Raw genomic sequence first — 92,352 nt, forward strand, 5'->3', positions numbered from 1 at the left:
GCTGCTGCTGGCCGCCAACCTCCTGCTCGGCACCGGCTTCGGCTTCGCCAACGCGCCGATCACCAACACCGCCGTGGGCGGCCTGCCGGCGGACCGCGCCGGGGTGGCCGGGGCGATCACCTCGACGGCCCGCCAGCTCGGCTCGGCCGTCGGCATCGCCCTGGCCGGCGGCCTGGTCGCGGGCGCGGGCCCGGCCGGGCTCACCGCGGCCTCCCGCCCGGGCTGGCTGGTGGTCACCGCCTGCGGCCTGTTCCTCCTCGTGGTCGCCCGCGCCGCCCCCCGCCGGTAAATCGGGTGCACCGGCTCGGGGCCGCGTGCTACGGTCGCCGCCCCGGGCCCGCAGAGGGGTCCGGGCCTCGCACGGGGTACGACGTGAACGACAGGGACGGTGAATCGTGGCCACGGTGACTGCCGCCGCGCACCCGCTGCGCGGCACTCGGACGGTTCTCATCTCCTCCCGGGTCCCGGTCTGACCTTTCACGTTCGACGCGTTGGGCACATTCGACGCGTTCGGCACGTCCGGTGCGTTCAGCACGTCCGGTGCGTTCGGCCGGGGCCCCTCCGACTCCGAGGGTTCCTCCGTGTCTTCTTCCTCTGCTTCCTCCTCCTTCTCCTCTTCCTCCCTGCCCGCCACCGCCTCCCGCTGGCGCACCCGCGCCGAGCGGCCAGCTGACGTGCCCGCCGTGCACGCGCTCACCGTCGCCGCCTTCGGGCGGCCGGCGGAGGCCGACCTGCTCGGCCGGCTGCGCGCCGACGCGGGGTGGATCGACGGTCTGTCGGTCGTCGTCACCGAAGCCGCCGACCCCGCCGACTCCCCCGTCGGGCATGTCGTCCTCACCCGCGCCTTCATCGGCGAGGTTCCGGCCCTCGCCATGGGACCGGTCTCGGTGCACCCCGGCCATCAGCGGTCCGGCGCCGGGTCGGCCGCCGTGCGGGCCGCGCTGGACACCGCCCGGGCGCGGGGCGAGCGGTTCGTGATCCTGCTCGGACACCCTTCCTACTACCCGCGGTTCGGCTTCGTCCGGGCCTCGGCGCACGGCGTCGCGCTCACCGTCGACGCGCCGGACGAGGCGTGGATGGCCCTGAGCCTCGACCCGGCGCTGCACCCGCTGCCGTCCGGGACCGCCCGCTGGGCCGCCGCGTTCGGCATCGAGTGACCGGACCCGGGGCGGCCCGACCACGGGCCGCCCCGGCACCCGATCCCCCGGCCCCCTCCCCGGCACCCGATCCCCGGCGGACCCGGCCGCTACTCCTGCGGCGGGGCCACCGCCGACGGCGTGCCGCCGGTCAGCTTCAGCAGTTCCTCGTACGTCATCGGCACGACGGTGTGCGGGTGCCCGGCGGCGGCCCACAGCAGGTCGTGGCCGGCGAGGTCGGTGTCGACGACGGTGCGCAGCGGGGCCGGGTGGCCGACGGGGGCGACGCCGCCGATGGCCTGGCCGGTGGCCCCGCGGACCTGGGCGGCGCTCGCCCGGGTGATCGGGCCGGTGCCCAGGACGCGGGCGAGGTACCCGGTGTCGACGCGGTGGGCGCCGCTGGTCATGACGAGCAGGGGCGCGTCGTCGCAGACGAAGACCAGGCTGTTGGCGATGGCGCCGACCTCGCAGCCGAGGGCGGCGGCCGCTTCGGCGGCGGTGCGGGCGGAGTCGGGCAGGACGCGGATCTCCCCGGGCAGGCCGGCCTCGGCGAGGGCGTCGGCCACCGCCCGGCTGCGGCTGGGCAGGGACGTGTCGTCGGTCATCGCCCCATCCTGCCGGACCGCGGGAAGGGCGCCCGCCCGCCCGACCGCGCTGAGCACCGCCCGCACCCCGGCCGCCAGCACCGAGGAGTCGCGCCCGGCGCCCCAGACCGCCTTCCCGTCGACCCGCGCCTCGACGTAGGCGACGGCGTCGCTGTCGGGGCCGGTGCGCACGGCGTGCTCGGTGAACCCCAGGATGTCCACGGCGTGTCCGGCCGCGCCGAGCGCCGCCGCCACGGCGGCCAGCGGGCCGTTGCCCTCGCCCCGGTGCTCGGCGGCGCCGCCGAGCGAGACCGTCGCCCAGTGCCGCCCGCCGGCATCCCCGGTCCGCCCGTCGACCTCTCCCGTCCGCCCGCCGGCATCCCCCGTCCGCCCGTCGACCTCCCCGGTCCGCCAGCGCGCCGATGAGGGGGCCGCGTCCAGGTAGGTGGCGCGGAACAGCGCGTACAGCTCGTCGGCGGTGATCTCGCGTCCGCTGTCGTCCGTCGACTCCTGGACGACCCGGGAGAACTCGATCTGCAGCCGCCGCGGCAGGTCCAGCCCGTGCCCGGTCTGCAGCAGGTAGGCGATGCCGCCCTTGCCGGACTGGCTGTTGACCCGGATCACCGCCTCGTAGTCGCGCCCGAGGTCCGCCGGGTCGATCGGCAGGTACGGGACGTCCCAGGGCGCCTGCCCGGGCGGGACGCCGAGGCGTTCGGCGGTGGCCGCGTGGTGGGCCAGGCCCTTCTTGATGGCGTCCTGGTGGGTGCCGGAGAAGGCGGTGTGGACGAGGTCGCCGACGTAGGGGTGGCGCTCGGGGACGGGCAGCCGGTTGCAGTGCTCGACGGTGCGGCGGATCCCGTCGATGTCGGAGAAGTCGACCATCGGGTCGACGCCCTGGGTGTGGAGGTTCAGCGCGAGGGTCGCCAGGTCGACGTTGCCGGTCCGCTCGCCGTTGCCGAACAGGCAGCCCTCGACCCGCTGGGCGCCCGCCAGCAGGGCGAGTTCGGCGCAGGCGACGCCGGTGCCGCGGTCGTTGTGCGGGTGCACGGAGAGGATCACCGCCTCGCGCCGGGCCAGGTGCCGGTCCAGGTACTCGATCTGGTCGGCGTAGACGTTGGGGGTGGCGATCTCGACGGTGGCCGGCAGGTTGTGGATCACCGGGCGGTCCGGGCTCGCGTCCCACAGCTCGGTGAGGCCGTCGCAGAGCTCCAGCACGTAGTCCGGCTCGGTCAGGTTGAAGACCTCGGGCGAGAACTGGAAGCGGATGCCGGGGTGGTCGCCGGCCCGGCGGGCCATCCGCTCGGCGGCGGCGGTGACCAGCTCCCGCACCTGGGCGCGGTCGCGGCCGAGGACGAGTCGGCGCCAGGCGGGGGCGGTGGCCGTGTAGAGGTGGACGACGACCCGGGGCAGGCCCGCGACGGCCTCGAAGGTGCGGTCGACCAGGTCGGCGCGGGCGGCGGTGAAGACGACCACGGTGACGTCCTCGGGCACCGCGCCGGGGGTGGTGGCGAGGTGGCGCACGAAGTCGAAGTCGGTGCGGCTGGCGGAGGGGTAGCCGACCTCGATCTCCTTGAAGCCCATGGCGAGGAACAGGTCGAACATCCGGCGCTTGCGGTCCGGGTCCATCGGCTCGGCGAGCGCCTGGTTGCCGTCCCGCAGGTCGACCGGCACCCACAGCGGGGCCCGTTCGATCCGCCGGGCGGGCCAGCGGCGGCCGCCGGGCAGGGCGTCGACCGGCGGCAGCGGGACGCGGGCGTGGGCGGGGCGGTAGCGGTGGAACGGCATCGCGCTGCCGCGCTGGCGGTTCCAGGCGGGGGCGTCGGCCGGGACCGGTCCGGCAGGTGTCCGCAGGGTGGCGGAGGGTTTGACGTTCTGTGCGGATTCGGTGGAGCGCACGGGGTGCGGCGTCCTTCCCTGGTTCGGTGTCGAGGGGACGACGACCGGCAGCACGGCGACCCGCAGCGGGGTGCCGGTCTGTCAGACCCCGCTGCGGCCACCGAGAAGAAGGCTCCACGTCTGCATGATGCCGGGTACCGTAGCCGTGAACCGCGGGCCGGGACAACCTCGTTCCACTCCTCGGGACTTGCCGCCCGGCCCGGGCGAGCGGGCGCGGGCCGGCGCGGGACGGACGCCCGTCCGGAGCGGAGCGCTCCGGGCCGGTCCCGGTGGGACCCGGGCGGCGCCCGGATGCCGCCCTGGTGGGACCGTGAATCCCGCGCTTCGGCGATGTCAAGGACTTGTGTGTGCACCGCCCGAAGGTCGAACGCGCTTTCACTGCTAACACACCGTATGACTAGTATCGCCTCGTCATAAAGCCCGTGCCCCGGTCGGTGCAGCCCTCACCGGGCCGGCCGCCAGCCCCAAGGAGTCAGCTCTGCGCGCGCGTGCGAATCGGCGGCCCCCGACGCCGAAGGCCCCCCGCAGGCGTCGTCCGCGCCTGTCGCTGCGGACGGCACTGCTCGTCCTCGCCCTCGTCCCCAGCATCGCCCTGGCCGTCCTGTGGGCGGTCACCAGCGGTGTGACCTTCCTCGACTTCCTGCGTCAGGCGGACCAGGGCCTGCTCGCCCAGAAGGCGGGACAGCCGTCCAACATCGTCTACTACAACCTCCAGGAGGAGCGCCGGCTCAGCGCCGAGGCGCTCGCCCGGCCCGGCACCGCCGCCGTCGCCGACCAGCTGAAGCGCCAGCGCCAGCTCACCGACGAGGCCGTCCAGAAGTTCCGGGCCCTCTCCGAGGAGACCGCCGACAGCGCGCCCGCCGAGGTGCTCACGGCCGTCGCCGAGGCCCGGCGCGCGCTGGAGAAGCTGGGCGACCAGCGGTCCGCCGTCGACAAGGGCACCGCCGACCAGCAGGGCGTCTACACGTACTACACCGACCTGATCGCCGTGGACCTGCGGCTGTTCACCGCGCTCAGCCACGTCGACAACGGCGAGGTCACCTGGATCTCCAAGACCCTGGTCAACGCCTTCTGGGCGAAGGAGATGCTGGCCCGCGAGGACGCGGTCCTGGCCCGCGGCTGGCCGTCCGGCAAGCTCAGCGCCTCCGACTACCAGCTCGTCCAGCAGGCGGTCGGCGCCCAGGACCACCTCTTCACCGTCCAGGTCGTCCCCTACCTGCCGGAGGACGAGCGCGGCGCCTGGTCGGAGCTGCTGAGCGGCCCCGCCTGGCAGGCCAAGGCCTCCGTGGAGCAGGCGCTCACCCGCCCGGCCGCCGCCGACGCGACCGGCACCGTCCGGCTCCCGCAGCTGCAGGACCAGTGGCGCCAGGCCCTCGACCAGGTCAACCCGCAGCTGGTGAAGGTCCTGGAGACCCGTACCGACGGCGTGGTCGAGGTCGGCAAGGGCTCGTTCCTCTCGCTGCTCACCCGGGTCGCGCTGACCGCCGTGATCGGCCTGGTCGCGCTGATCGCGGTGGTCGTCACCAGCTGGCGGCTGACCCGCTCGCTGCGCCGCCGGATCAAGGAGCTGCACGACCAGGCGCAGGAGCTGGAGCGCACCCTGCCCGAGGTGGTCGAGCGCCTCGCCCGCGGCGAGCAGGTCGACGTCGAGGCGGAGAGCCGGGCGATCACCGCCGGCTCGCGCGCCCGCGGCGGCGACGAGCTGGCCGAGCTCGGCCAGGCGATGAACCTGGCCCGCACCTCCGCGCTGGAGACCGCCGTCCGGCAGGCCGAGCAGCACCGCGGCTTCGAGCGACTGCTCCAGCGGATCGCCCGCCGCACCCAACTGCTGATCGGCCAGCAGCTGCGCAAGCTGGACGCCCTGGAGCGCCGGCACGAGGACCCGGAGGTCCTGGAGGGCCTGTTCGACCTCGACCACCTGACCGCCCGCCTGCGCCGCTACGAGGAGAACCTGGTCATCATGGCCGGCGGCCAGCCGCAGCGGAAGTGGCGCAAGCCGGTGCCGCTGCTGGACGTGCTGCGCTCGGCGCAGGGCGAGGTGCAGGAGTACCGGCGGATCGTGCTGGACGTCGAGGGCCACCCCTGGCTGTCCGAGCGGGCGGTCGGACCGGTCGCCCACGTGGTCGCCGAGCTGATGGAGAACGCGGCGAGCTTCTCGAAGCCGCCCACGCCGGTCGACGTGCGGGCAGCCGTCGTCGGGCGCGGGCTCGCGATCGAGATCGAGGACCGCGGCCTCGGCATGGACCTGGAGCAGTACGACGCGGCCAACGCGCTGATGGCCGCCGCGCTCGCCGACGACCCGCCGCGCACCGACATGCTCGCGCGCGGCGACGACATCCGCCTCGGCTTCCACGTGGTGGGCCGGCTGGCGGCCGCGATCGGCCTGCAGATCGAGTTCCGCCCGTCGGCCTTCGGCGGGACCAGGGTGGTCGTGCTCGTCCCCGGCGAGTACGTGCTGGACGGGGACGCGGGGCTGCCGGACGACGGCGCGGTCACCCCGATCCCGCTCGCCCGGCGCCAGCGGCCCGAGCAGCGCGAGGAGACCGCGTCGCTCGCCTCGGTGACCGAGATGCCCTCGGCCGCGACCGTCCCGGCGTCCTCGCCGGTCGTCGCGGTGGACGAGGCGGAGGAGCGCGCGGCCCTGGAGGCCCCCGCGGCCGACCCGGACCCGGACCCGGCGGGCGGCGACTGGTTCACCCCCGGCGCCCACCCGGGGCAGGCCCAGGCCTTCGCCCACGTCGAGTACGTGCCGCCCTCGGACGACGAGGTGCTCAAGGCCCCGGCCCACGGCGGATTCGACGGCTTCGAGGACGGGTTCGAGGACGGGTTCGACGACGGCTTCGCGACCCGGAACGCCGACGGCTTCGTCCACGGCGCCCACGGCGACCCCGACGGCTACCTGCACCCGCTCGCCGAGCCGGGCCGACCGGTCGAGCACGGCTCGCCCGCCGACCCCTACGGCACCGGCTACATCAGCGGCACCGGCATCGGCACCGCCACCGGCTACGTCAGCGGCACCGGCACCGGCACCGCGTACGGCGCCCCGGCGCACGGCGTGCCCGCGCAGCCCGGGCCGTCGGCCGGCCCGCCGGCCGGCTACGACGACCCTGCCTACCCGGACATCGCCTACGCGACGGTCATGCCCGCCGAGGCCCCGTACGCCGACGAGCAGTACCGGCCCGCCGACCACTACCGGCTGGCCGAGCGGCGCCGCGAGGAGGGCGCGCCCGCGTCCTCGGCCTCGCTGCCCCCGCTGCCGCAGCGGGTCCGCCAGGCCAGCCTGGCCGCCGAGCTGCGCGACCCCCCGCCGCCCCGGGCCCCCCGCGCCGCACGCACCGGCGCCGACCCGGCCGCCGTGGGACCGTTCCAGCGCGCACCGCGCCGCTCGGGCGCCACGGTCGGCGCCTTCCAGCGCCAGTCCCGGGCCGCCCGCGGCCTCGACGGCACCGAGCCCGCGGCCGCCACCGGCCCCACCGGTCCCGCCGGTCCCGCGGACCCCGACCGCACCGCCGCGGACCACGCCGCGACGCACCGCGGCCTGCCGCCCGGCCCGGCCGCCCCTCCGGCCGTCACCGGCCCCCCGACTCCCGCGCCGGGTCCCTCCCCCTGGGCCCTCCCGGCCGCGGACCCCCGAACCACGAGGACGGAAGAGCAGTCATGAACCGCACCATCGCCACCCACCAGGACCTCGACTGGCTGCTGGACGGACTCGTCGACACGGTGCCCGGGACGAGAAGCGCCGTGCTGCTCTCCGACGACGGCCTGGTCGTCAGCCACTCGCGCTCGATCGACCGCGCCGACGCCGAGCGCCTGGCGGCCGTCGCGACCGGCCAGCAGAGCCTCGCCCGGGGCATCGGCCAGCTCTTCGACGGCGGACCGGTGCACCAGGTGATCATCGAGCTGGCCGAGCTCTGGCTGTTCGTCATCGCCGCCGCCCAGGGCACCCACCTGGCGGTGGTCGCCGACCAGGAGGTGGACGCCGAGGTGATGTCGGTGGCCATGCACCAGCTCGTCCAGCAGGTCGGCCAGAAGCTCAGCACGCCGGTCCGCAGCGAGTTCGACGCCTTCGCCGCCAGGAACCGGGGGTGACGCCCCGGTGAGGCCGCACTGGAGCGAGCTGCCCGACGAGGACGAGGACGACGACTACGGCGCGGGCACCATGGTGCGCCCGTACACCATCACCCGCGGCCGGACGGCGCCGGAGCACGACCACCTCACCCTGATCACGCTGATGACCACGGTGGAGGAGCTCGCGGACCCGGTGCTGGCCGCCCGGTCGTCCGGTACCCGCGGGCTGCAGCCGGAGCACCGCCTGATCCTGGAGCGGTGCCGCCGGCCCGCCGCCGTCGCCGAGGTGGCGGCCGGGCTCGACCTGCCGGTCTCGGTGACCAAGATCCTCCTGGGCGATCTCATTGCCCAGGGGTTGCTGCGGGCCCGGGCGCCGATCTCGGTGGCCCGGGCCTCGGGGGACGGCGGCCTGGACCTCGGGCTGCTGACGGCCGTACGCGAAGGACTCCGGAGGCTCTGAACCATGGCACGATCCGCACCTCTCCCCTCCTCCCCCTCGTCCACCACCTCCGCCGCCTCCCCCGCCGCCTCGGCCTCGGCCGTGAAGATCCTCATCGCCGGCGGCTTCGGGGTCGGCAAGACCACCCTGGTCGGCTCGGTCAGCGAGGTCGCCCCGCTGCGCACCGAGGAGTACCTGACCCGCGCCAGCGAGGGCGTCGACGACCTGTCCGGGGTGGACAGCAAGGAGACCACCACGGTCGCCCTGGACTTCGGGCGGATCACGGTCAGCCCGGAGCTGGTGGTCTACCTGTTCGGCACGCCCGGCCAGGAGCGCTTCTGGTTCATGTGGAACGACCTGGTGAACGGGGCGCTCGGCGGCATCGTGATCGCCGACACCCGCCGGCTGGACAGCAGCTTCGCCTCGATCGACTTCTTCGAGAGCCGCGGCATCCCGTTCGTGGTGGCGATCAACTGCTTCCACGGCGAGAACACCCGCACCGTCGCCGAGGTCCGGGCCGCGCTGGACCTCGACCCGCAGGTGCCGATGCTGGTCGGCGACGTGCGGGTGCGGGCGTTCGGACGGGACCTGCTGCTCGCCCTGGTCGACCACCTGATGGAGCTGTCCGCCGGGGCCGCGGTCCGCTGAATCGTTTCCCCTCCTCTCCCCGCTTCCTCCCCCTTTGGAGTACCACCACCATGACCCCACCCCTGCGCGTCCTCGTCCACGGCGCCGGCATCGGCGGCCTGACCGCCGCCACCGCCCTCGCCGGCCGCGGCCACCGGGTCGACGTCGTCGAGCTGCGCGACGCCCTGGAGGCGCTCGGCGTCGGCATCATCCAGCCCTCCAACGCGCTGCACGTGATGCGCGAGATCGGCGTGCTGGAGCAGTGCCTGGCGGTCGGCTTCGCGTGGGAGGTGCTCACCATCTGCGACCCGGCCGGCGGCGTCCTCGCGAAGATCCCGCAGCCCCGGATGGGCGACGCCCCGTCCAACAACGGCATCCCCCGCCCGGCGCTGGCCCGGGTGCTGGGCGAGGCCGCCACCGCCGCCGGCGCGACCCTGCGCTTCGGCACCACGATCGCCGAACTCACCGACGAGGGCGAGGAGGTGGCGGTCACCCTGTCCGACGGCAGCAGCGCCCGCTACGACCTGGTGGTCGGCTTCGACGGCATCGGCTCGCCGCTGCGCAAGCGGCTCTACGGCGAGAAGTACGCGCCCGAGTACACCGGCTTCGCCAACTGGCGCGTCACCCTGCCGCGTTCGCCCGAGGTGCAGGGCGTGGTGATGTCCACCGGCAACCTCGCCGCCAAGGCACTGCTGACCCCGATCAGCGACGACCTCATGTACCTGGGCTCGGTGTTCGCCGAGGCCGAGGACTTCCGCCCGGACCCGGAGCGCGCCCACGAGCAGCTGCGCGAGCGCCTGGCCGGCTTCGGCGGGCCGATCGCCGAGGCGCTGGCCCGGGTGACCGACCCGGCGGCGGTGGTGTACTCGCGGATCTCGCAGGTCACCGTCGAGGAGCCGTGGCACGTCGGCCGGGTGGTGCTGGCCGGCGACGCCGCGCACGCCTCCACCCCGCACCTGGCGCAGGGCGCCGCGATGGCCGTCGAGGACGCCCTGGTGCTCGCCCTGAGCCTGGACGCCGCCGACGCGGTGCCCGCCGCGCTGGCCGCCTGGGAGGAGCGCCGCCGGCCGCGCGCCCTGTGGGTGCAGGCACTGTCCCGGGCGGTCCTCAAGCAGGAGACCGGCACGCCGACCACCCCGGAGGAGGACGAGCTGCTCAAGGTCGGCATCCCGGGCGCGGCGCACGTGCTCGTCAAGCCCTACTGACCCACCCGGTCCCCCTCGCACGCGAACCACCCCGGCCCGGTGCGGACTTGTGTCCGCGCCGGGCCCCGGACAGACTTGACGCCCGTCCGACAAAGTGGCCTGCCGCCCGAGGAGTGACGGATGACGCCGTCGTTGTTCCGCATGCTCGACCTGCACGAGGCCGTGGAACGGGCCCGGCAGCGACCCGACGGGCGGCTGTTCGTCTCCGACTACAACGGCGGCCACCCCTTCGTCGCCGACTACCTCGGCGACCTCGCGCACACCCCGCCCTACCGGCTCGGCGACGTCGGCCGCTACGCGGCACTCGACGAGGACGCCGCACTGCGCGCCAAGATCGCCCGGCTGCACGAGAGTTACGACGCCGAGCCGTGCTCCCCGGAGCAGGTGGTGCCGGCCGGCGGCGCCAGCGCACTGCTGGGCACCTTCTGCACCTGGCTGCGCACCACCGGCCGCACCCGGATCCACTACCTGCCGCCGGTCTACTACAAGTTCGCCTACTTCTTCCGGGAGTTCGGCATCGAGCCGGTCCCGGTCGCCGAGGCGCACGCCCACCAGCCCGGGTTCGAGCTGCGCCTGCCCGAGGAGCGGACCGTCCTGCTGCTCACCGACCCGGTCTGGTACACCGGCCGCCGGGTGCCCGAGCGGGTGCTGAAGCAGCTCGCCGAGTGGCAGCGCGCCACCGGCTCGCTGGTGTTCGTCGACGGCACCTTCCAGTACATGCGCTGGGACGGCGGGCGCCGCGAGGACTCCGCCGCGCTGCCCGCCGACCTCACGCTGCGGATGGTCTGCCCCACCAAGTACCTGTCCATCCACGGCTACCGCTGCGCCCACCTGCTGGTCCCGGAACCGCTGCGGGAACCGCTCGCCGACCTGCACCTCAACCTGCACGGCGACGTCACCCTGGCCGACCGGCTGTTCGCCCACCGGGCCGCCGACCTGATGCTGATCGAGGGCAACCACCGCCTGCTCGACCACGTCCGCGCCAACCACCAGCGCCTCACCGCCGCCGGCGCGCTGGCCGACCAGGCGCCGATCGAGACCGGCTACTTCCTGTTCGCCCGCCCCACCGCCCCGCCGGAGCGCCTGATCGCCCTGGACGGCCGGTACTTCGAACTCCCCGGCCACCCCGGCTTCGTGCGGATCAACCTGCTCAACGAGCCGGCCCTGACGGGTCTGGAGGAACTGGCCGGGCACCGCCCCGGGTGATCGCGTGCCGGCGCTCCCAGACCGCCGCCGAGACCCGGGCCACCAGGCGGGCGGCCGGGTCGTCCGCCGCCGCGTCGGCGCCCGAGGCGAGCGGGCCGGTGTAGCAGACCGCCAGCAGGTACGGCGGGCAGTCGTCCGGGCGCACCAGGCCGACGCAGTGCCGCACGCCGGGGAACCAGCCGTTCTTGAACGCCACCCTGGTCCCCGGCGGCAGCCCCGCCGCGAGGTCGACCCGGAAGGCGTTGCGCTCCAGCAGCGCGAGCAACTCCGGTTCGCCGTCCAGGGACTGCAGCAGCCGGACGAGGTCGCGCGCGGTGACCCGGTTGTGCACCCCGGCCGCGCGCGCCGGGTAGTCCTCGATCCCGCGCGGGCTGGCGCTGAGCGTCGCCCCGGCACGCCGCCACACCTCGGCCACCGCCCCGTGGCCGGCCCGGGCCAGGCAGAGGTTGGTGGCGAGGTTGGAGGAGTGGGTGATCATCCGCTCGGTGAGCAGCCCCAGCGGCACGGTGGCGCCGAGCAGCGTCCAGGGCACCGGATCGCTGTCCCAGTCCGGGTCGTTGGTGAACTCCCCGCCCGCCCGCGAGGCGAACCCGTTCACCACCGGCACCGGCTCGCGGGGGTCCGCCCCGGCCAGGTGCAGTGCGGCCAGGACGGCCACCTTCATCGTGCTCGCGGCGTCGTGCGGCTCGTCCCCGTTCCGCACGAACACCGGTTCTGCGCCCCACGGGGCGACCACCACTGACAGCATGCCCGCCACCGTCCCCGCCCGGGGGCCCTCCGAAACCGCCGCCGCGGTCTCGATGGGGATACCCCGTTGAGGGGGCGTGAAGGGCTCGTGGATACTTGTGCCGCTCGCGCGGACGGTCCGTCTGCGAAGGGCTTCTGTCGGCGTGCCAGTTCGGTCGGCGCCGACCTCACACCGTGTCACTCCGGGGGGAACCCAGCCATGTCACTCTCCCGTCGCGCCGGCCTCGCCGTCGCGATAGCCGGCTCCGCGGTCGCCGCGACCGTGCTGCCGTTCACCGCCCAGGCGGAGAGCACCGTGCTCTACGTGGACAACCAGGCCACGTGCTCGGACAAGGGCACCGGCACCCAGGCCCAGCCGTTCTGCACCATTCAGGCCGCGGCCGACGTGGTCGAACCCGGCCAGACCGTGCGCCTCACGCCGTTTCGCCAGTTCGCCGGCCAGGTGACGGTCAAGCGCTCCGGTCAGCCGGGCAAGCCGATCGTCTTCCAGGGCGACGTGTCCGCCCTCGCGCCGTCCACGGGTGTGAACGCGTCGGGCGAGGGCTCGACCGACGCTCACGCCTTCGTGCTGGACGGCGTCCACGACGTCGCCCTGTTCGGCCTGGGCCTCAAGGCCCCGCAGGAGGCCCTGCTCGTCAAGGACTCCACGCGGATCGCCCTGGACCGCGCCTATGTGATCGGCGGCGGGACCGCCAACGACCCGAACCCGACCGCGAGCATCCGGGTCACCGGGGCCAGTGCCGATGTCACCGTCAGCCGCGCCCACGTCTTCTCGCCGCCCGTCGCGGGCGTCGCGATCGACGCCGGGGTGACCGGCACCGTCGTCACCACCAACATCATCGCCGAGGCCACCGGCCGGGGCGTGCTGGCCATCGACGCCCCCGGCACGGTCGTGGTGGGCAACACCTTCGCCCGCAACTGCGGGAGCGACGTGGAACTCGCCGGCACCTCCGCGGGAGCAGTGGTCGAGAACAACATCCTCACCAAGCGCCCTGCCCCCATCTGCGGCGGCACGCCCTCCGCTGCGGCGCCGCTGGTGGTGTCGGCCGGCTCGGTCCAGGGCACCAAGGCCGACTACAACACCGTGGTCCCGCTGAGCGGGACCACGGCCTCCTACTCCTGGGGCGGCACCTCCTACGCCACCCCCGAGGAATTCCGGGCCACCGGCCAGGGCGCGCACGACAACGCCGTCGTCCCCACGTTCTCCTACGACTACACGACGGCCGCCGCCGCAGGTCTGACGGACGCGGCCGACCCGGCCGCGCCCGGTGTGCCGGCCACCGACTTCTTCGGCAAGGAGCCGGCCGACCATCCGGATTTCGCCAACACCGGCCCCAGCGGCTACCGGGACCGCGGCGCCCAGGAGCTGCCGGACCCGCTGGGCGTCTCACTGGGCGGCCTCCCGTACGCCCAGGAGGGCCACCCGCTCAATGCCCGGTTCACGGCCGGCTACGCGCCGAGCTGGGCGCCGGGTACCGCCACGCTGGACTTCGGGGACGGCAGCGCGCCCCGAACGATCGAGCCCGGCGGACCGCGGTTCGTCGACCACGACTACCCCGCCGTCGGCAGCTATACCGCGACGCTCACCGGCACCAGCCTGACCGGCCCGTCCCGCACGGCCACCGCCCAGGTGACCATCGCCCCGGTCCCGGAGCCGACGACGCAGTTCTGGTGGAGCGCCGGTGACCGCTCCCGCGCCCAGATCACGCTGAACGCCCACAGCGTCAGCCCCTGGCCGATCGTCCGGCACACCGTCGACTTCGGAGACGGCACCGCGCCCGCGGTCAGCGAGGGCCCCAACGCCAACCCGGGCTTCAGCCACGAGTACGGCGTCGGCGGCAGCTACACCATCACCGAGACCGTCGTCGACGACCACGGCCGCACCGCGATCCACACCGAGACCGTCAGGGTCGCCGGCCCGCAGGCCGGCGTGCCGTTCACCGGCTACTTCGACGGCCCGACCAGCCACAACGGCCTCTTCGACAACGGTGTGTGGACGCTCTCCTACGACAAGACCGACTCCCGCCCCGGCTACGTCTGGGGCTTCGGCAACCCGGGCGACATCCCGGTGGTCGGCAACTGGGACTACACCTGTCAGTGCCAGCTGGGCATCTACCGGCCCGGCACGGCCACCTTCGCCCTCAGCCGCCGTGACGGCTCCATCTCGCACGTCCCCTTCGGCAACCCCGGCGACCTGCCCGCCGTCGGATCCTGGGACCGCAACGGACACGACCAGGTCGCCGTCTACCGCCCCAGCACCGCCGAGTTCTGGGTCCGCCACGACGACGGCACCTACAGCTCACTGCACTTCGGCAACCCCGGCGACCAGCCCGTCGTCGGCGACTGGGACGGCGTCGGACACTCCCAGTTCGGCCTCTACCGCCCCGCCGCCAACCCCTCGGAGCCGAACCTCTTCATCTTCCGCCACGACGACGGCAGCTACTCCACCGTCACCTACGGCAACCACGGCGACCTCCCCGTCGTCGGCGACTGGTCCGGCGTCGGCCGCACCTCCTACGGCATCTTCCGCCCCGGAACCCACCAGTTCACCCTGGACAACTCCTACGCCGGACGCCCCGACAACGTCTACACCATCTACAACACCATCGGCTGACACCGATCACGCATGCCGGGGCGGTGCTCGACCGAGCACCGCCCCGGCGGCATGTCCACCACCGCCCCCCGCCCGCGGGCCGTCCATAGAACGCCCGACCCCCTTGGGGCGGTGCCCCGTTGAGGACGCGTGAAGGACTCGTGGATACTTGTGCCGCCCTCCCGGACGGTCCGTCTGCGAAGGGCCTCGGTCGGCGTGCCAGTCCGGACGGCGCCGACCTCACACCGCGTCATTTCAGGGGGGTCCCAACCGTGCCACTCTCCCGTCGTGCCGGCCTCGCCGTCGCGATAGCCGGCTCCGCGGTCGCCGCGACCGTGCTGCCGTTCACCGCCCACGCCGAGAGCACCGTGCTCTACGTGGACAACGCCGTCGCCAGCTGCTCCGACAAGGGCACCGGCACCCAGGCCCAGCCGTTCTGCACCGTCCAGGCCGCCGCCGACGTCGTCGAACCCGGCCAGACCGTCCGCCTCGCGGCGTTCCGTCAGTTCACCGGCCAGGTCACGGTCAAGCGCTCCGGCCAGCCGGGCAAGCCGATCGTCTTCCAGGGCGACACCACCTACGGTTCGCCGAACACGACCGTGGACGCCGCGGGCCAGGGCTCGACCGGCCCCCACGCCTTCGTGCTGGACGGCGTCCACGACGTCACCGTATCCGACCTGTCCATCGAGGCCCCGCAGGAGGCCGTGCTCGTCAAGGACTCCACCCGGATCGCCCTGGACCGGACCCATGTGAACGCCGACGGGACCGCCACCGGCCCCGGGGCGACCGCCAACATCCGGGTCACCGGGACCAGCTCCAACGTCACGGTCAGCCGCAACCGGGTCTACGCACCGGCCGTCGCGGGCGTCGCGATCGACGCCGGAGTGACCGGCGCCGTCGTCACCACCAACATCATCGCCGACGGCACCGGCCGCGGTGTCCTGGTCACCGACGCCCCCGGCACCGTCGTGGTGAGCAACACCATCGCCCGCAACTGCGGGAACGACCTGGAGCTCGCCGGGAACTCCTCCAGAGCGACGGTCGAGAACAACATCCTGTCCAAGGACCCCGCACCGCGCGGCTGCGGCGTCCTGGTCCCCACCACGGTCCCGCTGGCGGTGTCGGCCGACTCGGTCCAGGGCACCAAGGTCGACTACAACACCGTCGTATCGCTGGTCAGGAGCATGACCTCCTACTCCTGGGGCGGGACTGCCTACGCCACCCCGCAGGCGTTCCGGGCCACCGGCCAGGGCGCGCACGACAACGCCGCCGACCTCAGGTTCGACTCCAGCGACAGGCCGATCGCCGCCGAGGGCCTGACGGACGCGGCCGACCCGACCGCACTCGGCCTGCTGTCCACCGACTTCTTCGGCAAGGAGCCGGCCGACCACCCGGGCATCGCCAACACCGCCCCCAGCGGCTACCGGGACCGCGGCGCCGTCGAGCTCCAGGACCCGCTGGCCATCTACCTGAGCGGCGTCGCGTACTCCCAGGAGAACCACCCGCTCAACGCGCGGTTCACCGTCAACTACTACCCGGGTTGGGGGCGCGAGAGCGCCACGCTGGACTTCGGGGACGGCAGCGCGCCCCTCACGATCGCCTCCGGGGACCGGGTCATCGACCACGACTACCCCACCGCCGGCAGCCACACCGCGACGCTCACCGTCACCAACCAGGCCGGTGAGGCCGGCAAGGCCACCGCCCCGGTGTTCCTGAGCCCGGTCCCGCAGCCGAGTACGCGGTTCTGGTGGAACTACGGTGACCGCTCCCGCGCCCAGATCGTTCTGAACGCCCAGAGCGTCAGCCCCTGGCCGATCGTCCGGCACACCGTCGACTTCGGCGACGGCACCGCGCCCGCGGTCAGCGAGGGCCCCAACGCCAACCCGAGCATCACCCACGAGTACGGAGTCGGCGGCAGCTACACCATCACCGGTACCGTCGTCGACGACCACGGCCGCTCGGCGAGCTACACCCAGACCTTCGGGATCCCCGGGCCGCAGGCCGGCGTGCCGTTCACCGGCCACTTCGGCGGCCCCACCAGTCACAACGGCGTCTTCGACAACGGTCTGTGGACGCTCTCCTACAACAAGACCGACTCGCAGCCCGGCACCACCTGGTACTTCGGCAACCCCGGAGACATCCCCGTGGTCGGCAACTGGGACTACACCTGCCGGTGCCAGCACGCCATCTACCGGCCCAGCACGGCTGCCTTCGACCTGAGCCGCCGTGACGGCTCCATCTCGCACGTGCCCTTCGGCAACCCGGGCGACCTGCCCGCCGTCGGCTCCTGGGACCGCAACGGACACGACCAGGTCGCCGTCTACCGGCCGAGCACCGCGGAGTTCTGGGTCCGCCACGACGACGGCAGCTACACCCCGCTCCACTTCGGCAACCCCGGCGACCAGCCCGTCATCGGCGACTGGGACGGCGTCGGACACTCCCAGTTCGGCCTCTTCCGCCCTGCCCGCAGCCCGTGGGAGCCGAACCTCTTCATCTTCCGCCACGACGACGGCAGCTACTCCACCGTCACCTACGGAAACCAGGGCGACCTGCCCGTCGTCGGCGACTGGTCCGGCATCGGCCGCACCTCCTACGGCATCTTCCGCCCCGGCACCCACCAGTTCACCCTGAACAACAGCTACGCGGGCCGCGCCGACAACGTCTACACCATCTACAACAACTACAACTGACACCGACCCACCCACGCACAGCCCCGGGGCGGCGCTCGACCGAGCGCCGCCCCGGCGGCCTCGGGGGATACCCGGTTGAGCAGGCGTGAAGGGCTCGTGGATACTTGTGCCGCCCTCCCGGACGGTCCGTCTGCGAAGGGCCTCAGTCGGCATGCCAGTCCAGTTCTCGGCGCCGGCCTCACACCGTGTCACTCCAGGGGGATCCCACCCATGCCACTCTCCCGTCGTGTCGGCCTCGCCGTCGCGATAGCCGGCTCCGCGGTCGCCACGACCGTGCTGCCGTTCACCGCCCACGCCGAGAGCACCGTGCTCTACGTCGACCAGCGCGCCACCACCTGCTCCGACAAGGGCGCCGGTACCCAGGCGCAGCCGTTCTGCACCATCCAGGCCGCCGCCGACGTGGTCGAACCCGGCCAGACCGTCCGTCTCCCGGCGAACCGCCGGTTCACCGGCCAGGTCACGGTCAAGCGCTCCGGCCAGCCGGGCAAGCCGATCGTCTTCCAGGGCGACACCACCTATGGCGCGCCGAACACGACGGTGAACGCCGCGGGCGAGGGCTCGACCGGCGTCCACGCCTTCGTGCTGGACGGCGTCCACGACGTCACCGTGTCCGGCCTGAGCCTCGGGGCCCCGCAGGAGGCCGTGCTCGTCAAGGACTCCACCCGGATCGTCCTGGACCGCGCCTACGTGAGCGGCGGTGGGGCCGTCGCCGACCCCGGGGCGACCGCGAACGTCCGGGTCACCGGGACCAGCTCCAACGTCACGGTCAGCCGTGTCCGGGTCTTCTCCCCGCCCGTCGCGGGCGTCGCGATCGACGCCGGGGTGACCGGCGCCGTCGTCACCACCAACATCATCACCGACGGCCCCGGCCGCGGTGTGCTGGTCACCGACGCCCCCGGCACGGTCGTCGTGGGCAACACCATCGCCGCAAACTGCGGCAACGACCTGGAGCTCGCCGGGAACTCCGCCGGAGCGGTGGTCGAGAACAACATCCTCACCAAGCGCCCCGCCCCCCGCTGCGGCAGCACGCCCACCATCGCCGTCCCGCTGGTGGTGTCGGCCGGCTCGGTCCAGGGCACCAAGGCCGGCTACAACACGGTCGTCGGACCGGGCCAGGCCTCGGCCTCCTACTCCTGGGGCGGCACCTCCTACGCCACCCCCGAGGCGTTCCGGGCCACCGGCCAGGGCGCGCACGACAACGCCGTCGATCCCGGGTTCGGCGACGACTACGACTACCAGCCCGTCGCCGCCGAGGGCCTGACGGACGCGGCCGACCCGACCGCACCCGGCGTGCCGGCCACCGACCTCTTCGGCAGGGAGCCGGCCGACCACCCGGGCATCGCCAACACCGGCCCCAGCGGCTACCGGGACCGCGGCGCCCTCGAACTGCAGGACTCGCTGAGCGCCTCCCTGAGCGGCCTCCCCTACTCCCAGGCGAGCCACCCGCTCAACGCGCGGTTCACCGTCAACTACACCGCGAGCTGGGCACCGGGCACCGCCACGCTGGACTTCGGTGACGGCAGCACGCCCCTCGTGGTCACCCCCGGGCAGCGGTTCGTCGACCACGACTACCCCGCCGCCGGCAGCTACACCGCGACGCTCACCGCCACCGGCCAGGCCGGCGGGGTCCGCAAGGCCACCGCCACGGTGCTCCTCAACCCGGTCGCACAGCCCTGGACGCAGTTCTGGTGGAGCGCCGGTGACCGCTCCCGGGCCCAGATCACGGTGAGCGCCGAGAGCGTCAGCCCCTGGCCGATCGCCCGGCACGTCGTCGACTTCGGCGACGGCACCGCTCCCGTGGTCAGCGAGGGCCCCAACGCCAATCCGAGCATCACCCACGAGTACGGGGTCGGCGGCAGCTACACCATCACCTCGACCGTCGTCGACAACCACGGCCGCACCGCGAGCCAGACCAAGACCGCCGGGGTCGGCGGCCCGCAGGCCGGCGTGCCGTTCACCGGCTACTTCGGCGGCCCCACCAGCCACAACGGCCTGTTCGACAACGGCACCTGGGCGCTGTCCTACAACAAGACCGATTCCCGTCCCGGCAGCACCTGGGGCTTCGGCAACCCGGGTGACATCCCGGTCGTCGGCAACTGGGACTACACCTGCCAGTGCCAGCACGCCATCTACCGCCCCAGCACCGCCGCCTTCGACCTCAGCCGCCGCGACGGCTCCATCTCGCACGTGCCGTTCGGCAACCCGGGCGACCTGCCCGCCGTCGGGTCCTGGGACCGCAACGGACACGACCAGGTCGCCGTCTACCGACCCAGCGCCGCCACCCTCTGGATCCGCCACGACGACGGCAGCTACACCCCGCTGCACTTCGGCAACCCCGGCGACCAGCCCGTCGTCGGCGACTGGGACGGCGTCGGACACGCCCAGTTCGGCGTCTTCCGCCCGGCCGCCAACCCATGGGAGCCGAACCTCTTCATCTTCCGCCACGACGACGGCAGCTACTCCACCGTCACCTACGGCATGCCGGGCGACCTCCCCGTCGTCGGCGACTGGTCCGGCACCGGCCGCACCTCCTACGGCATCTACCGCCCCGCCACCCACCAGTTCACCCTGAACAACAGCTACGCCGGACGCCCCGACAACGTCTACACCATCTACAACAACATCGGCTGACACCCGTCCATGACACGGGGGCGGTGCTCGACCGAGCGCCGCCCCCGCGGCGTTCCCGGGCCCTGACCCAGCGGCGGCGACACGGCTCCGAAGGTCTCCGGACGGCTGGCAGGGATACCCCGTTGAGCAGGCATGAGGGGCTCGTGGATACTTGTGCCGCTCTCGCGGACGGTCCGTCTGCGAAGGGCTTCTGTCGGCGCGCCAGTTCCGACCGCGCCGGCCTCGCACCGTGTCACTCCAGGGGGAACCCGCCCATGCCACTCTCCCGTCGTGTCGGCCTCGCCGTCGCGATAACCGGCTCCGCGGTCGCCACGACCGTGTTGCCGTTCACCGCCCACGCCGAGAGCACCGTGCTCCACGTGGACAACCGCGCCACCGTGTGTTCCGACAAGGGCACCGGCACCCAGGCGCTGCCGTTCTGCACCATCCAGGCCGCGGCCGACGTGGCCGAACCCGGCCAGACCGTCGACATCGCGGCGAACCGCCAGTTCACCGGCCAGGTGACGGTCAAGCGATCCGGCCAGCCGGGCAAGCCGATCGTCTTCCGGGGCGACGTCAGCTACGGTGCGCCGAGCTCGAGTGTGGACGCGTCGAGCCAGGGCTCGACCGGCCCCCACGCCTTCGTGCTGGACGGCGTCCACGACGTCACCGTGTCCGGCCTGAGCTTCGACGCTCCGCAGGAGGCCGTGCTCGTCAAGGACTCCACCCGGATCGCCCTCGACCGCAGCGACGCGAGCAACAGCGGGAACAGCTTCGCCCCCGGGGCGACCGCCAACATCCGGGTCACCGGGGCCAGCTCCAACGTCACGGTCAGCCGCAACCGGGTCTTCTCCCCGCCCGTCGCGGGCGTCGCGATCGACGCCGGAGTGACCGGCGCCGTCGTCACCACCAACATCATCGCCGACGGCCCCGGCCGGGGCGTGCTGGTCACCGACGCCCCCGGCACCGTCGTGGTGAGCAACACCATCGCCGCAAACTGCGGCAACGACCTGGAACTCGCCGGGAACTCCGCCGGAGCGACCGTCGAGAACAACATCCTCACCAAGCGCCCCGCCCCCGCCTGCAACAACACCCCGGCCCCGGCCCCCACCGCGGTCTCCCTGGCGGTGTCGGCCGGCTCGGTCCAGGGCACCAAGGCCGACTACAACACCGTCGTGCCGCGGAGTGAGACCTCGGCCTCCTACTCCTGGGGCGGCACCTCCTACGCCACCCCGCAGGACTTCCGGGCCACCGGCCAGGGCGCGCACGACAACGCCGCCGACCCCGGTTTCGCCGACGCCACCTACGAACCGGTCGCCGCGGAGGGCCTGACGGACGCGGCCGACCCGACCGCACTCGGCGTACTGGCCACCGACTTCTACGACAAGGAGCCGGCCGACCATCCGGGCATCGCCAACACCGCCCCCAGCGGCTACCGGGACCGCGGCGCCATCGAGCGGCAGGACCCGCTCTACGTCTCCGTGTACGGCTTCCCCTTCACCCTGGAGGGCCGCCCGTTCAACGCGCGGTTCAAGGCCGACTACGTGCGGAGCTGGTCGCCGGGTACCGCCACGCTGGACTTCGGTGACGGCAGCGCGCCGCTCACGATCCAGTCGGACCAGTTCGTCGACCACGACTACCCCGCCGCCGGCAGCTACACCGCGACGCTCACCGGCACCAGCCTGACCGGCCCCTCCCGCACGTCCACCGTCCAGGTGACCATCGCCCAGCTCCCGGAGCTCTGGACGCAGTTCTCGTGGAGCTTCAACGACCGGTCCCGGGCCCAGATCACGGTGAGCGCCGAGAGCGTCAGCCCCTGGCCGGTCGTCCGGCACGTCGTCGACTTCGGCGACGGCACCGCTCCCGCGGTCAGCGAGGGCCCGAGCAGGACCGCGAGCCTCACCCACGAGTACGGCGTCGGCGGCAGCTACACCATCACCGAGACGGTGACCGACAACCACGGCCGCACCGCGAGCCGCACCCGGACGGTCGGGGTTCCCGGCCCGCAGGCCGGGGTGCCGTTCACCGGCTACTTCGGCGGCCCGACCAGCCACAACGGCCTGTTCGACAACGGCGTGTGGACGCTCTCCTACAACAAGACCGACTCGCGGCCCAACAGCGTCTGGGGCTTCGGCAACCCGGGCGACATCCCGGTCGTCGGCAACTGGGACTACACCTGCCAGTGCCAGCACGCCATCTACCGCCCCAGCACCGCGGCTTTTGATCTGAGCCGCCGTGACGGTTCCATCTCGCACGTCCCCTTCGGCAACCCGGGCGACCTGCCCGCCGTCGGGTCCTGGGACCGCAACGGACACGACCAGGTCGCCGTCTACCGCCCCAGCACCGCCACCCTCTGGATCCGCCACGACGACGGCAGCTACACCCCACTGCACTTCGGCAACCCCGGCGACCAGCCCGTCGTCGGCGACTGGGACGGCGTCGGACACTCCCAGTTCGGCGTCTACCGCCCCGCCGCCAACCCCTGGGAACCGAACCTCTTCATCTTCCGCCACGACGACGGCAGCTACTCCACCGTCACCTACGGAAACCACGGCGACCTCCCCGTCGTCGGCGACTGGTCCGGCGTCGGACGTGCCTCCTTCGGCATCTACCGCCCCGCCACCCACCAGTTCACCCTGAACAACAGCTACGCGGGCCGCCCCGACAACGTCTACACCATCTACAACAACTACAACTGACACCCACCCACACCCCCGGGGCGGCGCTCGACCGAGCACCGCCCCGGCGGCGTTTCCAGAACCCGTCAGTCGCCCCGCGCGTTGCGGTACGGGTGCCGGTGGGCGCGCCGGTGGCCGTGCGGGCGCGGCTCGCGGGGCCGTTCGGGGGCCAGCCGGGCGGCCGGGAGGCGGGCGGTGTCCAGCGGCCCGACCGGCCCCGCGTCCTCGGCGAGCGCGGCGAGGTAGCGGGCCCGGGGCTCCAGGGCGGCGCCGAGCGAGCGCACGTGCGGGGAGTCCCACTGGGCGTCCAGCAGCCGGCCCCCGGCGGCGGCGAAGCGGGCGGCGAGGTCGGCGACGGCGACCCGGGCGGCGTCCGGGCGGCGGTTGAACATCGAGTCCAGGCTGAGCACGGCCCCCGAGGCGATCCCGAACACCCCGCCGACCAGTTCCCCGTCCTCCCACACCTCGGCGCTGTGGGCCGCGCCGAGCCGGTGCAGCCCGATCAGCGCCTCCTGGAGCTCCGGCGTGAGCCAGGGCGGTTCGCGCCCCTCCGCGCAGGCGGCGAGGACGTCCCCGAAGGCCTGGTCGGCGGTGGTCCACCAGTCGAGGCGGTTGCGCAGCAGCCGGGAGAGCTTGCGGGCGAGCCGGACGCCGTCGGCGGCGAGCAGCGGGCGCGGGTCGGGCGACCACCAGGCGAGCGCGTACGGGTCCGCGCCGTGGTCGGGGCCCGGCAGCAGGACGACCTCGCCGGACGCGACCGCCTCCTCGGCGCGGGCCTCGTTGAAGGCGCTCGCGTAGGCGTCGGCGGCGGGCAGCGGGAACAGCCCGCGCCGGTAGGCGGCGAGCAGGGTGCCGGGCGCGAGGTCGGCGCCGAACGCGGCCGGTCCGTCGGCGGGGGCCCGGGCGACGTCGAGCGCCGCGAAGAGCTCCTCGGGGGCGGTGGCGGTCATCGCAGCGCCTCTCGCGACGGGGCCTGTCGCGGCGGGGCGAGGAAGCCCTCCGCGGTCAGCCGGTCGAGGTAGAAGTCGAGCAGGGTGTCGTCGACGGCGGGCAGTTCCACGCCGCTGCCGGCCAGGGCCCGGTCGGCGTTGGCCCGGTCGAAGCGCGGGAAGGTGGGGCGGAAGTACAGCTCGCTGATGGTCAGCCGGGTGCCGGGCACGCGGTCGACGAAGAGCGGCACGAACGGGGTCATCGGGTGGGTGGGGTGTCCGGCGGCGAACCGGACCAGCTCCCGTACCCACCGGGGGTAGGGGACGGATTCGACGGGGTGGCCGCGGGCGCGCAGTCGCCGGGCGAGGTCGGCGAGGTCCGCCGGCTGCGGCGAGGTCAGGTGGTAGACCTCGCCGATGGCGGGGGCGTGGGCGACGACCTGGCAGATCGCGCGGCTGAACCGGTCGGCCGGGACGAAGTCGAGCGGCAGCCGGACGTCGGGGCAGCTCCCGCTCTCCGCGAGGTACTTGATCAGCGCGCAGATCTCGGTGCCGGTGTTCATCACGCCGGTGCGCAGGTCCCCGGTGACGTCGTTGGTGCGCAGCACGGTGACCGGCAGTCCGCCCGCGGCGGCGTGGTGGAGCAGCTGCTCGGCGACCCACTTGCTCTCGACGTAGCCGACGGCGAGCCGGTCGGGGTGGGCGAGCGGGGTGCGTTCGGCGACCTCCCGCACGCCCGCCGGGCCGAAGCCGGCCAGGACGGCGAGGGTGGAGAGGTAGTGGACGGGGATGCCGCGCGAGTGCCCGGCGAGGCGGATCACCTCGCGGGTGCCGGCGACGTTGGCGGCGCGCAGCTGGTGGTAGGGGTAGAGGAAGTTGACCTGGCCGCCGAGGTGGTGGATGGCGTCGAGGCGGTCGGCGAGCCGGTCGTAGTGCCGTTCGGTCAGGCCGAGCCGCGGTTCGGCGAGGTCGCCGACGAGGGGGACGACGCGGCGGTCGGCGAGGTCGTGGCGCAGGTAGCGCTGCTGGGCGGCGCGCAGGCGTTCGAGGGCGTGTTCCTCGTCGGGGGCGCGGACGAGACAGTGGACGCGGGCGTCGGTGGTGTGCAGCAGGGCGTCGAGGAGGTGGGCGCCGCAGAAGCCGGTGGCGCCGGTGAGCAGGATCTCGGCGGGTTCGGCGCGGGAGGGCGCGGGGCTCCAGGACTGTCGCAGGGGGGTGTCGAGGCGGGCTTCGGCGGCCCAGTCGACGGCGGCCTCGCCGGCGGGGGGCTCACCGGCGGCGACGGTGGCGGCGGCGAAGGCGCGCAGGGTGGCGTCGCGCAGCAGGGCGCGGGTGAGGAGGCGGATCCGGGTGACGTCGATGCCGAAGACGATCCGGGCGCGGGCGAGCATCTCCATGGCGAGCAGGGAGTTGCCGCCGAGGTCGAAGAAGTCGTCGCCGGGGCCGACCTCCTCGACGCCGAGCAGTTCGGACCACAGTTGGGCCACACCCGCCTCGACGGCGCTTCCGGGGCCGGTCCCGGTGCCGGTGCCGGTCCCGGCACTGCTGCTCGTGGCCGGCGGGCCGTCCGGGGAGGCGTCGGGCCGCCCGCCGTCGCCCGCCCGCCCGGCGCCGCGCGGGCGCACCCGCCGCGGGGCGTCCGGCAGCCGGCGGCGGTCGATCTTCCCGGCCGGGGTGAGCGGCATGCTGTCGAGCAGCACGAAGTCGGCGGGGACCATGAAGTCCGGCAGCCGTTCGGCGAGGTGGGCGCGGATCCGGCCGCGCCGGGCGCGGGGGCCGGAGGCGGCCCGGTCGGTGAGCGTGTAGTAGGCGGTGAGGGCGCGGGTGTCGTCGCGGCCGTCGGTGACGGCGACCCGGGCCTGCCGGACGTCGGGGTGGGCGGCGAGCACGGATTCGACCTCGGCGGGGTCGACGCGGTGGCCGCGGATCTTCAGCTGGTCGTCGAAGCGGCCGAGGATCTCCAGGGTGCCGTCCGCCCGCCAGCGTCCGGCGTCGCCGGTGCGGTACATGCGCGCGCCGGGGGCGGGGGCGTAGGGGTCGGGCAGGAACGATTCGGCGGTCGGCCCGGGCGCCTTCCAGTAGCCGCGGGCCAGGCCGGGCCCGCCGAGCTGGATCTCGCCCTTCTCGCCGGGCCGCACGGGGCTGAGCCGGGCGTCCAGGACGTGCACCCGCACCCCCGGCAGCGGCCGTCCGATCGGCACCGGCGCGCCGGGCCCGTGCGCGCCGGGCCCGGTGAGCAGCTCGGGGGTGACGTCGGCGAGGGTGGAGGTGACGGCCGCCTCGCTGACCCCGTAGGCGTTGACCAGCCGCACGCCCGGCAGCCGTTCCAGGCAGGCGCGGCAGTCGTCCTCGTGCACGGTGTCCCCGCCGACCACGATCAGCCGCAGCCCTTCGGGTGCGGGTCCGCCGGGCGGGAAGAGGCCGAGCAGGTGGTGCCAGTAGGCGGGCGTGAGGTCGGCGACGGTCAGCCGCAGCTCGCGCATCCGGTGGGCGAGCTCGGTGGGCGCCCAGGTGCGGGCGCCGCCGAGGACGAGGGTGGCGCCGGCGGCCAGGGTCGCGAAGACCTGCTCCAGCGCGGTGTCGAAGCCGAGCGCGGCGAGCTGCAGCACCCGGTCGCGCGGGGTGAGCCCGTAGGCGTGGATCACCCGGTCCAGGGTGAAGGCCAGGGCGCGGTGGGTGACCGGCACGCCCTTGGGGGTGCCGGTGGTCCCCGAGGTGTAGATCAGGTAGGCCAGGTCGTCCGGCGCGCCGGCGTCCGGTACCGGTCCGGCCGCCCGGGGGCCCTCGCCGGGGGTGACCGTCCGCACCCCCGGGAAGCGCGTCCCCTCCCCCGCGACGACCAGGTGCGCGCCGCAGTCCGCGACCAGGGCGGCCAGCCTCCGCCGGGGGTGGGCCGGGTCCAGCGGCAGGAAGGCGCCGCCCGCCTTGAGCACGGCGAGCCAGGCGGTCACCAGGTCCGCGCCGCGCTCCAGGCACACCGGGACGATCCGCTCGGGCCCCGCGCCGAGGCCGCGCAGCGCGGCGGCCAGCCGGTCGCTGCGCGCGTCGAGTCCGCCGTAGTCGAGCGCCTCGCCGTCGGCGAGCACGGCGAGGGCGCGCGGGTCGTGCGCGGCGCGTGCCCCGACCAGTCCATGCACGGTGTCGGGGTGACCCGTCCGGGCGACCCGTCCCGGCGGCCGGCCGGGGGCCGTCCCGGGGCCGAGCCCGAGCCCGGGGGGCTGCCAGGCGCGCTCCACGTACCCGCGGCACTCCCCGTGCGGGGCGGGCCCGAACACGGTGCGCCAGCCGCCCGGAACCGGGGAGCCACCCGGCCAGATCGCGTACTGACCGTCCTCGTTGACCAGCACGGCGTGACGTCCGGAACGCGCTCCGGGGCGTGCTCCCCGTGCGCTCTCTGCTGCATCGTCCACCGGCTTGACCTCGTGCTGTGGCGGCAGAATGCTGGGAGGTGCGACATTTCCGACTATACGCACTCAAGGCCCATTTCGAACGTCCGACCGGACCCTCCGGATCCGGGCCGGACGCTCGCGAGCCCCTGCCCGGACCCCACCGCCCGCGCCCCCGGCCGGGCGTGGTGATGCCGAGGAGGAGGTAGCTCGTTGACACGTCGGCGCCAACGCCTGATGGTCTGTTACCTGGCGTGGATGGTGCTGTTCACCGGCATCTACTACACCAACCCCTCCCAGCGGATCATCTGGTGGACGGGCATCGGCCTGGGCGGCGTCGCCGCCATCGTGGTCGGCGTCCGCCTCAACCGCCCCTCCCACGCCGTCTACTGGTACCTGCTGGCGCTCGCCAACCTCAGCTTCACCGCGGGTGAGGTGGTGCAGGTCGTCCAGATGCAGTTCCTGCACCTGGGCAGCCCCTTCCCGTCCATCGCCGACGGCTTCTACCTCGCCGAGTACCTGCTGTACGCGGCGGGCGTGTTGGGCTTCATCCGCTGGCGGACGGCGCATCAGGACCGGGCCAGCCTGCTGGACGCGCTCATCCTCACCATGGGCCTGGCGCTGCTCGCCTGGATCTACCTGATCCTGCCCTACGCCCGGAACCCGGACCTGGACTGGTTCCAGAAGGCCGTGTCGATCGCCTACCCGCTCGGCGACGTCGTCGTGCTCGCCCTGCTGCTGCGGCTGATCGTGCCGCGCGGCGGGGTCAGCCGCTCGCTGCAGCTGCTGGCCGCCGGAACGGTCGGCCTGCTGGTCTCCGACATCCTGTACGGGCTGATCCTGCTGCACGGCGACTGGCGCATCGGCACCCCCGTGGACCTCGGCTGGGCCGCCTTCTACACCGCCTGGGGCGCGGCCGCGCTGCACCCCTCGATGGTCGAGCTGACCAGGCCCATCCCCAGCCAGCAGCCGGACATCGGCCCCGGCCGGCTCGCCCTGCTCACCGCCGCCTCGCTGATCGCGCCGACGATCCTGATGGTCGAGGCCGCCAACGGCAACACCAGCAACGCCGGGGTCATCGGCGCCTTCTCCGCCGTCCTCTACCTGCTGGTGCTGGCCCGGCTCGCGGTCGTGGTGCGCGCCCGCCGGCAGGCCGCCGCCCGTGAGCGGGCCCTGCGCGAGGCCGGCTCGGTGCTCACCGCGGCGGTCACCGTCGAGGAGGTCGCCGACGCCGTCCAGGCCGCCGCCTCCACCCTGATGCCCACCGAGCCCGGCCACGTCGCGCTGCTCGCCGTCACCGAGGGCGGCGTGCTGCACGTACGGCACGCCGAGCGCGGCGCGGGCCTCCACCACCTCGGCGCCGGCGGCGACTCCGACGAGGTGCTCGCCCTCGCCGCCTACCGGGAGACCAGGCTGCTGCCCGTCGAGGACATCGGCAGCGGCCTCGCCACCCGGCTCGACGGCATGCCGAGCGCCCTGCTGTGCCCGCTCACCCTCGCCGAGCGCCCCTCCGGCGACCCGCTGATCGGCGCGCTCATCGTCACCGGCACCGAACAGGAGCTGACCAGCCTCTGGGGCTCACTGGAGATCCTGGCCGCCCAGGCCGCCCTCGCCGTCGAGCGGGTCATGCTCAGCCAGGAGATCACCCGGCGCGACAGCGAGGCCTACTTCCGCACCCTGGTGCAGAGCGCCAGCGACGTCATCCTCATCCTCAACAGCGACGACTCCGTCCGCTACGCCTCGGCCTCCTCCGCCGGGCGCGTCCTCGGCCGGCCCAGCCTCGACGGCACGCTGCTCACCGACCTCGTCCCGCCCGAGGACAGCCGCGCGGTCGGCAAGGCGCTGGCCCGGATGCGCAGCCCCGCCGTCACCGGCGGCTCCCGCTCCGGCCTGAACACCCAGCGCGAGCACTGGCGGCTGCTGCGGGCCGACGGCTCCCCGATCGAGGTCGAGGTGCGCTGCAACGACCTGCGCGACGACCCGACGGTCGGCGGCCTGGTGCTCACCCTGCGCGACGTCACCGAGCAGCGGCAGATGGAGCGCGAACTCACCCACCGGGCCTTCCACGACTCGCTCACCGGCCTGGCCAACCGGGTGCTCTTCCTGGACCGGGTCGGCCACGCGCTCTCCCGCAGCGAGCGCAGCGGCGCCGTCACCGGGGTGCTCTTCATCGACCTGGACGACTTCAAGGTGGTCAACGACACCCAGGGGCATGCGGTCGGCGACGAGCTGCTGGTCGCCGTCTCGCTGCGGATCTCCACCGCGCTGCGCGCCTCCGACACGGCGGCCCGGCTCGGCGGCGACGAGTTCGCGGTGCTGGTGGAGGACGCGCTGGAGCCGGCCGACGTCGGGACGATCGCGCAGAGCCTGCTGACGGCGTTCGCGGAGCCGTTCAAGCTGCGCGCGGGCGCGGTGCGGGTGTCGGCGTCGGTCGGGGTGGCGACCACGGAGGACAGCGTGGACGCCACCGAGCTGCTCAGCCACGCCGACCTGGCGCTGTACTCGGCCAAGGCGGCGGGCAAGCGGCAGTGGTGCCTCTACCAGCCGGCACTGCAGGCCGGGCTGATGGCGCGGCACGAGCTGAACGAGAACCTGGACACCGCGATCGCCGAGTCCGCCTTCCGCCTGTACTACCAGCCGATCGTCGATCTGCAGACGGGCGACCTGATCGCCTTCGAGGCCCTGGTGCGGTGGCCGCACGACCGGCGCGGCATGGTGCTGCCCGACGAGTTCATCGCCCTCGCCGAGGAGAGCGGCCAGATCGTCCCGCTCGGCGCCTGGGTCCTGGAGCGCGCCACCCAGGAGGCGGCCGCCTGGCACGCCCTCAGCACCCCCGCCCGCGCCGCCGCCGGCCTGCCCCCGCTGCGCGTCAACGTCAACGTCTCCGCCCGCCAGTTCCGCGACGCCGGCTTCGTCGACGTGGTCCGCGACGCCCTGCGCTCCTCGGGGATCCCCCCGGAGTCCCTGGTCCTGGAGCTGACCGAGTCCGTCCTGATGCGCCGCGACGACCGCGCCCGCACCGACATGGGCACCCTCGGCGCCCTCGGCGTCGGCATCGCCATCGACGACTTCGGCACCGGCTACTCGTCCCTCTCCTACCTGCGCGAGTTCCCCATCTCCGTCCTGAAGATCGACAAGTCCTTCATCGACGGCCTGGGCCTCTCCCAGCAGCAGTACGCCCTCGTCGAGGGCATCACCCGGATCGCCGAGACCCTGGACGTCCAGGTCATCGCCGAGGGCATCGAACACCCCGAACAGCGCGACCTCCTCGCCGCCATGGGCTGCCCCCTCGGCCAGGGCTACCTCTTCGCCCACCCCCTCACCGCCGGCCAGGCCCAGTCCTTCATCACCCACCACACCACCCCTCTGAACTCTCTGTAGCGGCCGGCCCCGCCGGGCGGAAGGCGCCCGCCCTCGCCGCGGCCTCGGCGGCGTCGGCGGCGCGGTCGGCGGCGGCCTCGTCGAGGGGGTCGGGGGTGGTGAGCATGCGGTAGTAGAGGGGGGCGGAGACGGCGCGGATCACCTCGTGCGGGTCGGTGCCGGGCGGGAGGTCGCCGCGGTCGACGGCCTCCGTCACGCAGGGGGCCCACTCCTCGACGCGGGCCCGGTAGAAGCGGTGGAGGGCCTCGGCGGCGGAGGCGTCGCAGGTGGCGGCGACCAGGACGGCGCGGAACAGGGCGCCCTGGCGGGGGTCGGCGAGGGTGCGCCGGACGAGGCGGGCGTTGGCGCGCAGGTCCTCGCGCAGGGAGCCGGTGCGGCTGCGCGGGAGGGACTGCTCGGCCATGTCGGTGAGGACGTCGGCGAGCAGCGCGCCGACCGATCCCCAGCGGCGGTAGACGGTGGTGCGGCCGACCTCCGCCCGCCGGGCGATGTCGCCGAGGTCGAGTCCGGCGAAGCCGACCTCGACGAGGGCGTCCTCGGCGGCCCCGAGGACGGCGGTCCGGACGCGGGCCGTGCGGCCGCCCGGCCGCTGCATGCCCTGCGCGGACTGGGCGGGCTGGGCGGGCTGAGGGGCATGGACGGGCCGAGTGGACTGAGTGGCATGGGCGGGCTGAGCGCCCCGGGTGCCCGGTGAAGTCATTAACGGGACTCCTGTTCCATTAGCGTCGCCGACAGTGCTAGGGTCGGAGCCATCTTAACGGCACACCAGTCCCGTTAGCGAAGGGAACCTCCCATGGAGTACCGCCGCCTCGGCGCGTCCGGCCTCACCGTCCCCGCCCTCTCCCTCGGCACCGGCACCTTCGGCGGCCGCGGCCCGCTCTTCGGCGCCTGGGGCAACACCGACGCCGACGGCGCCCGCCGCCTGCTCGACATCGCCATCGACGCCGGCCTCACCCTGTTCGACACCGCCGACGTCTACTCCGACGGCGCCTCCGAGGAGGTCCTCGGCCGGGCGATCAAGGGCCGCCGCGACCAGGTGCTGATCTCCACCAAGGCCGGCCTGCCCGTCGGCGACGGCCCCAACGAGGCCGGCACCTCCCGCGCCCGCCTCGTCACCGCCGTCGACAGCGCCCTGCGCCGCCTCGGCACCGACCACCTCGACCTCTTCCAGCTGCACGCCTTCGACGCCGCCACCCCCGTCGAGGAGGTGCTCGCCACCCTCGACGACCTGGTCCGCGCCGGGAAGGTCCGCTACACCGGCGTCTCCAACTTCTCCGGCTGGCAGCTGATGAAGTCCCTCGCCGCCGCCGACCGCCACGGCCGCCCCCGCTACGCCGCCCACCAGGTCTACTACTCCCTCGTCGGCCGCGACTACGAGTGGGAGCTGATGCCGCTCGCCCAGGACCAGGGCGTCGGCGCCCTGGTCTGGAGCCCGCTCGGCTGGGGCCGCCTCACCGGCCGGATCCGGCGCGGCACCCCGGTCCCGGCCGGCAGCCGCCTGCACGACACCGCCGACTACGGCCCGCCGGTCGACGACGAGCTGCTGTATGACGTGGTGGACGCGCTGGACGCGGTCGCCGAGGAGACCGGCCGCACCGTCCCCCAGGTGGCGATCAACTGGCTGCTGCGCCGCCCCACCGTCTCCTCCGTGATCATCGGTGCCCGCAACGAGGAGCAGCTGCGCCAGAACCTCGGCGCCGTGGGCTGGGAGCTGACCGCGGACCAGGTCGCCCGGCTGGACGCCGCGAGCCTGCGCACCGCGCCGTACCCCTACTTCCCGTACCGCCGCCAGGAGGCCTTCGCCCGCCGCAACCCGCCGCTCGCGGGGTGAGCGGCGGACGCCCCCGGGTCCCGCCGAGTTCCCGGGGGCGTAAACCGCTTGTCACCGGGGCCGATGGCGGGGCATCGTCAACCGGGTGATCGAAAACGCCGTGATCGAACTGCGCGAACTGACCTCCGACGACTGGCCGCTCTGGCGCGAGCTGCGCCTCGCCGCCCTGGCCGAGGCGCCGTACGCCTTCGGCTCCACGCTCGCCGCCTGGCAGGGCGAGGGCGACCGCGAGGAGCGCTGGCGCTCCCGGCTGGCGATCCCCGGCGCCGTCGACCTGGTCGCCTTCGTGGACGGCGAGCCCGCCGCGATGGCGACCGGCGTGCCGGAGGGCGGGCGGGCCGAGCTGATCTCGATGTGGGTCGGCCCCGCGGCGCGCGGCCGGGGCGTCGGCGCGCTGCTGATCGACGCGATCGCGCGGTGGGCCGCCCGACAGGGCTTCCCGGCGCTCCGCCTCGCCGTGATGCCGCACAACACCCACGCCATCGCCCTCTACGAGCGCGCCGGCTTCACCGACACCGGCGAGCCGGGCGACCTCCTCCCCGACGGCGTGAGCCGCGAGATCGTGATGGCCAGGCCGCTGCCGGCCGCCTGATCAGACGCCCCACAGGTACACGGTGAACGACGTGACCGGGTCACCGAGGTCCCACGACCGGCCCTCGGTGAACCCCCGGCGGCCGCGCTCCGGGGCGTCGGCCGCCACCGCGGTACCCGCAGGGGCCGCGGCCGCCGCGGCGGTGAGGACGGACCGGGCCATCGTGGTCATCGCGGCGCCACGCAGCGGCCGTGAGGGCTTCTCCGCATCGGTCATGCCGCCAGTCTCCCGACCCCCGTCACCCGGACGCCGGACATCCGGCGGCGTTCACCCGATCAACGGACCGTCCCGGACGCGGACTTGACGCCTCCGGGGAAGAGCCGGCCGAGGTGGTACCCCAGCACGGCCGCCGCGTCCCCGGCGGCGCGCTGGCCCAGCAGGACGCTCAGGCCGAGACCGGCGGAGAGCGCGAGCAGGACGACGGCCTCCTGCCGGGCGTCCAGGCGCGGGTCGGCCTCGCCGGCCTGCTGGGCGGCGGTCAACTGGGCGACCAGGAAGCCCTCCATCTCGTCGGGCGCGGCGAGGAAGGACCGGCCCGCGAGCGCCGGGTCGGTGACGGCGAGCACCGCGTAGGCGGTGTAGACGAGGTGGAAGGTGCGGCTCTCGCCGTCCGTCGGGACGGCTTCGAGCAGGACCGCCTCGACGATGCCGCGCGGGTCCGTCGAGGCTCCGGCCGCCCGCACGCGGTCGCGGACCCGCTCGCCCATCCGGACGGCGAGGCGTTCGAGGGCGGCGAGCAGCAGCTGCTCCTTGGTGTCGAAGTAGTACTGCACCAGCCGCACCGAGACGCCCGCCTCGATCGCGACCGACCGCATGGTGACGGCGTGCAGGCCGTCGCTCGCCGCCGACCGGAGCAGGGCGTCGATGATGTGGGCGCGCCGTTCCTCGTGGTCCACCAGCTTGGGCATGGGGTTCCGGTTCCTCTCGAATTCTTTTATGGTACAAACATACCATCAAGAGCCGCTGCTGCGCCGCCTGCCTGCTCGGCGCTCCGGGAGGGGACCCCATGACCAGGACAGCCATCGGACACTTCACCACCGACGAGGCCCGCACCCGGTTCCTCGCCGCGTACGACCGCGCGATGGAGCTGTGGCCCGCCCCGCGCGAGGAGTCGGACGTCGAGACCTCCTACGGCACCGTCCACGTCCACCGCCACGGCCGCCGCACCGGCGAGCCGGTCGTCCTGCTGCACGGCCACGCCGGGCACGCGTCCAACTGGTACCCGCAGGTCGCCGCCCTGGGCGAGCACCACCCGGTCTACGCGGTCGACACCCTCGACGACCCCGGCCGCAGCGTCCAACGCGCCGTCGCGGCCGGCTCCGAGGAGAACGCCGCCTGGCTCGACGAGGTCCTCGCCGGCCTCGGCCTGGACCGCGTCCACCTGGTCGGCGTCTCCTACGGCGGCTGGCTGGCCCTCAACCAGGCCGTCCACGCGCCCGGCCGCCTCGCCTCCGTCGCCGCGCTGGACCCCGGCGGCATCGGCAAGGTCCCGGCCCGCTTCTACGCCCATATGATCGGCGGCCTGTTCGGCATGCTCGCCCCCCGGCGCTGGCGCCCCGCCCTGGGCCGCCTGCTCGCCAACCCCGCACTCAGCTCCCCGCCCGAGATGATCGCCCCCATGATGCTGGCGATGCGCAGCTACAAGCCCGCCGCCCGCCCGCCGGCCCGCCCCTTCACCGACGAGGAGCTGCGCTCCGTCCGCCTGCCCGCCCTCGTCCTCCTCGGCCGGCGCAGCGCCCTGCTCCGCCCGGGCCCGGCCCTCGCCCGGGTCACCGCCCTGATCCCGGGCGCCTGGGCCGAGGTCGTGGAACGCGCCGGCCACGGCCTCGCCCTGGAACGCCCCGACGTCGTCAACGACCGGCTGCTGCGTTTCATCGGCGGTACCGTCGGTGGGGCCCGCTAGCCTCCGGGAATGGCCAACTCTTCCTATCTCTGCGCCACTGACGTGGCGTCCCTCTACCCCTCCAGCCAGGTGCCGGGCTTCGACCCTCGGGGCGGGGTCGTCGCCCACGACGTCTCCGGCGTGCCGCTGCTCTGGCTCGCCCTGTTCCGGCCCGCCGACCTCGTCACCGGCGTCTTCACGATCGACGAGGACGACCTGGACGACGACGAGGACGGCGAGGTGGAGGCCACCGCGCCGTTGGCGGCCAAGGACCGCGCGCTGGCCCAACTCGACGCGGCGCTGCCGGTGCTGAACGCGCTGTTCGCCGCCGAGGGCCCGCTGGACGGCCACGCCGCCCTGCTGCGGCAGGCGGTCGAGAAGGCGCCGGGCGCCTTCGTGACGATCGAGCTGGAGGAGATCGAGGGCGTGTGGGAGGAGGAGGGCGCCTTCCAGCCCACCCTCCGCGCCGCGCTGGCCTGCCTGGACGGCCCCGGCGGCGGCGACGTCCCGGACGGCGGGACGGACCCGGCGGCGGACCCGGCGGCGGACCGCGCCCGGCTGGTCGCGCTGTCGCGGCTGCGCCCCGGCCGCCCGTTCCCTCCCGCCCGGCTGCTCCTCGACGACCTGGAGGCGGGCGAGGACGACTACTGGAACCTCGTCCGGCTGCTCGGCACGACGTTCGACGCCGACGTGCCGTGGGAAACCGCAAGGAAGTGATCCGCGGGAATTCACACAACTGCCATGTGGCAGTTCTGCCACTTTCCTAGCGTGGGCGGGGCCCGGCCACGGACCCGCGGCCGGGCCCCCCAGAGTGAGGCCGCGCATGAACCACGACGACACCATCGGCATCGTCCACCTCTCCGACACGCACCTCCGCGCCACCCCCGGCGCCCGGTCGTTCGTCGCCCACGAGCCCGAGGACGGCCTCGCGGCGGTGCTCGCCGACGCGGCCGCCGCGATCGGGGACGCCGCGCTGGTGGTCGCCACCGGCGACCTCGCGGACCTCGGCGAGCCCGGCGCCTACGAGCGCCTGGGCGGCCTGCTGGACCCGCTGCCCGCCCCCGTCTACTGCCTCGGCGGCAACCACGACCGCCAGGAGCCGATGCAGGCCTGCCTCCCCCGCCCCAACGTGCACCTCGAACCCGCCGTCCGGATCGGCAGCTGGCTGATGCTGTTCCTGGACACCAACGCCCACGGCCGCGAGGCCGCCGCCGACGGCACCTACCGCGACCTCGACGACCGGGTCCACCGGGCCGCCCAGCCGGGCCTCACCCCGGTCGAGGAGCAGCGCGCCCGCGCCATCCTCACCGCCACCGGGGCGGAGCACGTCTTCCTCTGGCTCCACCAGCCGCCGCTGCCCCGGACCGCCCCGGACACCGGGAGCTACCGCGAACTCACCCGGCTGGTCCGCGACTTCCCCAAGATCCGGGCGATCGGCGGCGGCCACCTGCACGGCGACCTCTCCGGCGAGTTCGAGGGCCGCCCGGTCCACGTCGCCCCGTCCAGCTTCATGAGCATCGACATGGCCGCCCGCGTCTTCGAGGGCCCCGGCTACCGCACCTACCGGCTCCACCCCGACGGCCGCGTCGACACCGAGGTCCACACCGTCCCCGGCCCCATGACCGACGCCCTGCGCGCCACCCCCCTGCCGCCCTTCCTCCTCGACATGATGACCGGTCGGATCACCGGCCGGGAGCTCAACGACCTCACCGACGCGGAGTTCGAGGCCCGCTACGGCGAGCGCCGCCCCCTGGCCCGCTCGTAGCGCCGCCGCCCGAGGTCCGCTCCGCCCCCCCTGCCCCGCACCGGGGGGCGTCGCGTTGTCAGTGCCGGATGACAGGCTGCGCCCATGAGTTACGACCTTGCCGTGTGGGAGGGCGAGCGCCCCGTCGACGACGACGCCGCGAGCCAGCGCTTCAACGACCTCTACGAGCGGTACATCGACACGGACGGACCCGCCGTCCCCCCGACCGAGCGCATCGCCGCCTACGTCGCCGCCCTCCTCGCCCGCTGGCCCGACCTCACCGAGGACGAGGACGACACCTCCCCGTGGTCGGCGAGCCCGCTGATCGACGAGGCGGCCGGCCCGCTGTTCTACTTCCCGATCCGCTGGAGCATGGTGGAGGAGGCCGCCGTCTTCGCCGCCCAGGTGGCGTCGTCGATGGGCCTCAACTGCTACGACCCCCAGAACCAGTGCCTCCTGCCCGAGTGAGCGCACAAGAATCCTGACCGCCGCCCCCGACGGGCCCCGGGAGTGGGAAGTCGGCCCGGCCGACTTCCCACTCCCTCCTGTGCAGGGCGGCTAGCCGGCCGGGGGGACGGGGTGGGGATGGCCGAGGTGGGGGAAGGTGGGGAGCAGGTCGGTGTGCGGGGGGATGTGGTCCGTGGTGACCTTGCCGCCGGAGATCATGGTGAGGCGGGCGGAGGTCACGTCGTCGGTGAGGGTGCGGCCGTTGGGGTAGGCGGCGGGGCGGGAGCGGTCGTAGCGCAGGACGTCGGGCAGGACGAGCTTCAGCGTCTCGGTCGCGGCGTCGGTGGTGTAGTCACCGGTGTGCTGCAGGACGGCCGTCCACGGCTCGCGGTACCTGTCCCAGTCGTCGGCCGGCTCCCCCGTGTTGTACAGGTCCTTGACCTCCTCCGCGTTGAAGTAGGCGGTGAGGGACGGGTGGGCGCCGCGGTCGACGGAGACGAGCTGCCCGTCCTGGTGCAGGCTGACCCGCGCCCACAGGCCGATCGCCGGCTCCGGGCCGAGGTCGGCGTCCGGCACTTCGAGGGCGATGCCGAAGACGTTGGCCTGCGCCATCGCGTCCTTGCCGGTCCAGGAGAAGTGGTTGACGATCCCTTCGAGGTCCGCGAAGAAGGGGTCGCTGCGCAGCCCGACCGAGAGCCGGTACCCGCCGTAGGGCGACGCGACGACGTGCGGCGCGTCGCCGAACGACACCGGCGCGTCGGCGAAGACGACGTCCCCCGAGGCCTCGTGCTTCTGCGCCGCCTCCCCGGCGGCACGGCGGACGGTGACGCTCTGGGCTCCGCCGGCCGGAGCCGAGAAGGTGAACGAGTACGCGACGTCCGCACGGTTGTCGCCGTCGCTGTCGATGTTGATGCGGTAGACGGCGTCCGGGTGGAACTCCGCGCCGCCGGTGGGGGCGTACGGGTTCACGTTCATGATGAGGACGGTGCGGCCCAGGGCGTCGGGGGCCGGGAACGCGAACAGGTCGGTGAGGTCGAGCCTGGCGTCGCCGCGCGGTGAGCGGAGGTTCGGTCCGCTGAGGTGATGGGACATGCCGTAGAGCTACCAGGGCGGCCCGGACGGGAGCGGGAGGACACTCGGCCACACGCCGACCGTCCGCCGATTGGCGGCCCACCGGCCGCGAGGCGCAACGCCACTGCCGCGCGGGCCCGTTGCCCGCTCCCCGTGGCCATTTCGAAGCGGTCGGTCCGCGAACCACCCGGGAACGCGGTGATGCTGGAGCGACGGCTTGCCGGTTCGGCGAGGGAAGCGGCTCGGAGGGGGCGGAGATGTCCGTGATGAGGGAGTGCACGACCGGGGGCGACGGTCCGTCAGCGTGTGCACGACGACGGCTGGCGCTCGGCCCGGTGGCCCTGTCGGGAACGTCGTCCGCGCCGCCCCCGCCGACGCCGGCGGCGCGGCAGCCGGACGGCGAGCTGTACCACCTCACGCTGCTCACCGCCGACGGCCGGAGCGGGGCGGGCGCCGGGGAACTCCTGGTCGACAGCTCGCACAGCTTCGACCTGTGGTGCTTCGGCGTCGGCCGACCCGCCCGGGAGGAGCTGCGGACCGCCGGTCTGGGCGTCGACCTGCCGGCCTCGCTGCTGCCGGTGCCGCCGCACCGGCTGCGCGGCCTGCTCGGACGGAGGCTGTCGGGGCGGGAGGGCACGGGCGCGCTGCTGGCGGAGTTCCTCCGCGGCCTGGACCGCGAGGCGGCGGCCCTGGGGCCGGCCGAGGCGTCCTGCCTCGGGGCGGTCGTGGTCGACCTGGTCACCGTCTGGATCGCCCGGGAGCTCGACCGGGGGAGCGAACTGCCACAGGAGGCCCGGCAGTTGGCTGTAGTGGAGAGCATCCGGAGGTTCATCCTGCACAACCTCCACGACCCCGACCTGGCCCCGCCCTTGATCGCCGCCGCCCACCACCTCTCCGTCAGCCACCTGCACCGCCTGTTCACCCAGCACTCCCGGGGCGAGACGGTCGCCGCCTTCATCCGCAGCCGGCGGCTCAGGAAGGCCCACCGCGACCTCGCCGACCCCGCCCTGCGCACCCTGCCGATCCACAGCATCGCCGCACGCTGCGGCCTCCCCCGTGCCTCCGAGTTCGGCCGCGCCTTCAAGGGCGCCTACGGGCTCACCCCGCGCGAACACCGCCACCGCTCACTGTCCGGGTAATTCGGCATCGCGTCGCAGGATCTGTGCACGGCGTCTGATCGTCCGTTCGCACCCTGCCGATCGCTTCGCGGCCGCCCTAGTGTCATTCATGAATTCAGCGGCCTCCACCCCAATCGCGAGAACTGCGGGGGCGGTCGCGATTCCGGTCGGTATCGCCCGAAAGCGCCGGTGCCGACCGCCGGTACGGGCCCGTGAACGGGCCCGTCTCGTCACCTCTGAGGAGATGCCATGCTCAAGATGCGCACCCTGGCGGCGTCGGCCTTCGCCGCCGCTTCGCTCACGCTCGGCGTGTTCAGCGCCTCGCCGGCGTCGGCGACCACGACCGCCAACGACTGCACCACGTGGAACGACAGCAACACGTTCGGCGCCTACTGTTCCCAGACCACGTCGTCCACCTACTACCAGGCCTGGGCCCAGTGCAACAACGGCCAGACCGTGTACGGGGTCTGGCGCCAGGCGGGCGACGGCGTCTGGAGCTACGCGTACTGCAGCAGCGTCGGCTCCTCGCTGCACCACGGGGGCATCCGCTTCCTCTGAGGGCTGCCCGCCGCTCACCGCAGAACCCGAAGGCTGCCAGGACTCCCCCGCACGGGAATCCCGGCAGCCTTCGGGCACGGTGGAGTGGTGGCGGCACTCGGGCGGATCCCGGATCGTCCTCGTACGGAAAGAATTCGGTCATCTTTCCGTCCGGGACATCGGATACGGGATACCGGTTATCGGAGTCGGACCACCGGTCGCGCGAATCCGGTATTCAGAGCGCCCAGGATGATACGACACCCCGCGCCGCATCAAGCGCCGGTCGGCGCGGAGGAGCGGGCGGGGCGGGCGGGGCGGGCGGGGCGAGCGGAGCGGGCGAGGCGGGCGGCCGAGCCGAGGTGGAGGGCGGCCAGAGCGGTGGCGCCGAGGGTCATGCCGGGATTGCGGGTCGCCAGGCCGATGGCGGCGTCCGCGATCTGGACGGCTCCGGCCAGCGCCAGCAGCGGCGGCAGCCCGCGCCCGCCGCGGCCGGCGAGCAGTTGGTGGAGCAGCGCCGCGCCGAGCGGCAGGGCGCGGGCCGCGTACGCCGCGGCGTAGAGGTGGACGCCGCCGGTGATCGCGCTGTCGTCGGGGAGGGCGAGGCCGGGGTCGAGGAGGCCCGCGAGGCCGAAGCCCGCCGAGAGGAGGGCGCCGAGGGCGTTGGCGGCGGTCAGGGGACGGGACAGTCCGGGCATGCGCGTCAACTCCTGAATCATTCGAGCTCTGAATCATTAGAGGACGCTAGCATTGCTGGCATGGACGACGACGTCAACCGCCTGCCGCTGACCTCCTCGCTGGTGTTCCGGCTCGGCACCCTCGGCAGCCTGGCGACCGCGCGCTTCTCCGCGGCGATCGAGAGCCGCGGCCTCAAGCCCAAGCACGTCGGCCTGCTGGCCGCGCTCAGCGGCGGGGCGGCCTCGTCCCAACTGGAGCTGTCCCGGGTGATGGGGGTGGCGCCGAGCCTGGTGGTGAGCCTGGCCGACCAGTTGGAGGGGATGGGCGCGCTCCGGCGCGTCCGCGATCCGGCCGACCGCCGCCGCCAGACCCTCGTGCTGACGGACTCCGGCCATGCGCTGCTCGCCGAGTGCACCGCGCTGGCGCAGGGGCTCGACGCCGAACTCGCCGCCGCCCTCACCCCGGAGGAGGGCGAGGCCCTGCGCCGGGCGCTCGGCGTGCTCGCCAGGGAGGCGGGGCTTCCCGGCGGGTAGCCGGAGGTTCCGTTCGCGGGACCGGTAGCGCACCATGGGTCCTGTGATCAGGTGGGTGCGCGCGCGGCGCCGGCGCAGGGCGGAGGTCCGGGAGGCCGCGATGGACGAGGAGTTCGTCGTGGTGAGGGCCGACGGCGGCGAACCGTTGGCCGTGGTGTTCGAGCCGATGGGCAGCGAGTACGAGGTGCCCGCCGGCGGGTACCTGACGATCAGGTTCATGTCGCCGCCCGGCACCAGCGGCTCGGTCAAGTACCGGTCGGACTACGCCTCGGCCGGTGCCGCGGTGTTCGGCACGATGGCCGCGTGGACCGCCGAGGGGGCCGAGATCGACCTGGTCACGGGCTGCCCCGACTGGTGACGCCGGCGCAACAGCGGTTCCCTGTCGGCCGATCCGTCCGCCCTGTTAGCGTGTCGCAATGGATGATCTTGGAACGGTGTCCTGGCCGCCCGCGCCCCTCAGGACCGAGCGGCTCGTGCTCCGCGCACCCGAGACGCGGGACCGCGCGGCCTTCGTCGAACTGCTCACCTCCCCGGAGGTGAACACCTACCTCGGCGGTCCCCGGCCCCGGGACGAGGTCGAGCGCGAGCTGCCCGAGGCGCCCGAGCAGTGGCCCGGGAGCTTCGCCGTCGAGCTGGACGGAGCGATGATCGGGCAGGTCCTGCTCAGGAGGGCGACGGGTCACCGCCGCCCGGCCGCCGCGGGGAAGCTCGACCTCGGCTACCTGTTCCTGCCGCGGGCCTGGGGTGCCGGGTACGCCGCCGAGGCGTGCGCGGCGGCGCTCGACTGGCTCGACGGCGCGCTGCCCGGTGAGCCGGTGGTGCTCACCACCCAGAGCGCCAACACCGCCTCGATGCGGCTCGCGGCGAAGCTGGGGTTCACCGAGGTGGAGCGGTTCGAGGCCTGGGACGCCGAGCAGTGGCTCGGCCTGCGCTCCCCGGTCCCGCCGGCCGGGTGAGCGGTGGGGGCGCCGGGGCCGGCAAGGGCCCGGCGTCCCGCTCCCATCGGTGCGTGGCGGACGCCGCGAGCCGTGGCAGCGCGGCTACCGTAGCGACCATGCCGGACACCGCACTGCTCATCGTCGACCTGCAGAGCGCCCTGCTGATCGGGGCCCACGACGCCGAGGGCTGCCTCGCCCGCGTCGCCGAACTCGCCGGGCGCGCACGGGCGGCCGGCGTCCCGGTGGTCTACCTGCGGCAGCGGGTCGACCACCCCGACATCCCGGCCGAACTGCTGGAGATCCACCCGGCGGTGGCCCCGCAGCCGGGCGACACCGTGCTGGAGAAGGACAGCGCCGACTCCTTCCTGGGCACGCCCCTCGACGCCGTGCTGCGCGAACGCGGCGTGCGGCGCGTGGTCGTCACCGGCGCCGCCACCGAGTACTGCGTCGACTCCACCAGCCGCAGCGCGCTCTCGCACGGCTACGACCTGGTCCTCGTCGCCGACGGCCACACCACCCCGACGCGCCCCGCCGACAGCCCGCTGCCCGCCGCGGCCCAGGTGCTGGTCCACCACAACGCGGTCTTCGCCACCATCGTCTACCCCGGCCGCACGATCAGGGTGCTCCCGGCGGCGCAGGTGGACTTCACCGCCGAACCGGCCTGATCACCGCGCTGCCCGCGCCGCCCGCTCCTCCCTCGCCTCCCCCACCGCCTCCCGGACGTCCGGGTGCGGGTCGTCGGCGAGCCGGTCCAGCAGCCCGTCGACCCCGGGGGTGGTCCAGGCGGCGACCGTCCGCACCAGGATCTCCCGGACGACGGGGTCGGGATGGGCGGCGAGGCGGGCGAGTTCGTCCACCGGGCCCCGCCGGCGGCGGGGCATCCAGAACCAGTTCAGGGCCTCGCGCACCGCGACCGGGTCTCCCGGGTCGCCGGCCGCCGCGATCCTGGCGAGCAGCACCCGGGTCGGCGGCGGCGGCCCGTCCAGCGGGTGCGGAAGCCGCTCGCGCAGCCGCCGGGAGCCGTACTCGCCGCGCACCCGGCACCCGAAGCAGGTGCAGGGGCGGGTGCCGTGCGCGTCCGGGTGGTACCGCCAGCCCACCACCTGCGGCGCGGCGCGGATCCGGTGCACCTCCCCGGCCCGGATCGCCCGGGGCACGAACACCTCCCACCCGCGCGGGTCGTCCAGCGCCGCGATCCGCCGCACCGCCTCCGCCGCCGTGACGGTCCGCTGCCGCTGACGCGCCCGCTCCCCGTAGGGCCCGACCTCCACCGGCTGGGCGTCGTCCAGCCGGACGTGGACGGCCGCCTTCCCTCCCCGGCTGTCGAACCGGCCCAGCTCGCGCATCCACTGGTGGGTGAGGGTGTACGAGGGCAGCACCGGGAAGCAGTACACCCCGCGGGTGCCGTCCTGACCGTGGCTCACCGCCCGGATCCCGGAGCGCCGGATCCGCGGCGCGTTCGCCGTCGACGTCAGATGCACAAACATCGCCATGAGTGGACATGGTAGGCGCCGCCCCGGGAACTCGCCGCGGACGGTGTTCGGTCGTCGCGACGAAAGCATGGGGTGAGCTGCGGCGTTCCATCACGTTGAACACAGAGCTACGACTTCACAACGTTGTGTCGTTCCTCCTGGTGCGAACTGACGGAGCGTCGCCAACCTCGGTGGTGGCTCGTCTCCCCCACCTCGCCACCACTCAGGAGTCAGAGTGAGCACCACCCCCTTCGCCCGCCGCCCCCTCGCGGCCGTGGCCGTGGCGGTCGCCGCCGCCCTCGCCGCCCTCGCGGTCCCGGCCACCCCGGCCGCCGCCTCCGCCTCCGGTACGCGGGACACCGCGGTCGCCCGGGCCCTCGCCAACGTCGCCGACAACGCGGCGGTGTTCGGCTTCGGCCCGAGCCAGGACCTCGTGCTCAAGGACGTCGTCCTCGACGCCGACGGCGCCTCGCACGTGCGCTTCGACCGCACCTACCGGGGCCTGCCGGTGGTCGGCGGCGACTTCGTCGTCCACCAGGACGCCCGCGGCCGGTTCGAGGACGCCAGCCGGGCGGCCGCCCACGACCCCTCCGTGAAGTCCACCGTCCCCGTGGTGACCGCCCAGACCGGCGCCGCGAACGCGCTCTCGGTCTCCCCCGGCATCCAGAACGCCGTCAGCACCCCCGAACTCGTCATCTGGGCCGCCGACGGCACGCCGCACCTCGCCTGGCGCACCACCGTCCGGGGCACCGGCGAGCACGGCCAGCCGGCCGGGCGGGTCGTCGTCAGCGACGCCGTCACCGGCGAGCAGATCGAGGCCTTCGACGCCCACCGCCAGGTCTCCGGCACCGGCAACTCCGAGTACACCGGCAAGATCACCATCGACACCACCCAGATCAGCGGCGGCTACACCCTCACCGACCCGCAGCGCGGCCACGTCACCAAGGACGCCCACAACGCCGCCGACGTCAACGCGAACTCCGGCACCACGTTCACCGACACCGACAACATCTGGGGCGACGGGAAGAAGTTCTCCTCCGACCGCGCCACCGCCGCCGTCGACGCCCACGCCAACACCGCCTGGACGTACGACTACTTCAAGGACGTCCAGGGCCGCAACGGCATCAAGAACGACGGCAAGGGCGCCACCGTCTTCGTGCACGTCGGCACCAACTGGGACAACGCCCAGTGGTCCGACGAGTGCTTCTGCATGCTGACCGGCGACGGCGACGGCAAGCACGACCCCGAGCAGGTCGACCTCGACACCATGGGCCACGAGATGACCCACGGCATCACCAGCGCCACCGTCGGCCTGCAGTACAAGGGCGAGCCCGGCGGCCTCGACGAGGCCAGCAGCGACATCTTCGGCACCATGGTGGAGTGGTACGCCGACAACCTGGTCGACACCCCGGACTACCTGTTCAGCGACCAGTCCACCCCGCCGTGGCTGCGCCGCTTCGACAAGCCTTCCCTGGACGGCCACTCGGCGGACTGCTGGAGCCCCGCGGTCAACGGCCTCGAACCGCACTCCTCCTCGGGCGTCGGCCGGCACTGGTTCTACCTCGCCAGCGAGGGCAGCGGCAGCAAGACCATCAACGGCGTGACGTACAACAGCTCCACCTGCAACGACTACACCGTCTCCGGCATCGGCAACCAGAAGGTCGCCAAGATCTGGTACCGCGCGCTGACCGTCTACCTGACCTCCACCAGCACCTACAAGGACGCCCACGCCGCGGCCCTCAAGGCCGCCACCGACCTGTACAAGGCGGGCGGCACCGAGTACCGGGCGGTCGACGTGGCCTGGACCGCCGTCGGCGTCGGCTAGGCCCGGCGAGGCGCGACCGGCCTCCGGCCGATGCCGGAGGCCGGTTCGCCCGCGGGTCGCGGCGGGGCGCCGGGGCGCCTCTCTAGTGCCACGGGGGGCCGAAGGTGAACGGGTTCCACGGGGTCCAGCCGCCGTTCACGTCGCGGATCCGCGCCCAGTAGGCGCCGTCGGAGCCGCGCCCGCCGATGAGCAGGTTGCCGCGGCCGTCCCACTTCTGGAAGACGCCCCCGCTGAGGACGCCGCCGAGCGTCACCCAGGTGCTCACCGTGCCGTTCGGGTTCATCCACCGGGTCCACAGGGCGTAGTCGGTCCCCACCGCGAACGCCTGGAACGTCCCGTCGTCGAACATCACGTACTGCGGCTGCCCGAACTGGCCCCCGCACCTGATCGGCCCCCCGAACCCGGGCAGCCCCCTGACCTCCTCGGTCGACGAGCTGCACACGAGCTTCTCCGGGTAGGTGACGGCGTGGGCCGTGCCCGCCGCACCCACCGCGCCGCCGGCCGCCAGCGCCATGGTGGCCACCGCCATGGCGGCGGCCTTCCTGATCCTCCGCATGCCCAACCCCAGGTGACGATCCGCACCGCTCCGCCGGACGGCGGAACAGGACGGCCGCACCCCGACCGCCCCAGCACCGCGGCCGGGGTGCCGGCCTCGCCGAGAACCCTCGGCGGCGACCCGGCATCCGGTCAATCGCCTTGTCGCACAGCGGCACCGGCGGCCGCGACCGTCTGCCTCAACGCGCACGATCCGCCCGCCGGGACAACCCCGCACCACCGCCGACCGGTCGTCACGAGAAGGCGCGCAGTGCGGTGTCCGGCGATGTGAGTCCGCGTACTCATGCCCCGCCGGGGTCGCCCTGGAAGGCTGAAGGTCCCCGGGCGGCGGGCTCGCCGATCGGCCGGGCGATCTCCCGCCGGGCGGCGCACCCGCGATCCCCGAGTGTGAGCACGCCCGCGACGCACCGCCGTTCGCACGCGGCCGAAAATCTGTCCGATTTCCACGTGGCACAGGAGTTCCGTATGCCATTTCATGACGTACACAAAGCAGTTGGTTCAGGCATCGGAAAGGGAACGTCATCATGCGATTCCGCGCACTGGCCGCCGTCTCGGCGCTCACCGCCCTCACGCTCCTCGGGGCGGTCCCGACGGCGCAGGCGGCCGCCCCGTCCGCCCCGGCGACGACCACCGGCGCCACGCTCCAGAAGCTGACCCCGGAGACGGCCGCCGCGGTGGACGCGGCGCGCGCGGGAACGCCCGCGGCCGACTCCCCCACCGGGATCACGCCGCACTACGTGTGCTTCCAGGCGCACTCGCGGACCACGGGGTGGACCAACCTGGTGTGCAGCGACGGCCCGGGCTTCACCGGGACGGAGAACAAGAACGACCCGATCGACTCCGTCATCTTCACGGTGGGCGGCGGCTTCGACTTCCGCGCGCAGGTGCACTTCGCGAACACCGGCACCACGGGCGAGGTCTACGTGCCGTCGGGCTACCAGTACCAGTTCTACAACGACGGCAACGCGGTCGAGGCGATCCATCTGCGGAGCCTCAACCACGCCATGAAGGCCGCCGCCCACGTGCAGAACGTCGGCTGGAAGGGCACGAACACCTGGGAGCGCGACCAGTGGATCGGCAGCATCGGCGAGGCCCGCTGGATGGAGGCGTTCTGGATCGACCTCCCGACCGGCCTGGAGACGCTGACCGGCCAGTGAGGCCGGGAGCGGCCGCGCGGTAGGCGAGGCCGGAAATGTGTCCGATTCCGACGTGGTCGGGGCGCGCCGCTTTTCATCTCTGATTGTTTGCAAGGCAGTTGGCCCAGCAAACGAACGGAGAACCGATCATGCGATTCCGCGCACTGACCGCCGTCTCGGCGCTCACCGCTCTCACGTTCCTCGGCACGGTCCCGATGGCGCAGGCGGCGGGACCGTCCGCCTCCGCGGCCGGCACCATGGTCAAGATCCAGAAGCTGACCCCGGAGATGACCCGCGCGATCGACGCGGCGCGCGCGAAGGCGGCCCCGTCCGGCTCCGCGCTCCAGGCCGCACACGTCCTGTGCTACCAGGCCCACACGCGGAAGGCGGGATGGACCGCCCAGCTGTGCACCGACGGTGCCGCGGGCTTCACCGGCACCACGGGCCACAACGACCCGATCGACATGGTCGCCTTCACCGTGTTCGGCGGCCTGGACTTCAACACGCAGTTCCACTGGGCGAACGACGGCACCAGCATCGGGTTCAACGTGCCTGCGGACGGCCGCCGGATCGAGTTCTGGAACCTCAGCGGCAACCCGCTGGAGGCGATCCGCCTGCGGAGCACCAACGAGACCATGAAGGCCGCCGCCCACGTGCAGAACGTCGGCTGGAAGGGCACCGACCAGTGGTCGTACGACCAGTGGATCGGCAGCATCGGCGAGGCCCGCTGGATGGAGGCGTTCTGGGTCGCGATCTGATCCGGCGGCGGTGAGCACCGCCGGGGCCGGCGTCGTAGCGGCGCCGGCCCCGGCGGTTCCGCCTCGCGGCCGCTCTCAGCCCCGGTACACCAGGTAGTCGAGGCCGAAGTAGGGCGCGGTGTCGAGCCCGGGATACGCCCGGCCGGCGGGGCCGGACTGCTCGGTGCTCCAGGGGTTCTCGTAGTCGCTGTTGTACTTGAGCCAGTGGAGGGCGCCGGGTCCGGTGTCCGGGCCCTTGTAGTAGCTGCAGTAGAGGCCGTCGTTGTACCGGGAGACCGCGAGCGTCCGGGCACCCTTGACCGGCCTGTCGAAGGCGTCCTCGACGTGCTGGTCCGGGCCCCACTCCCCCGTGGCGCTGTCATAGGTGATCCAGTACAGCTGGTCGTCGAGGCCGTCGTGCAGGACGTACAGCAGGCCCTTGTACCGTTCGACGGCGAGCACCCGCCGGGAGGGGATGCCTCCGGGGATCGGGCTGTCCTCTCCCCAAGCCCTGGCGTGGGTGTCGTAGGTGATCCACTTGAGCTCGCCGTCCTCGTCGTCGTGCACGCAGTACACGAGCCCGTCGTAGACGGCGAGCGCAGCCGGGTTCGCCGAGCGGACGATGCTGTGCTCCTTGTCCTCCACCGGCTGCCAGTTGCGCCAGCCGGTCTCCTCGCCCTCCAGGTTGTAGCGCGACCACCAGAGGTAGTTGTTCGCCCCGCTCCGGTGGTTGACGCAGTACAGGAAGTCGTTGGCGTGTGTCACCGCGGGGGCGCCGACGCAGGGCACCGTGCGTCCGTCGGCGTCGCGGACGGCCTCGTCCTCGGTCCACGCGATGGGAGCTTCCCCGCTGTGGCTCCACCACAGCGTGCTGGAGCCGTCGGCCGCCACGTCCTGGTGGACGCAGTAGAGCAGGCTCTTGTACGCCTCGACGGCGGGGGCGAAGTCCGAGCCGGCGCCGGGGATCCCGGGGACCGGCTTCCACTTCTCGGGGGTGGCGTCCTTGTCGTAGGAGGCGCACAGCAGCGACCTGGTCTCGGCGGTCATCGTTCCGGTCCTCTCGTGTCGGTCAGGCGGACGGGCAAGGGCTTGGGGCAGGCGTCCCGGTGGTGGGCGAGGCGTCCGGCGACGTACGTGGCCAGGACGGTGCGGTCGTCGCCCATGACCGCGAGGGAGAACAGCAGGTCGTCGACGGAGTCGTCGCCGGCGGTGCGCGCGTCCAGCGTCGGGGTCGCGGCGGGGTCCAGCACGATGAAGTCGGCCTCGTGGCCCGGTTCCAGCGATCCGATGAGGTGGTCCAGGCGCATCGCCGTCGCCGAGCCGACGGTCGCGAGGTAGAACAGCTGGACCCCGTCCATCGGGTACTGGCGCAGCGCGCCGACCTTGTACGCCTCGCTCGCGGTCTGGAGCAGGGACAGGCTGGTGCCCCCGGCGACGTCGGAGCCGAGCCCGACGGGCACCCGCCGGCCCGGCTTGACGGCCCGCTTCATGCGGAAGAGGCCGGAGCCCAGGAACAGGTTCGAGGTCGGGCAGTGCGAGACGCCGGTGCCGGTCTCGTGGAGCCGGCGCCACTCCCGCTTGCTCAGGTGGACGGCGTGGGCGAGGACCGCGCCGGGGCCGAGCAGCCCGTGCTGCTCGTAGACGTCGACGTAGTCGCGGTACTGCGGGGGCGGGAAGAGCTCGGCCACCTGCTGGATCTCCCGGACGTTCTCCGAGACGTGGGTCTGCAGGAGGGTGCCGGGGTGCTCCCGCCACAGCGCGCCGGCCGCGCTCAGCATCCGGGAGGTGCAGGTGAAGGCGAAGCGGGGTGTGACGGCGTAGACGCTGCGGCCGACGCCGTGCCAGCGTTCGATCAGCTTCGCGGAGTCCTCGTAGGCCTGCTCGGGGGAGGAGTCCAGCATCGCGGGCGGGGCGTTGCGGTCCATCAGCACCTTCCCGGCCGCGAGCCGCATCCCGCGGCCCACGCTCTCCTCGAAGAGCGCGTCGACCGACTGCGGCGAGGGGGCGCAGTAGACCATGGCGGTCGTCGTCCCGCAGCGCAGCAGTTCGTCGCAGAACAGGGCGGCGATCGGCCGGGCGTAGGCGGGGTCGGCGAAGCGGATCTCCTCCGGGTAGACGTAGTCCTGGAGCCACTCGGGCAGTTCCTCGCCGTAGGAGGCGATGATCCGCATCTGGACGTAGTGCGCGTGGGAGCCGACGAGGCCCGGCAGGATCAGCTTGTCGCGGTAGGACTCGACGGTCACGCCCGGCGGGAGGGCGCGGACCAGCCGGCCGTAGTCGCCGGCGGCGACGATCTTCCCGTCCTGGCAGACGAGCAGCCCGTCGTCCACGTACACCAGCGCCTCGTCACTGGACGTCAGGAAGGGGTCGTCCCGGAACCAGACGAGGCGGCCCCGGACCGCTGTCGTGCCCCGGCAGAGGTGGTGTGACCGGCCGGGGTCCAGGACATCGGGTGCGTGTGAGGAGCGCATGGCGGCTGCCTCCTAGAGGTGAGACGGCCAGAAGGCGCGGGGGTCCCCCGCGAGGAGAACACATCAACCATAGAGACGAGCAGCATCGTTCGCACGCTGACCGTTGACGCGCGGGCCCGGCCGCCGTGGCGGCTACGGCCTGTGACTCCAGAGCGCCGCCGACACGCGCCGTGGCCGTCCACCGAGGGTGGACGGCCACGGGGGGCGCGGGCGGTGAGGGGTCGGACGGCCCGTAGGGCTACCCGAACCGGTGGCGGAGCCAGGCGAGTCCGTGGCTGCTGAGTGCGTCCCACTGGCGGCCCGGCGTCTCGGCGGCGCGGAGGGTCCACAGACCGGTGAGGATCGCGCCGAAGGCCGTGACGGACCGCTCGGGCGCGGCTCGCCACAAGGACACGCCGTCGGCCCAGCGCTCCGCCTGCTCCGGAGTGTGCCCGGCCTCGATCAGCCGGACGACCAGGGACGCCGTGTCGGCCCATGCGGCGCCGGGGGCGGGGAAGGCCCAATCGACGACGCGCACGGCCGCGCCGTCCACCAGGAGGTTCGGGCCGGTCAGGTCGGTGTGGACCAGGGTCCTGCCGTCGATCAGATCGGGTGCTTCGCGTTCGGCCAGGACCAGCCTGTCCACCCGTGCCACCGTCCACGGGTCGAGCCGGTCCCGGTGCCGGGTCCCCAGGTTGCGCCAGAAGTCCTGTCCTGACCATCGATCGGCCAGACTGAAGGCCCGCAGGGGCGGTGCCGGGGTGAGCGTTCCGGCGAGCGTCTCCAGCGTCCGCGCGACCAACGGCAGATCGGCGGACCCCGGAGACAGGTCCGCGTGCCTACCGGGAGCGTGCTCGAACCCCAGGGCCAGCCACCCTCCGGCCTCCGCCTTCCAGAGCATGCGGGGAGCGATGTCCGGCGGGAGTACGGAGTTCACGACGGACTCCAGGCGGTGCATCCACGCCCTCGGGTTGTCCTCGCGCACGGCCTTGCAGAACACCGGCCCGCCGGCTGTCTCCAGGGTGGCGGCGAAGTCGGAGACCGTCCCCGCCGCCGCGGGGACGGCGGCGGTCACCGCGCCGGTCCGGGCTTCGATGCTGATGCGCAAGGCGTCCGGTAGTTGATTCCAGAGGTCGGCCATCGGGGGTTCCTCGGGGTCGGGCCCGCCCGGCCCCGGATCACAGGCGGGGCGGGGCGGGCCAGCTGATCGGTTCCTAGCTGCTGTGGCAACCGCGGTGGCACTGCGAGCAGTTGCCGCTGCCGCTGGTGTCGCTTCCGTCTCCGCCGCTGCCCTCGGAGCACTCGGCGGACATGCTCCACAGTTCGGGGTCCACGGCGTACCCGCTCGCCTCGATGACGGACACCGTGGCCGCGATGCCGATGCCCTTGGTGGACTCACCAGGGCCGTCGGTCGGTACGTGGTGGAGGAACCGACCGGACAGCGAGCGGCAGAACTCGGCGTAGTCGGTGGTGTGGAGGATGAACGTGTGCCATCCGATGTCCACCAGGCTCGACGGGGCGAGCCCGGCGCCGGGGTTGAGCGCGCACGCTCCGAGGAAGGCGAGGGCCTGGTCCATGACGCGCTCGGCGAGCGCGAGGTCCGTCTCCTCCTCTCTGGCGATTCGGGTGGCCATCCGCTCGAACAGGGCCGGGTCTACGAGGGACCTGCCGGTGATCTGCTCCGTGCTGATCGACGTCATGCGGACTCTCCTGACTCCGAGGTCGGATCCGATCCGCTTCGACGGGCACCGGGGCACGCGTCAGCGGTCAGCGTTCGACTCCCGTGCTGGTCGAAGCTCTCGGCCAGCACGTTAGGTGGACGGGGACCGCTGACGGGCCTGTGATTCTCGAATATTCCAGGGCTTACGGGCCGTATGGGCGAGGATTCCTCAGATGGCTCCGAGCGCCCTGCGGCACCGCGTCAGAACCCTGTGGGCCTCCGCGCCGAAGACGGCCGCGTCGGCCATCGTTTCCCAGACACGCGCGTACAGGGCCACGTTCTCCGCCTGGTCCAGCCACAGTTCCGCGTGCCAGTCCTCGACGATGACAAGCCGTTCGTCGTATATCCAGAACCCGTTGGCGGGCGGCAGGGTGAGCTGGGCCTCGAACGGCACGATGCCCAGCGTGACGGTGTCGAGGCCGATCACGCCGCTGAGCCGGTCGAGTTGAGCGGCCATGACGGCCGGTGGACAGAGCCGGGCACGCAGCGCGGCCTCCCACATGACGATGCGGTACTGCTTGCCCGGCCGGTAGAGGCTCTCCTGCCGTCGGACCCGGGCCCGCACCGCCTCCTCGACGTCGCGCGGCGACTGATGGAGGTCGACGGCCGCGTTGAACACGTGGCGGGCGTAGTCGGCCGTCTGCAGCATGCCGATGATCAGGGAGCCTTCCCAGGCGCGCATGACCGCCGACCGCTCGTACTCGAACGTCCGCAACCTGGCACCCAGTTCGGCCGCCGCGCCGGGCTGACCGACACCCGTTGCCCAGGCCTTGAGGTCTTCGTGGGTGGCGGTCTGCCGACCGGTCTCCAGCTTGCTGACCTTCGACTGCGTCCAGCCCAGGTGCTCGGCCAGTTGCCGGCCTGTGAGACCGCCCTCGGTGCGCAGCTCGCGGAGCCGCAGACCGAGGGCGATCCGTGCTTGTTGGAAGTCGGTGCTCACCTGCCGGACGGTACCTCAGCGGTGAACGCCCGATACGGCGTGGCGAAGTGCCAGGCAGCGTCCCGGACCTGGCAGGCACGGGCCACCTGGACCGGGTCGGTGATCAGCTCCACGCCGTTCAGATCGTCATCGGGGTCGAAGTGCAGCAGGGCGATCACGCGCGAGTCGAGCCCCTCTCTCCGGCCCCGCTCCCCCGCCCGTCGGCGGGGCGACAACGACATGCACAACCGACAGGCCCACAGCGCGCCGTCCGGGTCAGTAGGCCACGCGGACCTGGAAGACGCCGCTGCCCCAGTACTCGGACGGCTCCTCGGCACCGCTCGGCCAGTCGCTCTGCAGATGGCGGCGGCCGTGTCCCAGGGTGCCTACCCGGTGCGGGCTCAACCGCCCCGCCACCAGGTCGTCCGCCTCGGCGTCCGTGATCGGCAGTATGGTGCGGTACTGCGCGTCCTGCGAGGCGACCCAGTCGATGTACTCGGTGAACACGCTCACGAAGGCCTGCGAGCACAGGCCGCACCGCTGAACAGAGACGATGAAATGCGAGTCGTCCTGAATCATCGTCTCAAGCCGAACCCCGTCGCGGCTGTGGTGGTGCGCCCGCGCCACCGCAGCGTCCTCGGCGTAGCACGCCACGCACCCGAAACCCGCACGGTCACTACCGTCTTGCGAACCCATGGATCCCCCCACACCTCAGCCGTCTCTGACCGGAACCCACCCTAACAACCCACAGTGAGACCCGGCCGCTGAACCAGTCGAGGACTTTCTGCCAGGTCACCCCGGGGCAGAGGGTGATGATCGTCGCTTTCCCGTCCTTCGATACGCCGTTGGACGTGCCGATGACAAGGCTTCACTTGTCGATCAGGTACACCGTGAAGGAGTCCCCGGCGGTGCAGCCCCGGAAGGTCACTCCGACCGATTCCCTGCCCAGCGGAACCCCGGACACGGCCAGTTGGTCCGGGTCGCTGTGGCCGCTGATCTGTTGGCCGCAAGGGCGCCGCGACGAGACCGGCTCCGCCACCGTGGCCCCCTTCCGAGCTGGACGTCTCGCGACATCCGACCGGCCAAGGGCCCTGCGGCGCCGACCCGGTGAACCTCCTCGGTCAGAGCACTGGCGAGCAGGTACCACTGTCCCGGGGTGGGCGGCGGGCCGGCGAGCGGCCATCCGCTCGACCTGCTCGACGGTCGCCCACGTGTCCGGGGGTCGGAGCCCCGGACGCCCCTCTTCCGTGTGAATTCCCCGGCACCCCGGAACCGTCCGTGGAAGTCCCGGTTCCCGGACGGCGAGGATGGCCGACGCATCGAACTCCGGCCACGCCGAACGCTGAGGGGTACGCCCATGGGGAAGTCACTGCTGCTGCACCGATCGCTGCGACGCACGACCATCGCCGTGGCCGGCTGCCTCGCCCTGCTGGCGGGTGCCGCCCCGGCGTCGACCGCGCAGGGCACCGCGCACCGCGCCGCCGGTCACCGGCTCGCCGCGAACGTCGCCCACCCCGCGCCCTCGAAGCGGGAGACCGTCTTCGACCCCGTCTACCTCGTCCAGGCCAACTCGGGCCGCGGGGCGACGTTCGAGGTGTACGCGGGCTGGGACTACGCGCTCCTGACGAACCAGCCGGGCAACGGCACCGCCCTGGTCTTCACCCTGCACGCCGACGACCTCACCTACAGCATCGAGTCGACGTCCGCCAACTGGGGCGAGTACCGGACCTGGTGCCTCTACGGAGCCGACATCAGGTTGGAGAAGAGCAACTGCGGCACCCGCTGGCAGATCGAGGACCTGGGCGGCGACGAGTTCTACCTCAAGGTGGCGGGGACGAAGAAGAAGATCAAGACCAGCATGCTGAAGGACAGCAAGCGGTGGCTGGCCGCCGAGGTGCAGATCTTCACCGTCAACGAGGAGTTCGTCAGGTTCAAGCTCGTCCACCCCTGATCCCGAGATTGCATGGTGACCCCAGCCGGGGTCAGGCAGATTGGGCGAAGGCGAGGAAGGACTGCCAGGCGTCGGGGGTGAAGGTGAGGTGGGGGCCGGACTTGTCCTTGGAGTCGCGGACGAGGACGGCGGACGTCGTCTCGGCGACCTCGACGCAGTTGCCGCCTTCGTCGCCGCTGTGGCTGCTCTTGCGCCAGGCGATCTCGACGCACTCGCCGCCCTCGTTGCCGCTGTAGCTGCTCTTGAACCACACCAGATCGCTGCTCATGGCTCTCCCTGAAGTGAGGCTGCTGTAGGGCCCGTTCAGGATAGGGAGTGGTGGTCCGGGAAGCTATGGCACAACCCCCAAAGCGAGGGAGCGGCGCCCACACAGAAGGCGGCCGTCCACCGGAGGGTGGACGGCCGCTGGGTGCCGAGCGGGAAGACTGGTCGTCAGACCGACTGCGCGAACTCGACGAAGGACTGCCAGGCCTCCGGCGAGAAGGTGAGGTGGGGACCGGACTTGTCCTTGGAGTCACGCACCAGCACGGTCGACGTCGCGTCCGCGACCTCGACGCACTCGCCGCCCTCGTCGCCGCTGTAGCTGCTCTTGAACCACACCAGTTCGCTGCTCATCGCTCTCCCAGAATCTTCTCGATCAACGACAGGGACTCCTCAGGAGTGTGCGCCTGAGACCTGAGCGTGCTGTAGCGCGCGTTCAGGATCCGGACTTCACTCTGATCCGTAATCAGCCTACTGCTCGTCTGCACCTCGATATAGCCCACCTGCGGACGCCCCTTCGGGGTGAGCAGGATGAACGGGCCACCCATACCGGAGTGCTCCGTGCGATTCAGCGGAAGAACCTGGATCACCATTCCCCGAGTGGTCCCGACCGACAGCAGGCGGCGCAGCTGCTCCGCGTGGACGTCCCAGCCACCCAGCGGCCGACGGAGCACGCTCTCGTCGATCACCCAGCTGAACATCGCTCGGGGCCACTTGTCGAGGATCTCCTGCCGCGCCATGCGAGCCGCCACCCGCGTCTCGATGACCTCGTCGGAGAGCAGCGGCTGTCGCATCGAGAAGACGGCGCGCGCGTGGGCCTCGGTCTGGAGCAGCCCCGGGAAGTCCCACATGCTCCAGTTGTTGAGCTCTTCGCACACCGCTTCCAGCCCCGCGTAGCCCCGGAACCACTCCGGGTGCCGCACCCTCGCCTTGGCCTTCGCCCGCTCGATGTCGTCCGCGATGACGAGCAGCAGCCCGCCGGCGTCCAGGACCCGCTCCGCCGCCACCAGCAGCTCCCGCTGCGGCGTCCGCTTCCCCTGCTCCACCGCGCCGATCAGGCTCTCGGTGTACCCGACCTCCTTGGCGAACTCCTTCTGCGTCAGGCCCGCCCGCTCGCGCAGCAGCTTGATCTGCTTGCCGATCGCCCGGAGGAAGTCCGACACCTCGGACAGGTCCTCGTCGAGCTGCGGCCGCGCCACGTCGCCGCTGTCTCCGCCGGTACCCCGAACTTCGGTCATTACGACCTCCCCATTTTCCTGTCACGGCCGACCGCCGTCACGCGACACTTTCCGCGCACACACAGGCACTCACCGTGCCCACCGGATGCGTCGTCAGCCTAAGCCTGGGGGGGCAGGCTTTTCCCCATGAAGTCCGAAATTCCCCTCGACGAGCCCGAGCCGCGCGCCCACACCGCGCTCCTCACGTGCACCCCCAAGGGAGCCGCCATCGGCCGCCGGATCGCCCGGCAGCAACTCACCGCCTGGGACCTCAACTCCCTTTGGCCGGAGGCTTTTCACCACGCGCTGATCATCGTCGCCGAGCTGGCCGCCAACGCCTCCACGCACGGGCGCAGCCCGGGGCGCGGGTTCGAGCTGTGCCTCTCGCTCACCACCGCGCGCCGGGCGCGCACCACCGTGCTCCGGATCGCGGTCTCGGACTGCCGGGGGGACCGTCGACCGGTCTTCCCGTCGCCCGCCTGTCCGGCGGACGCCCAGTCAGGGCGCGGACTCACCCTCGTCGACGCGCTCGCCGACCGCTGGGGCACCCTGCCCCGGGACCCCAACGCCAAAACGGTCTGGGCCGAACTCGACCTTCCCCTCGCCGAGTTCAAGAGCGGCTCCGACGATGCCGCCGCCTGACCGGCCCCCGCACAGCCCGGCCGCCGCCGCGGCCTGCACCGTCCTCCTCCTCACCCTCCTCCTGGCGCTGGCCGCCTGGGTCTACCCCGTCCTCAAGCACCACCACCCCGCCCCACGCCCCGTCCCGGACGCCACGGCGACCGCAACCCCCTGACCGCCGAACCAGGAAGTCGGCCCCGCCGACTTCCTGCTCCTCACTCCCCCGCCGGCCGCCGCGCGTCGACCTCGATCTCGATCCTCATCCGGGGGTCGGCGAGGCCGCACACCATCATCGTGGCAGCCGGCCGAACCTCGCCGAAGTACCGCCGCAGCACGGGCCAGCAGGGCTCGAACTCCTCACGCTGCGGCAGCAGATAGCGCACCCGCACCACGTCGGCGAAGCCGCAGCCTGCCTCGGCCAGCGCCTCGCCGATGTTGCGCAGGCACTGGTCGGCCTGCTCGACCACGCCGTCGGCGATCGTCATCGTCCGGTAGTCGAATCCGGTGGTCCCGGAGACGAAGACCTCGTCGCCGACGACCACCGCCCTCGCATAGCCGATCTGTTCCTCGAAGGTGGAACCGCTGAGAATGGCGCGTCGCTCTGTCATGCGGCGAACGCTAAGCGAGCTGCGGCGATACGTCTAATACCCCGAAAACCATCGCCTGATATCTCTAGGAATATGGACCGCCCCGAACTCCCGCTCCCCCAGTTGCACGCTTTCGCCGTCCTCGCCGAGGAACTGCACTTCGGACACGCCGCGGCGCGCCTCGGTATCGCGCAACCCCCGCTCAGCCAGCAGATCGCCCGCCTGGAGGCGAGGGTCGGGCACCGCCTCTTCGTCCGTCCACCGGGGCAGGTCGCGCTCACCCCGGCCGGGCGGGAGCTGCTGCCGGCGGCCCGGCGGGCGCTCGCCGACCTCGCCGACGGGCTGGCCGCCGCCCGGGCGGTCGGCAGCGGTCGGGCGGGGCGGCTGCGGATCGGGTTCTCGGCCTCCCTCGCGCTGACCGTCCTGCCGGGGCTGCTCGGCACCTTCCGCGCGCGCTACCCGGACGTCGACCTGGACATCCGCGAGATGACCAGCGCCCCGCAGCTCGCCGCCCTCCGGGAGGGGACGATCGACATCGGGCTGCTGCGCGAGCCCCCGGACGCCGCGGGCGGGCCGCTCGACTTCCGCACCGTCCTCACCGAGCCGTTCGTCGCCGTGCTCCCGGCCGGTCACCCGCTCACGACCCAACGAGCGCTCGACGTCGCCCAGTTGGCCGACTCACCGTTCGTCCTCCTCCCCCGCCCGGTCGGGCCGGAGCTGTACGACCGGATAGCCGGGCTGTGCGCGGCGGCGGGGTTCGCCCCGCGGATCGTGCAGCACGCGGTGGAGTGGCAGACGGTGTGCGCGCTCGTCGGCGCGGGGCTCGGGGTCTCGCTCGCCCCGGCGAGCATCCGGCGGCTCGGCCTGCGCGAGGTCGCCTTCCGCCCCGTCGAACCGCGCACCGCCCGCACCCGGGTGGCCGTCGCCTGGCGGCGGGAGGACCGCAGCCCCCTGGTGGCCAACCTGCTGGCGGCCGTCGACGACACCGGCGGCACCGGGCCGGGCAGGGCGGAGGCCCAGTAGAGTGCGGCCTGGGAGGGTGCCGTGCTGGTCGGGTCGCGGGCCGGGTTCGGTCTGGAGTTCCACGTCGAACGGGACCCCGGTCTGCTGTGCGTCGACGTCTTCGTCGGCGGGCTCCACGTGAACACCTGGGACAACGCGTTCTACCCGCCGCTGCTGGTCAAGAAGCTCACGGACGAACTCGGCCGCTTCCGCGCGCCCGCCGCACCGCCGGAGGGGTTCACCTCACCGGCGGAGTCCTTCCGCGCGGCCGAACACCGGCTGTACGACGACACCTTCACCGCTCCCGGGGAGGCACTCGCGCGGTGCACGTTCCTGGAGTGGGGGGAGTGCACCGACGGCGTGACGGCGTTCGCCTTCCCCGGCGGGGAGCTGGTGCACCTCGCCTGCCGGGTGCGCGAGGGAGGCGGCCCCGCCTGGGGCACCGAGGCCCGCGACGAGCCGACGGTGGCGTCGGTGAGCCGGGCGGCGCTCGTCGCGACGCTGGAGGGCGGCCTCGCCGTCGCCGAACGCGAGTGGGCCGTCCGGCTCGCCGCCCTCCTGGACCGCTGAGCGCGGCCCTGTCGGCGCGTCAGAGCACGGCGAGCCGGTCCACCAGCAGGTCCACCCTCCACCCGGCGTGCTCCGCCGGCAGCCGCCCGGCCCGGGTCAGGGTGGCCAGCCCGTGCAGGGCCGCCCAGAACGTCTCGGTGAACAGGCCCGGGTGGACACCCTCCCCGGCGACCTCGGTGAGGCTCTCCAGAAGGGCGGCGAAGGCGTCCTTCAGCGGCTCCGGGGTGTCCTCCTGCGCGAACGCCAGACCGCCGTCGAGCTGGAACATGGCGTCGTAGACCGCCGGGTTGCGTTCGGCGAAGTCGAGGTAGGCCCGGGCGAGGGCGGCAACCCGGGCACGGGTGCCGTCCGCGGCGGCGGTCGCGGCCCGCAGTGTCGCGGCCATCTCGGCGGCGCCCTCCAGGGCGACGGCGCCGATGATCTCGCGCTTGCCGCGGAAGTGGCTGTAGAGGACGGGCTGGCTGTACTCGATGCGCTCGGCGAGCCGGCGGGTGGTGACCGCGTCCCAGCCCTGCTGCTCGGCGAGTTCGCGGGCCGTCGCCACGATGAGGCGTTCGCGCTCCGCCCGTTCGCGCTGCTTGCGTTCCTGTACCGACATGAGTCGATCCTAGCACCGCTAGACAATCGAGCGGCAGCAGCGCTAGCGTTGCATCGTCAGCTAGCAGCGCTAGATCCCTGGAGGGGTCGTCATGCTCAACGCACTTGAGGTGTTCACCACCGTGGTCGTCGGCCTGATGGTGGGGGTGGAGTTCTCCGTCGCCTTCGTCATGAACCGGATCTTCAGCGCACTCCCCGAGGACAGCGGCCAGCTCGCCCGCTCCCACGGGGGCCGGATGCTCGGCGCCGTGATGCCGGTCTGGTACATCACCTCACTCGCCCTGAGCGCCGTCTGGGCCGTCGCCGAATGGCAGAACCCCGGCGCCGGCCTGGTGGTCGGCGCCGGGGCGCTGCTGGTCCTGAGTGTGCTGATGTCGGTCCTGCTGCTCGTCCCGATCAACAACCGGGGCAAGACGTGGACCCCCGAGAACCGGCCCGCGGACTGGAAGGAGCAGATGAGCCGCTGGGACCGCTACCACTACGCCCGCGTCGCCGTCATCGTCGCCGCGTTCGCCCTGCTGGTCTCCGCCCTGGCCTGAGCCCGCGGGCCTACCACTCGACGGGCGGCGGGCCGTCGCCGGCCGAGGTGGGGAACCACTGCTGGTTGTTGCCGTTCCAGCAGTCCCACTGCTGCATGCGGACGCCGTTGACGTAGCCCCCGCCGGGCACGTCCAGGCACTTGCCGCTCCACGCGTTGCGCAGGGTGTAGCCGGCGCCCTTGACGCGGATCCACTCCCAGTTCTGGTTGGCGCCGCCGTTGCAGTCCCACTGCTGGGCGAGGGCGCCGTTGTCGGTGCTCCAGCCGCCGATCTCCAGGCACTTGCCGGTGTGCGCGTTGACCAGCGGACCGTTCGCCAGCCGCCAGTTCTGGTTGGCACCGGTGGTGCAGGACCACTGCTGGACGGGTGCACCGTTGTCGGTGCTCCAGCCGCCGACCTCCAGGCAGTGCGGGCTGTTGGCGCTGACCAGGGTGACGACGTTCGGGACCGGCGGGTGGTAGTTGTCGGCGGCGCCGGCACCGGGTACGCCGACGGTGAGCGCGAGACCGGCGCCGAGAACGGCGGCGGCCATACGGGACTTGAGAGCCAAGGTGTGATCCTCGTCGGAGAGACGGCTGATGACGTCGGCGCACCGCGCACGAGCACCATCGCCCCCCCGGCTGCCAGGCGGTCACACTAGTGGATCGCCCGCAGGAAGATCACCGGGGTTTCGGCCCCTCGACCACACCGGCACGCGAAAGAGGGAGCGGGAGGTCGGACCGGCCGACTTCCCGCTCCTCGACTCCCCTGCGCGGCGGCTACCGGTGCCGGCCGCTCCCGTTGCCGTTGGCGGCAGGCCTGCGACTACGGGAATCGGACAGGTGTTCAGCTGTGTGACGGCAGCACGGGGCGGGCACGATGGAGCCGCGCCCCCGGCTCCCTGTACGTGTGCACCCGGTCCGGAACGATCGATCGACGGAACGAGGGATTCTGATGCAGGAAAAGACCCGTGCCACCGTTCGAGACCTGCCGTCGAGCTGCCTTCTCGCCTCGGGGAGTGAACGCGCAACCAACGCCTCGGGCATCCTGAAAGCCGTTCAGGGCCACCGGATCTCGGACGTCTTCGCGGGCCCCAAGACCAGCTACGCCCTGGGCCCGGACGGCAAGCTCCTCGGCCGGGAGTCCTGGTCCGAGGAGTTGACGGCCCAAGCCCGGGGAGTACGGATCGCCGACATCTTCGCAGGGTGGCAACACGTCGCCGCCCGGACCGCCGAGGACACCCTCATCATGGCGGGCTCCCATCGGGCCCTCCCCAAGCTCATGAAGGCGGCGGAGGGAAGGAAGATCGTCGATGTCGCCGCCCCGATCACCGGCTTCGCCGTCGCGCTCACCGCGGAGGGAAGCGTCCTCGGCGCGGACCGCGAGGGCTGGGACCTCGGCCGCAAGCTGGCGGAGGCCGCGCGGGGCCGACAGGTCACCGCGATCTCCGCAGGACCCTTCGGCGCTCTCGCGCTGACCGCCGACGGCACCCTGCTCACCTCGGGAAACGGCAACTACGGCGAGATCCCGAAGGTCGCGAGGGCGGCGAAGGGCAGGAGGATCACCGCCATCGCCGCCTGCACCGGCGGCAGCTTCGCGGTGACCGAGGAGGGCGCCGTCCTCGCCGACGGGAGGGACGCCTTCGTCACCCCGGCCCTGAAAGCCATGGAGGGCAGGAAGATCACCGCAATCTCCGCCTGCGAGGAGAACCTCCTCGCGCTGGCCGCCGACGGCACCCTGCTGGCGGCCTCGACGGACGACGAGAGCGACGTGGTCCCCGGGATCCTGAAGGCGGCGCAGGGGAGGAAGATCCTCAAGATCGCCGCCGGAGTCTTCCACAACCTGGTGCTGGTGGCCCCCTCGGACGAGATCGAGTGCCCGCCCCTGCAGCCCGGCCAGACCTGCCTGGCCTTCACCTCGGCCGAGCGCGTCAGCCTGGTCGTCAAGCGCGGCACCGACAGCATCACCATCGCCGCCGGAACCGCCAAGGGCTGGAAGGCCTCCGAGACACCCCACCAGGTCGTCGTGCGCAGCACCAGCCGGGACCTCGCCGTCGGGTCGGTGTACTTCGCGACCGCTCCGGACGGCCGGGTCGGCGTCAACCGCGAGGCGAGCCAGCTTCCGGCGGGGCTGACCGCCACCGTTCCCGACGGCACCGACCGGGTCGTCTTCCACTGGGCCCCGGGCAGGAAGCACTGACACCCGCGCCGCTGCGGGCCGGCCCGGCGATCCCCGAGGGACGGCTCGCGGCCCGGAAAAAGCAGGTGCCCGTACGGAGCGGCCGGTGCGAGACTGCGCGCCGTGAGCACACCCGAACCCGACGAGCTGGACTACCTCCGGGAGATCGAGCGCCTCGCCGACGACGTCACCGTCGAGGCCTCCGCCGAGGGCCGGCTCTCGTACGAGCCCGACCCGCCGGACGCGACGCCGTTCCAGCGCAGCGTCAACGCGCTCGCGCGGGCGGTGCGCGCGTACCACTTCGAGGGGGACGGCTGTGTGGAGGACCGCCCCCTCCTCAAGCTGGCCGCCGCCGCCCTGCTGAAGCCCGGGGCCGTGTCGGCGGGGCTGGACGAGGACTACGAGCAGGCGTGCGCGCGGTTCGGGGTCGAGCCGCGGCCGGAGGGCTGGGCACTCTGGCACACCTGGGGCAAGGGCGGGCTCCAGGTGACCATGGTGGTGACGGCGGTCGCGACGACCGAGGGGCTGTTCCGGAACTGGGCGCTCGGCCGGGAGTTCGACCCGGTGGAGCCGCTGCCCTCGCAGATCGCCCTCGTGCACCGGGGCTGGATCGGCCCGATGACCTTCGCGCCGCGCGGCGTCCGCCGCATCGGCCTCGAAGGGACGCCACTGGCCTGACGGCCTCCCCGGTCGTGACCGGGGAGGCCGTCAGGCGGTCGGGCGGTGGTTACGGGAGCTGGAAGGCGTTCCAGTCCCAGTTGCCCGCGGCCGGGATCGTCCAGCCCTCGGTGGTGAAGGCGCCAAGCAGACCGGCGGCGTTCGAGGACGAGACGTGCTGGGTGATCCGGCCGTCGGCCTGGTGGTACAGCAGCGCCAGCTCGGCCCGGCCGTCACCGTTGAAGTCACCCGGGATCAGCTTCATGTCGCCGCGCGCCCAGCTGCCTGCGGGGACGGTGTACCCGGCGGTGTACTCGCCGAGGGCGCCGTTCGATCCGGCCGGCGCCGTGTAGAAGCCGATCGCGCCGTCGGCGTGGTAGTAGGCCATCATCACGTCGGTGCGGCCGTCGCCGTTCGCGTCGCCCGGGAGGAGCTGGATGGCGTTCCAGTCCCAGCCGGCCCCGGCGGGGACCGTCCAGCCGTCGGTGGTGAAGGCGCCGAGCAGACCGGCGGCGTTCGAGGACGAGACGTGCTGGGTGATCCGGCCGTCGGCCTGGTGGTACAGCAGCGCCAGCTCGGCCCGGCCGTCACCGTTGAAGTCGCCGGGGACGAGCTTCATGTCGCCGCGCGCCCAGTTGCCCGCGGGGACGGCGTAGCCGCCGTTGAACTCACCGAGGGCGCCGTTCGATCCGGCCAGCGCGGTGTAGAAGCCGATCGCGCCGTCGGCGTGGTAGTACGCCATCATCACGTCGGTGCGGCCGTCGCCGTTCGCGTCGCCCGGGAACAGGTCGAACGCGTTCCAGTCCCAGTTGCCCCACGCCGGCACGGTGGTGCCGCTGACGTCGAAGGCGCCGAGCAGGCCGTCGGTGCCGGTGATCGCGGTGTGCAGGGTGATCGAGCCGTCGCCGCGGTGGTAGAGCATGGCGAGGTCGGAGCGGCCGTCGCCGTTGAAGTCGCCCTGCACCAGCTTCATCGCCGCGCGGTCCCACCCGCCGGCCACCGGCACCTTGTAGCCGCCGTAGTACTCGCCGAGCCCGCCGTTGCGGCCGGCCAGCGCCGTGTAGAAGCCGATCGAGCCGTCGGCGTGGTAGTAGGCCAGCTGCGCGTCGGCGCGGGCGTCGCCGTTGGCGTCCCGGGGGGTCCGGGCGCGGCGCACGGTGTCCTGCACCCAGCCGCCGAGGTCGTCGACCCGCGCCTCGATCGCGCCGGTCCGGGTCTCGGCCGCGTTCCCGAAGCAGCCGCCCTGCCAGGAGCGGCTGCTGACGCCCACCAGCTCGGCGCCGCCGCCGGCCGTGGTGCGCAGCGCCGGGCCGCCGTTGTCGCCCTTGCAGACGGCCGCGCCGCTCTGGCCGGTGATGGTGATCCCGGTGGGCGCCAGGGAGTTCACCGTGAAGGTGTTGGAGTGCAGGTTGAGCGGCGACCACTCGGCGGCGGTGCGGCCGTAGCCGGCCACTCGCAGGGTGTCGCCGGCCGCCGGGGAGGTGGTGGCGATCGGGACCGGGGCTATGCCGTCGACGGGGGTGGCCAGCCGGCCGAGGACCACGTCGCGGTCCGCGCGCGGCACCAGCTCGACCACCTCGGTCTGGACGCCGTCGGTCTTGGTGAGGTCGGTCCGGCCGATGGTGGCGACCGTGCGCTTGGCGGGGGCGCCCGCGGGGGCCGGGTAGCCGGGGTTGGCGGTCTCGGTGAAGCAGGTGGCCGCGGTGATGATCCAGAGGCGGTCGATCAGGACGGCGGAGCAGGCCTTGGCGCCGTTGTCGATGTCCAGGCGGGCCGTGTAGGCGTAGCTGCCGGCGGCGGCCGGGGTGCCGGTGGCGGCTCCGGCGGTGCCGACCGTGCCGACGGTGCCGGCGGTCAGCGCGCCGCCGGCGAGCGCGGCGGCGATCAGTCCGGACCGCCAGGCGCGCGGGGCGGAAGTACGGGACATGGAGTGGGCTCCTAGGTCGGGAATCAGGTGGCGGCCGATCCGGCCGGTCCACCGGCGAAGCGCAGTTCCAGCAGGGCAGCCGCCATTCCGGAGCACGACGGAACGGCGGCCGACCCGGATTTCCGGGAAGATCCGTACGCACCCTAGGTCATGTGCACGGCCGCTCGGGGAGCGCTTTCGAAAAATTCGTCCGTACAGTGACGGTGCGTCACTCGCGGCACTCCCGACGGCGACGACGGGGCGGTGACGCATCGGGCCATGTCCGACATGCGGATTTCCGGAGGGCGACAATCCGCCAACGGGATGGCCGACTTCGTACGCCCACTGATCGGTCACCGGATCCATTTCCGGACACCGGGACAGTTGGTGGACGACCGGGAAATTCCTCAGGCCGCGTCGGGGACCAGCCGGGGGACGAGGCGGACGTAGGCGACCATGCCCAGCACCTCGACCAGCGTCTGGGTCACGACGACGGACGCCGCCACGGCGAACGCGTCGGGCAGGGCCAGGGCGAGCGGCAGGACGACCAGGGAGTTGCGGGTCGCGCCGGTGAAGACGATCGCCCGGGCGGCGCCGGTGCCGAGCCGGAAGAGGCGGGCGACGGCCTTCCCGGCGAAGGCCATCACGGCGAGGAACAGCACGTAGAACGGGATCACCCCGGCGACGTCGCCGAGACTGTCCCCGAGCTTCGGCACCTGGGAGGCGACCACCGTCAGCAGGGTCGCGGCCATCAGCGGCACCATGGCGGTGGTCGCGGCGCCGGCGGCCTTCCGCCCGGCCGGGCGGCGGGCGGCCCACGCCTGGAGCAGCCAGGCGAGGGCGAGCGGGACGGCGATCAGGGTGAGGAAGGCCCGCACGAACGGGCCGACCTCGACGATGTCGGACAGCTCCGGGCCCAGGAAGAGGCGGAGGAACACCGGGAGCAGCAGCATCTGCGCGACCAGCAGCAGCGGGGTGGCGGCGAGCAGGCGGCGGCTGGAGCCGCCGGCCAGGCCGGAGAAGACGATGACGTAGTCGACGCACGGGCAGAGCAGCACCAGCAGCGCCCCGATGCGCACGGCCTGCTCGTCCGGCAGGAAGGTGAACATCGCGGCCACCACGAGCGGGACCACGGCGAAGTTCACCGTCAGCGCGGCGGTGAGGAAGCGGGTGTCGCGCAGCGAGCCCAGCAGTTCGGCGGCGGGCACCTGGAGGAAGGTGACGAACAGCAGCGCGCCGAGGACGGGGTTGACGGCGTGCTCCAGGGCCGGGCCCGCGCCCGGGGCCAGCCACCCCAGCAGTCCGCCGAGCACCATCGCGGTGAGGTAGACCGCCACCTGGTGCTCTTCCATCCGCTCGACCGGGCCGCGGCCCTGCGGTCCCTGCTGCGCCACGCCCACTGCTCCCCGCGTCTCGGCTCCGGGCCGCCGAGGTGGCGGCCCGACGTCCATCCTCCCAGGTCAGGACAGGACGACCGGGACCTTCCGGTTCGCCGTAGGAGCGCCGTCGCCCAGGAGCCGCCGCTCACGAGCCGTCACTCACGAGCCGTCGCCGCAGGAGGCCTTGCGGCGCTTCTCGAACTCCTTGAGGGTGAGCAGTTTGTAGTCCCAGTCCCAGCCGCCGGCCGCCCACTTGCCGGCGGGCAGGGCGCGCAGCACGTCGCCGGGGACGGTCACGGTGAGGGTGCGGTTGCGGAGCACCTCGACGGTGTAGCGCTTGTCGGCGCTGACGCCGCCGGTGAGCTGGCCGTGCGAGGTCCAGCCGGGCGGGAGGGCGCCGAGGTCGACCGTCTCCAGCGCGTCGGCGGCGGAGCGGCCCTCGCGCGGGCGGACCTCCAGCTTCTCCGAGCCCGGGAGCACCTTGACCCGGACGGCGTGCAGGCGTTCGTCGTGGCACATGCCGGTGCGGACGACCAGCCGGCCGGCCTCCAGGCGGACGGCGATCAGCTCCTCCTGAGGGGGCTTCGGCTCGCCGCAGCCGGCCAGCGCCGCCGCGGCCGCCGCTGTCACGGCCGCCGCCGCCATCACCGTTCCCGCCCCGCGCCGCCGCACTCCGCGCCTCCTTCGCACCCGCCCGATCCGTTCCGACCGGACCGATCCTGCCCCACCGGCCCCGCGGCCCGCACAGAGGGACCGGCGCTGAGCGTCCGGGACGCGCGGGGCGCATGGGGCGTGCGGGACTCGGCGGCGGCACGGCGGGACGGGTGGGGTCAGCGGTTCGGCGCGGGCCGGCGGCCGACGGCCGAGCGGAGGAGGACGGCGAGGCCGACCAGCACGATGCCGAGCCAGAGGACGCCGGTGACGCCCACGCGGTCGGCGAACAGGCCGCCGGCGAGGGCGCCCAGGGCGATGCAGGTGTTGTACGCCATGGTGTTGAGCGACATCGCGGCCTCGAAGGTCTCGGGGGGCGGCGGCGAGCGTCATGGTGATCTGGCTGAGCTGGACGACACCGAAGGCGACGCCCCACAGGACCATGGCGGCGATCACGCCGGCCTCGTGCGCGCCGGTGGTCAGCAGCAGGACGAGGGCGGCGATCAGCAGCAGACCGCCCCCGACGAAGCTTCCCCGCGGGCTCCTGGTCACGGCCCGGCCGCCGACGAAGGTGCCGATCGCACCGCCGACGCCGAAGACGATCAGGACGACGGTGACGAAGCCGGCCGAGGCGGAGGCCTTCTCCTCCAGGTAGGGCCGGACAAAGGTGTAGGCGCCGAAGTGGCCCAGGACGAAGAACACCACCATGGCCAGGACCACCCGCAGCGGGACGTTCCCGGCCGGCAGCCCGAACACCTCCCGCACCGGGACCGCGTTCGCGGACGGCAGCGGGGGGATCGTGGCGGCGACGGCGAGCAGCACCAGGGCGCTGAGGCCGGACCAGATCAGGAAGGTGGTGCGCCAGGAGCCGGCGCTCTCCAGCAGGGTGCCGAGCGGGATGCCGACGACGGTGGCGATCGAGATGCCGGACATCACGACGGCGGCGGCCCGGTTGGCGTGCCGCTCCGGGACGATGCGCATGGCCATGCTGACGCCGATCGCCCAGAAGACGCCGCTGGCGAAGCCGATGCCGGTCCGGGTGAGCAGGATCAGCGGGTAGTTGGGGGCGAGCGAGGTGGCCAGGTTGCCGAGGGTCAGGACGGCCAGCAGCGCGGTCAGCAGCCGGCGCCGGTCGACCCGGCGGGTCCAGGCCACGATGAACGGCACGCCGAGCCCGGCCGCGACGCCCTGCGCCGTCACCATGAGGCCGGCCGTGCCGACGGAGACGTCGAGGCTCTCGCCGAGCGGGGTGAGCAGGCCGATCGGCATCAGCTCGGTGGTGAGGAAGGCGAACAGGCTGGCCGTGATGGCGGCCACGCCCAGCCATCCGGTGACCGCACGCGCCCGCTGCGGGCGGGCGGGCGACGGCCGGGTGTCTTGTCGTGTGGTCATGTCGTCTCTCGGGAGGGGGAGGGGGCGGGCTGGCCCAGCACGACCGCCAGGAGGATGACGGCGATGCCGAGGAGTTGGAGCGCGGACAGGGTCTGGTGCTTGACGAGGTAGCCGAGCAGCGCCGCGACGACCGGGCTGCCGAGCGCGAGGAAGGAGACCGCCACGGCGGGAAGGCGGGCGATGCCCCGGAACCAGACGAGGTAGCTGAGCACCGCGCCGAGGACGGCGAGGTAGCCGAAGCCGAGGAGGTTGGGGCCGGTGAGGCGGTCGGGCAACTCCTCCAGCGACAGCCAGCACGGCAGCAGGAGGGCGCCGCCCGCGGTGAGCTGCCACCCGGTGAAGGTGAGCAGGCCCACGCCGTCGGGCCGGCCCCACCGCTTGGTGAGGGTGATGCCCGAGGCCATGCACAGCGCGCCGCCGACGGCGGCGAGGACGCCGGTGGGGTCGAGGGACACCGCGCCCTTGAGGACGAGCAGCGCCACTCCCCCGGCGCCCAGGACGCAGGCCAGGGCGCGCCGGGCGGTGACCGGCTCACCGAGGACGAGGGCGGCGAGGGCCACCACGAAGGTCGGCTGGGCCGACAGGACCACGGCGGCGACGCCGCCCGGCAGCCGGTAGGCGGCGACGAAGAGCAGCGCGTTGAAGGCGCCGATGTTCAGCACGCCCAGCACCAGGGCGCGCCACCACCAGACGCCGGCGGGGAGCCGGCGGCCGAGGGCCAGCAGGACCAGGCCGCCGGGCAGGGCCCGCACGGTGGTGGCCAGCAACGGCCGGTCCGGGGGCAGGAGTTCGGTGGTCACCAGGTAGGTGCTGCCCCAGACCGCCGGCGCCAGGGCGGTCAGGGCTGCGGTCGGCGCGCCCGTCGGCGCGGCGGTCGGCGCGTCCGTCAGTCCCATGCGGTGTCCCTCGCGGCCGCGGTGACCGGGGTTCGGGGCGGGGCGGCACTCATGGCGGTCCTTTCGACGGCCCGGGCCCGTACCGGCGCACGCTCAGGCGCGCCTCGGGGGGCGGGAGTTGATGGGGAGGGCACCAGTCTCGGGCCGGGCGGATCGATGAGTCCAACACATGCTTGTCACCCGATGCATCGCGTATCACGATGGATCGATGGAGCTCCAGCAGATGCGGTACGTCGTCGCCGTCGCCGAGACCAGCAGCTTCACCGGGGCCGCCCGGCGGTGCCTGGTGGTGCAGTCCGCCCTCAGTCACCAGATCGCGCGCCTGGAGAAGGAGTTGGGGGCGCGGCTCTTCGAGCGCACCAGCCGCCGGGTCCGGCTGACCCCGGCGGGCGCGGCCTTCCTGCCGGCCGCCCGCGCGTGCCTGGACGCGGCGGACCGGGCGGCGGCCGAGGTCGCGGCGGCCGTCGGGGAGGTGCGCGGACGGCTCACGGTCGGGCTGATCCCCTCCGTCGCCGCCGTGGACCTCCCCGCCGTCCTCGGGGAGTTCCACCGGCGCCACCCGAAGGCCCGGGTCCGCCTCAGCGTGGGCGCGAGCGACGAACTCGCCGAACAGGTCCGGCAGGGCGAGCTGGAGGTGGCCCTGATCGGCATCCCCGTCACGGCCCGCCCCCGGGGCGTGATGGCCCGGGAGCTGGCGAGGGAGCGGCTGGTCGCCGTCGTCGCCCCGGACCACCCGCTCGCCGGGGCGGCTCCGGTGGACCTGCGGCGGCTGGCCTCGGAGGTGTTCGTGGACCTCCCGGCGAAGACCGCGGGCCGGGCCCAGTCCGATCTGGCCTTCGCCGCCGCCGGCCTCACCCGCGAGGTCGCCTTCGAGGTGACCAACGCGGACTACCTGGCCCGGCTGGTCGGCGCGGGCCTGGGCGTGGCGCTGCTCCCGCCCTCGTACGTGGCGGGCCTGGCGACCGGCCTGGTCACCGTCGAGGTCACGGACGCGCCGTCCCGCGCCGAGTACGTGATCTGGTGCCGGGAGCGCCCGCACCCGGCAGCGGCCGCGTTCCTGGCGCTGCTGGGCGTCGCGGAGGGGTGAGCGGGGCGGGGCCCCGGCCCTCCGGCCGTGCTACGCCCCGGCGAGGCGGGCCAGGGCGGCGGCCGCGGCCGCGTCCTCGCCCGGGGAGAAGACGTGCAGGACGAGGCCCGTCTCGCGCGGTCCCGCGGGCACGTGCAGGGCCTCGAAGTCCAGGGTGAGGGTGCCGGTGAGCGGGTGGTGGAGGCGCTTGCGGCCCGCCGTGCACATCACCACCTCGCCGGAGTCCCAGATCCGGCGGAACTCCGGGCTCGCGGCGCAGAGTTCGGCGACCAGCGCGGACAGCCCGGCGTCGTCCGGCCAGGTGCCGGCCGCCACCCGGAGCTGGCCGACGGCCTCGGCGGCGCGGTCCGCCCAGTCGGGGTGGACGGTGCGGGAGGCCGCGTCCAGGAAGAGGAAGCGGGCCTGGTTGCGGTCGCGGCGGGCCGGATCCCCGGCGCCGCCGAGGAGTTCGGCGCCCGGGGCGTTCCAGGCCACCACGTCGAGGCGGTGGTCGGTGACGAAGGCGGGCAGGCCGGCGCCCAGCCCGTCCAGCATCCGGCGCAGCACCGGGCTCACCCGGGGCGTGGGCAGCGGGAGCCGGCGGGCGCAGGCCAGGGTGTTCAGGTGGTGGCGCTCCGCCTCGTCCAGGCCGAGGGTGCGGGCCAGCGCGTCCAGCACCTCGTTCGAAGGCTGGGTGGAGCGGCCCTGCTCCAGGCGGACGTAGTAGTCGACGCTGATGCCCGCCAGCTGCGCCAGCTCCTCGCGGCGCAGACCGCGCACCCGCCGCCGGCCGCCACCCGCCAGGCCGACCCGCTCGGGGGCGACCCGGCCGCGGCGGGCCCGCAGGAACTCGCCGAGGGCGCGCCGGGGGTCGGCGGGGCGGGCGGCGGGTCCGGCGGGTTCGGCCCGTTCGACGGGTTCGGTCCGTTCGGCGGGGCGGGCGGCGGTGTCCATGCCCTCCAGTATGGGTGGCCCCGGCAGTACCAGGACCGGGAGTCCGCCGGAAGCACGGGGACCTGGCTGCGGCGGGCGGGGCGGGCGAGGGTGGGTGCCATGAGCAGCCACGCACCGCAGCAGTCCCCCGCCGACCGGCCCCGCCGCGTCCTGATCGTCACCGCCCATCCCGAACCGCGCTCCCTCACCGCCGCGCTGGCCGGCTTCGCCGTCGAGCGGCTGCGCGCCGCCGGGCACGAGGTGCGGGTCTCCGACCTGTACGCCATGAAGTGGCAGGCCGCCCTCGGCGGCGACGACTTCCCCGAGCACCCGGCGGACGCCCGCCTGGAGGTGCTCCCCGCCCAGCACGAGGCGACCCTCGCGGGGCGGCTCGCGGCGGAACTCGCGGCCGAGCAGGAGAAGCTGCGCTGGGCGGACGCGGTGGTGTTCCAGTTCCCGCTGTGGTGGTTCTCGGTGCCGGCGATCCTCAAGGGGTGGATCGACCGGGTGCTCACCTTCGGCTTCGCGCACGGCCCGGAGGTGCCGCCGCCGTACACCGAGGGCGCGCTCGGCGGGAAGCGCGGGCTGCTGGCGGTGAGCGTCGGCGCACGCGAGTCGGCGTTCACCGACCGGGGCGCGCACGGGCCGCTGGCGGAGGTGCTGTTCCCGCTGCAGCACGGCGTGTTCTGGTTCACCGGCATGGCGGCGCTCGAACCGTTCGCCGCGTACGGGACGGTGGGCCTGCCGGAGGAGGGGTTCGCGGCCGTCGCGGAGGCGTACGGGCGGCGGCTGGACGGGCTGTTCACGGAGGAGCCGGTGCCGTTCCGGCGGCTGGACGGCGACTACGGGCGGGACATGCGGCTGCGGGAGGGGCTGGAGCGGCCGGGCGCGAGCGGGCTGGGGCTGCACACCCGCTGACCGGCCGATGGAGGAAACGGCTTTGACGAACGGGCGTGCGGCTCAGGAGACTTGCGCACTCGGCGATGTTCTCCGTCACCGCCGAGGAGTGGCCGCGGGTACGGGACCACCTGGAGCGGCGGATCGCCCAGAAGCGGATCGCTCAGAAGACCGAGGCCAGGTCGAGGGCGTCGCTCAGCGAGGCGTAGAACACGCAGAGCAGCAGCCAGACGCCGAGGCCGGCGGTCGCGGCGGCCAGGACCCTGCCCCGGCGGCCGCGCCGTTCCCTGGGGCGGCGCAGCTGCCGCACGCCGAGCACGACCACCAGGACGCCGACGGCGCCCAGGGCGTAGGAGAGCGCGGGGCTCAGGCGGTAGGCGAGTTCGGCGAGCAGGAAGGCGGCGGCGAGGGAGGCGGTGGCCAGCACCCCCAGCAGGACCTCCCCGACGAGTTCCAGCAGGAACTCGCCGATCGCGTGCAGGCAGCCGCGCACCGGCCCGCGCGGGGGATCGGTCACGGGCGTCGGGTCGCCCGGCCGGTGGGCGGGCCCGGTGGCGGGCTTGCGGAGGTCGGGCGTGCCCATGCTCTCGTCGCTCATCCCCGCCCACGCCCCCGCCGCCCCGTGCCCCGCCCCGCACTCGTTCGCGCACGCTAACACGGGACGGGGCGCGGTGGGACGGTGTCAGGTGCGGGGGTCGGGGGCGGGGTCGGACGCCGAGGGGCGCGGCAGGCGGTCGTCCAGCAGGGCCTGGCCGAGCGGCGTCAGGGCGTGGCGGACGCCGGGGCCGGCGCGTTCGGTGGTGAGCAGGCCGGCGGTGCGCAGGACGGTGGCGTGGTGGCTGGCGGTGGCGGCCGACGTGCCGGTGCGGCGGGCCAGTTCGGCGGTGCCCGCCGGTTCGGCCGCCGCCCGCAGGACGCGGGCGCGGGTGGCGCCGAGCAGGGCGACCAGCGCGCCGGCCGACTCCTCGGCGGCGGCGGTCCAGACGGTCCGGTAGGTGGTGAGGTCGCGGGCCAGCGGGTAGTGCAGCACCAGCGGGTGCTCCGGTCCGCGGTTGTCGGTCATGGCCATCGGCTCCGGCCAGAAGAAGGTGGGCACGAGCAGGATGCCGGTCCCCCGCAGGTGGATGTCGGCCTCCAGCGGGCAGGGCACCGACAGCACCGGCGACGCCCAGTGGATGTCCGGGTGCAGCGAGCCGAGCAGGCCGTCCAGCCCGGCGTCGGCCGACGCCAGCGCCCGCACCGTCCGCTCGGTGTGCGCGGCGGCCAGCAGCTGCGACCAGTAGGGCGCGACCGCGAAGGCGTGGTACTCGCGCAACCGGCGGTCCACCACACCGCGCCACTCCCGGGAGCCGCCGTGCAGCTCGCGCAGCCAGCGGGGCGTCCTCGGCCGCAGGTACTCCAGCACCGTCAGGTCCGCCGCCCACCGGCGGCGCGACAGCGACCAGGTGTGGTCCAGGCTGTCCGGCAGGCTGTCGGTGGCGGCGTGCAGGAACGCCTCCGGAGCCTCCGCGGGCCCGGCGGCGGTCGCCAGCTCGAACAGCACTCCCAGTTCGGGCCGCAGGCGTTTGCGGATCCGGCTGCGCCACCCGTCCAGGGCCACTCCTCCCGCGTCGCGGGCCTGTACCAGGGACAGGCTCAGGACCGTCTCGGTGAGCGGATCGGGCGACCGCGCGATCCGAACCCTGGTCAGGTCGTCGTGGGTGAAGTGGATACGCAGCAATCCGGTCCCTTTTGTCGGCCTCCCGGCGGGGAGCAGGAATGTCCCGGACTCGCTCGTACCCACCGATCCCTGCGGCCCCGGGCGGCCGTAAGCCCAGCGTAAGCGCACCGGCCCGCTCCATCGGGCGCGTTGCCCGGCTCTGACCGCTTCGTGGCACGGCGGCGACATTGCCCCGCCCGAATTCGATGCAGCTCGAACGGTCTTGGGACGAACCGTGCCGATTCGTGAGACTGACGGCCGAGGGCGCCCCAGCGCGGCGCCCCGTTCCTTCGGTGAGGAGTACCTCCCATCATGCGATTCACCCGTCAGTCCGCCGTCCGCTCCGGTGTCGTCGCGGGCACCGTGCTCGCCGCCGCGACGCTGCTGGCCTCCCCCGCGCAGGCCGCGCCGGTGTTGCACGGCTACGCGAACGCCGTCCAGGGCAAGTGCCTCGACATCCAGGGCGCCTCCAACGCCGAGGGCGCGATGCTCCAGGAGTTCAGCTGCAAGAACGCCTCGAACCAGCGGTTCTGGACGGACGACGCCGCCGTCGGCGGGACCGAGATCCGGGTGCAGAGCTCCTTCCTCTGTCTCGAACCGACCACGCCGAACGCCTACAGCAGCGTCATCCAGCGCCAGTGCTCCGGCGCCGACACCCAGCACTGGGAGCTGATCCCGGCCGGTGTCAACGCGGTCACCATGAAGAACAAGGCGAGCGGCCTGTGCCTGCAGGACTGGCTGTCGGGCGACGGCAGCCGGCGCCAGGTGAACGTGATGCCGTGCGACGGCAGCGCCTACCAGCAGTGGCTGGTGCGCTGAGTCCGGCGTCCCGCTCCCGGCGCCCCGTTCCCGGCGCGGCCGTCAGGCGGTCGCGCCGGGGGCGGTGGTCGCGCCGGCCTGGAGGCCCAGGGTGCGTTCGGCCTTGGCCACGGCGGCACGGTAGTAGAGGGAGGCGAGTTCGGAGTCGTCCGAGCCCTGCTGGAAGTACCCGTAGCCGAGCGCGACGTCACCGAGGCGTTCGACGCCGAGGTAGCCGTTGAGCCGGGTTCCGGCGAGGGTGCCGTCGATGCGGACGGCCGGGGCGCCCTGGCGGTCGCCGAGGGTGACCGGGGTGACGGAGAAGGTCACGCTCTCGCCCGCGTCGTTGGTGAAGTCGATGCTGGGGCACTGGGTGAACGCGGAGTTGACCGTGTTGAGGTCGGCCGTCAGGTTCTCGGACTCCTCCGCGGTGAGGAACTCGGTGATCAGCGGGTAGCCGTCCGGGCCCTCGAACTGGACTTCCTGGAAAGGGCTCTGGGCGGGACTGGGCAGTTCCTCGGTCACGGTGCCGTTGAGCAGGGCGCGCAGGGCGTCGCAGCCGGCCAGCGGGGAGGAACCGGGAGCGGAAGCGGAACCGGAACCGGCCTCGGGTGAGGGGCTCGCGGTGTCCAGCGGGACCTCGGTGAAGTCGGGGCCGAGTTCGGCGGCGGTCAGCAGGGCCGCCTTGAGCTGCTCGTCGGTGGGCGGCTGGGCGGCGCTCCGCTGCGCGTTCGCGAGCGCGGGCGGGGCTGTCGAACCGGCGGCGAGCTGGGCGCCGCCGAGGGTGAGCGCCATGGTGACGGCCACCGCGGTGAGGACGGGGAGAGGCCTCGGAAGAGACATGCGGGCCCCCGGTCGATGAGGTCGGGCAGGGACAGGCGTCCAGTGTCCCACCGGCCGCCCCGCCCCGCCCGCCCGGCAGGCGTCGCCGCAGGTCAGGAGGGTTCCGCCGGGGCCTCGGGCAGGGTGTCGACGGTCTCCTCCAGCCAGCGCACCCAGAAGGTCTCCAGGCCGATCCCGGCCCGCAGCACGGCGTGCTGGAGCGGGTCGCCGTCCGGCTCCTCCCCGGCCGGGAAGTCGCGCCGTTCGATCTCCTCGTACTGCGCCAACCGCTCCCGGTGCAGGGCGAGATGGCGGCGCAGCTCGGCGCCCGGGCCGGCCGTGCCGATCACCGCGGCGGCGCGCAGCCGCAGCAGCAGCGGGTCGCGGATCGGCCGGGGGTCGTCCGCGGCGGCCGTCCAGCGCTCCAGTTCGGCGCGGCCGGCGGACAGCACCTCGTACTCCTTCTTCTGCCCGCGCACCGGCCCGGCCTGCGGGAGCGCCCGGATCAGGCCGGCGGACTCCAGCCGGCCCAGTTCGCGGTAGATCTGCTGGTGGGTGGCGGACCAGAAGAAGCCGATCGACTTGTCGAACCGCCGGGTCAGCTCCAGACCGGAGGACGGCTTCTCCAGCAGGGCGGTGAGGATGGCGTGCGGCAGCGACATGGCACCGATCCTAGGCGCGCCCCTCCTCGGGAGCGCCGCCGCACGCGGGGTCGCGGCTCAGAGCGCGGCGGCGAGTTCGGTGCCCTGCTTGATGGCGCGCTTGGCGTCGAGTTCGGCCGCCTCGTCGGCGCCGCCGATCAGGTGCGGGGTGACGCCGAGGGCGCGCAGGGCGGCGTCGAGGTCGCGGCGCGGCTCCTGGCCGGTGCAGAGCACCACGGTGTCGACGGGCAGCAGCTGCGGCTCGCCGTCGAGGGTGACGTGCAGGCCGGCGTCGTCGATCCGGTCGTAGCGCGCGCCGGCGACCGTGGTGACGCCGCGGTGCTTGAGCTCGGTGCGGTGGATCCAGCCGGTGGTCCTGCCGAGTCCGGCGCCGACCTTGCCGGCCTTGCGCTGGAACAGGTGGACGCGGCGCGGCGGCTCGGGCCGCTCGGGGCGGGCCAGCCCGCCGCGCTCGCGGTACTCCTCGTCGACGCCCCAGTGGCGGCGGTGCACGGCGGCGTCGAGGCTCGCCGCGTCGCCCGCGTCGGTGAGGTACTCGGCGACGTCGAAGCCGATGCCGCCCGCGCCGAGGATCGCCACCCGCTCGCCGACGGGCGCGCCGTCGCGCAGCACGTCGAGGTAGCCGAGCACCCGGGGGTGGTCGACGCCGGGCAGGTCGGCCGGGTCGGGGGTGCGCGGGGTGACGCCGGTGGCGAGCACGACCTCGTCGAAGCCCTCGGCGGCGAGTTCGGCCGCCTCCACCCGGGCGCCGAGCCGCAGGTCCACGCCGAGGGTGTCGAGCCGGTGGCGGAAGTAGCGCAGGGTCTCGGCGAACTCCTCCTTGCCGGGGATGCGGCGGGCGATGTCGAGCTGGCCGCCGATGGTGTCGGCCGCGTCGAACAGGGTGACCCGGTGGCCGCGCTCGGCGGCGGTGACGGCGCAGGCGAGGCCGGCCGGTCCGGCGCCGACGACGCCGATCCGCCGGGCGCGCCGGGTGGGGGCGAGGACGAGTTCGGTCTCGTGGCAGGCGCGCGGGTTGACCAGGCAGGAGGTGATCTTCCCGCTGAAGGTGTGGTCGAGGCAGGCCTGGTTGCAGCCGATGCAGGTGTTGACGGCCTCGGGGCGTCCCTCGGCGGCCTTGGCGACGAAGTCGGGGTCGGCGAGCAGCGGGCGGGCGAGCGAGACGAGGTCGGCGCAGCCGTCGGCGAGCAGCCGCTCGGCCAGCTCGGGGGTGTTGATGCGGTTGGTGGCGACCAGCGGGACCGAGACCGAGCCCATCACCCGCTCGGTGACCCAGGCGTAGGCGCCGCGCGGCACCGAGGTGGCGATGGTGGGGATGCGCGCCTCGTGCCAGCCGATGCCGGTGTTGATGATGGTGGCGCCGGCCTCCTCGACGGCCTTGGCGAGGCGGATCACCTCGTCGAGGGTGGAGCCTCCGGGGACGAGGTCGAGCATGGAGAGGCGGTAGACGAGGATGAAGTCGGGGCCGACCCGCTCGCGGACCCGGCGGACGATCTCGACCGGGAAGCGCATCCGGTTCTCGTACGGGCCGCCCCACTCGTCCTCGCGGTGGTTGGTGGCGGCGGCGATGAACTCGTTGATCAGGTAGCCCTCGGAGCCCATGATCTCGACGCCGTCGTAGCCGGCCCGCCGGGCGAGCGCGGCGCAGCGCACGAAGTCCTCGATGGTCCGCTCGACCTCGTCCGCGGTGAGGGCGTGCGGCGCGAAGGGGCTGATCGGCGCCTGGACGGCGCTGGGGGCGACCAGGCCCGGGTGGTAGGCGTAGCGGCCGAAGTGCAGGATCTGCAGGGCGATCCGGCCGCCGGCGGCGTGCACGGCGTCGGTGACGACGCGATGCTCGTCGGCCTCCTGCTCGGTGGTGAGCTTGGCGCCGCCGTCCCAGGGGCGGCCGGCCTCGTTGGGGGCGATGCCGCCGGTGACGATGAGGCCGACGCCGCCGCGGGCGCGTTCGGCGTAGAAGGCGGCCATCCGCTCGAAGCCGTTCGGGGCCTCCTCCAGGCCGACGTGCATGGAGCCCATGATCACGCGGTTGGGGAGGGTGGTGAAGCCGAGGTCGAGCGGGCGCAGCAGGTGCGGGTAGGGCGCGGGCGGCGGGGTGCTGGCGGTCGTCGTCATCGCGGCGTCTCCTGGGACGGGAGGGGGGCGGCCCGGGGGCGGGTGGTTACCACACGGTAGGGGACGCGGATCCCCCTATGCAACCAGTTGCATAGGTGACTCGGGGAACACCGCCGGACGCCGCTCCGCACTTTCGCTGACGGATCATCAGTTCACGTCGTATCGTCGACGGGACGACGGGCAGGACGACGGGCAGGGCGCCGGACGGGCCGGTGGGCCCCGGCGAGGAGGGGGACGGGCGTGCGGGGTGGATCGGTCGCCGTGGTCGGCGGCAGCATCGCGGGGTGCGCGGTCGCGCGGGCGGCGTCACGGAGCGGCGCCGAGCGGGTCACCGTGCTGGAGCGCAGCCCCGGGCACCTGGAGGACCGCGGGGTGGGCCTGTGCATCCTGCTGGACCGCTACGACGAACTGGTCCGGGCCGGCCACCTCGACGACGGCATCCGCCACCACCCCGTCACCGCCCGGCACTGGGTGGCCAAGGACGCGGACGGCGCCCCGCGCGGGCGGGCGCTGTGGGTGCAGCCGATGGCCATGCACTCCTACCACTGGGGCGTGCTCTGGCAGGGGCTGCGCGAGCGCACCCCGGACGGCGTCGAGTTCCGCCCCGGGACGGCCGTCACGGCGGTCGGCGGCGCCGACGGCACCGGGCCCGCCTGGGTGGAAACGGCCGCCGGCGGGCGCGAGGAGCACGACCTGGTGGTCGGCGCCGACGGCCACCGCTCGGTGGTGCGCGCCGCCGTCTGCCCCGAGGCCCGCTCCGAGTACGCCGGGTACGTCGCCTGGCGCGGCAGCCTCGACGCCCGACTGCTCGACGGCCTCCCGGGCGGCGCGGCCCGCTGGCCCGAGGAGGAGGTGATCACCGCCTGCTTCCCCGGCGGCCAGGCGGTGCTCTACCGCATCCCGGGGCTCGACCCCGGCACCACCCTGGTGAACTGGGTCTTCTACGCCCCCGAACCCGCCTGGCTGCGGCGCTCCGACGAGGACTCCGACCCGCTCGGCTTCCCGGTCGGCGCGCTCGACACCGCCCGCCACGGCGAACTGGCCGAACTCGCCGAGCGCGTCCTGCCGCCGTACTGGGCGGGCGTGGCCAACCTGACCCCGGTCGAGCGGATCCTGCTCCAGCCGATCCAGGACCTGGAGACCCCGCGCCGCACCGCCGGGCGGCTGCTGCTGGCCGGCGACGCGGCGACGCTCGTCCGCCCGCACACCACCAGCGGCGCGGCGAAGGCACTGCAGGACGCCTGCGCCTTCGAGGACGCCTGGCGGGCGGCGGACGACTGGGCCGGGCTGCTGCCCGGCTACGACCGCGAGCGCGGCGCGGCCGGGCACGCGCTGGTGGACCTCAGCCGGCGGCTCGGCCGGGCGCAGGTCACCGCGGCGCCGGACTGGGCGGCCGTCGACGAGCCGGGGATGGTCGCGTGGTGGCGCCGACAGCTGGGCGCCACCGGCGGGTTCGGCGGCCTGGCACTGGGGCCGAAGCCGAACCCGCCGGCGGCCGGGGGGAACTGACCCCCCGGTCCGCCTCGGGTCAGACGTTGACGCCGTAGTCGGTGGCGATGCCGCGCAGGCCGGAGGCGTAGCCCTGGCCGATCGCGCGGAACTTCCACTCGGCGCCGTTGCGGTACAGCTCGCCGAAGACCATCGCGGTCTCGGTGGAGGCGTCCTCGGTGAGGTCGTACCGGGCCAGCTCCTGGCCGTTGGCCTGGTTGACGATCCGGATGAACGCGTTGCGCACCTGCCCGAAGTTCTGGAACCGGGCGTCCGCGTCGTAGATCGACACCGGGAAGACCACCTTGGCCACCTCCACCGGAACGGCGTCCAGGTCGACCTTGATCTGCTCGTCGTCGCCGTCGCCGCCACCGGTCAGGTTGTCACCGCTGTGCTCGACCGAACCCTCGGGGCTGCGCAGGTTGTTGAAGAAGACGAAGTGCTGGTCCGAGACGACCTTGCCGTGCGCGTTGCAGAGCAGCGCGCTGGCGTCCAGGTCGTAGTCGGCTCCGGTGGTGGTACGGACGTCCCAGCCGAGCCCGACGATGACGGCCGTCAGCCCCGGCGCCTCCTTGGTCAGCGAGACGTTGCCGCCCTTGGCCAGCGAAACTCCCACGATGTGCCCTCCTCGGTCGCTCTCCCTGGCAAAGAATCTACAGCACTGTAGAGATCATGAAGCCTCGTCGTCCGACAACATCCGGGCCACCTGGTCCGGCAGCAGACAGGCCCGCCGGGCCAGCAGTTCGACGAAGGCCGCCGTCAACGCGTCCGGCCTGGTGCGGGTGTAGGCGACCAGCGGCCGCCGCACCGGCGGCTCGGGCCGGCGGACCAGCCCGTCGAACCCGGCCGGCACGATGTTCGCCGGCACCAGCGCCGGCCCCAGCCCGGCCGCCGCGAGCAGCGGCGCCGCGGCCGTCTGCTCGGTGCGCACCGCCGCCCGGGGGCGGAACCCGGCCTCCGCGCAGGCCGCGTCCACCAGGTCCGCCAGGCCGTTGCCGGGGGCGTAGTGCACCCAGTCGCGCTCGGCCAGCGAGGCCAGCGGCACCCTGCGCGCCGCCGCTCCCCCGCGCCCCTCCTCCGCCGGCAGCACCAGGACGAACTCCTCCACCCCCAGCTCCCGGATCGGCCCCTCCCAGTCCGTCGGCGGCGTCCCCACCGCCACGTCCGCCTGCCCGGCCGCCATCGCCGCCCGCAGCTCCTCCGCGTGCGCGAACTCCCGCAGCCGGATCCGCACCCCCGGGTGCGCGGCCCGCCAGGCCCGCAGCACCGGCGGCAGGATGCCCAGGCTCACCGAGTACACCGTCGCCAACTCCAGCTCCCCGCCCGCCAGTCCGGCCGCCTGCCGGGCCGCCGCCCGCAGCCGCTCGGCGTCCGCCAACGCCGCCCGGGCGTGCGGCAGCACCGCCCGCCCCATCGGCGTCAGCCGCACCGCCCGCGGCAGCCGCTCCAGCAGGGGCCCGCCCACCGCCTTCTCCAGCGCCCGCACCTGGTGCGACAGCGCCGGCTGGGTGACGTGCAGCAGCTCGGCGGCGCGGGTGAAGGAGCCGGTGTCGACGACGGTCACCAGGTACTCGAATTGCCGGAGGGTAGCCATGCAGGGAGTTTATGGCGGGCGGAGAAAACAAGCCTTGGACGCATCACCGCTGGTCGGCGCAGCCTTGTGGGCATGACCGACAGCGCTCTCTCCTCTTCTCCGCTCCCCCTCGCCTCCCGCCCCCTCGCCTCCCGCCGGGTCGTCGTGGTCGGCGCCGGCTCCCACACCGGCCGCGCCCTCGCCCACGCCGCCTCCGCCGCCGGAGCCGAACTGGTCCTGGCCGGCCCCGACCCGCGCAAGCTGGAGTGGACGGCCGGCGAACTGTCCGGCCCCGCGAAGGTCGTCCCCGTCGACCTCACCGACGAGGCGTCCATCGCCGCCCTCGCCGCCGCCACCGGCCGCTTCGACCACCTGGTCTCCACCGCCGCCCTGCCCGCCAACGGCCCGCTCGCCGAGCTCGAACTCGCCGACATCCACCGCGCGTTCGCCGCCAAGGTCTACGGCCCGCTGCTGCTCGCCAAGCACCTCGCCCCGCAGGCCGCCACCGACACCCCCGACGGCGCCTCGTTCACCTTCTTCTCCGGCGTCGCCGCCTGGCGCCCCGCCCCGGCCCGCACCGTGATGGCCACCACCAACGGCGCGCTGGCCTTCCTCGTCCAGGCCCTCGCCGTCGAGATCGCCCCCGTCCGCGTCAACGCCGTCTCCCCCGGCATCGTCGACACCGGTGCCTGGGACCGGATGGGCGCCGACAAGGCCGCCTTCCTCCACTCCGTCGCCACCCGCAACCCCGCCCGCCGCACCGGCACCACCGAGGACCTCACCCGCGCCGTCCACTTCGCGATGACCAGCCCGTTCGTCACCGGCACCGTCCTTCACGTCGACGGCGGCGGCCGCCTGGCCTGAGCCCCCGGCCGGGCTACCCGCGCGCCGGCGGTACCGGCTCCAGCCGGTCGACGCGGAACTCACCGTCCGGCGTCTCCAGTGCCAGCGACAGGATCCGGTAGAGCGCGTCCGGAAGGTCGACGTCGATGCTCTCGCCTGCGTGCGGGTAGTCCCCCGGATAGGCGGAGTCGATCAGCCGGTACCTCCCGCCGAGCCGCACGTCGGCGCAGTGCTCCCACCGCGACGGATCGCCGAGGGCCGCGTCCAGGCCCTCGGCGATCCCGCCGTCGCCGTCGGCGGAGATCCAGCGGACGAACGAGAACCGCTCGGGGATCCAGGCGACTTCGAGCGGCTCACCGGCGAGCGTGACGACGTCCCGCCCCAGGAACTCGATCCCCGCGACGTCGTCGAGGACCGTGCCGTCCGCCTCGTTCCCGGTCCACGAGGGGAGGAGCTCCACCGGACACAGCGCGTCGTAGCCGAAGTCCGTGTTGATCCACCGCAACGCCGTCCCGCTTCCTTCCGCTTCCGTTGCGGACCATCACATCACCCCTCCGGGGCCTTCCGCTTCCGCCTCCGGGTCGGAGTGCTCCGCGCCGCCGCCACCACGGCCTCGGCGCAGCCGGCCAGGTCGGCGGTGAACGGCGGCGCCGTCATCCCGGTCCCACCCCCACTCCTCGCTCCTGCCGCCTTCCCGCCGCTCAGTCCCAGAACGGTGATGCGAAGTCGTCGACGTACAGGCCCGAGGCCCGGGTCTCCAGGACGGCCTGCTCCGGCGGGCCCGCGACGCCGAGGTACATGTAGTAGTCGTAGCTGATGTGCACGAAGAAGTCGCCGTCGCCGTAGAACTGGCACCACACGTAGTCCTCGCGGAGCACCGACCGCACCAGTTCGAGCGCCTCGTCGAGCGGCAGCCGGTCGCCGTCGGCGACGCGCTGCCACCACGGGCTCTCGGGGTAGATCTCCAGCCCCTCGACGCGCAGCGCGGTCACCCGGTCCACCGCCGCGAACCGGCGGACGGCCGCGAGGTAGCACTCCTCCATCGCCCGGTAGACCGGCTCGGTGAGCACCTCCCCGCCGAAGGACCTGCCGATGTCGGAGATGGCCGTCCACGCCGGCGCCGCCCCGGTCCGCTCGTCCTCCGTGTACTTCACCACGCGATACTGGTGCATCCGCCCTCTCCCGATCTTCCCGGTGCGCCACTCTAGCGATCACCGGAGCGCCGCTTTTGCCGCAATCCATCAGGAATCGACCTGGTTCCGGCCGTAAAATGATCGTTGGCCGGGGCTGCACTGCGGGAGGTCCTCATGCGTCAGCGGCACAGCTTCCACCTCGACCGGGGCGGGCACTCCGTCACCGTGAACGTACGGTCCGGGTGGATCACCGAGACCGAGGTGCTGGTGGACGGCAAGGAGGTGGCGTTCCACCGGGTGCACGGTCACGGGGTGTATCCGCTCACGCTGGCCGCGCAGCTCGCCGAGGAGCCGCCGCGGCCGCTGGCGGTGCGACTGGAGCGGACGGGTTCGGCGGAGCGGCCGCTCGGCTGTGCGCTGGAGCTGGACGGGGCCGTGCACCCGATGGCGGAGCGGACGGGGCAGTGAGCGGCGGCCGGAGTCAGAGCACCTTCGCCGCGATCTCCTCGACGGCCGCGCGGGCCCGCTCGGCGTCCGCCGGGACGAGGCCGATGCGGGTGCGCCGGTGCAGGACGTCCTCGGTGTCCAGCGCGCCCTCGTGGGTGAGCGCGTAGGCGATCTCGGCGCGGCTGACGTCGATGCCCTCCGCGACCGGCGCGCCGTAGCCGGCGCCCAGCCGCTCCTCCCCCAGCGCCAGCACCTCGCCCGCCGCGCCGCCGTGCCGGGCGAGCAGCGAGGCCGCCACCTCGCCCTCCGGTGCCGGGCGGCTGTCGCGGTGGCCGGGCGCGCCGACCAGCGGCAGGCGGGCCGTCCAGCAGGCGCGGGCGGGCAGGGCGCGCAGCCGGACGGCGGTGTCCACGGCGTCCTCGGCCATCCGGCGGTAGGTGGTGAGCTTGCCGCCGACCACGGTGATCACGCCGTCCGGCGACTCCAGCACGGCGTGCTGCCGGGAGAGGTCGGCGGTGGCGCCGTCGCCGGTGTCGATCAGCGGCCGCAGACCGGCGTGTGCGCCGCGCACGTCGTCCCTGGTCAGCGCCGTCTCCAGGGCGGTGTTCACGGTGTCCAGGAGGAAGTCCAGCTCGGCCTCGGTGGGCCGCGGCTCGTCCGGGATCGGCCCCGGCGCGTCCTCGTCGGTGAGGCCGATCGCCACCCGGCCGAGCTGCTGCGGCAGTGCGAAGACGAACCGGCTGGTGGAGCCGGGGACGGGCACGGTGAGCGCGGCGGCGGGCCGGCCGAGCGCGGCCGCGTCGACCACCAGGTGGGTGCCGCGGCTGGGGCGCAGCCGGATGGACGGGTCCACCTCGCCCGCCCACACGCCGGTGGCGTTGACGACGGCGCGGGCGTTCAGGAGGAACGACTCGCCGGTCAGGGTGTCGGTGAGCCGGGCGCCCGTCCCGGTCACCCGCTCGGCGCGCACCCGGGTCAGCACCGACACCCCGTACTGCGCCGCCGTCCGGGCCAGCGCCACCACCAGCCGGGCGTCGTCGACGAGTTGGCCGTCGTGCGCGACCAGCGCGCCGGAGAGCCCGGCACCGCGCAGGCCCGGCACCAGGGCGCGGGCCCGCTCGGCGCCCACCCGGCGCACCCGCGGCAGCAGGCGCCCCGGGGTGCCGGCGCTCAGCCGCAGCGCGTCGCCCGCGTGGAAGCCCACCCGGACCAGCGCGGCCTGCCCCGGCTTCATCAACCCGTCCAGCAGCGGCACCAGTTGAGGCAGCGGGCGGACCAGGTGCGGGGCGGTGCGGGTCATCAGCACACCGCGCTCGACGGCGCTCTCCCGGGCCACGCCGATCCGCCCGGAGGCGAGGTAGCGCAGGCCGCCGTGCACCAGCTTGGAGCTCCACCGGCTGGTGCCGAAGGCGAGGTCGCGCGCCTCGACCAGCGCCACGGTCAGCCCGCGCGCCGCCGCGTCCAGGGCGACGCCCGCGCCGGTCACCCCGCCGCCGATCACCAGCAGGTCGACCGCCGGCCCGGCGGCGAGCGCGTCGAGCTCCACCTCCCGGCGGCGGGCGGTGAGTCGGGCGGTCCCGGCGAAGGGCCCGGCGGTGGTGGTCATCTGCGGCCTCCGTGACGGTCTGATGGGCGGGGGTGGTCGTTACGGCGCGAGGTAGCCGTCGAGGGCGCGGGCGAGTTCCCGCCGCCAGGCCGCCTCGGGCAGCAGCGCGGCCACCATGCGGTGCGACTGGACGGTGGACTGGGCGATCAGCAGCACCATCGCGGCGAGTTCGAGCGGCTCGCCGGCCCGGATCGAGCCGTGCCGCTGCCCCTCGGCGATCCCGGCCCGCAGCGCCTCCAGCAGGCCGCGCTGGCTGGCGCCGAGGCGGTCGACCACGTACTCGAAGAGCGTGTCGGAGTCGGCGGAGCGCAGCAGCGCGCCGAGCACCGGGTGGTCGCGCAGCCGGACGGCCACCTCGACGACGCCGTCGACGAACGCGGCCCGGTCGGTGCCGGTGAGCCGGACGGCGTCCCGGGTGGCGCCGATCTCGCGGGTGAGCAGCGCGCCGATCACCGCCCGCACGTCCGGCCAGCGCCGGTAGACGGTCGGCCGGCTCACCCCGGCGCGGCGCGCGATCTCGGCCAACTGGGTTCGGCCCACGCCGAGTTGGACGATCAGCTCGGCGGCTGCGTCGAGGATCGCGTCGTCGGTTCCGCGGGGTTCGGCCGACTGTCCGAGGGCATCGTTACTACTTGACATGATGTGTAAAACTGTAACGCATGACCCCCGAGAAGCAAGCAGCGCCGGCCGGTGCGGCCGCGCTGCCCCTCCCCCCGATGAAGTGGGACGCCTGGGGCGACCCGGGCCTCGCCAAGGAGCTGTCCGCCGACATCAAGGGCCTGCTCGCCGCCGCCCTCGGCGTCACCGGCGACGCCGCCCCCGGCCCGGACGTCTCGGAGGTCGTCCTGCGGCCGTCCGCCCTCACCCCCGACGACCTCGCGGCGCTCGCCGCCGTCGTCGGCGAGGCGCACCTCAGCACCGCGGACGCCGACCGCCTCCCCCGGGCCGGCGGCAAGTCCACCCCCGACCTGCTGCGCCGCCGCTCCCGCGAGCCGCAGGACGCGCCCGACGCGGTGGTGCTGCCCGGCGGCGAGGAGGAGATCGCCGCGCTGCTCGCCGTCTGCGCCGAGCGCCGCATCGCCGTCGTGCCGTTCGGCGGCGGGACGAGCGTCGTCGGCGGGCTGGAGCCGCAGCGCGGCGCCTTCGCCGCCGTCGTCTCCCTCGACCTGCGCCGCCTCGACCAGCTGCTCGACCTGGACGGGACCTCCGGCGAGGCCCTGCTCGGCGCCGGCCTCACCGGCCCGGCCGCGGAGGCCCTGCTCGCCGAGCACGGCTTCGAACTCGGCCACTACCCGCAGAGCTTCCGCTACGCCACCATCGGCGGCTTCGCGGCCACCCGCTCCTCCGGACAGAACTCGGCCGGCCACGGGCGGTTCGACGAGATGGTGCGCGGACTGCGCGTCGTCACCCCGGCGGGCGTGCTGGACCTCGGCCGCGCCCCCGCCTCCGCCGCCGGCCCCGACCTGCGCGAACTGTTCCTCGGCTCGGAGGGCACCCTCGGCGTGATCACCGCCGTGCGGGTGCGCGTGCACCCCGTGCCGGCCGTCAAGGCGTACGAGGCCTGGTCGTTCCCCGACTTCGCCACCGGCACCGCCGCGCTGCGCGCCGTCGAGCAGCAGGGCACCGGAGCGACCGTCCTCCGGCTCTCCGACGAGGCCGAGACCATGGTCAACCTCGCCATGACCGAGAAGATCGGCGGCGAGCCCGCGGTGACCGGCTGCCTGGCCGTCACCGTCTTCGAGGGCACCGCCGAGCAGGTCGCCGCCCGCCACCAGCTCACCCGCGCCGCCCTGCTCGCCGCCGGCGGCAGCTCGCTCGGCGAGACGCCCGCCCGGGCCTGGGAGCACGGCCGGTTCAACGCCCCCTACCTGCGCGACGCGCTGCTCGACGCGGGCGCGCTGTGCGAGACGTTGGAGACCGCGACCAGCTGGCAGCAGCTGCCCGCCCTGCGGTTCGCCGTCACCGCCGCGCTGACCGAGGCCCTGCCCGGCGCCCTGGTGCTGTGCCACATCTCGCACGTCTACCCGACCGGGGCGTCGCTCTACTTCACCGTGGTCGCCGCCCTCGGCGAGGAGCCGCTGGAGCGCTGGGCCACCGCCAAGCGGGCCGCCGGCGACGCCATCGTCCGCTCCGGCGGCACCATCACGCACCACCACGCCGTCGGCACCGACCACCGCCCCTGGATGGCCGCCGAGATCGGCGAGGTCGGTGTGCGGATCCTGCGCGCCGTCAAGGCCGAGCTGGACCCGGCCGGGATCCTCAACCCCGGCAAGCTGATCCCATGAGCGGCCGGAGAACCATCGCCCGCGTCGTTCTCCTCACCAACCCCGCGGCGGCCGCCGGCCACGCCGAGCCGGCGGCCCTCCGCGCCGCCGCCCGCCTGCGTGACCACGGCATCACCGTGGACGCCCGGGCGGGCGCCTCCGCCGCCGACTCGCTCGCGCTCGCCCGCGACGCCGTCGGGTCCTGTGACGCCGTGGTCGTGGTCGGCGGCGACGGCATGATCAACCTCGGCCTCCAGGCCGTCGCCGGCACCGCCACCCCGCTCGGCGTCATCCCGGCCGGCACCGGCAACGACCACGCCCGCGCCCACGGCCTCCCCCGGGACGACCCCGAGGCCGCCGCCGACGTCGTCGCCGCCGGCCACACCCGCACCGTCGACCTCGGCCGGATCACCGCCGCCGACGGCACCACCCGCTGGTTCGGCTCCGTCCTCGCCAGCGGCTTCGACTCCCTCGTCAGCGACCGCACCAACCGCCTGCGCTGGCCGCGCGGCCGGATGCGCTACCACCTCGCCATCGCCGTGGAGTTCGCCAACCTCCGCCCCCTGCCGTTCCGGGTCACCCTCGCCGACGGCACCGAGATCAGCCGCCACCTCACCCTCGCGGCCGTCGGCAACACCAGCAGCTACGGCGGCGGCATGCTCATCTGCCCCGACGCCGACCCCGCCGACGGCCTCCTCGACGTCACCCTCGTCGACGCCATGCCGCGGCACCGCATCGCCCGCTTCTTCCCCACCCTCCTCAAGGGCACCCACATCCACCACCCGGAGGTCACCACCTACCGCACCACCTCCCTCCGCCTCGCCTCCCCCGGCATCACCTCCTACGCCGACGGCGAGTTCATGGCCCACCTCCCGATCGAGGTCACCGCCGCCCCGGCGGCCCTGCACCTGCTCACCCCGGGCCCCTGAGCACGGCCGCCCGGAACGGGGCCGCGGGGCGCAGCCGGTGCCGCCGCCCTCCCGGACGTGGGTGCCGTCTCCGGGGAGGGCGTCACGAGGTCACGGAACCGGGCCACCGCACCCCTGGAGTCAGGGGCGGGGAGAGGCCTGGATCAGTGGACCGGCCGTCCTCAACTCCGTCCGTCACCAGGCCGATGAGCCGACCCGCCGCCCGGCTACCCCAGCTCCAGCGCCTCCCACTCCAGCCCCTCGCCCCACCCGGGCTCGCGGCGGGCCCAGGCGGTCATGGCGGTGATCACCGGCTCGGGGTCGTCCAGCAGCACCTGGAAGTGCCTGTCCGGACCGCCGTCCCGGTGCTCCAACGTGTAGTCGCCGCCCTCCTCGTGCCACACCTGCACGTAGACGTCCGGCTCGTCGGGTACCCGCTCGACCACCAGGAAGCGGTCCTTCCGCTCCCCGATCCGCCCGACCAGCTCCGCCAGCGCCTCGGCGCTCACCCGCGGGTGGCTCTCGTCGTCTTCCGTCCGCACCGTGATCTCCAGCATGGCACCGGATCCTGGCACGGACCTCTGACAACCCGGCGGCGCAGGCGCCAGAGGGACGGCAGCGGTTCGCCCCGGCGGGGTTCCCGGTGCTCGGCGAGCCAGGAAGAGGTGGCCACGGAGGTGGGCCTCCAGGCCGGCCCCGGTACGGTGAGGGGCATGGGTGTGACGCGGACGCCGCGGGAGCGGTGGGTGGAGGAGGGGCTGCGGGCGCTCGCGGGGGGCGGGCCGGAGGCCGTGCGGGTGGAGGTGCTGGCGCAGGCGCTCGGGGTGACCAAGGGCGGGTTCTACGGGTACTTCCGCAACCGGGAGGCGCTGCTCACCGAGATGCTCGACACCTGGGAGCGGACGGTCACCGACGGGGTGATCGAGCGGGTCGAGGGCGAGGGCGGGGACGCGCGGGCGCGGCTGGGGCGGCTGTTCACGATCGTGGCGAAGGTCGCGGACGGGCCGGCGACCGGGATGGCCGCCGATCTGGCGATCCGGGAGTGGGCGCGGCGGGACGAGGCGGTGGCCCGGCGGCTACGGCGGGTGGACGACCGGCGGATGGCGTACCTGCGGTCGCTGTACGCGGCGTTCTGCCCGGATCCGGAGGACGTGGAGGTGCGGGCGTTCGTGTCGTTCACGCTGCGGATCGGGTACCACCTGGTGGACGTCGACCACGCGGGGCGGAGCCGGGCCGAGGTGATGGAGCGCACGCGGGACTGGCTGCTGAGCTAGGGCGTGTGCGCCGTCAGGGCGTCAGGAACAGCTCGTCCAGATGGCGGGCGAGGATCGCGAGCGCCGCCTCACCGGTGCGCTGGCCGCCCAGCACGCTGGAGCCGAGGCCGTTGACCATGGCGAGCAGGCCGGCGGCGGCGACCTCGGGGTCCTTGCCGGGGTCGATCTGCCCGGCCTGCTGGGCGGCGCGGAGCTGCTTCGCGAGGAAGCCCTCCAGCACCTCGGGCTGCCGCGCGCCGTGCTTCTCCAGCACCTCGGGGTCGCTGAGCACCAGGGTGTAGTAGGCGGCGAAGGTCCTGGTGATCCGGCGGCTCTCCGGGTCGGTGGGCAGGACGCAGGAGAGGATCGCGGTGACGATGCCGCGCGGGGTGGGCGGGGAGCCGGCGGCCTCGGCGATCCACCGCTCCATCCGGGCCTGGAGCTGGGCGGTGAGCCTGGTCAGGGCGTCCAGCAGCAGTCCCTGCTTGGTCGTGAAGTAGTACTGCACCAGGCGCAGGGAGACGCCCGCCTCGGCGGCGACCACCCGCATGCTGGCCGACTGGAGGCCCTGGGTGTCGGCGATCCGCAGCAGTGCCTCGGCGATCTCCCGCCGGCGTTCCTCGTGATCGGTCCGCGCAGTCATGGCCCCACCTCTCTGGTACACCCGTATCATGCCGTGATACACCTGTACCATGCGAATCAGCGCGTTCAGGAACGACCGGGCGCGGCAGCGGTTCGACGCTGCCTACCAGCGGACCCTGGCGGAACTCTGGCCCGGCCCGCGCACGGCGATCGACCTCCCGACCTCCTTCGGAACCACCCGCCTCTACCGAACCGGGCCGCGGCACGGCGCGCACGACGGCGGGCGCGAACCCGTCGTGCTGCTCCCGGGCTCCGGCGGCAACGCGCTGATGTGGCACCGCTACGTCGACGCGCTGGCCCGGCACCGCCCGGTCGTCGCCGTCGACACCGTCGGCGAGCCCGGCGCGAGCGTGCAGAGCGCGCCGATCGCCGACGGCCGGGACGGCGCCGCCTGGCTGGAGGAGGTGCTGACCGGGCTGGACACGACGGCCGCCCACCTGGTGGGCTGCTCGTACGGCGGCTGGCTGGCCCTCAGCCACCGGCTCCACCACCCGGGCCGGACCGCCTCCCTCACCCTGCTGGACCCCGCCGGCTTCGCCGGCCTCGGCCCGCGGTTCTACGCCTGGCTGATCGCGGGCGGGCTCGCGGCGGCCGCGCCCCGGCCGCTGCGCCCCCGGCTGGCCCGGCTGGTCGGCAACAGCACCGTCCTGGAGACCGAACTGATGGGCCTGATGCGCGCGTCGACGGGGTTCCGCCGCGTGCTCCCGGTGCCGCCGGTCTTCTCCGACGAGGAGCTGCGCCGCCTGGACGGGCCCGCGCTGTTCCTGCTCGGGGAGCGCAGCGCCCTGCACGACGCGCGCGCGGTCGCCGGGCGGATCGGCCGGCTGCTGCCCTCGGCGCGGGTGGAGGTCGTGCCCGGCGCGGGCCACGCGTTGACGAGCGACTGTCCGGAGCTGGTCGCCGACCGCATCCTCGGCGCGGTCGGGGCGTAGGGCCGTCAGGGACGGACCCGGGACCCCTCAGACCCCGCGCCGCGCCGTCAGCGCGCCCGTGTCGATCGCCGCCAGCAGCGCGGCGTGGTCGGCGGCGGTCCGGTCGGCGTACAGGACGGCGAAGTCGGCGACGGCCTCGGCGAAGGTGTCCGAGCCGCCGAGGTACCCGGCGACGGCGAGCCGGTCACCGGAGCGGGCGTGCGCGCGGGCGAGGGCGCGGCCGCAGAGGTCCGCGTAGCCGCGCAGGTCGCGGGGGGTCATGCCGGCGATCTCGACGGAGCCCTTCATGTCCCGCAGCTGGCGGCCGTAGAAGTGCCGCCCGGCCGGGCCGGTGGTCCAGCCGAGGAAGATGTCGCTCGCGGCCTGCAGCAGGCGCTGACCGGTGACGACGCGGTGCCCGCCGTGCACCACCGGGGCCTCGGCGTCCGGGCGGGCGGCGGGCAGGTGCGCCTCCAGGACGGACCGCCCGGCCTCCTTGATCTGGAGGAACAGCGGGTCGCCCTCGTCCCGGCCCTCCATCAGGAGGACGAAGCAGCGGGTGCCGACGCTGCCGACGCCGACCACCTTCCGGGCGACATCGACCGTCCGGAAGCGGTCGAGCAGGATGCCGCGGTCCTCGGCGAGGGTGGCCCGGTAGTCGTCGAAGATCTTGCCGACCCGGCGCAGCTCGTCGCGCGGGACGGGTTCGAGCAGCGGAGGGTCGCTGATGATCCGGCGGCGGCCGTCCTCGCCCTGCTCGGTGAGCTTGTCGAAGGCCTGCAGGCTGGTGCGGCGGCGGGCCTTGTCGAGGGTCGCCTCGACGCGCTTGCGGCGGCTCTTGCGGACCAGCGGGAGGATGTCCTCGACGTCGATCCGGGCGTACCAGACGTCGAGTTCGCCCATCCCGGCGAGGCGGCGCATCGCGCGGGCGTAGCCCTGCGCGGCGGTGAGCGCGGCCCGGCGGACCTGCTCCTCGGGGTGGCCGTTGTCACGGGCGGCGACGGCCACGCTGGCGGCGAGCCGTTTGACGTCCCACTCGAAGGGGCCGGGGTAGGTCTCGTCGAAGTCGTTGACGTCGAAGAGCAGCGCCCGCTCCGGGGAGGCGTACACGCCGAAGTTCAACAGGTGGGCGTCGCCGCAGAGCTGGACGGTGATACCGGTCTCGGGGACGGCCGCGAGGTCGGCGGCCATCACGGCGGCGGCGCCGCGCAGGAAGGCGAACGGGGAGTCGGCCATCCGGCCGTAGCGGATCGGGTTGAGGTCGGTGAGCCGGTCCTCGGCCTGCTGGGCCAGCACGTCCAGCGGGTCGGGGCGGTCGGCGGCGGGGATCCAGCGGCCGTGGGCGGAGCGCGGGATGCGGTCGCGGGCGTCCCGGCCGAGCCGCCGGCGTTCGGTCGGACTGGTCATGGCGCGGCTCCTCGGCGTACGCGGCGGCGGGCGGACCGGCCGGCGGCCGTCCTCCCCGCGACGCTAGGGCAGCCGCCGCGGGGCGGCACGTCGGCGGGGCGGCCCCGGGGCCCCGACGGCGGAGCGCGGGCGGGCGTCCTGGACG

General features: G+C 73.8%; 88 protein-coding genes and 2 pseudogenes. 46 read left to right on the forward strand and 44 right to left on the reverse strand.

What is annotated here, in order from left to right:
• A pseudogene (locus ACFC0B_RS35255) lies at nt 1-289 on the forward strand (MFS transporter); the annotation flags it as partial.
• A 334-nt stretch (nt 290-623) separates the two neighbouring features.
• Nucleotides 624-1,157 carry a GNAT family N-acetyltransferase gene (locus ACFC0B_RS35260; protein WP_376095830.1) on the forward strand — a complete coding sequence of 178 codons (534 nt, stop codon included), beginning with the start codon at nt 624-626 and terminating at the stop codon, nt 1,155-1,157.
• Between the two features lie 89 nt (nt 1,158-1,246).
• Here the strand turns inward: ACFC0B_RS35260 and ACFC0B_RS35265 are convergent, their stop codons facing one another.
• The gene (locus ACFC0B_RS35265) at nt 1,247-1,741 is read right to left on the reverse strand and encodes a YbaK/EbsC family protein (protein WP_376095833.1); all 495 of its coding nucleotides are present in this window, start codon (nt 1,739-1,741) and stop codon (nt 1,247-1,249) included.
• Between the two features lie 33 nt (nt 1,742-1,774).
• Nucleotides 1,775-3,505, reverse strand: a pseudogene (locus tag ACFC0B_RS35270) (2-isopropylmalate synthase); the annotation flags it as partial.
• 733 nt (nt 3,506-4,238) lie between these two features.
• Here ACFC0B_RS35270 and ACFC0B_RS35275 point away from each other — a divergent pair.
• The 6 genes from ACFC0B_RS35275 (at nt 4,239) to ACFC0B_RS35300 (ending at nt 11,161) form a co-directional block, all read left to right on the forward strand.
• Nucleotides 4,239-7,277, forward strand: a complete 3,039-nt coding sequence (locus ACFC0B_RS35275) for a nitrate- and nitrite sensing domain-containing protein (protein ID WP_376095581.1) — start codon at nt 4,239-4,241, stop codon at nt 7,275-7,277.
• A complete protein-coding gene (locus ACFC0B_RS35280; protein ID WP_376095584.1) occupies nt 7,274-7,705 on the forward strand; it encodes a roadblock/LC7 domain-containing protein in 432 nt (143 codons plus the stop codon). Before ACFC0B_RS35275 ends, ACFC0B_RS35280 begins: the two co-directional genes overlap by 4 nt.
• 7 nt (nt 7,706-7,712) lie before the next feature.
• Nucleotides 7,713-8,144, forward strand: coding sequence for a DUF742 domain-containing protein (locus tag ACFC0B_RS35285; RefSeq protein ID WP_376095587.1), 432 nt, complete (start codon nt 7,713-7,715; stop codon nt 8,142-8,144).
• 3 nt (nt 8,145-8,147) lie between these two features.
• Nucleotides 8,148-8,771, forward strand: a complete 624-nt coding sequence (locus tag ACFC0B_RS35290) for an ATP/GTP-binding protein (protein ID WP_376095590.1) — start codon at nt 8,148-8,150, stop codon at nt 8,769-8,771.
• A gap of 50 nt (nt 8,772-8,821) precedes the next feature.
• Entirely contained in the window at nt 8,822-9,955 is a 1,134-nt protein-coding gene (locus ACFC0B_RS35295) for an FAD-dependent monooxygenase (RefSeq protein ID WP_376095593.1), read from the forward strand.
• Between the two features lie 120 nt (nt 9,956-10,075).
• On the forward strand, nt 10,076-11,161 hold the full coding sequence (locus ACFC0B_RS35300; protein WP_376095596.1) for an aminotransferase class I/II-fold pyridoxal phosphate-dependent enzyme: 1,086 nt from the start codon (nt 10,076-10,078) through the stop codon (nt 11,159-11,161).
• Here the strand turns inward: ACFC0B_RS35300 and ACFC0B_RS35305 are convergent.
• Nucleotides 11,106-11,909 (reverse strand): serine hydrolase, encoded by an 804-nt coding sequence (locus ACFC0B_RS35305; protein ID WP_376095599.1) that lies wholly within the window; start codon nt 11,907-11,909, stop codon nt 11,106-11,108. The two genes, ACFC0B_RS35300 and ACFC0B_RS35305, sit on opposite strands and share 56 nt — an antisense overlap.
• Nucleotides 11,910-12,107: 198 nt before the next feature.
• Between ACFC0B_RS35305 and ACFC0B_RS35310 the strand changes: the two genes are divergently transcribed.
• The 4 genes from ACFC0B_RS35310 to ACFC0B_RS35325 all read left to right on the forward strand — a co-directional run bounded on the left by ACFC0B_RS35310 (nt 12,108) and on the right by ACFC0B_RS35325 (nt 22,500).
• Nucleotides 12,108-14,522 carry a hypothetical protein gene (locus ACFC0B_RS35310; protein WP_376095602.1) on the forward strand — a complete coding sequence of 805 codons (2,415 nt, stop codon included), beginning with the start codon at nt 12,108-12,110 and terminating at the stop codon, nt 14,520-14,522.
• Between the two features lie 251 nt (nt 14,523-14,773).
• Nucleotides 14,774-17,191 carry a PKD domain-containing protein gene (locus ACFC0B_RS35315; protein ID WP_376095605.1) on the forward strand — a complete coding sequence of 806 codons (2,418 nt, stop codon included), beginning with the start codon at nt 14,774-14,776 and terminating at the stop codon, nt 17,189-17,191.
• A 210-nt stretch (nt 17,192-17,401) separates the two neighbouring features.
• Nucleotides 17,402-19,822: a PKD domain-containing protein gene (locus ACFC0B_RS35320; RefSeq protein ID WP_376095608.1), complete on the forward strand. Its 2,421-nt coding sequence runs from the start codon at nt 17,402-17,404 to the stop codon at nt 19,820-19,822.
• A 254-nt stretch (nt 19,823-20,076) separates the two neighbouring features.
• Nucleotides 20,077-22,500, forward strand: a complete 2,424-nt coding sequence (locus tag ACFC0B_RS35325) for a PKD domain-containing protein (RefSeq protein WP_376095611.1) — start codon at nt 20,077-20,079, stop codon at nt 22,498-22,500.
• Nucleotides 22,501-22,565: 65 nt separating this feature from the next.
• Here the strand turns inward: ACFC0B_RS35325 and ACFC0B_RS35330 are convergent, their stop codons facing one another.
• Nucleotides 22,566-23,429, reverse strand: coding sequence for a leucyl/phenylalanyl-tRNA--protein transferase (locus ACFC0B_RS35330; protein ID WP_376095614.1), 864 nt, complete (start codon nt 23,427-23,429; stop codon nt 22,566-22,568).
• Nucleotides 23,426-26,881 (reverse strand): amino acid adenylation domain-containing protein, encoded by a 3,456-nt coding sequence (locus tag ACFC0B_RS35335; protein ID WP_376095617.1) that lies wholly within the window; start codon nt 26,879-26,881, stop codon nt 23,426-23,428. Before ACFC0B_RS35335 ends, ACFC0B_RS35330 begins: the two co-directional genes overlap by 4 nt.
• Before the next feature lie 126 nt (nt 26,882-27,007).
• Between ACFC0B_RS35335 and ACFC0B_RS35340 the strand changes: the two genes are divergently transcribed.
• Nucleotides 27,008-30,175, forward strand: a complete 3,168-nt coding sequence (locus ACFC0B_RS35340; protein WP_376095620.1) for a putative bifunctional diguanylate cyclase/phosphodiesterase — start codon at nt 27,008-27,010, stop codon at nt 30,173-30,175.
• Here the strand turns inward: ACFC0B_RS35340 and ACFC0B_RS35345 are convergent.
• Nucleotides 30,141-30,770: a TetR/AcrR family transcriptional regulator gene (locus ACFC0B_RS35345; RefSeq protein WP_376095836.1), complete on the reverse strand. Its 630-nt coding sequence runs from the start codon at nt 30,768-30,770 to the stop codon at nt 30,141-30,143. The genes ACFC0B_RS35340 and ACFC0B_RS35345 overlap by 35 nt on opposite strands.
• 198 nt (nt 30,771-30,968) lie before the next feature.
• Here ACFC0B_RS35345 and ACFC0B_RS35350 point away from each other — a divergent pair, with 198 nt between their 5' ends.
• The gene (locus tag ACFC0B_RS35350; RefSeq protein ID WP_376095623.1) at nt 30,969-32,006 is read left to right on the forward strand and encodes an aldo/keto reductase; all 1,038 of its coding nucleotides are present in this window, start codon (nt 30,969-30,971) and stop codon (nt 32,004-32,006) included.
• 100 nt (nt 32,007-32,106) lie between these two features.
• Nucleotides 32,107-32,598 (forward strand): GNAT family N-acetyltransferase, encoded by a 492-nt coding sequence (locus ACFC0B_RS35355; protein ID WP_376095839.1) that lies wholly within the window; start codon nt 32,107-32,109, stop codon nt 32,596-32,598.
• Here ACFC0B_RS35355 and ACFC0B_RS35360 read toward each other — a convergent pair whose 3' ends face one another.
• Together ACFC0B_RS35360 and ACFC0B_RS35365 are read right to left on the reverse strand one after the other, a co-directional pair.
• A complete protein-coding gene (locus ACFC0B_RS35360) occupies nt 32,599-32,814 on the reverse strand; it encodes a hypothetical protein (RefSeq protein WP_376095626.1) in 216 nt (71 codons plus the stop codon).
• 59 nt (nt 32,815-32,873) lie between these two features.
• Nucleotides 32,874-33,506, reverse strand: a complete 633-nt coding sequence (locus ACFC0B_RS35365) for a TetR/AcrR family transcriptional regulator (protein ID WP_376095629.1) — start codon at nt 33,504-33,506, stop codon at nt 32,874-32,876.
• Nucleotides 33,507-33,604: 98 nt separating this feature from the next.
• Here ACFC0B_RS35365 and ACFC0B_RS35370 point away from each other — a divergent pair, with 98 nt between their 5' ends.
• The 4 genes from ACFC0B_RS35370 to ACFC0B_RS35385 all read left to right on the forward strand — a co-directional run bounded on the left by ACFC0B_RS35370 (nt 33,605) and on the right by ACFC0B_RS35385 (nt 36,692).
• Complete coding sequence (locus ACFC0B_RS35370) at nt 33,605-34,501, forward strand: alpha/beta fold hydrolase (protein ID WP_376095632.1); 897 nt, start codon at nt 33,605-33,607, stop codon at nt 34,499-34,501.
• A gap of 9 nt (nt 34,502-34,510) precedes the next feature.
• The gene (locus ACFC0B_RS35375; protein WP_376095635.1) at nt 34,511-35,197 is read left to right on the forward strand and encodes a hypothetical protein; all 687 of its coding nucleotides are present in this window, start codon (nt 34,511-34,513) and stop codon (nt 35,195-35,197) included.
• Between the two features lie 106 nt (nt 35,198-35,303).
• Nucleotides 35,304-36,245, forward strand: a complete 942-nt coding sequence (locus ACFC0B_RS35380; RefSeq protein WP_376095638.1) for a metallophosphoesterase — start codon at nt 35,304-35,306, stop codon at nt 36,243-36,245.
• An 84-nt stretch (nt 36,246-36,329) separates the two neighbouring features.
• Nucleotides 36,330-36,692, forward strand: coding sequence for a hypothetical protein (locus ACFC0B_RS35385; RefSeq protein WP_376095641.1), 363 nt, complete (start codon nt 36,330-36,332; stop codon nt 36,690-36,692).
• A 90-nt stretch (nt 36,693-36,782) separates the two neighbouring features.
• On the opposite strand, the gene ACFC0B_RS35390 is transcribed toward ACFC0B_RS35385, so the two are convergent.
• Entirely contained in the window at nt 36,783-37,763 is a 981-nt protein-coding gene (locus ACFC0B_RS35390; protein ID WP_376095644.1) for a DUF4331 family protein, read from the reverse strand.
• Nucleotides 37,764-37,999: 236 nt separating this feature from the next.
• Here ACFC0B_RS35390 and ACFC0B_RS35395 point away from each other — a divergent pair, with 236 nt between their 5' ends.
• Both ACFC0B_RS35395 and ACFC0B_RS35400 read left to right on the forward strand, forming a co-directional pair.
• A complete protein-coding gene (locus ACFC0B_RS35395; RefSeq protein ID WP_376095647.1) occupies nt 38,000-38,881 on the forward strand; it encodes a helix-turn-helix transcriptional regulator in 882 nt (293 codons plus the stop codon).
• A 228-nt stretch (nt 38,882-39,109) separates the two neighbouring features.
• Nucleotides 39,110-39,418, forward strand: a complete 309-nt coding sequence (locus ACFC0B_RS35400) for a hypothetical protein (RefSeq protein ID WP_376095650.1) — start codon at nt 39,110-39,112, stop codon at nt 39,416-39,418.
• Between the two features lie 251 nt (nt 39,419-39,669).
• Here the strand turns inward: ACFC0B_RS35400 and ACFC0B_RS35405 are convergent, their stop codons facing one another.
• The gene (locus tag ACFC0B_RS35405; protein ID WP_376095653.1) at nt 39,670-40,092 is read right to left on the reverse strand and encodes a hypothetical protein; all 423 of its coding nucleotides are present in this window, start codon (nt 40,090-40,092) and stop codon (nt 39,670-39,672) included.
• A gap of 60 nt (nt 40,093-40,152) precedes the next feature.
• On the opposite strand from ACFC0B_RS35405, the gene ACFC0B_RS35410 reads away from it, so the two are divergent.
• The 4 genes from ACFC0B_RS35410 (at nt 40,153) to ACFC0B_RS35425 (ending at nt 42,208) form a co-directional block, all read left to right on the forward strand.
• On the forward strand, nt 40,153-40,605 hold the full coding sequence (locus ACFC0B_RS35410; protein WP_376095656.1) for a MarR family winged helix-turn-helix transcriptional regulator: 453 nt from the start codon (nt 40,153-40,155) through the stop codon (nt 40,603-40,605).
• Between the two features lie 43 nt (nt 40,606-40,648).
• The gene (locus tag ACFC0B_RS35415; RefSeq protein WP_376095659.1) at nt 40,649-40,963 is read left to right on the forward strand and encodes a hypothetical protein; all 315 of its coding nucleotides are present in this window, start codon (nt 40,649-40,651) and stop codon (nt 40,961-40,963) included.
• Between the two features lie 58 nt (nt 40,964-41,021).
• Entirely contained in the window at nt 41,022-41,561 is a 540-nt protein-coding gene (locus tag ACFC0B_RS35420) for a GNAT family N-acetyltransferase (protein ID WP_376095662.1), read from the forward strand.
• Between the two features lie 98 nt (nt 41,562-41,659).
• A complete protein-coding gene (locus ACFC0B_RS35425; RefSeq protein WP_376095665.1) occupies nt 41,660-42,208 on the forward strand; it encodes an isochorismatase family protein in 549 nt (182 codons plus the stop codon).
• Here the strand turns inward: ACFC0B_RS35425 and ACFC0B_RS35430 are convergent, their stop codons facing one another.
• The gene (locus ACFC0B_RS35430) at nt 42,209-43,036 is read right to left on the reverse strand and encodes a HEAT repeat domain-containing protein (RefSeq protein WP_376095668.1); all 828 of its coding nucleotides are present in this window, start codon (nt 43,034-43,036) and stop codon (nt 42,209-42,211) included.
• A 214-nt stretch (nt 43,037-43,250) separates the two neighbouring features.
• On the opposite strand from ACFC0B_RS35430, the gene ACFC0B_RS35435 reads away from it, so the two are divergent.
• Nucleotides 43,251-44,840: a M4 family metallopeptidase gene (locus ACFC0B_RS35435; RefSeq protein WP_376095671.1), complete on the forward strand. Its 1,590-nt coding sequence runs from the start codon at nt 43,251-43,253 to the stop codon at nt 44,838-44,840.
• Nucleotides 44,841-44,922: 82 nt separating this feature from the next.
• Here the strand turns inward: ACFC0B_RS35435 and ACFC0B_RS35440 are convergent, their stop codons facing one another.
• Nucleotides 44,923-45,396 carry a hypothetical protein gene (locus ACFC0B_RS35440; protein ID WP_376095674.1) on the reverse strand — a complete coding sequence of 158 codons (474 nt, stop codon included), beginning with the start codon at nt 45,394-45,396 and terminating at the stop codon, nt 44,923-44,925.
• Nucleotides 45,397-45,919: 523 nt separating this feature from the next.
• On the opposite strand from ACFC0B_RS35440, the gene ACFC0B_RS35445 reads away from it, so the two are divergent.
• Together ACFC0B_RS35445 and ACFC0B_RS35450 are read left to right on the forward strand one after the other, a co-directional pair.
• On the forward strand, nt 45,920-46,552 hold the full coding sequence (locus tag ACFC0B_RS35445; RefSeq protein WP_376095677.1) for a hypothetical protein: 633 nt from the start codon (nt 45,920-45,922) through the stop codon (nt 46,550-46,552).
• A gap of 128 nt (nt 46,553-46,680) precedes the next feature.
• On the forward strand, nt 46,681-47,289 hold the full coding sequence (locus ACFC0B_RS35450; RefSeq protein WP_376095680.1) for a hypothetical protein: 609 nt from the start codon (nt 46,681-46,683) through the stop codon (nt 47,287-47,289).
• Between the two features lie 75 nt (nt 47,290-47,364).
• Here the strand turns inward: ACFC0B_RS35450 and ACFC0B_RS35455 are convergent, their stop codons facing one another.
• The 7 genes from ACFC0B_RS35455 to ACFC0B_RS35485 all read right to left on the reverse strand — a co-directional run bounded on the left by ACFC0B_RS35455 (nt 47,365) and on the right by ACFC0B_RS35485 (nt 52,870).
• On the reverse strand, nt 47,365-48,315 hold the full coding sequence (locus ACFC0B_RS35455; RefSeq protein WP_376095683.1) for a hypothetical protein: 951 nt from the start codon (nt 48,313-48,315) through the stop codon (nt 47,365-47,367).
• A complete protein-coding gene (gene guaD, locus ACFC0B_RS35460) occupies nt 48,312-49,739 on the reverse strand; it encodes a guanine deaminase (protein WP_376095686.1) in 1,428 nt (475 codons plus the stop codon). Before guaD ends, ACFC0B_RS35455 begins: the two co-directional genes overlap by 4 nt.
• Before the next feature lie 238 nt (nt 49,740-49,977).
• Nucleotides 49,978-50,859 carry a phosphotransferase family protein gene (locus ACFC0B_RS35465; RefSeq protein ID WP_376095689.1) on the reverse strand — a complete coding sequence of 294 codons (882 nt, stop codon included), beginning with the start codon at nt 50,857-50,859 and terminating at the stop codon, nt 49,978-49,980.
• Nucleotides 50,860-50,932: 73 nt separating this feature from the next.
• Nucleotides 50,933-51,418 carry a glycine-rich domain-containing protein gene (locus tag ACFC0B_RS35470; protein WP_376095692.1) on the reverse strand — a complete coding sequence of 162 codons (486 nt, stop codon included), beginning with the start codon at nt 51,416-51,418 and terminating at the stop codon, nt 50,933-50,935.
• 189 nt (nt 51,419-51,607) lie between these two features.
• Entirely contained in the window at nt 51,608-52,378 is a 771-nt protein-coding gene (locus ACFC0B_RS35475) for a helix-turn-helix domain-containing protein (RefSeq protein WP_376095696.1), read from the reverse strand.
• Nucleotides 52,375-52,536 carry a DUF6879 family protein gene (locus ACFC0B_RS35480; RefSeq protein WP_376095699.1) on the reverse strand — a complete coding sequence of 54 codons (162 nt, stop codon included), beginning with the start codon at nt 52,534-52,536 and terminating at the stop codon, nt 52,375-52,377. The genes ACFC0B_RS35475 and ACFC0B_RS35480 overlap by 4 nt, the downstream gene beginning before the upstream one ends.
• A gap of 97 nt (nt 52,537-52,633) precedes the next feature.
• Nucleotides 52,634-52,870 (reverse strand): hypothetical protein, encoded by a 237-nt coding sequence (locus ACFC0B_RS35485; RefSeq protein WP_376095702.1) that lies wholly within the window; start codon nt 52,868-52,870, stop codon nt 52,634-52,636.
• Nucleotides 52,871-53,714: 844 nt separating this feature from the next.
• Between ACFC0B_RS35485 and ACFC0B_RS35490 the strand changes: the two genes are divergently transcribed.
• Nucleotides 53,715-54,308, forward strand: coding sequence for a hypothetical protein (locus ACFC0B_RS35490; RefSeq protein WP_376095705.1), 594 nt, complete (start codon nt 53,715-53,717; stop codon nt 54,306-54,308).
• 31 nt (nt 54,309-54,339) lie between these two features.
• Here ACFC0B_RS35490 and ACFC0B_RS35495 read toward each other — a convergent pair whose 3' ends face one another.
• The 3 genes from ACFC0B_RS35495 to ACFC0B_RS35505 form a co-directional block, all read right to left on the reverse strand.
• Nucleotides 54,340-54,576, reverse strand: a complete 237-nt coding sequence (locus ACFC0B_RS35495; protein WP_376095708.1) for a DUF397 domain-containing protein — start codon at nt 54,574-54,576, stop codon at nt 54,340-54,342.
• Nucleotides 54,577-54,740: 164 nt separating this feature from the next.
• The gene (locus ACFC0B_RS35500; protein WP_376095711.1) at nt 54,741-54,923 is read right to left on the reverse strand and encodes a DUF397 domain-containing protein; all 183 of its coding nucleotides are present in this window, start codon (nt 54,921-54,923) and stop codon (nt 54,741-54,743) included.
• Nucleotides 54,920-55,807, reverse strand: coding sequence for a Scr1 family TA system antitoxin-like transcriptional regulator (locus tag ACFC0B_RS35505; protein ID WP_376095714.1), 888 nt, complete (start codon nt 55,805-55,807; stop codon nt 54,920-54,922). Before ACFC0B_RS35505 ends, ACFC0B_RS35500 begins: the two co-directional genes overlap by 4 nt.
• Before the next feature lie 126 nt (nt 55,808-55,933).
• Between ACFC0B_RS35505 and ACFC0B_RS35510 the strand changes: the two genes are divergently transcribed.
• Together ACFC0B_RS35510 and ACFC0B_RS35515 are read left to right on the forward strand one after the other, a co-directional pair.
• Nucleotides 55,934-56,428, forward strand: coding sequence for an ATP-binding protein (locus tag ACFC0B_RS35510; RefSeq protein ID WP_376095717.1), 495 nt, complete (start codon nt 55,934-55,936; stop codon nt 56,426-56,428).
• Nucleotides 56,415-56,582: a hypothetical protein gene (locus tag ACFC0B_RS35515; RefSeq protein ID WP_376095720.1), complete on the forward strand. Its 168-nt coding sequence runs from the start codon at nt 56,415-56,417 to the stop codon at nt 56,580-56,582. The genes ACFC0B_RS35510 and ACFC0B_RS35515 overlap by 14 nt, the downstream gene beginning before the upstream one ends.
• A gap of 40 nt (nt 56,583-56,622) precedes the next feature.
• Here the strand turns inward: ACFC0B_RS35515 and ACFC0B_RS35520 are convergent, their stop codons facing one another.
• A complete protein-coding gene (locus tag ACFC0B_RS35520; RefSeq protein WP_376095723.1) occupies nt 56,623-57,015 on the reverse strand; it encodes a RidA family protein in 393 nt (130 codons plus the stop codon).
• A 72-nt stretch (nt 57,016-57,087) separates the two neighbouring features.
• Here ACFC0B_RS35520 and ACFC0B_RS35525 point away from each other — a divergent pair, with 72 nt between their 5' ends.
• Together ACFC0B_RS35525 and ACFC0B_RS35530 are read left to right on the forward strand one after the other, a co-directional pair.
• On the forward strand, nt 57,088-58,017 hold the full coding sequence (locus ACFC0B_RS35525) for a LysR family transcriptional regulator (RefSeq protein WP_376095726.1): 930 nt from the start codon (nt 57,088-57,090) through the stop codon (nt 58,015-58,017).
• A 21-nt stretch (nt 58,018-58,038) separates the two neighbouring features.
• The gene (locus tag ACFC0B_RS35530; RefSeq protein ID WP_376095729.1) at nt 58,039-58,566 is read left to right on the forward strand and encodes a hypothetical protein; all 528 of its coding nucleotides are present in this window, start codon (nt 58,039-58,041) and stop codon (nt 58,564-58,566) included.
• Between the two features lie 19 nt (nt 58,567-58,585).
• Here ACFC0B_RS35530 and ACFC0B_RS35535 read toward each other — a convergent pair whose 3' ends face one another.
• The gene (locus tag ACFC0B_RS35535) at nt 58,586-59,164 is read right to left on the reverse strand and encodes a TetR/AcrR family transcriptional regulator (RefSeq protein WP_376095732.1); all 579 of its coding nucleotides are present in this window, start codon (nt 59,162-59,164) and stop codon (nt 58,586-58,588) included.
• Between the two features lie 91 nt (nt 59,165-59,255).
• Here ACFC0B_RS35535 and ACFC0B_RS35540 point away from each other — a divergent pair, with 91 nt between their 5' ends.
• Nucleotides 59,256-59,702, forward strand: coding sequence for an anthrone oxygenase family protein (locus ACFC0B_RS35540; protein ID WP_376095735.1), 447 nt, complete (start codon nt 59,256-59,258; stop codon nt 59,700-59,702).
• A 10-nt stretch (nt 59,703-59,712) separates the two neighbouring features.
• Here the strand turns inward: ACFC0B_RS35540 and ACFC0B_RS35545 are convergent, their stop codons facing one another.
• The gene (locus ACFC0B_RS35545; RefSeq protein WP_376095738.1) at nt 59,713-60,252 is read right to left on the reverse strand and encodes an RICIN domain-containing protein; all 540 of its coding nucleotides are present in this window, start codon (nt 60,250-60,252) and stop codon (nt 59,713-59,715) included.
• A gap of 383 nt (nt 60,253-60,635) precedes the next feature.
• On the opposite strand from ACFC0B_RS35545, the gene ACFC0B_RS35550 reads away from it, so the two are divergent.
• Entirely contained in the window at nt 60,636-61,880 is a 1,245-nt protein-coding gene (locus ACFC0B_RS35550) for a hypothetical protein (protein ID WP_376095741.1), read from the forward strand.
• 102 nt (nt 61,881-61,982) lie between these two features.
• On the forward strand, nt 61,983-62,537 hold the full coding sequence (locus ACFC0B_RS35555; RefSeq protein ID WP_376095744.1) for a hypothetical protein: 555 nt from the start codon (nt 61,983-61,985) through the stop codon (nt 62,535-62,537).
• A gap of 49 nt (nt 62,538-62,586) precedes the next feature.
• Here ACFC0B_RS35555 and ACFC0B_RS35560 read toward each other — a convergent pair whose 3' ends face one another.
• The 4 genes from ACFC0B_RS35560 to ACFC0B_RS35575 form a co-directional block, all read right to left on the reverse strand.
• Nucleotides 62,587-64,443, reverse strand: coding sequence for a trypsin-like serine protease (locus ACFC0B_RS35560; protein ID WP_376095747.1), 1,857 nt, complete (start codon nt 64,441-64,443; stop codon nt 62,587-62,589).
• Nucleotides 64,444-64,829: 386 nt separating this feature from the next.
• Nucleotides 64,830-65,774 carry an arsenic resistance protein gene (locus tag ACFC0B_RS35565; protein ID WP_376095842.1) on the reverse strand — a complete coding sequence of 315 codons (945 nt, stop codon included), beginning with the start codon at nt 65,772-65,774 and terminating at the stop codon, nt 64,830-64,832.
• Nucleotides 65,775-65,960: 186 nt separating this feature from the next.
• Nucleotides 65,961-67,844, reverse strand: coding sequence for an MFS transporter (locus ACFC0B_RS35570; protein WP_376095751.1), 1,884 nt, complete (start codon nt 67,842-67,844; stop codon nt 65,961-65,963).
• The gene (locus ACFC0B_RS35575; RefSeq protein WP_376095754.1) at nt 67,841-68,740 is read right to left on the reverse strand and encodes an EamA family transporter; all 900 of its coding nucleotides are present in this window, start codon (nt 68,738-68,740) and stop codon (nt 67,841-67,843) included. Before ACFC0B_RS35575 ends, ACFC0B_RS35570 begins: the two co-directional genes overlap by 4 nt.
• Before the next feature lie 208 nt (nt 68,741-68,948).
• On the opposite strand from ACFC0B_RS35575, the gene ACFC0B_RS35580 reads away from it, so the two are divergent.
• The gene (locus tag ACFC0B_RS35580; protein ID WP_376095757.1) at nt 68,949-69,827 is read left to right on the forward strand and encodes a LysR family transcriptional regulator; all 879 of its coding nucleotides are present in this window, start codon (nt 68,949-68,951) and stop codon (nt 69,825-69,827) included.
• A gap of 30 nt (nt 69,828-69,857) precedes the next feature.
• Here ACFC0B_RS35580 and ACFC0B_RS35585 read toward each other — a convergent pair whose 3' ends face one another.
• Nucleotides 69,858-70,760 carry a helix-turn-helix transcriptional regulator gene (locus tag ACFC0B_RS35585; protein WP_376095760.1) on the reverse strand — a complete coding sequence of 301 codons (903 nt, stop codon included), beginning with the start codon at nt 70,758-70,760 and terminating at the stop codon, nt 69,858-69,860.
• Nucleotides 70,761-70,859: 99 nt separating this feature from the next.
• On the opposite strand from ACFC0B_RS35585, the gene ACFC0B_RS35590 reads away from it, so the two are divergent.
• On the forward strand, nt 70,860-71,657 hold the full coding sequence (locus ACFC0B_RS35590; protein WP_376095763.1) for an NAD(P)H-dependent oxidoreductase: 798 nt from the start codon (nt 70,860-70,862) through the stop codon (nt 71,655-71,657).
• A 142-nt stretch (nt 71,658-71,799) separates the two neighbouring features.
• Here ACFC0B_RS35590 and ACFC0B_RS35595 read toward each other — a convergent pair whose 3' ends face one another.
• Entirely contained in the window at nt 71,800-72,234 is a 435-nt protein-coding gene (locus ACFC0B_RS35595) for a hypothetical protein (RefSeq protein ID WP_376095766.1), read from the reverse strand.
• 84 nt (nt 72,235-72,318) lie between these two features.
• Nucleotides 72,319-73,356 (reverse strand): ArsR/SmtB family transcription factor, encoded by a 1,038-nt coding sequence (locus ACFC0B_RS35600; protein WP_376095768.1) that lies wholly within the window; start codon nt 73,354-73,356, stop codon nt 72,319-72,321.
• 291 nt (nt 73,357-73,647) lie between these two features.
• Here ACFC0B_RS35600 and ACFC0B_RS35605 point away from each other — a divergent pair, with 291 nt between their 5' ends.
• Nucleotides 73,648-74,154 carry an RICIN domain-containing protein gene (locus ACFC0B_RS35605; protein ID WP_376095771.1) on the forward strand — a complete coding sequence of 169 codons (507 nt, stop codon included), beginning with the start codon at nt 73,648-73,650 and terminating at the stop codon, nt 74,152-74,154.
• A gap of 42 nt (nt 74,155-74,196) precedes the next feature.
• Here the strand turns inward: ACFC0B_RS35605 and ACFC0B_RS35610 are convergent, their stop codons facing one another.
• From ACFC0B_RS35610 to ACFC0B_RS35620, 3 genes are all read right to left on the reverse strand, one after another.
• Nucleotides 74,197-74,976, reverse strand: coding sequence for a hypothetical protein (locus ACFC0B_RS35610; protein ID WP_376095774.1), 780 nt, complete (start codon nt 74,974-74,976; stop codon nt 74,197-74,199).
• Between the two features lie 92 nt (nt 74,977-75,068).
• Nucleotides 75,069-75,617, reverse strand: coding sequence for a PadR family transcriptional regulator (locus tag ACFC0B_RS35615; protein WP_376095777.1), 549 nt, complete (start codon nt 75,615-75,617; stop codon nt 75,069-75,071).
• A 57-nt stretch (nt 75,618-75,674) separates the two neighbouring features.
• Nucleotides 75,675-77,732 (reverse strand): FAD-dependent oxidoreductase, encoded by a 2,058-nt coding sequence (locus ACFC0B_RS35620; protein ID WP_376095780.1) that lies wholly within the window; start codon nt 77,730-77,732, stop codon nt 75,675-75,677.
• A gap of 240 nt (nt 77,733-77,972) precedes the next feature.
• Here ACFC0B_RS35620 and ACFC0B_RS35625 point away from each other — a divergent pair, with 240 nt between their 5' ends.
• A complete protein-coding gene (locus ACFC0B_RS35625) occupies nt 77,973-79,241 on the forward strand; it encodes an FAD-dependent monooxygenase (RefSeq protein WP_376095783.1) in 1,269 nt (422 codons plus the stop codon).
• 19 nt (nt 79,242-79,260) lie between these two features.
• Here the strand turns inward: ACFC0B_RS35625 and ACFC0B_RS35630 are convergent, their stop codons facing one another.
• Nucleotides 79,261-79,836, reverse strand: a complete 576-nt coding sequence (locus ACFC0B_RS35630; RefSeq protein ID WP_376095786.1) for a TerD family protein — start codon at nt 79,834-79,836, stop codon at nt 79,261-79,263.
• A 54-nt stretch (nt 79,837-79,890) separates the two neighbouring features.
• Nucleotides 79,891-80,814, reverse strand: coding sequence for a LysR substrate-binding domain-containing protein (locus ACFC0B_RS35635; RefSeq protein WP_376095789.1), 924 nt, complete (start codon nt 80,812-80,814; stop codon nt 79,891-79,893).
• 72 nt (nt 80,815-80,886) lie between these two features.
• On the opposite strand from ACFC0B_RS35635, the gene ACFC0B_RS35640 reads away from it, so the two are divergent.
• Complete coding sequence (locus ACFC0B_RS35640) at nt 80,887-81,657, forward strand: SDR family oxidoreductase (RefSeq protein WP_376095792.1); 771 nt, start codon at nt 80,887-80,889, stop codon at nt 81,655-81,657.
• Between the two features lie 13 nt (nt 81,658-81,670).
• Here the strand turns inward: ACFC0B_RS35640 and ACFC0B_RS35645 are convergent, their stop codons facing one another.
• A complete protein-coding gene (locus ACFC0B_RS35645) occupies nt 81,671-82,141 on the reverse strand; it encodes an Imm21 family immunity protein (protein WP_376095795.1) in 471 nt (156 codons plus the stop codon).
• A gap of 196 nt (nt 82,142-82,337) precedes the next feature.
• Nucleotides 82,338-82,808, reverse strand: a complete 471-nt coding sequence (locus ACFC0B_RS35650) for a hypothetical protein (protein ID WP_376095798.1) — start codon at nt 82,806-82,808, stop codon at nt 82,338-82,340.
• A gap of 135 nt (nt 82,809-82,943) precedes the next feature.
• On the opposite strand from ACFC0B_RS35650, the gene ACFC0B_RS35655 reads away from it, so the two are divergent.
• Entirely contained in the window at nt 82,944-83,237 is a 294-nt protein-coding gene (locus tag ACFC0B_RS35655) for a hypothetical protein (RefSeq protein ID WP_376095800.1), read from the forward strand.
• A 13-nt stretch (nt 83,238-83,250) separates the two neighbouring features.
• On the opposite strand, the gene ACFC0B_RS35660 is transcribed toward ACFC0B_RS35655, so the two are convergent.
• Complete coding sequence (locus tag ACFC0B_RS35660) at nt 83,251-84,822, reverse strand: glycerol-3-phosphate dehydrogenase/oxidase (protein ID WP_376095803.1); 1,572 nt, start codon at nt 84,820-84,822, stop codon at nt 83,251-83,253.
• Between the two features lie 39 nt (nt 84,823-84,861).
• Entirely contained in the window at nt 84,862-85,461 is a 600-nt protein-coding gene (locus ACFC0B_RS35665; protein ID WP_376095806.1) for a TetR/AcrR family transcriptional regulator, read from the reverse strand.
• Nucleotides 85,462-85,481: 20 nt separating this feature from the next.
• Between ACFC0B_RS35665 and ACFC0B_RS35670 the strand changes: the two genes are divergently transcribed.
• Nucleotides 85,482-87,107, forward strand: coding sequence for an FAD-binding oxidoreductase (locus tag ACFC0B_RS35670; RefSeq protein WP_376095809.1), 1,626 nt, complete (start codon nt 85,482-85,484; stop codon nt 87,105-87,107).
• Nucleotides 87,104-88,015 carry a diacylglycerol kinase gene (locus ACFC0B_RS35675; protein WP_376095812.1) on the forward strand — a complete coding sequence of 304 codons (912 nt, stop codon included), beginning with the start codon at nt 87,104-87,106 and terminating at the stop codon, nt 88,013-88,015. The genes ACFC0B_RS35670 and ACFC0B_RS35675 overlap by 4 nt, the downstream gene beginning before the upstream one ends.
• Nucleotides 88,016-88,221: 206 nt before the next feature.
• Here ACFC0B_RS35675 and ACFC0B_RS35680 read toward each other — a convergent pair whose 3' ends face one another.
• A complete protein-coding gene (locus ACFC0B_RS35680) occupies nt 88,222-88,551 on the reverse strand; it encodes a hypothetical protein (protein WP_376095815.1) in 330 nt (109 codons plus the stop codon).
• A gap of 156 nt (nt 88,552-88,707) precedes the next feature.
• On the opposite strand from ACFC0B_RS35680, the gene ACFC0B_RS35685 reads away from it, so the two are divergent.
• Nucleotides 88,708-89,268: a TetR/AcrR family transcriptional regulator gene (locus ACFC0B_RS35685; protein WP_376095818.1), complete on the forward strand. Its 561-nt coding sequence runs from the start codon at nt 88,708-88,710 to the stop codon at nt 89,266-89,268.
• A 13-nt stretch (nt 89,269-89,281) separates the two neighbouring features.
• On the opposite strand, the gene ACFC0B_RS35690 is transcribed toward ACFC0B_RS35685, so the two are convergent.
• Complete coding sequence (locus ACFC0B_RS35690; protein WP_376095821.1) at nt 89,282-89,890, reverse strand: TetR/AcrR family transcriptional regulator; 609 nt, start codon at nt 89,888-89,890, stop codon at nt 89,282-89,284.
• A 49-nt stretch (nt 89,891-89,939) separates the two neighbouring features.
• Here ACFC0B_RS35690 and ACFC0B_RS35695 point away from each other — a divergent pair, with 49 nt between their 5' ends.
• Nucleotides 89,940-90,821 (forward strand): alpha/beta fold hydrolase, encoded by an 882-nt coding sequence (locus ACFC0B_RS35695; RefSeq protein WP_376095824.1) that lies wholly within the window; start codon nt 89,940-89,942, stop codon nt 90,819-90,821.
• Nucleotides 90,822-90,848: 27 nt separating this feature from the next.
• On the opposite strand, the gene ACFC0B_RS35700 is transcribed toward ACFC0B_RS35695, so the two are convergent.
• On the reverse strand, nt 90,849-92,207 hold the full coding sequence (locus ACFC0B_RS35700; RefSeq protein ID WP_376095827.1) for a DUF2252 domain-containing protein: 1,359 nt from the start codon (nt 92,205-92,207) through the stop codon (nt 90,849-90,851).
• Nucleotides 92,208-92,352 lie beyond the last annotated feature (145 nt).

This window comes from Kitasatospora sp. NPDC056184 (assembly GCF_042268405.1).
GTDB lineage: Bacteria > Actinomycetota > Actinomycetes > Streptomycetales > Streptomycetaceae > Kitasatospora.

Bases quoted from the DNA above. Each gene is read 5' to 3' on its own strand.
- ACFC0B_RS35265 (WP_376095833.1), bottom strand. From the start codon at position 1,741: ATGACCGACGACACGTCCCTGCCCAGCCGCAGCCGGGCGGTGGCCGAC.
- ACFC0B_RS35280 (WP_376095584.1), top strand. From the start codon at position 7,274: ATGAACCGCACCATCGCCACCCACCAGGACCTCGACTGGCTGCTGGAC.
- ACFC0B_RS35290 (WP_376095590.1), top strand. From the start codon at position 8,148: ATGGCACGATCCGCACCTCTCCCCTCCTCCCCCTCGTCCACCACCTCC.
- ACFC0B_RS35295 (WP_376095593.1), top strand. From the start codon at position 8,822: ATGACCCCACCCCTGCGCGTCCTCGTCCACGGCGCCGGCATCGGCGGC.
- ACFC0B_RS35300 (WP_376095596.1), top strand. From the start codon at position 10,076: ATGACGCCGTCGTTGTTCCGCATGCTCGACCTGCACGAGGCCGTGGAA.
- ACFC0B_RS35305 (WP_376095599.1), bottom strand. From the start codon at position 11,909: ATGCTGTCAGTGGTGGTCGCCCCGTGGGGCGCAGAACCGGTGTTCGTG.
- ACFC0B_RS35310 (WP_376095602.1), top strand. From the start codon at position 12,108: ATGTCACTCTCCCGTCGCGCCGGCCTCGCCGTCGCGATAGCCGGCTCC.
- ACFC0B_RS35320 (WP_376095608.1), top strand. From the start codon at position 17,402: ATGCCACTCTCCCGTCGTGTCGGCCTCGCCGTCGCGATAGCCGGCTCC.
- ACFC0B_RS35325 (WP_376095611.1), top strand. From the start codon at position 20,077: ATGCCACTCTCCCGTCGTGTCGGCCTCGCCGTCGCGATAACCGGCTCC.
- ACFC0B_RS35330 (WP_376095614.1), bottom strand. From the start codon at position 23,429: ATGACCGCCACCGCCCCCGAGGAGCTCTTCGCGGCGCTCGACGTCGCC.
- ACFC0B_RS35345 (WP_376095836.1), bottom strand. From the start codon at position 30,770: ATGCAGCGGCCGGGCGGCCGCACGGCCCGCGTCCGGACCGCCGTCCTC.
- ACFC0B_RS35350 (WP_376095623.1), top strand. From the start codon at position 30,969: ATGGAGTACCGCCGCCTCGGCGCGTCCGGCCTCACCGTCCCCGCCCTC.
- ACFC0B_RS35360 (WP_376095626.1), bottom strand. From the start codon at position 32,814: ATGACCGATGCGGAGAAGCCCTCACGGCCGCTGCGTGGCGCCGCGATG.
- ACFC0B_RS35365 (WP_376095629.1), bottom strand. From the start codon at position 33,506: ATGCCCAAGCTGGTGGACCACGAGGAACGGCGCGCCCACATCATCGAC.
- ACFC0B_RS35370 (WP_376095632.1), top strand. From the start codon at position 33,605: ATGACCAGGACAGCCATCGGACACTTCACCACCGACGAGGCCCGCACC.
- ACFC0B_RS35375 (WP_376095635.1), top strand. From the start codon at position 34,511: ATGGCCAACTCTTCCTATCTCTGCGCCACTGACGTGGCGTCCCTCTAC.
- ACFC0B_RS35380 (WP_376095638.1), top strand. From the start codon at position 35,304: ATGAACCACGACGACACCATCGGCATCGTCCACCTCTCCGACACGCAC.
- ACFC0B_RS35385 (WP_376095641.1), top strand. From the start codon at position 36,330: ATGAGTTACGACCTTGCCGTGTGGGAGGGCGAGCGCCCCGTCGACGAC.
- ACFC0B_RS35390 (WP_376095644.1), bottom strand. From the start codon at position 37,763: ATGTCCCATCACCTCAGCGGACCGAACCTCCGCTCACCGCGCGGCGAC.
- ACFC0B_RS35395 (WP_376095647.1), top strand. From the start codon at position 38,000: ATGTCCGTGATGAGGGAGTGCACGACCGGGGGCGACGGTCCGTCAGCG.
- ACFC0B_RS35400 (WP_376095650.1), top strand. From the start codon at position 39,110: ATGCTCAAGATGCGCACCCTGGCGGCGTCGGCCTTCGCCGCCGCTTCG.
- ACFC0B_RS35405 (WP_376095653.1), bottom strand. From the start codon at position 40,092: ATGCCCGGACTGTCCCGTCCCCTGACCGCCGCCAACGCCCTCGGCGCC.
- ACFC0B_RS35410 (WP_376095656.1), top strand. From the start codon at position 40,153: ATGGACGACGACGTCAACCGCCTGCCGCTGACCTCCTCGCTGGTGTTC.
- ACFC0B_RS35420 (WP_376095662.1), top strand. From the start codon at position 41,022: ATGGATGATCTTGGAACGGTGTCCTGGCCGCCCGCGCCCCTCAGGACC.
- ACFC0B_RS35425 (WP_376095665.1), top strand. From the start codon at position 41,660: ATGCCGGACACCGCACTGCTCATCGTCGACCTGCAGAGCGCCCTGCTG.
- ACFC0B_RS35430 (WP_376095668.1), bottom strand. From the start codon at position 43,036: ATGGCGATGTTTGTGCATCTGACGTCGACGGCGAACGCGCCGCGGATC.
- ACFC0B_RS35440 (WP_376095674.1), bottom strand. From the start codon at position 45,396: ATGCGGAGGATCAGGAAGGCCGCCGCCATGGCGGTGGCCACCATGGCG.
- ACFC0B_RS35445 (WP_376095677.1), top strand. From the start codon at position 45,920: ATGCGATTCCGCGCACTGGCCGCCGTCTCGGCGCTCACCGCCCTCACG.
- ACFC0B_RS35450 (WP_376095680.1), top strand. From the start codon at position 46,681: ATGCGATTCCGCGCACTGACCGCCGTCTCGGCGCTCACCGCTCTCACG.
- ACFC0B_RS35455 (WP_376095683.1), bottom strand. From the start codon at position 48,315: ATGACCGCCGAGACCAGGTCGCTGCTGTGCGCCTCCTACGACAAGGAC.
- guaD (WP_376095686.1), bottom strand. From the start codon at position 49,739: ATGCGCTCCTCACACGCACCCGATGTCCTGGACCCCGGCCGGTCACAC.
- ACFC0B_RS35465 (WP_376095689.1), bottom strand. From the start codon at position 50,859: ATGGCCGACCTCTGGAATCAACTACCGGACGCCTTGCGCATCAGCATC.
- ACFC0B_RS35470 (WP_376095692.1), bottom strand. From the start codon at position 51,418: ATGACGTCGATCAGCACGGAGCAGATCACCGGCAGGTCCCTCGTAGAC.
- ACFC0B_RS35490 (WP_376095705.1), top strand. From the start codon at position 53,715: ATGGGGAAGTCACTGCTGCTGCACCGATCGCTGCGACGCACGACCATC.
- ACFC0B_RS35495 (WP_376095708.1), bottom strand. From the start codon at position 54,576: ATGAGCAGCGATCTGGTGTGGTTCAAGAGCAGCTACAGCGGCAACGAG.
- ACFC0B_RS35500 (WP_376095711.1), bottom strand. From the start codon at position 54,923: ATGAGCAGCGAACTGGTGTGGTTCAAGAGCAGCTACAGCGGCGACGAG.
- ACFC0B_RS35505 (WP_376095714.1), bottom strand. From the start codon at position 55,807: ATGACCGAAGTTCGGGGTACCGGCGGAGACAGCGGCGACGTGGCGCGG.
- ACFC0B_RS35510 (WP_376095717.1), top strand. From the start codon at position 55,934: ATGAAGTCCGAAATTCCCCTCGACGAGCCCGAGCCGCGCGCCCACACC.
- ACFC0B_RS35515 (WP_376095720.1), top strand. From the start codon at position 56,415: ATGCCGCCGCCTGACCGGCCCCCGCACAGCCCGGCCGCCGCCGCGGCC.
- ACFC0B_RS35520 (WP_376095723.1), bottom strand. From the start codon at position 57,015: ATGACAGAGCGACGCGCCATTCTCAGCGGTTCCACCTTCGAGGAACAG.
- ACFC0B_RS35525 (WP_376095726.1), top strand. From the start codon at position 57,088: ATGGACCGCCCCGAACTCCCGCTCCCCCAGTTGCACGCTTTCGCCGTC.
- ACFC0B_RS35535 (WP_376095732.1), bottom strand. From the start codon at position 59,164: ATGTCGGTACAGGAACGCAAGCAGCGCGAACGGGCGGAGCGCGAACGC.
- ACFC0B_RS35540 (WP_376095735.1), top strand. From the start codon at position 59,256: ATGCTCAACGCACTTGAGGTGTTCACCACCGTGGTCGTCGGCCTGATG.
- ACFC0B_RS35550 (WP_376095741.1), top strand. From the start codon at position 60,636: ATGCAGGAAAAGACCCGTGCCACCGTTCGAGACCTGCCGTCGAGCTGC.
- ACFC0B_RS35560 (WP_376095747.1), bottom strand. From the start codon at position 64,443: ATGTCCCGTACTTCCGCCCCGCGCGCCTGGCGGTCCGGACTGATCGCC.
- ACFC0B_RS35565 (WP_376095842.1), bottom strand. From the start codon at position 65,774: ATGGAAGAGCACCAGGTGGCGGTCTACCTCACCGCGATGGTGCTCGGC.
- ACFC0B_RS35570 (WP_376095751.1), bottom strand. From the start codon at position 67,844: ATGACCACACGACAAGACACCCGGCCGTCGCCCGCCCGCCCGCAGCGG.
- ACFC0B_RS35575 (WP_376095754.1), bottom strand. From the start codon at position 68,740: ATGGGACTGACGGACGCGCCGACCGCCGCGCCGACGGGCGCGCCGACC.
- ACFC0B_RS35580 (WP_376095757.1), top strand. From the start codon at position 68,949: ATGGAGCTCCAGCAGATGCGGTACGTCGTCGCCGTCGCCGAGACCAGC.
- ACFC0B_RS35585 (WP_376095760.1), bottom strand. From the start codon at position 70,760: ATGGACACCGCCGCCCGCCCCGCCGAACGGACCGAACCCGTCGAACGG.
- ACFC0B_RS35590 (WP_376095763.1), top strand. From the start codon at position 70,860: ATGAGCAGCCACGCACCGCAGCAGTCCCCCGCCGACCGGCCCCGCCGC.
- ACFC0B_RS35595 (WP_376095766.1), bottom strand. From the start codon at position 72,234: ATGAGCGACGAGAGCATGGGCACGCCCGACCTCCGCAAGCCCGCCACC.
- ACFC0B_RS35605 (WP_376095771.1), top strand. From the start codon at position 73,648: ATGCGATTCACCCGTCAGTCCGCCGTCCGCTCCGGTGTCGTCGCGGGC.
- ACFC0B_RS35610 (WP_376095774.1), bottom strand. From the start codon at position 74,976: ATGTCTCTTCCGAGGCCTCTCCCCGTCCTCACCGCGGTGGCCGTCACC.
- ACFC0B_RS35615 (WP_376095777.1), bottom strand. From the start codon at position 75,617: ATGTCGCTGCCGCACGCCATCCTCACCGCCCTGCTGGAGAAGCCGTCC.
- ACFC0B_RS35620 (WP_376095780.1), bottom strand. From the start codon at position 77,732: ATGACGACGACCGCCAGCACCCCGCCGCCCGCGCCCTACCCGCACCTG.
- ACFC0B_RS35635 (WP_376095789.1), bottom strand. From the start codon at position 80,814: ATGGCTACCCTCCGGCAATTCGAGTACCTGGTGACCGTCGTCGACACC.
- ACFC0B_RS35640 (WP_376095792.1), top strand. From the start codon at position 80,887: ATGACCGACAGCGCTCTCTCCTCTTCTCCGCTCCCCCTCGCCTCCCGC.
- ACFC0B_RS35650 (WP_376095798.1), bottom strand. From the start codon at position 82,808: ATGCACCAGTATCGCGTGGTGAAGTACACGGAGGACGAGCGGACCGGG.
- ACFC0B_RS35655 (WP_376095800.1), top strand. From the start codon at position 82,944: ATGCGTCAGCGGCACAGCTTCCACCTCGACCGGGGCGGGCACTCCGTC.
- ACFC0B_RS35660 (WP_376095803.1), bottom strand. From the start codon at position 84,822: ATGACCACCACCGCCGGGCCCTTCGCCGGGACCGCCCGACTCACCGCC.
- ACFC0B_RS35665 (WP_376095806.1), bottom strand. From the start codon at position 85,461: ATGTCAAGTAGTAACGATGCCCTCGGACAGTCGGCCGAACCCCGCGGA.
- ACFC0B_RS35670 (WP_376095809.1), top strand. From the start codon at position 85,482: ATGACCCCCGAGAAGCAAGCAGCGCCGGCCGGTGCGGCCGCGCTGCCC.
- ACFC0B_RS35675 (WP_376095812.1), top strand. From the start codon at position 87,104: ATGAGCGGCCGGAGAACCATCGCCCGCGTCGTTCTCCTCACCAACCCC.
- ACFC0B_RS35680 (WP_376095815.1), bottom strand. From the start codon at position 88,551: ATGCTGGAGATCACGGTGCGGACGGAAGACGACGAGAGCCACCCGCGG.
- ACFC0B_RS35685 (WP_376095818.1), top strand. From the start codon at position 88,708: ATGGGTGTGACGCGGACGCCGCGGGAGCGGTGGGTGGAGGAGGGGCTG.
- ACFC0B_RS35690 (WP_376095821.1), bottom strand. From the start codon at position 89,890: ATGACTGCGCGGACCGATCACGAGGAACGCCGGCGGGAGATCGCCGAG.
- ACFC0B_RS35695 (WP_376095824.1), top strand. From the start codon at position 89,940: ATGCGAATCAGCGCGTTCAGGAACGACCGGGCGCGGCAGCGGTTCGAC.
- ACFC0B_RS35700 (WP_376095827.1), bottom strand. From the start codon at position 92,207: ATGACCAGTCCGACCGAACGCCGGCGGCTCGGCCGGGACGCCCGCGAC.